Here is a 112,261-nt window from a genome sequence, read left to right on the forward strand (position 1 = left end):
GACGCCGCGCTGGCGGAGTCGCCGGACGGAGCGGAAGCGGGGGCGGAGCGCCCGTAGGCGGAGCCCGTAGGGGGAGCGCCCGGAGGAGCCGACGCCCGGGGCCGAACCGCACCCCCAGCGTCTCACGTTCCGGAAAAGCGCTTCCGAATCACGGAATCCCGCTACCCTTACACGTGAACCGAATCACATCCACCCGGATTTAGTTGAAGTTTCACCTATCCGGATTAGAGTGGTTTCGAACCTGACCCCACCGACCACCGAGGTGCCCTTATGTCTCTCGCCCTTGACGCCGCCGCCCAGGACCTCCTCTTCCGCGAGGCCCAGACCGCCCACACGTTCACGGACGAGCCGGTGACGGACGAGCAGGTCCAGGCGATCTACGACCTGGTGAAGTTCGGCCCGACCGCCTTCAACCAGTCCTCGCTGCGGATAACCCTGGTCCGTTCGCAGGAGGCCCGCGAGCGCCTGGTCCAGCACGCCATGGGCGCCAACGGCCCGAAGACCCTGAGCGCGCCGCTGACCGCGATCCTCTCGGTCGACCTGGAGTTCCACGAGCACCTGCCGCGGCTCTTCCCGGCCCTCCCGGACATCAAGGACACCTTCTTCGCCGAGGCCGCCGCCCGCGAGGTCGCCGGCACCCAGAACGCCACCCTCCAGGCCGGCTACTTCATCGTCGGCGTCCGCGCCGCCGGCCTGGCCGCCGGCCCGATGACCGGCTTCGACTTCACCGGCATCGACAAGGAGTTCTTCGGCGACGGCAAGCAGAAGGCGTTCCTGGTCATCAACATCGGCAAGCCCGGCGCCGACGCGTTCTTCCCGCGCTCGCCGCGCCTCGCCTTCGACGAGGCCGTCACCAGCGTCTGAGCGATCGGGCCGCGACCGCCGGCGTCCCAGTACGCCGGCCGGCACCCCGGACAACGACGAGGCCGCCGCACCGCGTGGGTGCGGCGGCCTCGTCGTGCATCGGGCGGCCTGCTCGCCGCTTGGGGGCCTGCCCTTCGGCGCCGTAGGCGCCCGCCCGGCGCCTCGCCCGCTCAGCCCTTCTTCGCCACCAGCGCGGCCGCCAGGTCCGCGAGCCGCCCGTAGGGCGCGGTGCCGGTGACGACCGTGGTCACCCCGGACTCCTCGCGGACCAGTGCGCGGTACTTCTCGCCCTGGTAGCGGTCCCACTTCTTGCTGCCGACGGCCTGCTTGCCCGCGACCTTCGTGGCGCCGAGGGTGACGTCCTTGATGAAGTCCTTCGCGGTCGCGTCGCTCTGCTCGATGGACGCGTACTGCTGCTCGGGGTCGAGCATGCCCAGATGCCAGGCGCCGCCCTTGCCGTCGTCGGACGCCTTGTACGAGACGGAGGTGGCCCGCCAGGTCTTGGGCAGCCCCTCGGGCGCCGCGACCGGGTAGGGCGCCGCCCTACGGGCCGTGATGAGCTCGACGCGGTAGTCGACCCGCTTGACCGCGCTCGCCTCCGCGTCGGAGCTGTCGTCGTGCGGGATGAAGAAGTAGATCGCCCCGACCAGGACGCCGATCACCGCCAGCGACAGGATCATGTCCCGCACCGTTTGCCTGCCTCGCATACCTGCCACGTACCTATGGTCCCCCATGCCCGCGGCGGAGCCGACAGGCCCCCTGGTGACGGCCGTCACCTGCGCAAACGCCGGGGCGCCGGCCCCTCTCGACGCCGCTCATGCGAAGGGCCCCCTGCTCAATCTGGCAGCCTGGAGATAAGGTCATACCTACCCTCATCCTTCGCGGCCGTCGCCGTACAGAAAGGTGCGCTCGATGACCGAGCATCATCTCCCGTCCCAACTCGAGGTCAGCCCCGAGGCCCCGGATCGCAACCTCGCCCTGGAGCTCGTACGGGTCACCGAGGCCGGTGCCATGGCGTCGGGCCGCTGGGTGGGCCGGGGCGACAAGAACGGTGCGGACGGCGCGGCGGTCAAGGCCATGCGCGCCCTGATCCACACCGTCTCGATGAACGGCGTCGTGGTCATCGGGGAGGGCGAGAAGGACAACGCCCCGATGCTCTACAACGGCGAGCGCGTGGGCGACGGGACCGGCCCGGAGTGCGACGTCGCCGTGGACCCGGTGGACGGTACGACGCTGACCGCCAAGGGCATGGCGAACGCGGTCTCCGTGATGGCGGTCGCCGAGCGCGGCTCGATGTTCGACCCGTCCGCGGTCTTCTACATGGACAAGCTGGCGACCGGCCCGGAAGCGGCGGACTTCGTCGACATCACCGCCCCGGTGGCGGTGAACATCAAGCGGATCGCCAAGGCGAAGAAGTCCGCGGTCGAGGACGTCACCGTGGTCATCCTGGACCGGCCCCGCCACGAGGGCCTGGTCAAGGAGGTCCGCGAGGCCGGGGCCCGGATCAAGTTCATCGCCGACGGCGATGTCGCCGGCGCGATCATGGCGGCCCGCGAGGGCACCGGCGTCGACCTGCTGCTGGGCATCGGCGGTACGCCCGAGGGGATCATCGCGGCCTGTGCGCTGAAGTGTCTGGGCGGCTCCTTCCAGGGCAAGCTGTGGCCCAAGGACGACGAGGAGCGCGAGCGCGCGCTGGCGGCCGGGCACGACCTGGACAAGGTGCTCCAGATCGAGGACCTGGTCCAGGGCGACAACGTCTTCTTCGTCGCCACCGGCATCACCGACGGAGAGCTGCTGCGCGGCGTCCGCTACCGCGCCGAGAACGCCTACACCCAGTCCCTGGTGATGCGGTCCAAGTCCGGCACCATCCGGCAGATCGACTCCCAGCACCGGCTGTCCAAGCTGCGCGCGTACAGCTCGGTGGACTTCGAGCGCCCCAGCTGACCGCGCTCCGGCGGCACGCAGCCGCCGCGGCATGCACTTCGCCCCCGTCGGAGAGGCTCCGGCGGGGGCGAAGTGGCCCATACGGTCCCGGCGTTCAGCCTGCCGCGGGGATATGGGCCGTGCGCTGCAGCTCGGACTCGCGGCGGCGCCGCCGGGTCAGCACGACCCGGCGCTCGGCAGCGGTCAGACCGCCCCACACGCCGTACGGTTCGGGCTGGAGCAGCGCGTGCTCCCGGCACTCGACCATCACCGGACAGCGGGCACAGACCCGCTTCGCGGCTTCTTCCCTGGCCAGCCGCGCGGCGGTCGGCTCCTTGGACGGGGCGAAGAACAGCCCGGCTTCGTCCCGGCGGCACACCGCCTCCGAATGCCAGGGGCCGGCCTCGTCGCGCGCAGGCACTCGCGGGGACGGAACGACAGCGGCATCCTGCAGGGGCTGATGCGGTAGCAGCACGGTCTACTCCTGACGACGGCTTCGGCGAGAGAAATCACCCTTGCCCGTCTCGCTGCGCACGGCCTTTTTCCGCACCCCGCAGCCGTACGAGAGACGATGCACCAGCCCTACCCGCTGTGCGCACGCTTATGCACACCGTGGCGATCGTGCGGAAACGCGACATCGCGAAAACGGGAAAATAGCCCGTCGCCCGCCGTCCGGCCCCCGTTGGGGAGCCGTTCGCCGCCCGGCCCCCTTTTTCGGCCCTCAGCCGTCAGCCGTCAGGGGTCGGCCGCCGGCCGTCAGCCGCCCAGTCCCTTGCGGAAGCGGTCCCGCCGCTCGCGCCGGTCGGCGCGTATCCGCGTGTGCTGCTCCCACACCTCCTCGCGCAGCCGCTGATGGCGCTCGCGGTGCCCCTCGCGCAGCCGGGCGCGCAGATCGCCGACCCAGGCGCCGCGCTTCGGCCGGGCCTCCACGTTGCCCAGCACGGCGTAGCCGTTGACCAGGAGCTGCGGGGCGTCGGCGTCCTCCGCCTCGTTCGTGTGGATCTCGAAGTTCCCCAGCACGCCCGATCCGCTGCTGCGCAGCGTGACGTTCTCCGGGACCCGGATCTCCACATTGCCGAAGATCGAGGTGACGTTGATCCGGACCTGCTGCTGCGGGAAGATCGCCTCGGTCAGATCGATCTCGACGCTGCCGAAGATCGCCACCGCGTTGATCCGCGCGGGGACCTGCCAACGGCCCTTGCGGACCGAGGCGCTGAAGATCGCGACGAGGTTCTGGTCCGGGGCCGGGGCGCCGGGCTCGTACGCATACGTCCCCGCACCCGCCGGCTTCGTACCGGCGCCGTCCGCCGCGGGCAGGTCCCGGATGACGGGCTCCAGCTCGCCCATGGTCTTGGCGCGGTAGACCGTGTCGATCCGCTCGGCGTGCTCCTCGGGGTCCAGCCGGCCCTCGGCCAGCGCCTCGCGCAGGATCGCGGCGATCCGGTCGCGGTCCGCGTCGGACGCCCGCATATCGGCCTCGGCCACCGGCGCGGCCGCCGGCTTGGTCAGCTTCACCGGCTGCCGGTCCGGCCGCTGCTCCGGCCGCGGGTCATGCTCCTGAAGCGGTCCGGGCGGGGTCTCGGGGCCCGGTCGTCCCCCGTTGTCTGCATCCACCACCCCAGCGTACCGAAACGCGATAGATCGCGACTAGGGTCTGCCCGAGGTGTCCACAGGTCCGTCGGATCAGAGGTCCGCTCGCCCCGGCGGCGGCCTGAGCGACCGCGGCACGCCCGGATCGGCCGCCGACTGAGCCTTACCTCACAGCGGCGTCCGCCCGCCAGGGTTCTACGCTGTTCAGGCGCTGCCGTAGATGCCAGCCGGACCCCTCCGAGTAAGGAATGACCTTCGATGCCGGAATTCGCCTACACCGACCTTCTCCCCGTAGGTGAGGACAACACCCCGTACCGACTCGTCACCTCGGAGGGCGTGAGCACCTTCGAGGCCGACGGCCGTACGTTCCTCAAGGTGGAGCCGGAGGCGCTGCGCAAGCTGGCCGCCGAGGCGATGCACGACATCTCGCACTACCTGCGCCCGGCCCACCTCGCCCAGCTCCGCAAGATCCTGGACGACCCCGAGGCCAGCGCCAACGACCGCTTCGTCGCGCTCGACCTGCTCAAGAACGCCAACATCGCGGCGGCCGGCGTGCTGCCCATGTGCCAGGACACCGGCACCGCGATCGTGATGGGCAAGCGCGGCCAGCACGTCCTCACCGAGGGCGGCGACGAGGAAGCCCTCTCCCGGGGCATCTACGACGCCTACACCCAGCTGAACCTGCGCTACTCGCAGATGGCCCCGCTGACGATGTGGGACGAGAAGAACACCGGCTCCAACCTCCCGGCGCAGATCGAGCTGTACGCGACCGACGGCGGCGCCTACAAGTTCCTCTTCATGGCCAAGGGCGGCGGCAGCGCCAACAAGTCCTTCCTCTTCCAGGAGACCAAGGCGGTCCTCAACGAGACCTCCATGATGAAGTTCCTGGAGCAGAAGATCCGTTCGCTGGGTACGGCCGCCTGTCCGCCGTACCACCTCGCCATCGTCGTCGGCGGTACGTCGGCCGAGTACGCGCTCAAGACCGCCAAGTACGCCTCCGCGCACTACCTGGACGAGCTGCCCGCCGAGGGCTCCCCGACGGGCCACGGCTTCCGCGACAAGGAGCTGGAGGAGAAGGTCTTCGAGCTGACGCAGAAGATCGGCATCGGCGCCCAGTTCGGCGGCAAGTACTTCTGCCACGACGTCCGCGTGGTCCGCCTGCCCCGCCACGGCGCGTCCTGCCCGGTCGCCATCGCCGTCTCCTGCTCCGCCGACCGCCAGGCCGTTGCGAAGATCACCGCCGAGGGCGTCTTCCTGGAGCAGCTGGAGACCGACCCGGCCCGCTTCCTGCCCGACACCACCGACGCCGAGCTGACCGAGGGCGCGGGCCCCGACCTCGACGCGATCGCGGTCGACCTCAACCGCCCGATGGACGAGGTCCTGGCCGAGCTGACCAAGCACCCGGTCAAGACCCGGCTGTCGCTCACCGGCACGCTGGTCGTCGCCCGCGACATCGCCCACGCCAAGATCAAGGAACGCCTGGACGCCGGCGAGGAGATGCCGGAGTACCTCAAGAACCACCCCGTCTACTACGCGGGCCCGGCCAAGACCCCCGAGGGCTACGCCTCCGGCTCCTTCGGCCCGACGACGGCGGGCCGGATGGACGCCTACGTCGAGCAGTTCCAGGCGGCCGGCGGCTCCAAGGTCATGCTGGCCAAGGGCAACCGCTCCCAGCAGGTCACCGACGCCTGCGCCGCGCACGGCGGCTTCTACCTCGGCTCCATCGGCGGCCCGGCCGCCCGCCTGGCCCAGGACTGCATCAAGAAGGTCGAGGTCCTGGAGTACGAGGAGCTCGGCATGGAGGCCGTCTGGAAGATCGAGGTCGAGGACTTCCCCGCCTTCATCGTCGTCGACGACAAGGGCAACGACTTCTTCCAGGACCCGGCCCCCGCGCCGACGTTCACCAGCATCCCGGTACGCACCGCTAACTGACCTCCCTGGCGGCCCCTCAGAGCCCCTGGCGTCCGCCAGGGGCTCTCTCGTTGGTCTCAGCCCCGAGGCTGCGTCAGGTGCCCCAACGTCCAGGCAGGCACCGCTTTCCTGTTCCGGAAACTCGAACCCCTTGCGCCTCTGGCTGGTTGCTCGCGAGCATCGACCAAGACGCGACGCAGCAAGCTCAGGAAGCGAACCCTGTGAAGGTCACCAAGCTTGTGAGTACCTGCGACATCAAGGATTGCCCCACCATCTACGCCACCGACAGGGGCACCCTGCTGGTACAGGGAGAGACCCCTACGGACCACGGGAACTGACCGACCGCAGCGCGCCGCGGCGGGCACGGCCACCGCCCGCACCGAGCGGGTGGTGGCCGTTCGCTCCCTGCGGCCCCCGGTCAGGGGCGGCGGCCCGCAAGGACGCAGAACTCGTTCCCCTCCGGGTCGGCGAGGGTGACCCAGCTCGCCTCGCCGGTCCCGCCGACGTCGGCGTGCCGCGCGCCCAGGTCGAGCAGGCGGCGGACCTCCTCGCCCTGCTCCCTGTCGGTGGGGTTGACGTCGATGTGGAGCCGGTTCTTGACGGTCTTTCCCTCGGGCACGCGCGCGAACGTCAGGGCCGGTGGCACCGGGCCGGGGCGGTTGCTGCCGTCGGGCACCGCCGGGGAGCCGATGGTGACGAGCTCGTCGTCCTCGTCCTGTACCTCGTAGCCCAGGACCGCGCACCAGAACCGGGCGAGACCGTGGGGATCGGCACAGTCGATCGCCAGCTCGGTGAACTTACTGGCCATGTCGGGACCTCCCAGTCCGGTGGCGGCGCGGTGGAGAGGAAGTCTGCCGCACACCGGACCCCAGGCATCCGTGCGCCGTTAGGTGAGCGGTTTTCGGGATCCGGGAACAGATCGGGGGGTTCGGGTACTGAAACAGATATGAGCGAAAACGACTTCGGCAGCGTCGGCGACCTCGGCGGCGGCTCCGGTGCCGCCCCCGGCCCCGGCGGTTCCCCCGCCTTCCGCATCGAGCACGACTCCATGGGCGAGGTGCGGGTGCCCGCGCACGCCAAGTGGCGGGCGCAGACGCAGCGCGCGGTGGAGAACTTCCCGATCTCCGGGCAGCGGCTGGAGCGGGCGCACATCGAGGCGCTGGCCCGTATCAAGGGGGCGGCCGCCAGGGTCAACGGCGAGCTGGGGGTGCTGGACAAGGACATCGCAGAGGCCGTCCAGGAGGCCGCCGCCGCCGTCGCGGAGGGCGAGTGGGACGAGCACTTCCCGATCGACGTGTTCCAGACGGGGTCCGGGACGTCGTCGAACATGAACGCCAACGAGGTCATCGCGACGCTGGCGAGCGAGCGGCTGGGGCGGGACGTCCACCCGAACGACCACGTCAATGCGAGCCAGTCGTCCAATGACGTCTTCCCCTCGTCGATCCATATCGCCGCGACCTCCGCGGTGCTGAACGACCTCATTCCGGCGCTGGAGCATCTGGCGGCGGCCTTCGAGCGGAAGGCGGCGGAGTTCGCGCAGGTCGTGAAGTCCGGGCGGACGCATTTGATGGATGCGACGCCGGTGACGCTGGGGCAGGAATTCGGGGGGTATGCGGCCCAGATCCGCTACGGCGTGGAGCGGCTGCGGGCCTCGTTGCCGCGGCTGGCGGAACTGCCGCTGGGCGGTACGGCGGTGGGGACGGGGATCAACACGCCGCCCGGGTTCTCGGCGGCGGTGATCGCCGAGGTGGCACGGGTGACGGGGCTGCCGCTGACGGAGGCGCGCGATCACTTCGAGGCGCAGGGCGCGCGCGACGGCATCGTGGAGACCAGCGGCCAGCTGCGGACCATCGGCGTGGGGCTGACGAAGATCGCCAATGATCTGCGGTGGATGGCGTCGGGGCCGCGGACCGGGCTCGCGGAGATCGCGCTGCCGGATCTGCAGCCGGGCTCGTCGATCATGCCGGGGAAGGTCAATCCGGTGATTCCCGAGGCGGTGCTGATGGTGGCGGCGCAGGTCACCGGAAACGACGCGACGGTGGCCGCGGCCGGCGCGGCCGGCAATTTCGAGCTGAATGTGATGCTGCCGGTCATCGCCAGGAATGTGCTGGAGTCCGTCCGGCTGATCGCGAATGTGGCGCGGCTGCTGGCGGACCGCACGGTCGACGGGATCACGGCGAACGCCGAACGGGCCCGGGAGTACGCGGAGTCGTCCCCGTCGGTGGTCACTCCGCTCAACAAGTACATCGGGTACGAGGAGGCCGCGAAGGTCGCGAAGAGGTCGCTGGCCGAGCGGAAGACCATTCGCCAGGTCGTCATCGAGGGCGGGTACGTCGAGCGCGGGCTGCTGACCGAGGAGCAGCTGGACGAGGCGCTGGACGTCCTGCGGATGACCCGCCCGTAAGGCTCGTTCGTAGCGCGCGCTCACTGCCCGCGTTCGCCGCACAGGGTGGTGCGCGGCGGTGGCGCACCCCGTAGCGCGCGTCTCCGGCGCCCGTTCGTAACGGCGCACGGGGCGCGCGTTACCACGCTCGTAACGCCCGGTGCGGCTCAAGTCACGGCGCCCTTAATCCCACGCCTCTAAGATCTGCGCATGACAGCGGACATGGTGGACACGGCGGAAGGCGGGACGGCCGACGGACACAGGGCGGCCGGGGCGGGGCGCGCGGCGGACGGCGCGGCGGGGCGCTGGGCGCCGGGGGACCACGTCCTGTGGCGCTATCGCGACAACGCCCATCCCGAGCAGTTCCACATCTGCCGTCCGATGACCGTGGTGCGCGACACCCAGGAGCTGTTCGCGGCCTGGATGGCGCCCGGCACCCCCTGCGTCAAGCCGGTGCTCGCCGACGGCACGCCCGTGCACCGCGAACCGCTGTCCACCCGCTACACCAAGCCCCGCCGGACCGTCCGCGACCAGTGGTTCGGCACGGGTGTGCTGAAGCTGGCGCGGCCCGGCGACCCCTGGTCGGTGTGGCTGTTCTGGGAGCGCGGCTGGCAGTTCAAGAACTGGTACGTCAATCTGGAGGAGCCCCGGCGCCGTTGGGCCGGCGGGATCGACTCCGAGGACCATTTCCTCGATCTCTGCGTCTACCCCGACCGGCACTGGGAGTGGCGGGACGAGGACGAGTTCGCGCAGGCGCAGCGGGACGGGCTGATGACGCCCGCACGGGCCGCCGAGGTCAGGTCGGCCGGGCGGGCGGCGATCGCACAGATCTCTGCCTGGCGCGGGCCGTTCGCGGACGGCTGGGAGGACTGGCGGCCCGATCCGGCCTGGAGTGTCCCGCGGCTGCCGGAGGACTGGGACCGCGCGCCGGAACGTTTGCGGTCGTGAGGGTGTGAAGCGAATCGACGGGAGTGAAGGGGGCGAACCGTGGAAAGGTGCGCCTATGGGCAGAGCTGTTTCCCGCCCGGCGAGAAGCGGTGCCGAGCCCCCTTGCTGCGCCCTGGGGCTTCAAACGTAGGATCGTCCTCCGCAAGACTGCACAGGCGCAACTCCAGAACTGGAAAACGAACTTGACCGCGGTCACAGGAGGGGCGGGGTCGTGAGCGCGAAGAGCTACGACGGGTACGAGGGTCTGAACCGGTTAGCACTGGACCGGGCGGGTCAGGCCGAGGCGTTCGATGCGATCGGTGACCGGTATGACGACGCTTTCCCCCACAAGGAGGGCCAGCTCGCCTCGGGCGCCTGGCTGGCCGGTGCGCTGCCCGCCGGCTCGCGGATCCTGGACCTCGGCTGCGGAACGGGCCTGCCGACCGCCCGTCAGTTGTCGGAGGCCGGGCACCGCGTGGTCGGGATCGACCTCTCCCCTTCGATGGTCAAACTGGCCCGGGACAACGTGCCGGAGGCGGAGTTCCATCGGCTGGACATCGCCGATCTGCGCGGCGGCCGGCTCGGCGGGGCCGGTTCTTTTGACGGAATCGCCGCTTATTTCTCCCTGCTGATGCTGCCTCGTGCCGAAATCCCTTACGCACTGGGCATGCTGCATGATCTGCTACGCCCCGAGGGGCTGCTCGCCCTGTCGATGGTCGAGGCGGATGTGGACGACTTCACGATTCCGTTCCTGGGCAACTCGATCCGGGTATCGGGTTACCTGCGGGACGACCTGCGCCGGGTCGTGCACGACGCGGGTTTCGACGTCGTCGGGGAGGATGCCTACGCATACGCCCCGGCGAGTACGGACGTACCACCCGAGATCCAGCTCTTTCTGCACCTGCGAAGCGCCTGAGACGCAGCGCGTCGAGCGCGCAGCCCCGGACGGATGGAATCCCACGCGTGACGGAGCACCCCACCTCCCACGAATTGCGGCGGTCGGCCTCGACCGCCGCGCCCTCGGCGTCCCCTGCGCGGGGGCCGGGCGGGACGGCGCCGCTCGGCGCGGTTCCCGACCCGCGCAGTGCCCTGCAGCAGCCCGCCGCGACCGGGGTCGCCCCGGTGCCGGGCAGCGGCTTCGCGGTGCGCGGCGGTGACGACCTCGGCCTGTCCGGTGCCGCCGTCACGGCCTCGGCGGGTCCGCCGGCCGGCCGTGCCGGGAGCTTCGGCCACGCCGACGACGAGCCGGTCGCGGACCATGGTGCGGCGCGGGACGGCGCCGCCATTCCGTACGGGGAGGCGTACGGAGACTCATACGGGGAGGTGGCCATGCCGGCGAGCGGGCGGGAAAGCGGCGCGCCGGACGCGGGCCGGGAGACGGCTCGGGCCGGGCGGCGGGGGCAGGGCGCGGTGAACCGCGCCGGGGCGCCCGAGCCGGGCGAGGAGCCGCACCACGGGCAGCGTCCGCGGGAGAAGGGCGTCGGGCGGTCGCGGCCGCGGGGCGGCGATCCGGTGCGGGCGACGGCCGGGGACGCCTCCGGGCCCCAGGTGCCGGCTCCGGCGGGCCCGCCGGAGAGCCTGCCGCCCGCTCCGCTGCCGCCGGCTCCCCCGGCGCGCTCGGCGCACCCGGGCGAGAGCGGCGAGGTGGCGGCGGCCCGGCAGGCGGGCGGCGACCGGCTGCGGTTCATCGGGGCGGCGACGCGGCGGATCGCCCGCGGCATCGACCTCGACGAGATCGTGCTCGGCCTGTGCCGGGCGACGGTGCCGACGTTCGCCGACGCGATCCTGGTCTATCTGCGCGATCCGCTGCCGGTGGGCGACGAGCGCCCGACCGGCCCGGTGGTGCTGCGGCTGCGGCGTACCGACCGGATCCCGGAGGAGCCGGACACCAACGGCGCCCGGCTGCCGGTGCTGCCCGCGCAGCCCGATCTGGGGCCGGCGATGGGCGGCAGCGCCGCGGAGCTGGCGGAGGTGCGGCCCGGCGGTCCGCTGGCCGAGGTGCTGCGGGGCGTACGGCCGCTGTTCGGCGAGGCGCAGGCGGCGCGTACGGCGCTGCCCGAGCTGCTGGGGCCCGATCCGCGGCTGCCCGGCGGGCACCGGGTGATCCTGGCGCCGCTGCGCGGGCGGCGGCGGGTGATCGGTGCGGCGGTGTTCCTGCGGCGCCCGGACCGGCCGGCGTTCGATCCGGACGATCTGCTGGTGGCGGCGCAGCTGGCGACGCACACCGCGCTGGGTGTGGACAAGGCGGTGCTCTACGGCCGCGAGGCGTATATCGCCGACGCGCTGCAGCGCACGATGCTGCCCGATTCGCTGCCGCAGCCCACCGGGGTCCGGCTGGCCAGCCGCTATCTGCCGGCCGCCGAGACGGCCCGGGTGGGCGGCGACTGGTACGACGCGATCCCGCTGCCGGGCAGCCGGGTGGCGCTGGTGGTCGGCGATGTCATGGGGCATTCGATGACCTCGGCCGCGATCATGGGCCAGCTGCGGACCACCGCGCAGACCCTGGCGGGGCTGGACCTGCCGCCGCAGGAGGTGCTGCACCACCTCGACGAGCAGGCCCAGCGGCTGGGCACGGACCGGATGGCGACCTGCATGTACGCGGTCTACGACCCGGTGGCGCACCGGATCACCATCGCCAACGCGGGCCATCCGCCGCCGGTGATGCTGCACCGCGGCGGGCGTGCCGAGGTGCTGCGGGTGCCGTCGGGTGCGCCGATCGGCGTCGGCGGGGTGGACTTCGAGGCGGTGGAGCTGGACGCCCCGGCCGGTGCCACGCTGGTGCTGTACACCGACGGGCTGGTCGAGTCGCGGATCCGCGATGTGTGGACCGGTATCGAGCAGCTGCGGGAGCGGCTGGCGGAGACGGCGCGGCTGACGGGTCCCCATCCGCCGCCGCTGGAGCCGCTGTGCGACGAGGTGCTGGACATGCTGGGGCCCGGCGACCGCGATGACGACATCGCGCTGCTGGCGGCCCGGTTCGACGGGATCGCGCCGAGCGATGTCGCGTACTGGTATCTGGATCCGAAGGCGCAGACGGCGGGGCAGGCGCGCCGGCTGGCCCGGCGGGCGCTGGCGCGCTGGGGTCTGGAGGAGCTGACCGATCAGCTGGAGCTGCTGGTCAGCGAGGTGGTGACGAACGCGGTGCGGTATGCGGAGCGGCCGATCACGCTGCGGTTGCTGCGAACGGACGTACTGCGCTGCGAGGTCGGCGACGATGTCCCGCAGCTGCCGCGGCTGCGCCAGGCCCGGCCGTCGGACGAGGGCGGGCGGGGCCTGTACCTCGTCAACCGGATGGCGCGGCGCTGGGGCGCGACCCGTCTGAGCATGGGAAAGGTCGTCTGGTTCGAGCTGTCGATGCCGCCGGGGGCGATGCGCCGCTGACGTCGGCGGGCGCCCGGCCCGCGTCCCACATATTGGACCCCGTCCGAGACCGGACGGGGTCCAACTCTTGCCGACATGCCGTCGAAGGCGTTGACTGCTTGGGTGGGCAAAAGGGGCCTACCGCACCTATTGCCCCGACACCCCGTCGATTGGGAGGCATCCCACCCATGACCAGCTCCGCTCGCGACGTCCCGCGCACGACGACCAACGCCGGGGTCCCGGTGGAGAGCGACGAGCACTCGCTCACCGTCGGACGCGACGGCCCGATCCTGCTGCACGACCACTACCTGATCGAGAAGATGGCCCAGTTCAACCGCGAGCGGGTCCCCGAGCGGGTGGTGCACGCCAAGGGCTCGGGCGCCTACGGCACCTTCGAGGTCACCAACGACGTCAGCCAGTTCACCAAGGCGATCGTCTTCCAGCCCGGCAAGAGGACCGAGATGCTGGCCCGCTTCTCCACGGTGGCCGGCGAACAGGGCAGCCCGGACACCTGGCGCGACCCGCGCGGCTTCGCGCTGAAGTTCTACACGGAGGACGGCAACTACGACCTGGTCGGCAACAACACGCCGGTCTTCTTCGTCCGCGACACGATCAAGTTCCAGGACTTCATCCGCTCCCAGAAGCGGCGGCCGGACAGCGGTCTGCGCGACAACGACATGCAGTGGGACTTCTGGACGCTCTCCCCGGAGTCCGCCCACATGGTCACCTGGCTGATGGGCGACCGCGGTATCCCCAGGACCTACCGCCACATGAACGGCTACGGCTCCCACACCTACATGTGGATCAACGACGGCGGCCAGCGGTTCTGGATCAAGTACCACTTCAAGACCGACCAGGGCATCGAGTTCCTCACCCAGGAGGAGGCCGACCGCCTCGCCGGGGCGGATGCCGATGCGCACCGGCGCGATCTGCACGAGGCGATCGAGGGCGGCAACCACCCCTCGTGGACGCTGTATGTGCAGGTCATGCCGTTCGAGGACGCGGCGGACTACCGCTTCAACCCGTTCGATCTGACCAAGGTGTGGCCGCACGGCGACTATCCGCTGATCGAGGTCGGCCGGATGACCCTGGACAGGAACCCGGACGACTTCTTCATCCACATCGAGCAGGCCGCGTTCGAGCCCAGCAACCTGATCCCCGGCATCAGCGTCTCGCCCGACAAGATGCTGCTCGGCCGGATCTTCTCCTACCCCGACACCCACCGGTACCGCATCGGCCCCAACTACACCCAGCTGCCGCCGAACCGGCCGCATGTCCCGGTGCACTCCTACGCCAAGGACGGCCCGATGCGCTTCGACCCCGCCCGGGTGAGCGCGCCGTACGCACCGAACTCCAAGGGCGGACCGGCCGCCGACCCCGAGCGCTTCGATCCGGCCGCCGGGTGGGAGACCGCCGGCGAGATGGTCCGCAACGCCTACTCGCTGCGCGCGGACGACGACGACTTCGGCCAGCCGGGCACGATGGTCCGCGAGGTCCTGGACGACGCGGCCCGCGCCCGCCTCGTCGACAACGTCTCCGGCCATCTCCTCAACGGCGTCAGCACTCCGGTGCTGGAGCGCGCGCTTCAGTACTGGCGCAGCATCGACAAGAACGTGGGCGACCGGATCGCCAAGAAGGTGAACGGCGGCTAGGGCGCTCCCGTAGGGGCGCCACAAGCGCCGGCCCGAGCGCCCGCACACGCACCGCGGCCCCCGCCCATCGAGGCGGGGGCCGCGGTGCGTGCGTGCACGGCGTGCGGGGTCCGGCGTCAGTGGAAGCCGGGCACGCTGTTGGGCTCGGGGCCGCCGTCCTGGCCACCGCCGTCCGTCGTCCCGCCGTCGGTAGTGCCGCCGCCGTCCGTCGTCCCGCCGTCCGGCGGGCCGGAGGAGCTGCCGGTCGGCGTGGGCCGGCCGGTCGGGCGGCCGGACTCGGACTGCGACGGGCTGCTGGTCGGCGTCCGGGTCGGCGTCGGCGTACCGCTGGGCGTGCCGGACGGCGTCGGGGTCGACGAGGGGGTGTTGCTGGGCGTCGGCGTGCTGGTCGGGGGCACCCCGGCGCCGAGGTCGGTTTCGAGGTCGAAGTCCGCGCCGATGTTGCCGTTGAGCGCGTCCTCGGTGTACGCGGCCCACACCTGGGCCGGGTAGCCACCGCCGTTGACCCGGCCGCCGCCCCCGGTGCCCTTGAGGGTGACCTGGGCGCCGCCCTTGGGGGACTCGCCGAACATGCCGACCGCGGTGACCAGCTTGGGCGTATAGCCCACGAACCAGGCCGACTTGTTGTCGTCGGAGGTGCCGGTCTTGCCGACCGCGTGGTAGGCGGTGTTCTTCACGGCGCTGGTGGCCGTACCGTCGTTGACCACGCCCGCCAGCACGGAGGTGATGGTGTCGGCGGTTTCGCGGCTGAGCACCTGTTCGCCGATCGGGTTCTTCAGCTGCTGCTCGGTGTCGACGCCGTCGACGGGGTGCACGGCCTTGGTCACCAGCGTCGGGGTGACCTTCATGCCGTGGTTGTCGAGGGTGGCGTAGGCCCCGGCCATCTGCAGCGGGCTGGCGCCCATGGAGCCCAGCGTCATGGCGGGCCGGGCCTCCATCTTGGAGCCGTCCATGCCCAGGCTCACCGCGGTCTTCTTGACGTTCTCCAGACCGACGTCCTGGCCCATCTGCGCGAAGACCGCGTTGACGGAGTTGTTGGTCGCCGTCTGGACGCTGATCTTGCCGTACTCGTGCTCGTCCTCGTTGGGCGGCGCGAAGGGGATGGTCCCGCCCACGACCGGGCGGCGGTTGTGGCCGTCGTAGATCGTGTTCGGGTTGATCGGCAGACCGCCCTGGGTGAGGGCGTTGTTCTCCATCGCCGAGGCGAGGATCAGCGGCTTGAACGTGGACGCCGGCTGGTAGTCCGAGCGCGTGGCGTTGTTGGTGTAGTGCTTGGGGTAGCCCGCGCCGCCGTACATCGCCACGATGTGGCCGGTCTTGGGGTCCACCGAGGCGGCGCCGAGCTGGGCGTCCCGATCGACCTTGCGGGTCTTGGGCTTGAGGTCGTCGGTCAGCCGGTGCTTGACGGCCTTCTCCAGCGCCTGCTGCTTGTCCTTCTGGATCCCGAGGGTGACCGTCCAGCCGCCGCGCTCGAACTGCTTCTCGTCGACGCCCTGGGCGTAGAGCTCCTTCTTGGCCTCGGCCACCAGGTAGCTCGTCTGGCCGGTCAGACCGGGCAGCGGCTTGGGGCGCTTGGGGACCTGGAAGTGCTGCTTGGCGCGCTCCTCCTTGGACAGCCAGTGCATCTCGACCATGTTGTCGAGGGTGTAGGCCCAGCGCTGCTTGACCCGCTCCCTGCCGTCCTTGGTCGCCAGGGTCCAGTCGTACTGGTTCGGCGCCTGGAGCAGCGAGGCGAGGTAGGCGCCCTGCGAGACGGTGAGCTTCTCGACGTCCACGCCGTAGTAGGCCTGCGCGGCGGCCTGGATGCCGTAGGCGCCGCGGCCGTAGTAGCTGGTGTTGATGTAGCCGGCGAGGATCTTGTCCTTGCCCAGCTTGTTGTCCACCTTGAGCGAGATGACGATCTCCTGGAGCTTGCGGCTGACCGTCTGCTCCTGGCTCAGGTAGTAGTTCTTGACGTACTGCTGGGTGATCGTCGAGCCGCCCTGCTTGCCGCGGCCCAGCAGGGTGTTGAGGATGCCGCGTGCGGTGCCCTTCAGGTCGACGCCGGAGTCGTCGAAGAAGGTCTTGTTCTCCGCGGCGACGAAGGTGTACTGGACGTCCTTGGGTATCCGGTCCAGCGGCACGCTCTCGCGGTTGACCTGGCCGACCCGGGCCATGACCTTGCCGTCTGCGTACTTGAAGACGTTGCTCTGCAACTGGGCGTCCCTGTTGCCCTCGTCGGGCACGTCGACGTACAGGTACACGCCGATGAAGCCGAGGATGCCCAGCAGGCACACCCCGAGGAAGGTTCCGAGGATCTTCTTCCAGGTGAAAAGGCGGCGTATACCGGACTTCCCCTGTTTCGGTTTGGTCCGGCGGGCGCTCCCCTGTCGCGCCCTTCTCGCTTCCGCTCGGCCCATCGCTTCGACAACTCCAGTCGTTCCGCCCCCAGCTAACTCAGCTGTTGAAGCTAACACCGCATCTGTCAACAAATACTCATCGATCAAGGCTTTTCCCGGGGTGACAAACAGCACCCACGCCGACGGAACCTGGAGGTGGGTGTTCTGCGTCGCCCCCGTCCCACCTGCGGACTTACCGACGGCCGGCGCTCCGCGCACCGGTGGACACCCTGACCATTCGCGCGTTAAAGTGATAGCACTTTGCTAGACCAGCGACATCACCGATTGCGGCGGACATCACGTGCCGCATCTGGAGAAACGGGGACTTCATGACCGACCGGACCACGACCGAACCCACCAGCGGCCCCGACGGCGCGCTCGCGGTGGACGCCCCCGAGATGCCGCGCCCGCAGGTCCGCGAGACCCCGGCGCACAGCATCCCGGGCGGCCTGGCCCTGCTGCTGACGGTGCTCGGGGTGGGGCTCGGCATCGCCGCGATCATCTCCGGCGGCGTCCTCGGCAACGCCGGCCACAACGCGGTCGGCATCCCGCTGTTCATCGCGGGCGTGCTGCTGCTGCTCGGCTCCTTCTTCTGCATGACCGGCGTGAAGATGGTCGCGCCCGGCGAGGCCCGGGTCATCCAGCTCTTCGGCCGGTACGTCGGCACGATCCGCACCGACGGCCTGCGCTGGGTCAACCCGCTGACCACCGCGCGCAAGATCTCCACCCGGGTGCGCAACCACGAGACCGCGGTGCTGAAGGTCAACGACGCCTACGGCAACCCGATCGAGCTGGCCTCGATCGTCGTCTGGCAGGTCGAGGACACCGCCCAGGCGCTGTTCGAGGTCGACGACTTCCTGGAGTTCGTCGCCACCCAGACCGAGGCGGCCGTCCGGCACATCGCGATCGAGTACCCCTATGACGCGCACGACGAGGACGCCCTGTCGCTGCGCGGCAACGCCGAGGAGATCACCGAGAAGCTCGCCCTGGAGCTGACCGCCCGGGTCCAGGCCGCCGGTGTACGGATCATCGAGTCCCGCTTCAGCCACCTCGCCTACGCCCCCGAGATCGCCTCCGCGATGCTCCAGCGCCAGCAGGCCGGCGCGGTGGTCGCGGCCCGCCAGCAGATCGTCGAGGGCGCGGTCGGCATGGTCGAGATGGCGCTGGACCGGATCAGCGAGCAGGCCATCGTCGAGCTGGACGAGGAGCGCAAGGCGGCCATGGTCAGCAATCTGATGGTGGTGCTCTGCGGCGACCGGGCCGCCCAACCGGTCCTGAACACCGGCTCGCTCTACCAGTGAGCACCGAGAGCCCCGAGGGGTCCGGCGCCGAGGGCGAGCGGACCCCCGCGCGACGGCCGCAGCGGCGCAAGCAGGTGCTGCTGCGGCTGGACCCGCTGATCCATGACGCGCTGGCGCGCTGGGCCGACGACGAACTGCGCAGCGCCAACGCGCAGATCGAGTTCCTGCTGCGCAAGGCGCTGTCGGAGGCGGGGCGGCTGCCCCGGGGCGCGGGGGCGATCCCGCGCCGCGGGCGGCCGCCCAAGGCGCAGGAGCCGGACCCGCCCCAGGGCTGATGCGGCGCCGGCGCACCCGGCGACCGCACCCCTCACGGAGCCCGCACCCGCCACTGAACACCACGTCTATACATCGTGCGTATACACCTCATGTAGAGTGCTCGGCATGCCCCTCGCACCCACAGGGCGATGCCCCCTGCCCGCACTCCCGGAGGCCCTCGGATGACCCCGGCCGGTTCCCTGCTCGACGCCCGTGCGCTGCACAAGGCGTACGGCGCCACGCCCGCTCTCGACGGCGCGGAGTTCTCCATCCACCCCGGCGAGGTCGTCGCCGTCATGGGCCCCTCCGGCTCCGGCAAGTCGACCCTGCTGCACTGCCTCGCCGGCATCATCGGCCCCGACTCCGGCACCGTCCGCTACGGCGAGCACGAACTGACCGCCATGACCGACGCCCAACGCAGCGCCCTGCGCCGCACCGACTTCGGCTTCGTCTTCCAATTCGGCCAACTCGTACCGGAGTTGACCGCCCTGGAGAACGTCGCCCTCCCGCTGCGCCTGAACGGCACCAAGCGCAAGGACGCCGAACGACAGGCCCGCACCTGGATGGAGCGCCTGGAGGTCGACGACATCCGGGACAAGCGGCCCGGCGAGGTCTCCGGCGGACAGGGCCAGCGGGTCGCCGTCGCCCGGGCCCTGGTCGGCACCCCCCGGGTGGTCTTCGCCGACGAACCCACCGGCGCCCTGGACTCGCTCAACGGCGAGCGGGTGATGACCCTGCTGACCGAGGCCGCCCGCGACACCCGGGCCGCCGTCGTCCTGGTCACCCACGAGGCCCGGGTCGCCGCCTACTCCGACCGGGAGATCGTCGTCCGCGACGGCGTGGCCCGGGAGACGGCGGGCGCGGCATGAGGGCCCGCAGCCTTGCCATGGGCGTACGCTTCGCGGCCGGCGGCGGCCGCGAGGGCTGGGTCCGTACGGTCCTGACGGCCATCGGGGTGGGGCTGGGGGTGATGCTGCTGCTCGGCGCCGCGTCGATCCCGCACCTCCTCGACGCCCGGCAGCAGCGCGGCGACGCCCGCGCGGCCGTCGCCGGCGAGCAGCCGGTCAAGCGCTCCGACGCGACCCTGCTGTACGCCGAGGCCGGAACCTCCTTCCGCGGCCGGACGGTCAAGGGCGCGCTGCTGCGCCCCGACGGTCCCCGCGCCCCCGCCCCGCCCGGCGTACGCGAACTGCCGCGCAGCGGCGAGATGGTGGTCTCCCCCGCCCTCGCGGAGCTGCTCTCGGCGCCGGAGGGCGAGCTGCTGCGCGAGCGGCTGCGCTTCACCACCGCCGGCACCCTCACCGAGCCGGGCCTGGCCGGGCCGGGCGAGCTGGTGTACTACGCGGTCAGCGACGCCCTGAGCACCGAGCACGGCGCCTTCCGTATCGACGGCTTCGGCAGCCGGACCGAGCCCCGGCCGATGGATCCGGTGCTGCTGGTGCTGATCATCGTGGCCTGTGTGGTGCTGCTGATGCCGGTGGCCATCTTCATCGCCACCGCGGTCCGCTTCGGCGGCGAGCGGCGCGACCGGCGGCTGGCGGCGCTGCGGCTGATCGGCGCCGACACCCGGACGGTGCGCTGGACGGCCGCCGGGGAGGCGCTGTTCGGCGCGGTCTGCGGGCTGCTGCTGGGCACCGCGATGTTCCTGGCCGTACGGCAGGCGGCCGGCTCGGTCACCGTCTGGGACGTCAACGCCTTCCCCGGCGATCTGACGCCGGCCCCGGCCCTGGCGGCGCTGGTCGCCCTCGCCGTCCCGCTGTGCGCCGTCGGCGTCACCCTCTTCGCGCTGCGCGGGGTGGCCATCGAACCGCTGGGCGTGGTGCGCAACAGCGCCGGGCGGCGGCGCCGGCTGTGGTGGCGGCTTCCGGTGCCGCTCGTGGGCATCGCCCTGCTGCTGGCCAACGGACCGGTCGGCGGCGACGACGGACCGGTCGACCCGTATCTGATCGCGGGCGGTGCGGTGCTGATGCTGTTCGGCATCACACTGCTGCTGCCGTGGGTCGTCGAGGCGGCGGTGGGGCGCTTCACCGGCGGCCCGGTGCCCTGGCAGCTGGCCACCCGCCGGCTCCAGCTGGGCAGCGGGGCCGCGGCCCGCGCGGTCAGCGGCATCACCGTCGCGGTCGCCGGGGCCATCGCCCTGCAGCTGTTCTTCTCCGCGATCCAGCAGGACTTCATGAAGGTCACCGGGCAGGATCCGGACCGGGCGCAGCTGAGTGTGGCGCTGCCGTCCCACGACGTCGCCACGATCCGGAAGATGATCGGCGAGTTCCGCCGCACCGAGGGCGTACGCGGCGTCATCGCGACCATCGATGCCTCCGCCTCCCGGCCCGGCCCGGTGCGCAAGGGCGAGGACTTCGCCCCGACCACCCAGCTCACCGTCGGCGACTGCCCCACCCTGCGCGAACTGGCGCACACCGGCTCCTGCAAGGACGGCGACGTCTTCGTCGTCAAGGACAGCAGCGGCATGGTCGAGAGCGACTACCTCTTCAAGACCGCGCGGCCCGGCGCCCGGGTGCTGCTGAACCGGGACATGACCGACGGCGAACCCGGCCGCGAGCCGCGGCTGTGGACCATCCCGAAGTCCGCCCGCATCGTCGACTCCCGCAAGGACCCCTCGGGACAGATGGCCTTCGGTATCTTCGCGACGCCGGGCGCCCTGGACACCGCCGCGCTGGACGACCCGACGGCCCGCGCGATGGTGAAGACCGATCCGCGGGTCGGCGACGCCGCCGAGTACGTCCGCAACACCGCCGCCCGGATCGACCCGCTGATGAGCGTCGGCACGCTGCAGAGCCTGGAGCGCGACAAGCAGTTCTCCAGTGTGCGCACCGGGCTGCTGATCGCCGCCACCGCGACGCTGGCGCTGATCGCCGCCAGCATGCTGGTGACGACGCTGGAGCAGCTGCGCGAACGGCGCCGGCTGCTGTCGGTGCTGGTGGCCTTCGGCACCCGGCGGGCGACGCTCGGCTGGTCGGTGCTGTGGCAGACCGCGGTCCCCGTCGCCCTGGGGCTCGTCCTGGCGCTGGCGGGCGGTGCCGGGCTGGGCGTGGCGCTCCTGAGGATGGCGGGCAAGTCGACCTTCGACGGGTCGGTGGTCTGGCCGCTACCGGCGGCCGGCGCCGCGCTCGTGGTGCTGGTCACCCTCCTCAGCCTGCCGCCGCTGTGGCGGATGATGCGCCCGGACGGGCTGCGGACGGAGTGACCGGCGTCCCGGGGCCCGCGTACAGGGCCCCGGGACCGCCTCTATACAGCGTGCGTATACACCAGCGATACACCCACGAGTAAGGTGGTCGGCATGTCAATCGGTCATACGCTGCTGGGCCTCCTGGAGTCCGGCCCCCGCCATGGCTACGACCTCAAGCGGGCCTTCGACGAGCACTTCGGCCAGGACCGCCCGCTGCACTACGGGCAGGTCTACTCCACGATGTCCCGGCTGCTGAAGAACGGCCTGGTGGAGGTCGACGGCGTGGAGGCCGGCGCCGGCCCGGAGCGCAAGCGGTACGCGATCACCGACGCCGGTATCACCGACGTCGCCCAGTGGCTGGCCCGTCCCGAGAAGCCCGAGCCGTATCTGCAGTCGACGCTCTACACCAAGGTCGTCCTGGCGCTGCTGACCGACCGCGACGCCGCCGAGCTGCTGGACACCCAGCGCGCCGAGCATCTGCGGCTGATGCGCGGGCTGACCGAGCGCAAGCGCGGCGGCGACCTCGCCGACCAGCTGATCTGCGACCACGCGCTGTTCCATCTGGAGGCCGATCTGCGCTGGCTGGAGCTGACCGCCGCCCGGCTCGGCAAGCTGGCGGAGGCGGTCGGCGCATGACGCCGGAGGGATCCCTGCTCGCGGCGGAGGGGCTGAGCAAGGCGTACGGCCCCACGCCCGCTCTCGACGGCGTGGAGTTCTCCATCCACCCCGGCGAGGTCGTCGCCGTCATGGGCCCCTCCGGCTCCGGCAAGTCGACCCTGCTGCACTGCCTCGCCGGCATCATCGGCCCCGACTCCGGCACCGTCCGCTACGGCGACCGCGAACTGACCGCCATGACCGACGCCCAACGCAGCGCCCTGCGCCGCACCGACTTCGGCTTCGTCTTCCAATTCGGCCAACTCGTACCGGAGTTGACCGCCCTGGAGAACGTCGCCCTCCCGCTGCGCCTGAACGGCACCAAGCGCAAGGACGCCGAACGACAGGCCCGCGAGTGGCTGGAGCGCCTGGAGGTCGACGACATCCGGGACAAGCGGCCCGGCGAGGTCTCCGGCGGACAGGGCCAGCGGATCGCGGTCGCCCGCGCGCTGGTCAACCGCCCCCGGGTGGTCTTCGCCGACGAACCCACCGGCGCCCTGGACTCGCTCAACGGCGAACGCGTACTGACCCTGCTGACCGACGCCGCCCGCGACACCAGTGCCGCGGTCGTCCTGGTCACCCACGAATCCCGGGTCGCCGCCTACTCCGACCGGGAGATCGTCGTCCGCGACGGCAAAGTGAAGGACATGCTGGCGGGCTTGATATGAGCCCGCTGCGCTCCCCCGCCGGCACCGACGGCGGGCGCGGCGACGAGCGCGCGCCCACCCCGCCCGTGCCGCCCGCCGCCCCGCGCGGCGGCCCCGGCGTCTGGGCCCGCGACCTCGTGATGGGCATGCGGTTCGCGGCCGGCGGCGGCCGCGAGGGCTGGATCCGTACGGCGCTGACCGCGGCCGGCGTCGCGCTGGGCGTGGCCGTGCTGCTGCTCGGCTCGTCCGTCCCGGCCATGATGGCCTCCTGGCACGGCCGGGAGCAGGACCGCGAGAACCTCGGGCAGCGCCATGAGCCCGGCCCCGCCGACAACACCCTGCGCTACACCTCGATCGACACGACCTTCCGCGGTACGCCGATCCGCGGCCGGCTGGTGCGCCCCGACGGCGCGCGTCCGCCGCTGCCGCCCGGCGTACGGCAGCTGCCCGGACCGGGCCGGATGCTGGTCTCCCCCGCGCTCAAGGAGCTGCTGGACTCCCCCGAGGGCGCCCTGCTGCGCGAGCGGCTGCACTACGAGAGAGCCGGCACCATCGGCGACCAGGGTCTGCTCGGCCCGCAGGAGCTGACCTTCTTCGCGCAGAGCGCCACGCTCGCCGCGCCCGACGGCTACCGCATCGACCACTTCGGCAAGAGCTGGGATCCGACGCCGATGCAGGCGCCCGCCGTGCTGCTGGTGATCATGACGTGTGTGGCGCTGCTGACGCCGGTGATGGTCTTCATCGGGACGTCCGTACGGTTCGGCAACGAGCGCCGCGAGCGCCGGCTGGCCGCGCTGCGCCTGGTCGGCGCCGATATCCGCACCACCCGCCGGATCGCCTCCGGCGAGGCGCTGTTCGGGGCGCTGCTGGGACTCGTCGGGGGCACCGCGCTGTTCCTGGGCGGCCGCCGGTTCGCCTCGGTGATCACGCTCTGGGACATCAACGTCTTCCCCTCGGACCTGACGCCGAGCCCGGCGGCCGCGGCCCTGATCGCGCTGCTGGTCCCGGCGGCGGCGGTCCTGGTGACCCTGTTCGCCCAACGCACCGTCACCGTCGAGCCGCTGGGCGTCGTCCGCGACCGCCCGCCCGTGCGGCGCCGGCTGTGGTGGCGGCTCGCGCTGCCCGTGGTGGGCGCCGCGCTGCTGGTCCCGCTGATCTGGGAGCGGCCTTGGGCCGGCACCCCACTGGCCACCTTCCGGCTCGCGGCCGGTGCGATGCTGCTGCTGTTCGGCGTCACCGCGCTGCTGCCCTGGCTGGTGGACGCGGTGGTCGGCCGCCTGCGCGGCGGCCCGGTCCCCTGGCAACTGGCCGTCCGCCGCCTGCAGCTGAGCAGCGGCTCGGCGACCCGCGCGGTCAGCGGCATCACCGTCGCGGTGGCCGGCGCGATCGCGATCCACATGCTGATGACGGGGATGCAGGCCGGCTACGCGCACGCCTACGCCGAGTCCGGCAAGGTCCCGCGGATCGGACTGTGGGGCAACGCCAAGGACTGGCAGCGGACCGAGCGGGCGCTGACCGCGCTGCGCGCCACCCCCGGGGTGACCGCGGTCCGCGGCACCGTCGACGCACTCGCCGGCCGGATGCCGGGCGCCGGCCGCCGCCCCGCGTCCGACGCACCGCCCACCACGCTCGCCGTCGGCAGCTGCGCCGAACTGCGCAAACTGGCCCGCCTGGGCTCCTGCCGGGACGGCGATGTCTACCTCACCGACGCCCCGCGCCGCGACCCCGCCACACGGCCCGGCGGGACCCTCGACCTCAACGCCCCGCTCGTCGCGGACGACCCGGTGGCGCCGCGCCCCTGGAAGATCCCCGGCACCACCCGTTCCGCCCGGCTGCTCGGGCCCCAGCACGGCCCCGACCGCCTCATGTACGACCTGCTGGTCACCCCGTCCGCGATCGACCCCGCCCGGCTCGCCGGCGCCACCATGGAACTGAAGGTCGACTTCGACCGCGCCACCCCGGACGCGGTGGAGCACATCCGCAACACCGCGGCCCGGATAGACCCGGCGATGAACGAGTTCTCCGCGGTCGACAACCCGCACGACGGGCAGTACACCAGCGTCCGCAACGGACTGTTCGTCGGCGCCGTGATCACTCTGCTGCTGATCGGCGCGGGCCTGATCATCGCCACCGTCGAGCAGCTCTACGAGCGGCGCCGCCTGCTGTCCACCCTCGACGCGCACGGCACCCGCCGCGCCACCCTGGGCTGGTCGGTGCTGTGGCAGACGGCCATCCCGGTCGTGCTCGGCCTGGGCCTGGCGCTGGGCTGCGGGCTGGCGCTGGGGTCGCTGCTGCTGTCGATCATCGACAGCGCGGTGGTCGTGGACTGGCTGGTGGTCGGCGCGATGACCGCTATCGGCGGCGGGGTGATCCTCTTCGTGACGGCGCTGAGCCTGCCGCCGCTGTGGCGGATGATGCGGCCGGAGGGGCTGCGGACGGAGTGAGCGCGCCGATGCCGCCGGACCGGTCCCGGCCGGACCCCGCGCGGGGCGCGGGCCCCCGCCGCTGGTGCACCGACCTCGCCCTGGGCGCCCGCTTCGCGCTCACCGGCGGCCGCGAAGGGCTGCTGCGCACCGCCCTGACGGCGCTCGGCGTCGGCCTGGGCGTCTTCGTACTGCTGCTGGCGGCCGCCGTCCCCCAGGTGCTGCACGCCGCCGTCGACCGCAAGGCGGCCCGCGCCGTCGTGCCCGCCGCGGAGGGCACCGGCCCCTCGGACCGCACCCTGCTCACCGCCGATCTGTACGGCGCCTTCCACGAGCGGGCCCTCGACGGCCGACTCGTACAGCCCGAAGGCCCCCGCGCCCCCGTCCCGCCCGGCCTGTCCCGCCTCCCCGGCCCCGGCGAACTGGCCGTCTCCCCCGCCCTCGCCGAACTGCTCGCCTCCCCCGAGGGGGCGCTGCTCAAGGAGCGCTTCGCGGATCTGCGGGTGACGGCCCGGATCGCCGACGCGGGCCTGACCCACCCCGCCGAACTCCGCTACTACCAAGGCAGCGACAGCCTGCGCGGGCCCGGCGCCGGGGTCGAGCGGATCACCGCGTTCGGCGACCGGGACACTCTCTTCCGGGCGAGCCCCCTGGTGATGCTGGCCATCACCGCGGGCTGCGTCGCGCTGCTCGCCCCCGTCGCCGTCTTCATCGCCACCGCCGTACGCTTCGGCGGCGACCGCCGCGACCGCCGGCTCGCCGCGCTCCGCCTGGTCGGCGCCGATGTCCGCACCACCCGCCGGATCGCCGCCGGCGAGACCCTCACCAGCGCCCTGCTGGGCCTGCTGGGCGGCGCCGCGCTCCTGCTCGCCGTCCGCGTCCCGCTGTCCTCGCTCACCCTCTTCGGCCTCGGCGTCTTCCCCTCCGACGTGGTCCCCGACCCGGTACTGGCCGCCGTCGTCGCACTCGCCGTCCCCCTGTGCACGGTCGCCGTCACCCTGCTGACCCTGCGTCGGGTCACCGTCGAGCCGCTGGGCGTGACCCGTACGGCGCCGCCGCTGCGCCGCCGGCTGTGGTGGCGGGCGCTGCTGCCCGCCGCCGGAGTGGCGCTGCTGCTGCCGCAGGCGACCGGCGGGCTGCGCTCCGGCGACGCCGCCGGCGCCCAGCTGATCCTCGGCACCGCACTGCTCCTGCTGGGCATCGCGGCGCTGCTGCCCTGGCTGCTGGACGCCACGGTGGCCCGTCTGGGCCGCGCCGGGTTCGGCGGCCAGTCCTGGCAACTGGCGGTCCGCCGCCTTCAGTTGACCTCCACCGCGGCCAGCCGTTCGGTCAGCGGCATCACCGTCGCGGTGGCCGGCGCCATCGCCGTCCAGCTGCTCCTGGCCGGTGTGTGGACCGGCCTCGGCGCGCCGTCCGCCACCACCCCCTGGACCGAGGTCACCACCCGGGAAGGCACGCTGCCGGCCGAGCGGGCCCCCGGGATGTCCGCCCGGCTCGGCGCCACCCCGGGCGTCCTCGCCCTCCGCACCCTCGTCACCGGCTACGCGGACACCTACCGCCCGCAGCACCAGCGGCCGGACGCCGGTACATCCGCCGACGCCACCTCCGAGCCCTACCCGTTCACCGTCGCCGACTGCCCCACGCTGCGCGAGCAGGCCCATATCGGCGCCTGCTCCGACGGCGACGTCTTCCTGGCCGGGGGCCCCGAGGGCGGCGGCCCCCGCCCCGGCGAACGCCTGGCCCTGGAGCCGGCGTTCGGCCCGACGGACCATCGGGCGTCCGCCGTCTGGACCGTGCCGCCCACCGCCCGCCGCACCACCGTCGCGGACCGCGGCACACCCCTCGGCCTGCCCACGCCCACCGTCCTGGCCACTCCCAAGGCACTGGCGCCCACCCTGCTGCACCGGCCCACCCTCACGGTCCTGGTCCGGCTCGCCCCCGGCGATCCCGACGCCCTCGAACGCCTCCGCAACACCGCCGCCCGGATCGACGCCCGCGCGGAGGTCAGCGTCTACCGCAACGCCGCCCCCGACGAGACCCTCGGCCTCACCCGCCGCGCGCTCACCGCCGGCGCGGTCGCCGTCCTGCTGCTCATCGGCTGCGGCCTGCTCATCACCGCCGTCGAGCAACTCCGCGAACGCGCCCGCCTGTTGTCCGCCCTGGACGCCCTGGGCACCCCTCGCGGCGTGCTGGCCCGCTCGCTGCTGTGGCAGACCGCCCTGCCGGTCGCCCTCGGCCTCGCCCTGGCCCTCACCTGCGGTCTGGCCCTGGGCTCGCTGCTGCTGCACATGGCCGACCGGCCGCTGCTGCCCGACTGGTGGGGCATCCTCACCCTCACCGCCACCGCCGCGGCCGTCATCCTCACCGTCACCGCGCTCTCCCTCCCCCTGCTGTGGCGCCTGATGCGCCCCGAGGGCCTCCGCACGGAATGATCATGAGGGATCATGTCCCCACACCGGCGCCGCCTCGGCGCCGAGCGACACCCGGGGGCTCCTCATGCGCGCACCGCGCCGACTCGTCTACTGCATCGCGTCCACCCTCGACGGCTTCATCGCCGGCCCGGACGGCGCCGACCCCACCGGCCCGGACGGCTTCTGGCCGATCGCCGAGGACTATCTGCAGCACCTGATCACCGAGCTGCCCGAGATCCTGCCCGTGCAGGCCCGCTCGGCCCTCGGCGTCACCGCGGAGGGCACCCGCTTCGACACCGTCCTCGAAGGCCGCCGCACCTACGAGATCGGCCTCCGCGCCGGCCTCACCGACGCCTACCCGCACCTGCGCCACCTCGTCTTCTCCCGCACCCTCACCGAGAGCCCGGACCCGGCCGTGGAACTGGTCGCCACCGACCCGGTCGCCAAGGTGCGCGAGCTGAAGGCCGAGGAGGGCAGGGACATCTGGCTGATGGGCGGCAGTGAACTCGCCGGCGTCCTCTACCCGGAGATCGACCAGCTCCTGATCAAGCTGGGCCCCCTCACCATCGGCAACGGCATCCCCCTCTTCTCCCGCGACACCGCCTTCGACCCACGCACCTGGAACCTCACGGACCACACCGTCCTCAAGAGCGGCGCAGCCTTCCTGACGTACACGAGGGCGGCTGCCGAGGCGTAGGACGACCCCTGGGGCGCCCGCTCTCTCGAACGGGTGAACGTCACCGTACGAGACGCGTGCGGGCGCCCGTGCCTACGATGATGGCCTCGATACCAGCCACTAGGAGGCGCCATGTCTGCCGCAGCGGTCGAGCACCCCCATGACGGCAAACTGCCCGGCCTGCTTGAGGTAGCCGCGCGGCTCACCGAGCGGAACCCTGGCTACCGCATCGAGATCATCGGGGGAGAACTCACCGTGACGCCGCCCGCCGACGGCCCGCACGCCGACTCACTGACCGACCTCACCTTCGCGTTCGCGGCCGCGCACGGTGCACAAACACGAGTAGCCCAAGCCATCGGCCTGTGGCTCCCGGACGGCCCCGACGACTTCGCCATCCCGGACCTCTCCGTCGTCGATGCCGACTACCGCGAGCACCACATCGAGTCCAACTGCTACGACCCGGTGGCCTTCCGGCTGGTTCTGGAGGTCACCTCCTCCAACTACGTCACCGACATGAAGAAGAAGGTCGCCGCCTACGCGATCGCCAAGATCCCGGTCTACGTCATCGTCGACCGCAGGAAGGACCGCCTCCACGTCCTGACCGACCCCTTCGCCAACGAGTACCGCAACCACAGCGTCCACGCCCCCGGGCAGCATGTGACGCTCCCCGAGTCCATCGGCGCCGAGATCATCCTCGACGTCGGCGCACTCCTCGAAGTCGCCCGCCCCTGAGGCCCCTCACCCCTTCACCATCCGCACCGGCAGCCCCCGCAGCGCCCCCCGCAGCGCCTGGGCGAACTGCTCGAACTCCTCCTGCCGGGCGGCGCCCGTGCGCATGGCCAGGGCGATCCGCCGGGACGGGGCCGGGTCGGCGAAGTAGCCGGTCGTGAGCTGGTCGTTGCGGGCGGTCTCCACGCGGAGCGCGGTGCGCGGGAGCAGGGTCACGCCCAGCCCGCCGGCCGCCAGCTGCACCAGCGTGGACAGGCCCGCCGCGCTCGTCGTCACGGGGGTGTTCTCGTCCCGCCCCGCCTCGCGGCAGATGTCCAGGGCCTGGTCGCGCAGGCAGTGGCCCTCGTCGAGCAGCAGCAGGTCCAGTTCCTGGAGGGCCTGGCGGGGGATGTCGCCGCGGCCGCCGAGCCAGTGCTCCTTGGGCGCGACCAGGACGAAGTCCTCGTCGAAGAGCGGGAGTTCGGTGACCTGGGGGACGCCGAGGGGGACGGCCAGCAGGAGCAGGTCGAGGCGGCCGTGGGCCAGGCCGTCCAGGAGGGAGGCGGTCTGCTCCTCGTGCACCTGGAGGTCCAGGTCGGGGTAGGCGTCGTGGACCAGGCGCAGTACGGCCGGCAGGAGGTACGGCGCGACGGTCGGGATGACGCCGAGGCGCAGCACTCCCGTGAAGGGGGCGCGGGCCGCCTCCGCCTCCTCCAGCAGATCGCCGACGGCCTCCAGGACCACTCGGGCGCGGGCGGCCACCCGCTCCCCCGCCGGGGAGAGCAGCACCTTGCGGGTCGTACGCTCCAGGAGCTGCACACCCAGCGCCTCCTCCAGCGCCGAGACGGCACCGGACAGCGCGGGCTGGCTCATGCCGATCTCGGCCGCCGCCTCACGGAAGTGCAGATGCTCGGCCACCGCGGCGAACGCCCGCAGCTGGGCCAGGCTGGGCTGGCGGGGCCGGCCGCTCTGACTCGCCGGTGAAGCCACTGATAACCACCTCCGATCAACATCAACCAGTCTAGCTATTTCCCTGATCAATGCCAGCTGTGTCAGGGTGGCAATCGTCCAAGCCTCAAAGAAAAGACTGAAAGACCCCACAAGGGACTTTCTGCGCAACAAGGAGAGCCTGTGCTCACTGTCGGTGACAAGTTCCCCGAGTTCGACCTCACTGCCTGCGTCTCGCTGGAGAAGGGCAAGGAGTTCGAGCAGATCAACCACAAGACCTACGAGGGCAAGTGGAAGATCGTCTTCGCATGGCCCAAGGACTTCACCTTCGTGTGCCCGACCGAGATCGCGGCCTTCGGCAAGCTGAACGACGAGTTCGCCGACCGTGACGCCCAGATCCTCGGCTTCTCCGGCGACTCCGAGTTCGTGCACCACGCCTGGCGCAAGGACCACCCGGACCTGACCGACCTGCCCTTCCCGATGCTCGCCGACTCCAAGCACGAGCTCATGCGCGACCTGGGCATCGAGGGCGAGGACGGCTTCGCGCAGCGCGCCGTCTTCATCGTCGACCAGAACAACGAGATCCAGTTCACGATGGTGACCGCCGGCTCCGTCGGCCGTAACCCCAAGGAGGTCCTGCGGGTCCTCGACGCCCTCCAGACGGACGAGCTGTGCCCGTGCAACTGGAGCAAGGGCGAGGACACCCTCGACCCGGTCTCCCTGCTGGCCGGTGAGTGACACCCATGGCTCTCGATGACCTGAAGTCCGCCGTTCCGGACTACGCCAAGGACCTGAAGCTGAACCTCGGTTCGGTGATCGGCAACAGCGACCTGCCGCAGCAGCAGCTGTGGGGCACGGTGCTCGCCTGCGCGATCGCCTCGCGCTCGCCGAAGGTGCTGCGCGAGCTGGAGCCCGAGGCGAAGGCGAACCTCTCCGCCGAGGCGTACACCGCCGCCAAGTCGGCCGCCGCCATCATGGCGATGAACAACGTCTTCTACCGGACCCGGCACCTGCTGTCGGACCCGGAGTACGGCACCCTGCGCGCCGGTCTGCGGATGAACGTCATCGGCAACCCGGGCGTGGACAAGGTCGACTTCGAGCTGTGGTCGCTGGCCGTCTCGGCCATCAACGGCTGCGGTATGTGCCTGGACTCGCACGAGCAGGTGCTGCGCAAGGCCGGTGTGGACCGCGAGACGATCCAGGAGGCCGTCAAGATCGCGTCCGTCCTGCAGGCCGTCGGCGCCACGCTGGACGCCGAGGCCGCGCTCGCCGAGTAGTCGGCAACGCCACGCTCATACGGAACCCCGCGGGACACGCTGTGTGTCCCGCGGGGTTCCGCGTATGCGGACCGTCCCGCCCCGGCCGGGCGCCCGGCCGGCTCCGGTGGCTCAGCCGCCGGACTCCTCGGGCGCGCGCCTCACCGGGGGCGGCGTCGGGGCCACACCGATCGCGGTGGCTCCGCGGGGCGCCACCGACATCCGCACCGCCTGCTCCCGCGAGTACGACCGCAGATAGCCGACGACGGTGTTGGTGACCGCCACCAGGGGGACGGCGACGACCGCGCCGCCGATGCCCGCGACCAGTCCGCCCGCGGCGACCGACAGGATCACCGCCAGCGGATGGACCCGCACCGCCCGGCCCAGGATGAACGGCTGCAGGACGTGGCCCTCGATCTGCTGGACGGCCAGGACCACCGCCAGCACCATCAGGGCCTGGAAGACGCCCTGGGTCACCAGCGCGACGACGCACGCCAGCGCGCCCGAGACCACCGCACCGACCAGCGGGATGAAGGCGAACAGGAAGATGAACACGGCGAGCGGGACGGCCAGCGGCACATTGAGGAAGTACAGGCCGATGCCGATGAAGATGGCGTCGATGAGCGCGACGATGACCGTGCCGCGCACATAGGCCGTCAGGGTCCGCCAGGCCCGCGGCCCGGCGCCCGCCACGCCCTCGCGGGCCGCGCCCGGGACCAGCTTGAGCACCCACTCCCAGATCCGCCGCCCGTCGTAGAGCAGGAAGAGCGTGGTGAACATCGCCAGCAGGATGCCGGTGAACACCTCAAGGACGACGGTGACGCCCTCCAGTCCGGCCGTGGTGATCGCCTCGGTGTTGGCGCCGATCGCGTCCTGCAGGTTCTTGGCGATGCTGTTGATCTGACTCTCGGTCACATGGAACGGGCTCTTCAGCAGCCAGCCCTTGAGCTCGGTGATGCCCTCCTGGATGCGGCTGGACACCGAGTCGATGTTGTCCTGGACCTGCCACACCACGAACCAGCCGACCAGGCCCATGATGACGAAGCCGCCGATGAAGGTCAGCGCGGTCGCCGGCCCGCGCGGCAGCCCGCGCCCGCGCAGCCAGCCCACCGTCGGCTGCAACAGCGCGGTGATCAGCATCGCCGCGACGAACGACAGCACGACCAGCTCGATGCTGGTGATGACGCGCGCCAGCACCCACAGCGTGGCCGCCAGCACCAGCAGCCGCCAGCCCACCTCGGCGGCGACCCGTACGCCCCACGGCACGGCGGCCACCGGGTCGGGGCGGGCCGCGACGGCCGGGGCGTAGGCCGGCGGCGCGGGCACCGACTCCGGCGGGCGCGGGGCGGCGACCGGCGGCTCGGGGTCGGGCTCGACGCCCGGGTGCGGCACGCCGTCCGCCGGCTCCGGTGCCTGCCGCGCCGGGCGGGTGGCGATGAGCGTGCCCACCGGGCCGTCACCGGCCGGTGAGCCGTTGGCCGGTGAGCCGTTGGCGGGCGAACCGTTGGCCGGCGACCCGTTGGCCGGGCGCGCCTCAGCGCGCTCGGCACGCCTCAGCTCCTCCGTGTCCCCGGCAGCCGCCGCGGCCTCCGCGCGGCGGCGTTGCTCCTCCAGCCGCTGCGAGAGCCGCGTCAGACCGGCGCCGAGGCCACCGACCCACTGAGGCAATCTGGACATGTCCCTTCCTCTTCCCCTCCCACGCACCACACACTGACGGCACGACGTTACCTGTGCGGGATGCGCGAAACCCCCGACGCGGTCGCGTTCGGGGGTTTCGGATGTGCCGTGGTGCGGCCGGCGGGCCTAGTACCAGTTGTTGGCCTGCCAGAACGACCAGGCGCCGCAGGGGCTGCCGTAGCGGTCGTTCATGTAGTTCAGGCCCCACTTGATCTGGGTCGCCGGGTTCGTCTGCCAGTCGGAGCCGGCCGAGGCCATCTTGGAGCCGGGCAGCGCCTGGACCAGCCCGTAGGCGCCCGAGGAGGCGTTGGTGGCCTGGTAGTTCCAGCCGGACTCATGGTCCACTATGTTGCTGAAGCACTGGAACTGGTCACCCGCCACCATCTGGCGTGCGATGGCCTGCGTGTCGGCGATGGAGTACGAGCTCTTGCCGACGAGGTCGCCGAGGTCGTCGCGCGCGTCGGAGCGGGACGCGGCCAGCTCCTTCTTCTTGCGCGCGTCGGCTTCCTTTTTGGCCTTCGCCTCGTCCGCGGCGTCCTTCTTGCTCTGTGCGGTCTCCGCGGCTGCCTTGCGGGCGGCTTCCTGTGCGGACTTCAGGGCTGCCGCGTCCGCCTGGGTGGACTGGTCGTCCGCCTGCTGCGTCAGGGAAGCCGTCTGCACCTGCGCCTGAGCGCCCGCGGGGATGTCGGCGATCGTCGCATCGGCAGCGGTGGCCTCGGCGTTGCCGACCGAAGCGGGCTGTCCTGCGGCGACGCCGACGACGGCGCCGACGGTGGTGACCGCGGTGGCGGATGCCACGGCGAATCCCCGGACCGAGATCCGGCTCACACGTTTTCCTTCCAGCATCGCCCGCTTAGGTGACCTCGCGGACGCAATCGTGCCCCTGGCGCTGGCCTCCCCTTGTTCCGGCCCCTGTTGAGCGGGCGGGACCGGCTGGTCACGGGAGGCACTGGCCCGGTACGTCCCCCTCGGGGTCCGCGTGGTGCTTTCGGGCGGCATACGACGACTCGCTATGAAGTTCGTGGATTTACACCTCCCCCGGTCTCACGTTCGCTCGACCGGAGGCACCCCGAAGGGTGTGTGTGCCGTATGCGGGGCCTGACAGGACCCAGACTCTGCCCGAACGACACACCGGGAATCAATTCCCGGCCGGGTGTGAAAGCTCACACCTTGTTTGCCGCCAAGGATTTCCGGATATCCGCACGCAGCAGAACGCCGCCCGGCTAAGCTCCTTCGCTCCACCGGGCGGCGCGCCCCTACAGAGGGTCAGATTCGGACAATCGGTCAGATCTGGCCGTCCTCCAGCATTTCGGTCACCAGTGCCGCAATCGGCGAACGCTCCGAGCGGTTCAGCGTGACATGCGCGAAGAGCGGGTGCCCCTTCAGCTTCTCGACGACCGCGACCACTCCGTCGTGCCGCCCGACCCGGAGGTTGTCGCGCTGGGCGACGTCATGCGTCAGCACCACCCGGGAGTTGGCCCCGATCCGGGACAGAACCGTCAAAAGCACATTCCGCTCAAGGGACTGGGCCTCGTCCACGATGACGAACGCGTCGTGCAGCGACCGCCCGCGGATGTGGGTCAGCGGCAGCACCTCCAGCATGCCGCGCCCCACCACCTCCTCGACGACGTCCTTGGTGGTCACCGCGGACAGCGTGTCGAAGACGGCCTGCGCCCAGGGGCTCATCTTCTCCGCCTCGCTGCCCGGCAGATAGCCCAGCTCCTGCCCGCCGACGGCGTACAGCGGGCGGAACACCATCACCTTGCGGTGCTGCCGGCGCTCCAACACCGCCTCCAGGCCCGCGCACAGCGCCAGCGCCGACTTGCCCGTACCGGCCCGGCCGCCCATCGAGACGATGCCGACGTCGGGGTCGAGCAGCAGATCCAGCGCGATCCGCTGTTCGGCGCTGCGGCCGTGGATGCCGAACGCCTCCCGGTCGCCGCGCACCAGCCGGACCGCGCCCTCCGCGGTGACCCGGCCGAGCGCCCGGCCGCGCTCGGACTGGAGCACGAGTCCGGTATGCACCGGAAGTTCGGAGGCTCCCGGTACGTACGCGGTCTCGTCGGCGAAGAGGTCGTCCACCTGGTCCGCGGGGACGGTCAGCTCGGCCATGCCCGTCCAGCCGGAGTCGGTGATCGCCAGTTCGGCGCGGTACTCCTCGGCCAGCAGGCCCACCGAGGACGCCTTGATGCGCATCGGCAGGTCCTTGGAGACGACCGTGACGTCGAACCCCTCGGCCTGGAGGTTGCGGGCGACGGCGAGGATCCGCGAGTCGTTGTCGCCGTAGCGGTGGCCGTTGAGGAAGGCCGCCGGCAGGACCCCTGGGTCGGAGTGGTTCAGTTCGACCCGGAGCGTCCCGCCGAGCTCCCCGATGGGGATGGGCGCGTCCAGCCGCCCGAACTGGACTCGGTACTCGTCCAGCAGCCGCAGCGCCTGCCGGGCGAAGTAGCCGAGCTCGGGATGGTGCCGTTTGGCTTCCAACTCCGTGACCACCACGACCGGCAGCACGACCTCGTGCTCGTCGAAGCGGGCCATGGCGCCTGGATCCGCCAGCAGCACACTGGTGTCGAGGACATAAGTGCGCCGGTCGTTCTCACGGCGCTGCTTGCTGTTCACCACGGGTGGACGAACCCCCTCGGATGAGGTTGGGGTGCGACGGCGTCGCGGGGCGGTGTGCTCCCGGAGGGCGAAGCCCCCGGGACCCCCGGCCATCTTGTGACCGGACCGGGCTCTGGCCACGACGTGCGGGCCGAGCGCCGGCCCTTCGCGTCGCCCGTGCGGTGCGCACGGCTCTCCGTGATGTGCAAAGGGCCTCCCGGGCGGACGGCCCCATGCCGTCCGCTGAGATGCGGCGCCCGATGGCTTGTTCCGGACGCCGACCTGGAAGGGATATTCCCTCGAACCCCCGCCCCCATGCCACGGCATATGACGCACGGGCGATGAACCTTTGGTTACGCCTGATCACCAGGGAGAGCGGAGTCCACCAGGGTGACCGCCAGGAGAGGGTGCGTCAGAAGTGCCCCCGGCGCGGGTCCGTGGCGGTCCCGTGGCCGGGCGGCCCGGAGCCGCCTCACGCGACGCCGGGCATTCGCGTCATACACCCCGGGACGCGACATACGCCCCGGAACGGGCCGTATGCCCTAGAAGCCGTAGCGGCGGTGCCGGGCCGCGTAGTCGCGCAGCGCGCGCAGGAAGTCGACCTTCCGGAAGGCCGGCCAGAAGACCTCGCAGAAGTAGTACTCCGAATGGGCGCTCTGCCACAGCATGAAGCCCGACAGCCGCTGCTCGCCGCTGGTGCGGATCACCAGGTCCGGGTCCGGCTGGCCGCGGGTGTAGAGGTGCTCGGAGATCAGGTCGATGTCGACGATCTCGGCCAGTTCCTCGAAGGAGGTGCCGCGCTCGGCGTGGTCCAGCAGCAGCGACCGCACCGCGTCCGCGATCTCCTGCCGGCCGCCGTAGCCCACGGCCACGTTCACCAGAATGCCGCTGTTGTCGACGGTGGCCTGCTCGGACTCCTTGAGCACCTTCTGGGTGGCCTCGGGGAGCAGGTCCCGGTTGCCCACGTGGTGCACCCGCCAGCGGCCGTCGGCGGCCAGATCGCGCACGGTGTTCTCGATGATGCCCAGCAGCGGGGTCAGCTCGGCCTCGGGCCGGTCGAGGTTGTCCGTCGACAGCAGCCAGAGCGTGACGACCTCGACGTCGGTCTCCTCGCACCAGCCCAGCAGTTCACCGATCTTGGCGGCACCCGCCTGGTGGCCCTGTTCGGTCGTCCGCCCGTCGGCCCGCGCCCAGCGGCGGTTGCCGTCGAGGATGACGCCGATGTGCTTGGGCACCTGGGCGTGGTCCAGGCGGCCCTCCACCCGTCGCGCGTACAGCCGGTAGACCAGATTGCGCAGTGCAGGCGGATACGGGATGCGCACCCCGGAAGATCGCAGCATGTGTGGTCCAGCCCCTCCGTGCCGAATGGCGGTCGCCCCGTCGCCTCAAGTGGGCAACTTTACTTCTCGGCTGTCACAACAGCCCAATCAGGTATGTCACAGGTACGTGATAGGGAGATGAGTATGACTGGCACCGACTACCGCGCCGCGGATTCCCGCTACGACTCGATGAAGTATCGGCGAACGGGCCGCAGCGGACTCAAACTCCCCGCGGTCTCCCTTGGACTCTGGCACAACTTCGGGGACGACCGCACCCTGAGCTCCCAGCGCGCCATCCTGCGCCGGGCCTTCGACCTGGGCGTCACCCACTTCGATCTGGCCAACAACTACGGTCCGCCACCCGGGTCGGCCGAGCTGAACTTCGGAAAGATCTTCGCGCAGGACTTCCGCGGCCACCGCGACGAGATGATTCTCTCGACGAAGGCCGGATATCTGATGCACCCGGGCCCCTACGGCGAATGGGGTTCGCGGAAATACCTCCTCTCGTCACTGGATGCGTCGCTGAAGCGGATGGGTGTCGATTACGTCGATATCTTCTACTCGCACCGTTTCGATCCGGACACTCCGCTGGAGGAGACGATGGGCGCGCTGGCGTCCGCGGTCCAGCAGGGCAAGGCGCTGTACGCCGGGGTGTCCTCCTACAACGCGGAGCAGACCCGTACGGCGGCCGGCATCCTGCGCGACATGGGCGTCCCCGCGCTGATCCACCAGCCCTCGTACTCGATGATCAACCGCTGGATCGAGGACGACCTGCTGCTGGACACCCTTGAGGACGAGGGCATGGGCTGCATCTCCTTCGCTCCACTGGCGCAGGGCATGCTCACCGACAAGTACCTGCACGGCATCCCCGAGGGCTCCCGGGCCTCCCTGGGCAAGTCCCTGGACCCGAACCTGCTCTCCGACGAGGTCGTACGACGCCTGCGCGGCCTGAACGACATCGCCGCCCGCCGCGGCCAGTCCCTGGCCCAGCTCGCCCTCGGCTGGGTGCTGCGCGACGACCGGATGACCTCCGCCCTCATCGGCGCCAGCAGCGTCGCCCAGTTGGAGGCCAATATCGCTGCCCTCGACGCCCCCAAGATCACCGACGCCGAACTGACCGAGATCGACCAGTTCGCGAAGACGACGGACGGTGTGAACATCTGGGCCCGACGCTAGGGCCTGTCCGACCCTGACCCACCGGACAGGCCACTGGGGGCGCGGAAACAAAAGCGGGCCGGTCCGTGGGGGGGATACGGACCGGCCCGAGGGGGGGTTTCCACCATAACCCCGCGAAGGGTGTGCTGCGTGCACCGGCGCGCGCCGCGGCGTGGCGCAGATCACTCCGGCGTATGCGGGCGGCTGCGCGCGGGACGGGCGCGGGGGTGGGTCAGCCGGCCGCGGCGGCGCCCAGCAGCAGCCCGCCGAACGCCCCGAGGATCATGAAGGGCCCGAGTGGCATGGCCGTTTTGCGGGCGCCGGGTCGGACGAGCAGCAGCCCCGCCCCGTAGAGCGCGCCGATCAGCACCCCCGCCGCGCCGCCGGTGACGAGGGTGCGCCAGCCGTACCACCCAAGGGCGACCCCCAGTCCGGCCGCCAGCTTGACGTCCCCCAGCCCGATGCCCGACGGGTTGACCACGTAGAGCAGGAGGTAGCACGCGGCGAGGAGCAGCCCGGCGAGCAGCGCCCGCCGCCAGGCCCCGGTCTCCCCCGTCAGCAGGCCGACCAGCCCCAGCGCCCCCGCCAGGACCACCACGAGCGGCAGCGTCAGCGCGTCCGGGAGGCGCCGCACCCGCCAGTCGACGATCGTCATCAGCACCGCGACCGGCGCCGTCACCAGCCAGGCGGCGAGTTCCGGCCGGGGCCCGGTGGCCGCCGCCAGGGCCGCGCAGACCGCGGCGGTGGCCGCCGCCGTCGGCAGCGCCCCGGGGCCGTACGCCCCGCACCGCGCACAGCGCCCCCGCCCCAGCCAGCCGCGTGCCGCCCCCGTGATCGGATGCCCGCCGGGGCAGGCCGCGCGCCACTCCTGCTCGGGCTCGACGGCCATCCGGTGGACGGGCCGCGGTATGAGCAGTCCGGCCGCGGCCCCGTAAGCGGCGGCGAGAACCATCAGCATCAGTGCCACCCGCCGACCTTAGAGCGTGTCCGGCGGCCCGCACCCCTCAAGGGTGGGCCGGGCCCCGGGGGAGCTGATAGAACGCTGCGCATGGCGCGTTGGGAGAACGGACCGGGGATGCTGCACGGCGCGGACACCGGCATTCCGGTGGAGATCGCGGCGTCCTATCGCGCCCGTACCCGCGGCCTGCTGGGCCGCGACGGCGTCGAGGGGGCGCTGCTGCTGACCCCGGCGAGCGGTGTGCACACCTTCCGGATGCGGTTCGCGATCGATGTCGCCTATCTGGGGCGGGACTTCACGGTGCTGGCCGTACGCACCATGCGGCCGGGCCGGCTGGGCCGCCCCCGCCTGCGCGCCCGGCACGTCCTGGAGGCGGAGGCCGGCGCGATGTCCCGGTGGGGCCTGCGTCCCGGCCTGCGCCTGACCGTCGAGGCCGCCGGCCCGCGCTGACCGCCGCGCCGCGCGCTCACTCCCGCCAGTCGGCGACCAGGGCCAGCAGGCCGGGGAACCGGGCCTGGAGATCGTCGACCCGGACATGGCTGCGCCGCTCCAGCCCGTACTGCCGCTGACGGATCAGACCGGCCTCCCGCAGGGCCCGGAAGTGGTGGGTCAGCGAGGACTTGGGCCGGTCGAGGCCGAACCAGCCGCAGGTGTGGTCGAAGTCCTCCGACTCCAGCAGCAGCGTGCGCACGATGCGCAGCCGCAGCGGATCGCTCAGCGCGCCCATGACGGACTCCAGCCGCAGCGCCTCGCGGGCCGGCTCCGGCAGCGGATCGGGCGCGTCGGGCGGAACGGGCCGCCGGAGCGCGGCGATATCGAGCCGGACCGCGCCGCTCTCCTCCGCCTCGTCGGTCCGTGCCGCTGTCCTGGACGACATCCGGCGCTCCTCCCTCTCGACCACCTACCGCTAGTACGACTTGCATCGTACTGCCAATGCCTGTACGAATCTCCTCGTACTGCTTGTACGAATCATCTCGTACAGTCTGGATGAGGAGGGGACCCCCATGCCCGAAACCCGCACCGCGCCGCCGGCCCGGACCGCGACACCGCCCGCACTCGCACCCGCACCCGCACCGCCGCCCGTCCGCGAGGTCTGGTTCGCCGCCTGGCCGGTGGCCGCGATCTTCACCCTGTCGAACGCGGCGATGCCGCTGTACGGGGTGTGGCAGCGCCAACTGGGCTTCGGCTCCGGCACCTTGACGCTGGTCTACGCCGCCTACGTGGTCGGGCTGCTCGGCGCGCTGCTGGTGGCGGGCGCGGCCTCGGACCGCCTCGGCCGCAAGCCGGTGCTGATCCCCGCGCTCCTGCTGGCCGTCATCGCCTGCCTCGGCTACGCCACCGCGCCCTCGGTGGCCGCGCTGGCCGCCGCCCGGCTGCTGACCGGCGCGGCCACCGGCGCGGCCGTCTCCGCCGGGATGGCCGCGGTCACCGACCTCGCGGCCGGCCGCCGGATCGGCCCGCTGCTGGCCTCCACCGCGATGGTGCTGGGCGCCGGGATCGGCCCCGTCCTGGCCGGGGTGCTGTCGCAGACCGCGCCCGCGCCGACCGTCACCGTCTTCGCCGTCGAAGCGGCCCTGCTGGCCTCGGCGTTGGCGGTGGTGGTCAGGATGCCGCTGCCGCGACGGCGACCGGGGGCCGACACCGGGACCGCCCGCCCGCGGTCCTGGGTGCGCCTGCCGGCGGTCCCGCGCGACAACCGCCGCCATCTCGCCCTGGGACTCGCGGCGTTCGCCCCCGGCATCAGCGCCACCGCCTTCGTGCTGTCGCTCGGGCCGTCCCTGCTGGCCGGACTCCTCGGTACGGCGAACCGCGCACTGGCGGGCGGACTGGCGCTGGTGATGTTCCTGGCGGCCGCCGGTGTGCAGTTCGCGGTACGGCGCCTGACGGTCCGTACGGTGCTGCTGACGTCCGGCGCGGCCACCATCGCCGGCACCCTGGCCCTGGTCGCCGCCGTGCACACCGCCACCCTCCCGCCGCTGGTCGCCGCGGTGGTGCTGGCCGGCGCGGGGCAGGGGGCGGGCCAGCTGGGCGGCCTGACCCTGCTCAGCCGCGAGGTCCCGGCGGCCCGCCGCGCGGAGGCCAACGCGGGCCTGAACGCCGGGGGTTACCTCCTCGCCGGCGTCCTCCCGGTAGCCGACGGCTACCTCGGCGACGCCATCGGCCTCCCGGCGGCCGCCACCGCCTTCGGCCTCGTGGTGGCCGCACTCGCCGCGGCGGGCGCGCTCCTGGTGACCGTACGGGGCGCGGACGCCGGGTGAGGGGGTACGGTGCGGGCCGGCCCGCTCAGACCGCGGTCAGCGCCGCGTCCGCGACGCTCTGCAGCGCCGCGCGGTCGACCCCGGCACGGGCCGAGACCCGCAGCCCGCCGATCGTGGCGATGACCAGGTGCGCGAGGGTGCGGGGGTCCTTGTCCGGCGCGATGTCGCCGTCGCGCTGGCCGGACTCGATCACGGCGCGGATCGCCTCCAGCCGTACGCCGTAGTCCCGCTCCAGCGAGGCCGCGACCGACGGATCGTGGGCCGACACCTCGACACAGGTGTTGACGACCAGGCAGCCGCGGCCGTCCGCGTACGCGGCCTCGTCGTCGATCACCCGCTGGAGCAGCGCGCGGAGCTTCGGCCGCGCGGGCAGCTCGCCCTCCAGCAGCTCCAACAGCTCGCCGTTCTTGAACTCCATATAGCGGGCCAGGGCCCGCTCGAAGAGGTCGTGCTTGCTCTTGAAGGTGTTGTAGATGCTGCTGCGGCCCAGTCCTGTGGCGTCGCACAGGTCCTGGGTGGAGGTCGCCTCATAGCCGGCGACCCAGAACGCGTTCATCGCCGCGTCGACGGCCCGCGCCTCGTCGAACTTCCTGGGTCGCGCCATGGGGGCATTTTAGCAGATATTGGATCGTTCAGTCCAAATAACCGCTGCGCTTGGGGTTGCTTCCCACGTTTCGCTGCGCTTGGCCCGCCTCCCACGTTTTTGGCTTTCCCGCCGTGAGAGTTTCTCGCCGTTGCGCCTGCGGCGGGCTGGAGCCGCTGCGCGGGGCTGTTCGGGTGCCGGTGTCGGTCCGGAGGGGTAGGGGTTCCGGACTGCTTCGCTTTACGTCCGGAACCCCTACCCCTCCGGCCCGCCCCCTCCCGTGGGTGGGTGGGAAAAAACCGTGGGGGTGAACGTCAGCCTTCGTGCGCGCGCGGTCGACGGATCAGGCCCGCCCCCACCGGCCTCCCCAACCCCCACCCACGGGAGGGGACAGACCGTAGGACGAAGTCCGTAGGGCTGTCACCGCACCCGACAAACCCACGCCCGCCGCTGGGGGTACCTCCCACGCCCTTTAGGCAGTGGGGGAGCAACGGCGAACAACCACCACGGCGGGAAAGCCGACAACGTGGGAGGCGGGCAAAGCGCAGCGAAACGTGGGATCAGCCTGGCCCACCGGCCCGAGGAAAGCTCACTTCCACCCGGCGGTTTTTCTTGCGGCCCTCCTCCGTGGAGTTGTCCGCGATGGGGTACTGCTCGCCGTAGCCGCGGATCTGGAAGGCGACGGACGAGCCGAGGTCCTTGGCCAGTTCCTGCTGGACCGCGTTGGCGCGCTTACGGGAGAGCGTCAGGCCGTGGCTCGCCGAGCCCAGGTTGTCGGTGAAGCCGAAGACCCGCAGGCTCGTGGCGTGCTGGCGCCTGATCTCCGTGGCGATGGTGGCGATCCGCGACAGCGCGTCCGGCGACAGCTCGGCGCTGTCCTTGCCGAAGAGGACCTCGGCCTGGAGCGCGAAGGTCACGTTGTCGTTGGTGTCCTGCCGGCGCTCGGAGCCGTCGTCGGTCTCGACGATGGACTTGATGTTGAGGACCTTGGAGGGGGCGAGCCTGGCCCCCTGGACCATCCGCAGATCGGGGTCGCCGGGGTCGATGCGGACCGGGGGGCTGGAGTCCTCGGTCACGCCCGGCGGGTCGGCGTGGGCGGCGGGGGCCGTGAGCACCACGGTCAGCAGCAGGGCGACGGCGGCGGTGACGGCCGTACGGGCGCGGGGCGCACGCGGGGTCCGGGGCAGCTGGGTCACGGTCATCGGCGCGGCCCGCTCAGTCCGTGATCTGGACGCTGGCCGGCGGCATGGTCGGCAGCTGGAAGTCGACCTCGGTCACCTTGGCGGGCGGCGCCGGGAACTGCGCGAATATCGGGCGGCTGGCGCCCGGCATCAGACCGCTCAGCCCGGTCGTGCACAGGCACTCGCCATTGGTGTCGCGCAGCACCAGATACCGCTTCTTGCCCGCCTTGTCGACGAGGGTGGCTCCGGAGATGGAGGAGCGGGAGCGCAGCTCGGTCTCGTTGGAGCGCCAGTCGATGGCGTTGAAGGCGCGGCTGCCGTGGTTGGTGACCGTGCCGTTGACGGTGACGAAGCCTCCGGAGTCCCGAACGACGGAGTTGAGCGTGACCACCACGCCGTCGGGGCCCTTCATCTCGCCGATCACCTTGGCGGAGTCGGCCGCGGGCGTGCCGGGGCCGCTGTCCTTGGGGGCGTGGCTGCGGGCCGGCGGCTTCTTGTCGTCGGTCGCCCGCGAACCGCCGTCACCGCCGCCACCACAGCCGGCCACGACGAGCGCCAGGCCGACAGCGCTCGCCATGGCGACCGCTCCCCTGGCGGTCTTCGTGGTGCGCCGAATGCTCATGGATGCGATTCCTTCGATCGTCGTGTGGTCGGTCGGGTCGGTGCGGTGGCGGTCGGGGCGGTGCGGGGCGGGCTCAGCGGGCCAGGCGTACGGAGAACAGGTCGGCGGCGTCGGGGAGATCCTGGAGGTTCTCGGGGTCGAGCGTCCATCCCTTGCCGTCGCAGGTGATCTTGATGGCGGTGGGCTCGGGGGCGTCCTTGCCGTCCTTGCCCTTCCCTCCTGGGTCGTCGGCTGCCTTGCCCGGCTTGTCGGGTGTGCCGCCGTCGTCCTCGGCCGGGTCGAGGGTGCAGCGCGGTCCGACGACGGAGGTCGCCCCGGCCGACGCGTGCTTGCTCTCGGTGCCGGGGATGACCGAACGGCCCACGGTGTCGCTGGTCTTGATGGTGACGGCGAACGAGGTGGGCCAGGAGTCCGGCGTGCAGGAGGCGACCTCGGCGCCGTTGCGGCCGGCGAACCAGTCCGCGCTCGCGCAGGCCCCCTCGGAGGGGGCCCCGCGCCCGTTCAGCAGGTCCTCCCAGGCAGCCCGGTCGCTGTCGTACCGCCCGTCGCGGAGGCCGTCGAGCACGCCCTTGGTGAGCAGTTCGCGGTATTTCTGGCCGGCGGCGAGCGCGGCCGCGTCGGCGGCGGTCTGCGCGCCGTTTCGGGTGGCCGCCGCCTGGCCCACGGCGAAGAACGCCAGCGCGAGAAAGAGCAGGCCCCCGACCGCGACGATGTAGAGCGGAAAGGCCTGCCCGGCGTCGCGCCGGCTGCGGCGCGTGATCGTGGCCGTCACGGCGGCGGTGGAAGTGCCTAGATACCGACGACGTCGGAGATCTTGTTGGCGATGGCGTTGGCGATCTGACTGCCGAAGTCCGTGGTCGACAGGACCAGGACGATCGCCACGACCACCGCGATGATGCCGAGGTACTCGATCGAGGTCTGTCCCCGGTCGTTCCCCAAAATCCGCTTCGCCATCGAATTCCCCTCCATGGGCGGCCGTACCGCTCTGGTCCGGCTGGTCTGCCCCCGTGGTGTCGGCGCGTTCGTCCGCGCTCGTGACACGAGAAAAGTACGCCGGAACAGCGTTCCCGGAACAGGGATTCCGAACCCCTTCCTCTGCAAAGGGCGCGGGCAACGGACACAACGGCGCGAATTGGCCACTCAGCCGCACCCTGTCCACCCCCGCTCCCCCTTCGGGACACTGCCCCGCTCCGATGCCCATACGGGCCGGCGGTCCGCGGCGCACCGCGGTGCGGCCCCGGCCGCCGGCCCACCCACTGTGGCACAACTCGTTGCTCCTGCGAAGGTGTTGTCGAGAAGCGCACGGCGAACCGTACGCATCCGGCCGGGTACGGGGCGCTGCCGCCGGGCGCACCCGCCGCGTCCGGTGCAGGGCGGGTGCGGCACGGTCAGTCGCCCATCAAGGAGCCGAAGTTGGTGCCCGAGCCGAGGAAGAAACCGGCGATGAGCAGGATCATCGTGGCCGGGACCATGAAGGTGGTGACGACCATGGTGGCCTTGGGGACCGCGCGGGCGGCCCGCCGCCGGGCGTTCTGGGCGTCGGTGCGCCGCATGTCGTTCGCGATCTGGATCAGGGTCTCGACGATGGGCGCGCCCAGCTCCTCACCCTGCTGCAGGGCGGTGACGAACTGGGCGACCTGTTCCGAGTCGTTGCGTTTGCGCAGTTCCTCGAAGGCGGCGCGGCGGCTGACGCCCATGTCCATCTGCCGGAGCGTGATGCGGAGTTCATCGGCCCAGGGCCCCTCGTACTTCTCCGCGACACGGTCCAGTGCCTGGCGGAAGCTCAGGCCGGCGCTGACGACGACGGCCAGCACGTCCAGAAAGTCCGGAAGGGTGCGTTCGATGGTGTCCTTGCGCTGGCGGATCGCGGCCCAGATGCCGACCTCGTTCCAGAAGAGGCCGAAGAGCACCATCAGGACGCCGAGAACCGGCTGGCCGCGCAGGAACATCACCAGCGCGCCGAAGAAGCCGAGGGCGCCGTAGACGGCACGGCGGGCGGCGTAGCGGTCGACGGTCAGCCCGCCGGGGTTGCCGGCCAGGTCGATGCGGCGGCGGATGCGGGCGGTGCGCTTGTCGCCCATCAGGCGCAGCACGAGCGGTGCGTAGCGCATACCGGCCCGGTCCACGGCCGAGCCGACCGCCGTCGTACGGGTCGAGCCGACCTCCAGCGACAGCGCCAGGTCGGGCGGCAGCCTGGCCTCGCGGCGGTAGAGGGCGATACCGCAGCAGATACCGACGACCGAGAGCGCCAGCGCCGCGGCCAGCACCATTCCGATTCCCATACCGGCTTCCGTTCCCGTTAGACGTCGATCTTGGACAGACGGCGGATGAAGAAGAAGCCGAGGCCGTAGAGGGCGAAGGCCACCACGACCGCGAGCTGGCCGAGGAACGACGAGGTCATCCGGTCGATGGCGCCGGGGGCGATCCGGTTCATCAGCAGCAGGGTGCCGATGCCGAGCAGCGGGACCACATAGGCGGTGACGACCACCTGGGAGAGCTGGGTGCGGACCTCGCGGCGGGTCTCCTTGCGCTCCTCCAGGGTCTTGGTGAGGTTGCGCAGCGAGCCGACGACCGTGCCGCCGGCGCGGTTGGCGAGCACCAAGGTGGTGACCAGGACGACGAGTTCGCGGGAGGGCAGGCGCTCGGCCAGCTCGCCGAGCGCCTCGTCGATGGAGTGGCCGACGGAGAGCTTGTCGGAGACCTTGGCCAGCTCCTCGCCGGCCGGGGCCTCCAGCTCCTCGGCCGCCATGCCCAGCGCCGTACGCAGCGCCAGTCCGGCCTGGGTGGCGTTGGCGAGGATCCGGGAGAGCTCGGGCAGCTGGTTGATGAACTTCTCGATGCGCTTCTGGCGCTGCCAGTTGAGGAAGGCGAACGCCGCCCAGACCGCGACGAGTGCGGCGATCGGCCCGAAGAAGGGGGCGAGCACGGCCTGGGCGATCAGCCACAGGGCGAGGACGGCGGTGAGCATGCCGACGAAGAACTCGCCGGGGGTGACGTCCAGGCCGGTGGCGGCCAGCCGCAGTTCGAGGCGCCGGCCGAAGCGGGTGCCGCGCAGTGTGCGGTCCACGGACGGGAAGCGGCGCCGCCGTCCGGCCACCGGCAGCCCGTGGTCGTCGTCGAGCCGGTCGACGATGGCCTGCCGCTGGGCGCGGCCGGCCGCGTAGGTGCGGACGCCGGCGATCGCGAGCACCCCGCACAGCAGCGTGGCCCCGATGGTGAGCTGGGCGAGGGGCGGCCCGGCGGCCGTGATCGGCCCCCCGGCGGCGGTGGTCAGGGCCCAGCCGGTCATGAGGTGGCCTTCCGGGTGGCGAGTTGGTCGTCGGTGGCCGCGACGCCGAAGGCGGGCGGGGTGGGCTCGCTCGCCATGAAGAGGCGTTCGGCGACCCGGCGGGGCAGCGGGAAGTAGCGGAAGCGGCCGTGCACGATGCGGTCGGCGCCCATCGGCTGGGCCTCGAAGCGGCAGACCGTGGTGATCCGGTAGTCCTCGTGGCCGCGTGAGTCGAGGATGGCGATCTCGCTGATCCGGCGGGAGCCGTCGGCGTGCCGGGTGAGCTGGACCAGGCAGTCGACGGCGGAGTTGATCTGGTCCCGCAGCGCCTCGAAGGGGATCTTGACGTCCGACATCGAGGCCAGCGTCTGCAGCCGCATCAGGGCGTCCTCGGCGCTGTTGGCGTGGACGGTGGCGAGCGAGCCGTCGTGGCCGGTGGACATCGCCTGGAGCATGTCGAGGGTCTCGCCGCCGCGCACCTCGCCGACGATGATGCGGTCGGGGCGCATGCGCAGGGAGTTGCGCACCAGGTCGCGGATGGTGATCCGGCCCTTGCCCTCCACGTTGGGCGGCCGGGACTCCAGCCGGATGACGTGGGACTGCTGGAGCTGGAGTTCGGCGGCGTCCTCGACGGTGATGATCCGCTCCCCGTCGGGGATCAGTCCGGAGAGCGCGTTGAGCAGGGTGGTCTTGCCGGCGCCGGTCGCACCGGAGACCACCACGTTGAACTTGGCGCGGACCAGCCCGGCCAGCAGCATCAGCATCTGCTCGTCGAGCGTGCCCATGCCGATGAGCTCGGCCAGGGTGTAGGCGCGCGGGAAGCGGCGGATGGTGAGCGTGGCACCGTTCAGGGCGAGCGGCGGGATGATGACGTTGACCCGCTCGCCGGACGGCAGGCGGGCGTCGACCATCGGGTTGGACTCGTCCACGCGGCGGTTGACGGTGGAGACGATCCGCTCGATGGTCTGCATCAGCTGCTCGTGGGAGGCGAAGCGCACCGGGACCAGCTCGACCCGGCCGGAGCGTTCGACGTAGACCTGGTCCGGGCCGTTGACCATGATCTCGGTGATCGAGGCGTCCTCCAGCAGCGGCTCCAGGACCCCGAGGCCGAGCGCCTCGTCGACCACCCGGCGGATGAGCTGGGAGCGTTCGGCCGTCGACAGCACCGGGCCCTCGCGGCTGATGATGTGGCCCAGCACGCGCTCCAGCCGCGAGCGGCGCTCGGCCGCGGCCAGCGAGGACATCTCGGCGAGGTCGATCTCCTCCAGCAGCTTGGCCCGATAGACGGCGACCATCGTGCTGTCCTGGCGCGCCTCACCGGCGGGTTCGGGTGCGACGATCCGGGCTTTCAGACTCATCGCAGGGGTGCTCCTTGTGCTCCTTGTGCTTCGGGTGCGGCCGGCACTGCTGGAACTCCTTCGTGCAGACGCGCTGCGCCGGGTGTCTCGGGGCGGGGCATGGTGGCGCTGCGGCTGGCGGAGCCGAAGTCGACGCCGGGGATGAGGGAGGGGATCCGTACGGTCGCGGTCGCCCGGACCGCGTCGCCCCCGCCGCCCACGGTGATCGACGCGCCGTCGGCGACCCAGCCGGTCATCGCGGCCCGGCCGGCGGTCTGCGGATCGCTCTCGCGGTCGGCCCGGTCCATCGAGGCGGTACGGGCCGCGGCGCGCGCTCCGGTGCCGGCCTGCTGCACGGCGTACGCCGCCAGGCCCAGCTGGACCACGGCCAGCGCGACCAGCAGCAGGATCGGCAGGAAGCCGAGGAACTCGATGGACGCCTGGCCCCGGTCGCGGCCGTGGCCGCGCAGCCGGGCGGGGACGCGCGGGCGGCGGCGGGGGGTGCCGGGGCGGCCGGGGGTGCGTGCGGCGCTCATCCTCGGTCCTCCTTCGCGGCGCCGGCCGTGCCGGTGACCGTCCACGGAAAGTCGCCCGCACCGGGGAAGAGCACCGGGACCTTGATCCGGACCGTGGCCTTCCACAGACCGGACCCGGTGCCGCAGGAGGTCGAGGCCCCGGCCCGCCAGGCGGACGGGAGCTGCTCCTCGGCGGCGGTGCGGCAGGCGCCCGCGCCACCGCCCTCCGTGGCGGTGGCGGCCCGCGCGCCCCGGTCGGCGGAGTGCGCGGCGAGCGAGTAGGTGTACCCGACCAGCACGAACTGCCACACCAGGACGAGCACCAGCAGGATCAGCGGGAGCAGCCCCAGGAACTCCACGGAGACCTGCCCGCGGTCGTTGCCGCCCAGGGGGCGCCGCACCGCTCAGCCCTCCTCGTACGGACCGGCCGGATCGAACGGTCCGGCGCCGCCCGACGCCGCGGCCGGCCCCCGCCGCGCGCCGAACCGGGTACCGGACCCCGAACCGGCCCCGGAGGCGGACCCCGCCGCCGGACCCGGACCCGTCCCGGAACCGGGAGCCGCCCCCGCCGTGAGTGCCTTGCGCTTGCGCCCCGTCAGCGACGGACGCGCCCGATGGCTGCCCCGCCCCTGCCGGGCGGCCGGTGCGTCCACCAGCCCCAGCTCACCCGCCAGCGCCCACAGCGCCTGCTTGACCGTCGACCGGCCGTCCAGGTCCTGCATCCGGCCGGCGTCGACGCAGGGCTGCAACTCCTTGAAGGCGGCCGGGACATGGGTGCGGGCCACCTGGGTGCCGGTGGCCTTGGCGACCAGCGGCGGCTGGATCTCGGTGCTGCGGGTGAGGCGGTTGACCACCGTCGTGGTGTCCTCGGCCTTGCGGATCTGCAGCCGGTCCCACAGCCGCACCTGCCGTTTGGCGGCGCGTACGGCGACCACGTCCGGGGTGGTCACCAGCAGGGCGGCATCGGCGAGTTCGACGGCGGCGGCGTTCGCGGACTGCATCTGGGAGCCGCAGTCGACCAGCACCACCTCGTAGCGGGAGCGCAGCGCGCCGATGATCTGGCGGGCCGCGCGGTCGTCGACCTCCTCACCGCGCTCGCCCTCCTCCGGTGCCAGCAGCAGCCCCAGCCCCGTGTGGTGGTCGTGCACCGCGTCCTGGAGCACCCGTACGGAGATGTCCTGGATGCCCGCCAGGTCGACGATCGAGCGGCGGAACTGGACGTCCAGGTAGGAGGCGACATCGCCGGACTGGAGGTCGAGGTCGACCAGCGCGACGCTGCGGCCCGCGGCCCGCGCGGCCAGCGCCAGCTGCACCGCGGTGACGGTCGTGCCGACCCCGCCCTTGGCGCCGGTGACGGTCACCAGCGTCCCGGCCGGCCCGGGGGCGGCCTCCGGGCTTCCCCCCAGGTGGACCCGTACGCCCGCCGACCACTGGGCGGCGGCCTGCACCCGGGCGGCCAACTCGTCGTAGCCGAGCGGCAGTCCGACGATGCCCCGGGCGCCGGCGTCCATCGCCGCGGCGAACAGCGCGGGCCCGGCGTCCGTGGTGATCAGCACCACGCCGACCGCGGGGAAGCGCAGCGCCACCTCGCGGATCACCTCCAGCGCCGGTGTCGGGCCGATCCGCTCATGGACCAGCACGACCTCGGGGAGCGCCTCGACGGCCGAGGACGCGCCCGCGGGCGGGGTCTGGCCCGCGGGCGGGGCCGCACCGCTTCCGGCGGCGCCGGCCAGGGCGTCGAGCAGCGCCGCGGAGTCGGCGACGGCGGGCGCCGGCTCGGCGTCCGGCAGCTGGTCGAGCAGCGAGCCGACCGCGCGTGCGGCGTCCGGGTCGCCGATCGCGGCGAGGATGCGGATGGTCACCTGAGCCTCCCGGTCACTTGTCGCCGTCGAGGGTGTAGGTGCGCTGACCGGGCGGGATGGCGGCCTCGTTGCCCGGGGCGAGCAGGGCGAGCCGTACGTGGGAGGCGAAGGACTCGGCGTACGCGACCCGCTGGGCGTCCCGGGTGTCCAGCGCGAAGGTGATCGGGACGGCCTCGCCGGCCTGCCGGCCGGTGGTGGTGTCGCCCGGGTCCTTGGCCTCCAGGGGCTTCAGCCGGCCGACGTCGATGACCTGGGCGCCGGCCACGATGACCTTGGAGACCGGCTTGTCCTCGGGGCGCTTGCCCTCGAAGGTGGCGTAGATGTTCACCCGGGCACCGGGGTTGATCTTGCCGGCCACTCCGGTGGCGGCGTCGATCATGATGGCGATCTCCTGCTGCCCGGGCTTCAGCGCGGGCCGCTCGACGACCATGTCGACCTGGAGCAGCGAGCCCTTCTTGAGCGGGGTCACCGCGATCTTGCCGCTGACCTTGTCCAGGTCGGTCACGGCGGTCGGCGGCAGCCAGCGCTCGGGCATCCTCACCTTTTCGAACTGCCCCGGATCCAGCGGTTTATAGGCCGCGACATCCGTCCTGAGCCGGTAAGCGGTCTTTTCGGGGCCGACCTTGGACTCGACGTTCTTGATCACCGACAGTACGCCGACGAACGCGCCGACCGCGCACAGGAGCGACAGGACCAGCAGGATCACTCCGCGGCGCTGACGTGAGTTCATGGGGCAGGGACCTCGATCGGGACGGGGGACGGGGCGGGCGGTCGTCGTGGGTGCGGGCGGCCGGGCGCGGCAGGGGTCAGCGCACGCGGGCCACCGTCCGCGGGGCGCCGGGGACTTCGCGGCGGCCGGAGAGGTCGGGGTGGCCGGGCGGGTCGGGAGGGCCGGCGAAGTCGGGGTGGCCGGGCAGGTCCCAGCGGCCGGGGGCAGCGGGGCCGTCGCAGGCGTAGGGGTTGCCCGGTACGGGGCGCCCGGACCCGTAGGGGGTGCCCGCAACTCCGCTGCCCGGTCCGCCCGTTGCGACGCCCGGCCCGCGGACGTCCAGCTGCCCGGGTCCGGTGCCGCCGGGCGCACCGCCGCGTACGCCCGTGTGGCCGGGCACCCCCGAGGGCGCCACCGGGGACAGGCCGCGCTCCGTCCACGGCGCGGGCGGCCGCCCGGCTTCCGCGGCCGGGTCCTGGGCGGATGCCGGCTGCGCGGGAGTGGCCGGAGCCGGCGCGGTGCCCGGCTCCGGCGCCGCTATGGCCGCGGGGTGACGCCCGGACGACCCGCCCCGTGCGCTCCGGTCCCGTGCCAGCGGCGCCGCGCAGAACGCGCAGTGGTCGCCGAGGACCTCCAGACCGCACCAGCCGCACTCCGCACGCCGTACCGAGGCCACCAACTGGCGGAGCACGGACGGATCGGGGATGGCCGCGGCGAACTCGATCAGCTTCTGGGTCCCCCACCACCGGGCGGACTCCGCCGGCAGCCGCTCCTCGTACACCGCCTGCACCTGCCAGGCCGGGGCGAGCGAGGCGGTCACCCACTCCGCGGTGAGCTGGCCGCGGGCGACCGCGAGCTGGGTGGCGAACCCGGGGGCCGGCAGCCCGGCCTCGGTGCTGTGCCGGTCCAGGTGCAGCAGCCGCGGCTCGGGGTTGGCCAGCACCGCGAAGTGCGCGCCGGGCAGCCAGGACTTCATATGGGAGCGCAGATCGACCTCGACCCGGTCCAGGCCGCTGACGCTGCCCAGCAGGGCGCCCGCGTGGATGTAGTGGCTCAGCAGCCGCGCCGAACTGGCCAGCACCCCGGGGCTGAAGCCGCACAGCGACAGCTGCCGCAGCTGCCGGGCGAGCAGCGCCACGCCCAGCGGCGGCAGGGGCACCGGCACGATGGCGAACCGGTCGCTCTCCAGGACGGCGCGCAGGGTGTGCAGCCGGCGGACGTGCTCGGGCGGGCAGGCGGAGGAGTACAGCGCGATGAGGTGGCCGTGGTGCTCCAGCACGGCGGCCAGTTCCGTGAGCGCGTCGTCCAGCGGCTGGCGTCGAGGCGCCTGGAGGACGACGGCGGCGGGGGTCTGCCGGTCGGTCGCCGGCAGCGCGAGGTCAGGGCTGGTGACTGCAATCGCGGTCGGCACGTCGCTCCCCCACTCCCTTTGGCCTCCGGGGGTCCCGGGACCGCGGATCGGCACAGCTCTGCGCCATCGGCGCCATACGCTCAGCACTTTATCCACAGAGATACGCCCCAGAGAACACGTTCTGGGCTACTCGTCATCACGAGCGGCCCGTAGGGAAATGGCGCGCACCCCCCGAGCGACGGCTGCGGGAACACCGGCCCGCGTCCGGGCCCTTGACAGGCGCAATGGTCTGGACCACCTTGTACGGCAAGCGCAGGGGCCCCTGAATGCGCATCCGCACCACTCCCCCCAACTTCCCCCCACTCGGAGGCAGTCGTGGTTCGCGCACGATCAGGAAGAGTCACCAAGCGGCTGCCGGCCGGGCTGGCCGCCGCCGTACTGGCCTCGGCCATCGCCCTCGTGGCCGGCACCGCCAACGCGGCCGAGGACCACCCCGCCCCGGCGCCGCCCGCCGCGCACACCGCCGCCGTCCCCGCGCACGCCCTCACCGGCTACTGGCAGAACTTCGACAACGGCGCGACGGTGCAGAAACTCAAGGACGTCGACGACGCCTACGACATCATCGCGGTCTCCTTCGCCGACGCGACCGGGCAGCCGGGCGGCCTCACCTTCCACCTGGACCCGGCCGTCGGCTACGGCTCGGTCGACGACTTCAAGGCGGACATCAAGGCCAAGCAGGCGGCCGGCAAGTCGGTGGTGGTCTCCGTCGGCGGCGAGAAGGGCTCGGTGTCCGTCAACGACGACACCTCGGCCAAGAACTTCGCCGACTCCGTCAACACCCTCATGGACGAGTACGGCTTCGACGGCGTCGACATCGACCTGGAGAACGGGCTCGACTCGACCTATATGACCAAGGCGCTCAAGGCCGTGCACGCCGCGCACGGCGACGTCGTGGTGACCATGGCGCCGCAGACCGTCGACATGCAGTCGCCGCAGAACGAGTACTTCAAGACGGCGCTGGCCGTCAAGGACTTCCTGACCGTCGTCAACATGCAGTACTACAACAGCGGTTCGATGAACGGCTGCGACGGCAAGGTCTACGCACAGGGCACCGTCGACTTCCTGACCTCGCTCGCCTGCATCCAGCTGGAGGGCGGTCTCGACCCGTCCCAGGTCGGCATCGGCGTCCCGGCGTCCTCGAAGGCGGCCGGCAGCGGGTATGTGGCACCGGACGTCGTCAACGCCGCACTGGACTGCCTCACCAAGGGCAGCGGCTGCGGCTCGTTCAAGCCGTCGAAGACCTACCCCGGTCTGCGCGGCGCGATGACCTGGTCGACCAACTGGGACGCCGCGAACGGGGGCGAGTTCGCCGGCCGGGTGGGCGCCCACGTCCACGGCCTCCCGTAGAGCGCCACCCCCCACAGCCAGGCCCCGCGCACCCGCGTGCCGGGGCCTGGCTGCTCGCATGTCACGCTCCCGCGTCAGCTCACCTGCGGGTCGCCGCCGGCTTGGGCAGCTCGCATCCGGCGGCGCTCAGGTCCAGCTTGTTGCCGGTGCCGAAGCACTTGGGGATGCCGTAGGTCTCCTGTGCGTAGTTGATGCCCTTGCGCACGGTGACCTTGCCGTTCTCGTCCACCTCACAGGGGTTGTTCACGGTGCACTTCTCACCGTTCTCGTTGCCCGTGTTGTTGATGGCCGCGACCTTGCCGGTGGCGGTGTCGACCACCGGCGAGCCGGAGGTCCCGCCTATGGTCTTGCACTCCGGGGTGTAGCGGACGGAGTCCTTCCAGGTCCAGTCGCCCTCCTTGAGGGTGGGCACGAACCCGTCGATGCCGCAGGAGTAGATCTTCTTCCAGTAGCCGGAGACCACGCTGATCGCGGCGCCCTTGGCCGGGTGCTCGGTGGCCAGCTCCAGCGGCTTGATCCCGTACTTCTGCTCGATCTCGGCGTAGGTCGAACCGGTCTCGTAGAGCGAGACGTCGGTGTCGGTCATGGTGGCGTAGGCGACCTTGGTGGCCTTGATCGTGCCCAGTGCGCCGGCCGACTTGTCGAGCAGGGTGAAGCCGCGGCTGGACGGCTGGTCGACGATGACCTCGCCCGCGCCGGGCATACCGCTTTCCAGACAGTGGCCGTTGGACATCACCAGGGCCGGGTCGTTCTCCTGCGAGGTGGGCATCTTGACCACCGAGCCGGAGCAGTTGCTCAGTGCGACGGTGCCGGCGAAGTCGACCGCCTTGGTCTTGTGGTGCGCGCCGTGGTGCGCCGCCCGGTCGGGCGCGGCGTGGGCCGTTCCGATGGTGCCCGTCAGGGCTGCGGCTCCCAGCACGGCCGTGGCCAGGGTGCCGACGAGAGGTCTGTTCATGTGGGGGTCCTCTCAGCTTCTGTCACCGAACGCCTCCGAGGGCCTTCGGCTTTGTCGTGCGCATTGTTAGCGCCACGGCCCGGCGAGGCAATCAATTTCCCGTAAACGACGGCAAGTTGACGGATTCGGCGGTCGGCGCCGGCCACCAGGACTCCCGCACTTATGGCCAGCCCACACCTTGACCCAGCCATGCCAAAGCTCAACACTGACGCCGTCGCTTCGACTCACACCCCCCACAGGAGACCGCATGCGACCACGAATACGCGGCGGACGCACCACCGTCCTCGCCGCACTCCTCTCCCTCGCGCTCGCCGGCCCGATCGCCGCGGCCGCCCAGGCGCAGAACGCACCGACCGGCCGAGGCGCCGGCGCCGCCCACGCCGCCGAACTCCCCCACCAGTACGAGGTGACCGGCCCCGCCACCGCCGCGACCCGCTCCGCCCTCGCCGCGACCGGCGTCAGCATCGACGAGGTCCACGCCCGGTCCGTCGTCGTCACCGCCGACCGGGCCCAGGCCGAGCTGGTACGCCGGCTCGGCCACCGGGTGCGCCAGTTGCCCGACCCACCGGGCGTCGGCAAGGGCAGGCCGTCGTCCCGCGTGAAGGACTTCCCGCAGGGCTACACCGGCTACCACACCTACGACGAGGCCACGAAGGAGATCGACGGCCTGGTCGCCAAGCACCCGGACATCCTCAGCAAGCAGAAGATCGGCACCTCCCACGAGGGCCGGGACATCATCGCCCTCAAGGTGAGCAAGAACGTCACCAAGGACGAGCAGGAACCCGAGGTCCTCTTCACCGCCCACCAGCACGCCCGCGAGCACCTCACCGTCGAGATGGCCCTCTACCTCCTGGGCGAGTTCACCTCGAAGTACGGCTCCGACGACCGCGTCACCAAGATGCTCGACTCCCGCGAGATCTGGATCATCCCGGACCTCAACCCCGACGGCGGCGAGTTCGACATCGCCTCCGGCGACTTCGCCATGTGGCGCAAGAACCGCCAGCCCAACAAGGGGTCCAGCGAGGTCGGCACCGACCTCAACCGCAACTGGGACTTCAAGTGGGGCTGCTGCGACGGCTCCTCCACCGACCCGGGCGACGAGACCTACCGCGGCCCCTCCGCCGCCTCCGCCCCCGAGGTGAAGGTCGTCTCGGACTTCGTCCGCAGCCGCGTCGTCGGCGGCACCCAGCAGATCAAGACCGCCATCGACTTCCACACCTACAGCGAACTCGTCCTGTGGCCCTTCGGGTTCACCCACGACGAGACCGGCGAGGGCATGACCCAGGACGACCACGACGCCTTCGCCGCCATCGGCAAGAAGATGGCCGCCTCCAACGGCTACACGCCCGAGCAGTCCAGCGAGCTGTACATCACCGACGGCGCGATCGACGACTGGCTGTGGGGGGACCAGAAGATCTTCGCGTACACGTTCGAGATGTATCCCTCCTCCTCCGGCTCCGGCGGCTTCTACCCCCGGGACTCGGTGATCCCGAAGGAGACGGCCCGCAACCGGGAGGCGGTGCTCCAGCTGCTGGAGACCTCCGACTGCCCGTACCGCGCGATCGGCAAGGAAGACCAGTACTGCAAGGCGAGTTGACCGGCTGCCCGGTCCGTCCTGGACGGACCGGGCACCACCCGTGAAGCGACAGGCCCTAGACGACCAGGCTCACCAGCGCGGCCACGGCGAACCCCGCGACCGAGAGCACGGACTCCAGGACCGTCCAGGACTTGAGCGTGTCGCGCTCGGTGATCCCGAAGTACTTGGAGACCATCCAGAAGCCGCCGTCGTTCACATGCGAGGCGAAGATCGAGCCCGCCGAGATCGCCATGATGACCAGGGCCAGGTGGGCCTGCGACAGGCCCTGACCCTCGACCAGGGGGACCACGATCCCGGCCGTCGTGACGATCGCGACCGTCGCCGACCCCTGGGCCACCCGCAGGACCAGCGCGAGCAGATAGGCCAGGACGATCACCGGCAGACCGAGGTCGTGGAAGGTGTCGGACAGGGCGGTGGCCACCTGGCTGCCCTTGAGCACGGCGCCGAAGACGCCGCCGGCGCCGACCACCAGGATGATGTTGCCGACCGGCTTCAACGACGCGGTGGAGACCCGCTCCAGCGACGTGCGCGACCAGCCGCGGCGGATGCCCAGCAGGTAGTACGCCAGCAGCAGGGCGAGGGTCAGCGCGACGAAGGGGTGGCCGAGGAACTCGATGACCGAGCGGCCGGTCGAGGGGGCCAGGGCGATGGAGGAGAAGGTCGCCAGGAGGATGAGCAGCAGGGGCGTGCCGATGATGGCGAGCACCGCGCCGAGCGCGACGGGCCGCTCGCTCCCGGTGGCGCCCGCCGCCCGCTGCTCGGCGGCGACGGCCGCCCTGGCCTCGGCCGCGGCCTCGACCATGTCCTGCGGGACCGCGACGAACAGGCGCCGGCCGATCCAGGCGGCGTACCCCCAGGCCGCGAGCACGGCGGGGACACCGCAGACGACACCCATGAGGATGACCCAGCCCAGGTCGACCTCGAACAGGCCGGCCGCGGCGACCGGTCCCGGGTGCGGCGGCAGGAAGGCGTGGGTCATCGACAGGCCGGCCAGCAGCGGCATGCAGTAGAGGAGGACCGACTTGCCGGTGCCGGTCCCGTCCGCACCGGGCCCGTCGGATGCCCGGGGGAGCTTGGCGACGGCGTACACGATCGGCGCCAGGACGAAGATGCCGACGTCGAAGAAGACGGGTATGCCGAAGATCAGGCCCGTCATCCCCATGGCCAGCGGGGCGCGCTTCTCGCCGAAGAGGCGGAGCAGTCGGGTGCTCAACACCTCGGCGCCGCCGGAGACTTCGAGGATCGCGCCGAGCATGGTGCCCAGGCCGATGATGATCGCGACATGGCCGAGGATGCCGCCCATACCGGTCTCGATCATCGAGACGGCGTCGGACTTCTGGACCGTGCCGAAGAGTTCGGTGACGGAGAGGCCGGCGGCCAGGCCGACGGCGAGCGAGACGCCGAGCAGCGCGACGAAGGGCTGCAGCCGGACCTTGATGATCAGGAAGAGCAGGAGGGCGACGCCGAGGGCGGCGACCGTCAGCAGTCCCGCGGTGCCGGGTATCAGGGCGAGCAGGCCGCCGGTGTGCGGTGGGGTGGCCGGCGTGGGGGCGGGCGCGGCCGCGACGAACAGGGACATGAGGGGGGACCTCGTAATTCCATGCGTCTTTCAGGGCAGGAGGGATCGCGGCACGGCGCCCGGGAGAGCGTGCCCGGGGGCGCCGTGCCGTGACGACGTACGGCTTGCGGGGTGTTCAGCGGTGCCGGTCCGGGGCGTCAGCCCAGGACCGCGAGGGCGTCGATCTCGATGAGCAGGCCCTTGGGGAGACCGACGTAGACGGTGGTGCGGGCGGCGGGGGCCGCCGTCAGGCCCTGTTCCTCGAAGTAGGCGTTGTAGAGCGCGTTCATCTCGGCGAAGTGGTCCACGTCGGTGAGGTAGACGCGGATCATCATCACGTCGTCCCAGGTGGCGCCGCCCGCTTCGAGGACGGCGTGGACGTTGGCGAGGGTCTGCCGGGTCTGCTCGCGCAAGGTGGGGCCGGCGGGCGTGGGGGGCTGGCCCTCGACGGCGGGCAGGAAGCCGACCTGGCCGGCGACCTGGAGGATGTTGCCCTTCTTGACGCCGTGGGAGAACGCCGCGGGCGGGGTGGTGTGGGTGGCCGGGGTGATCGCGGTCTTGTCCGTCATTCGGTGTCCTTTACTGGGGTCTTGCCGGAGTACTCCCGGCTGATCGCCTCGGCGGTGCGGCGGACCAGCGGGAGCAGTGCGAGGAGTTCGTCGGCGCTGACGACGACGTTCGGCGCGGAGACCGACATGGCGGCGACGGCCCGGCCGTCCGCGCCGCGGATGGGCGCCGCGACGCAGTTGATGGACTCCTCGTGGCCACCGAGGTCGGTGGCCCAGCCCTGTTCGCGGACCTTGGCCAGTTCGGCGAGGAAGGCCGTGGCGTCGGGCGTCGAACGGGACGTGTAGCGGGGGTAGTCGAGCCGCTCCGCGAGGGCGCGGCGCTCGGGCCCGGGCAGGTCGGCGAGGAGCAGCTTGGCCACGGCGGCGACCGTTATCGCGACGGGCTTGCCGATCCGGGAGTACATCCGGACCGGGTAGCGGCTCTCGACCTTGTCGATGTAGAGGACCTCGTTCTCCTCGTGGACGGCGAGGTGGACGGTGTGTCCGCACTTCTCGTTGAGTCCGACGAGGTGGGGGTGGGCGATCTCGCGTACGTCGAGGTTCTCGACGGCCTGCTGGGCCAGTGCGAAGAGCCGGGCGCCGAGGCGGTAGCGCTGGTCGGGCTGGCGGTGGACGAGCCCGTGCTCGTGCAGCGTGCGCAGCAGGCGCAGCGCGGTGGACTTGTGGACGCCGAGTCGGTCGGCGACCTGCCCCAGGTCGGCGGGCCCCTCGGCGAGCAGCGGCAGGATGCTCAGCGCGCGGTCGACGGTCTGACTCATGGCGTGGATACCTCCTCGACGGCCCGCTCGTCGGCTGTCGTGGCCTTCGCCCAGCCGGGGCCGAGGTGCAGTGTCCCCCAGGCCGCCGCGCCGAGGGCGGCGAGGCGGTCGGCGTGCGCGCGGGAGGGGGGCGGTGTCAGGTCACCGGGGACGGTGAGGACCGCGGCGGCCCACAGGTGGCCGTGGCGGACGCGGGTGGGGACGGGCAGGCCGCGGAGGGTGGCGGAGAGGTATCCGGCGGCGAAGGCGTCGCCCGCCCCGACGGCCGCGACCACGTCGACGCGCGGGGCGGGCTCGGTGTGCCGGCCGCCCCGGCCGTCGTAGGCGACCGCGCCCGCGGCCCCGCGCTTGACGACCAGGGTGGCGGGCTCGGGCAGCGCGGCGCGCAGCGCGTCCGGGCCGCCGGTGATGCCCCAGGCTTCGGCCGCCTCGTCCTCGCCGACGAAGACCAGATCGGCACCGCGGGCGAGGTCGAGCAGGACGCGGGCGTCGTCGGCGCCCTGCCACAGGCCGGGCCGGTAGTTGACGTCGAAGGAGACGAGCGGGCGGCCGTGGGCGGGGCGGGGCGCGGTGAGTTCGCGCAGCAGGCCCAGGCAGTCGGCGGAGAGCGCGGCCGTGATGCCCGACAGGTGCAGCACCCGGCCGGCGCGGATCGCGGCCGGGTCCAGGGTGGCGGCGGACATGGCCGAGGCGGCGGAGCCCGCCCGGTAGTAGGCGACTTCGTGGGCGTCGGTGCCGCGGTCGCCGGCCGTACGGAAGTAGACGCCGGTCGGGCGCAGCGGGTCGCGCCGGGCGAAGGAGACGTCGACGCCGCAGCCGGCGATGGCGGAGAGCAGGTGGTCGCCGAAGCCGTCGGCGCCGACGCGGGAGATCCAGCGGGCGGTGTGTCCGGCGCGGGCGAGGGCGCAGGCGACGTTGGATTCGGCGCCGCCGATGGCGCGGTCGAAGGACGGCACGTCGGCGAGCCGCCCGGGGCGGCTGGGCAGGAAGGTGACCATGGACTCGCCGAGGCAGACGACGTCCGGGGCGGGTGCGCCGTCCTGGGCGGTGTCGCCGCCGGCGTTCGAGGACCTGGTCACGATCGGTTGCGCTCCTTCGCTGGGCGGCTCGTGCGGGCGGTGTCCGGGGCGTTGTGCCGCCGCGTATCCGGCCGCGTCCGGGCCGTGTTTCCGCACCATTGACCGGGCGATGGCTCGGATGTTAGACAGCTGTCAGCGATATGCGCAACGAGTGTTGCAGAGAGTGCAACAAGATCTTTGAGGAGGCCCCATGGCCGGCGAGCGGCTCACCCAGGGACTCGGGGAACTCGCGGACGAACGGGTCGACCACCGCTTCAAGGCCCTCCCCCCGGACGCCGAGGGGCTGACCGTCGGCGAGCTGGCCGCCGAGCGCCGCAACCTGTTCACCGGCGGGTTCACCACCCCCGTCCTGGCCCTGGCCGCCGACTCCGTCGAGCACAACCTGGCACTGATGGAGACGTACTCCACCCGGCACGGGTTGGCCTTCGCCCCGCACGGCAAGACCTGCATGGCCCCGCAGCTCTTCGCCCGCCAACTGGAGCACGGCGCCTGGGGCATCACCGCGGCCGTCCCCCACCAGGCCCGGGTCTACCGCACCTTCGGCATCCAGCGGATCTTCCTGGCCAACGAGGTCGTGGACCCGGCCGGGCTGCGCTGGCTGGCCGGCGAACTGGCCGCCGACCCGGACTTCCGCTTCGTCTGCTACGTCGACTCGCTGCGCGGTATCGAGCTGATGGACGTGGCGCTGCGGGAGGCCGGGGCCGTCCGCCCGGTGGACGTGGTCATCGAGCTGGGCGCCGGCGAGGGCGCGCGGACCGGCGTCCGCACGGAGGCCGAGTGCCTGGAACTCGCCGACGCCATCGCGGGCGTGGACACCCTGCGCCTGGTGGGCGTCGCGGGGTACGAGGGCGAGGTGCCCGACGCCGACACCGAGCGGGTGACCGCCTGGCTGCGCCGGCTGGTGTCGCTGGCCGTGGAGCTCGACAAGGCGGGCCGGTTCGCCGACCTCGACCAGATCGTGGTCAGCGCCGGCGGCAGCGCCTGGTTCGACACGGTCGCCGAGGTCTTCGAGCAGCTCCCCGAGCTGTCCGCGCCGGTGCTGAAGCTGCTGCGCTCGGGCGCGTACGTCAGCCACGACGACGGCCACTACCGCAACCTCACGCCCTTCAACCGCATCCCCCAGGAGGGCGCGCTGCAGCCCGCCTTCCGGCTGTGGGCGCAGGTCGTCTCCCGCCCCACGCCCGAGCAGGCGTTCCTCAACGCGGGCAAGCGCGACGCGGCCTACGACCTGCACCTGCCGCGGGCCCAGGTCGTCCGCTCCGGCCGGGACGGCACCGAGCGGCCGGCCGACGGACTGACCGTCACCAAGCTGTCCGACCAGCACGCATGGCTGGCCACCGAGCGCTCCGGCGACGTGGAGGTCGGCGACTGGGTGGGCCTGGGGCTGTCGCACCCCTGCACCTCCTTCGACAAGTGGCAGCTCATCCCGCTGGTCGAGCGGGACGGCACGGTCACGGACTTCATCCGCACGTTCTTCTAGGGGGCCCGGCGGTGGAAGACCTCGTCATCCGCGACGCGGAGGTCGCCGACGGCAGCGGCGCGCCCTCCTACCGCGCCGATGTGGTGGTCGGCGGCGGCCGGATCACCGCGATCGTCAAGGAGGCCGCGGCGGCGGGCTGCCAGCGCCCCACCGCCCGGCGGGAGCTGGACGCCGAGGGCCTGGTCCTCTCCCCCGGCTTCATCGACATGCACGCCCACAGCGACCTCGCGCTGCTGCGCGACCCCGACCACAGCGCCAAGGTCGCACAGGGCGTGACCCTCGAAGTCATCGGCCAGGACGGGCTGTCGTACGCGCCGGTCGACGACCGCACGCTCGCCGAGGTGCGCCGCGCGATCACCGGCTGGAACGGCTACGGCGAGGGCGAGGTCGACTTCTCCTGGCGGTCGGTCGGCGAGTATCTGGACCGCCTCGACCACGGCTTCGACGGCCGCGGCATCGCGGTGAACGCCGCGTACCTGATCCCGCAGGGCACGGTCCGGATGCTCGCGGTCGGCTGGGAGGACCGCGCGGCGACGCCCGAAGAGCTGGACCGGATGCGGCGGTTGGTCGCGGAGGGCATGGCGCAGGGCGCGGTCGGGATGTCCTCCGGGCTCACCTACACGCCCGGCATGTACGCCGACGACGCCGAACTCACCGAGCTGTGCCGGGTGGTGGCGGAGTACGGCGGCTACTACTGCCCACACCACCGCTCCTACGGGGCGGGCGCCCTCGCGGCGTACCAGGAGATGATCGCCCTCACCCGCGAGGCCGGCTGTGCGCTGCATCTGGCCCACGCCACCATGAACTTCGGCGTCAACGAGGGCCGCGCGCCCGAACTGCTGTCCCTCCTGGACGCGGCCCTGGACGCCGGCGCGGACATCACCCTCGACACCTACCCCTACACCCCCGGCTGCACGACGCTGGTCGCGATGCTGCCGAGCTGGGCCGGCGAGGGCGGCCCGGAGGCGGTGCTGGCCCGGCTGCGCGACGAGGCGACGGCCGAGCGGATCCGGCACGTCATGGAGGTGGAGGGCGCGGACGGCTGCCACGGCGTGCCCATCGACTGGGACACCGTCGAGATCTCCGGTGTCGCGGACCCGGCCCTGGCCGGCCACGTCGGCCGGACCGTCGCCCGCACCGCCGCCGAACGCGGCGAGGAGCCCTGGCAGACCGCCCGCCGGCTGCTGATCGACGACCGCCTCGGTTCGACGATCCTCCAGCACGTCGGCCATGAGGACAACGTCCGCCGGATCATGCGCCACCGGGTGCACACCGGCGGCAGCGACGGCATCCTCCAGGGCGACAAGCCGCATCCGCGGGCGTACGGCACCTTCCCGCACTACCTCGGCGGTTACGTCCGCGAGTCCGGCGTGCTGTCGCTGGAGGAGTGCGTCGCCCATCTGACCGGCCGCCCGGCCGCCCGGCTGCGGCTGCCCGACCGGGGCCTGGTGCGCGAGGGCCACCGCGCCGACCTGGTCCTCTTCGACCCGGCCACGGTCGCGGCGGGGTCCACCTTCGACGCCCCCCGCACGCTGCCGACCGGGATCCCGTACGTCCTGATCGACGGCCGGTTCGTGATCGAGGACGGGCGGCGCACGGACGTGCTGGCGGGGCGGACCGTACGGGGGACGGCCGGCCGCCGCTGACGGTCACAGGGAGGGGAAGAACCCGGTCTGCGACAGTCCCCGCCGGGACGGCTCCCCGTCGCCCGGCGGGGTCCGCTCCTGGGCCCGGCCCTGCAGCGCGAGCAGCACCAGTTCGCGCAGCTCCTGCTCGTTGTTGGTGAGCGAGGCGCCCAGCGCGGCGGCCCGCTCCTCGCGTTCGGCGGACCGCCGGATGGTGAAGAAGACCACCGGGCCGTCGTAGTTGCCGTCCTCCTGCAGCCGCCGCACCATCTCGAAGCCGGCGGAGTGGTCCGAGCCCCGGCTGATGTCGGAGACCAGCAGGTCCGGGACGCGGTTGCGGAGGGCCTGTACGGCGGCGGCGCTCCTGTGCACATGGCTGACCTGCGCCCCGAGGCCCTCCAGCACCTCGCGCACCACGGCCTTGCGTTCCGGCTGGTCGTCGACCCACAGGACGTCGAAGACCGGGGCGGCCGGGTACGGGCTCGGCTGCGGGTAACCGCCCTGCTGTGGGTATCCGCCCTGGGGGTATCCGCCCTGGGGGTATCCGCCCTGCTGTGGGTACCCGCCCTGCTGGTAGGCCGAAGGCGGCACCGGGGGCTGCGGCGCCTGTTTCGCCTTCGGCCGACCCTGCTGCGGCATCTGCGGCACCGCCGCCCCGTAACCGCCGTACGTCCCGTCGCCCGGCCACGCCAGCGGCGGGCCGAACCCGGTGGCGTAGCCGTCAGCGCCCGACCCCAGCCCCTGCCACACCGGGGCCCACTCCTGGGACATCCGGGTCGGCTCCGCACCCGGGCCCAGCGGGCCCTCGCGCAGCCGCAGCAGCAGCTGCCCGGCGTCCGGGCGGGCGGTCAGCTCGTCCACCAGGGAGGTGAACGCCGGATTGACCACCAAGTCCGGGAACTCGTTGGGCAGTTGGCGCTCCAGTACGGCCAGCACCTCGTCGCCGCCCGCACCGAGCGGCCGCGGCAGCACCAGGTCGTAGCGCGCGAGGAAGTCGCGTACGGCGGCCTCCTCGCCGGGGGCGCCGGCGGGCGCCAGCAGGGTCCGCCGCACCTCGCGGTAGGTCCGGAACTCGGCCACCACATCGTCGTCGACGGTGCCCGACGGGCCGGTCATCATGCGGTAGAAGTCGGGGTAGAAGTACTGCAGCAGCAGCGTCCTGATCACCGCGTCCGGCCCGAAGTCGCGCCAGACGGGGTTGAGGGTGGCCTCCAGGACGAAGCCGTTCACCAGGCGCTTGATGCGGCGCGGATTGCGGTCCGAGCGCTGCGCCAGCAGGTCGACCAGGGCGTCGTCGAGCAGCGGCTCGATACCGGCGGTCCGTGCGCACCAGCGGATGTAGTCCTTGACGCCGTGGTTGTCGGCGGCCGGGATGCGGTAGCTGGTCTGGAAGATCTTCTCCATGAACGCCGAGCCGGCCGGCGACAGATCGCGCAGCAGCCCGTTCGGGCCGAGCGCGGAGCGGTCGCAGCCGACCACGAACGCCAGCCCCGGTACGTCCAGATAGACCTTCACCGCCTCGCAGACGGCCAGCACGGTCTCCTCCGAGCAGCGGTCGAGGTCGTCGATGAAGACCACCAGGAGCCGGCGGGGCCGGAACTCGGCGGTCTCGGACCACTCCTGGACCAGATCGCCGATCGCGCCCCGCATCGCGTTGCGGGCCTGGGAGTCGACGGACAGGCTCTTCCACAACTCGTCGACCAGACCGGCCACCCCGAGCGGCCCGGCGGCGACGGTGCTCAGCGCCCGCAGGGCCCGCAGCAGCGCGCGCCGCTCGCTGACCCGCTGCAGTCCGCGGCGCAGCACCCGCCGGTCGAAGCGCATCAGAACGGACTTGATCAGCCCCTCCAGCGCGTCGGCGCCGGTCGAGGTCCAGGCGTTGTACCAGACGGTGTGCACCTCGGGGGCGTGCGCCAGCTCCGCGTCGACCAGCCGCATCAGGCTGCTCTTGCCCATGCCCCAGCCGGCGTCGACGGCGAGCGTGAAGGGGGTGGCGGAACGGGAGGCGACCAGCAGCCCGGCGAGCTGCCGGGCGGCCCGGCCGGCGCCGAGCAGGTCCGCGCCGGGCTCGGCGACCGGTTCGTCGTTGAGCAGGGCGAAGGGACCGTGTGCCGGCGGTGCGGACGCGGCCGGCACCGGCGCGGGGAGCGGTAAGCCGGGTGTGCTGGGCGGGGGCAGGGGTGCCGAGGTGGCCATGCGCCCGGAGCGTACCGGCGTACGCGCCCGCGCGCCTGTCTACGGTGAAATCACCAGGGCCCGCGGAATCAGCGGCGCGGCGCGCACCCCGCGGGCGGTCACCACCCGTGAGGAACCCCACACCATGCGCTGATCGACGTGGGGAAAAACACCGGGCGGGTACCGAAACGCGCCCGTAAGGTGGCGGACATGCAGGTGATCCAGTCAACGAAGCTCGCCAACGTCTGCTACGAAATCCGTGGCCCGGTGCTTGAGGAGGCCATGCGCCTGGAGGCGGCGGGTCACCGCATCCTCAAGCTCAACACCGGCAACCCCGCGGCGTTCGGCTTCGAGTGCCCGCCCGAGATCCTGGAGGACATCCTCCGCACGGTCGGGACGGCACACGGCTACGGCGATGCCAAGGGCCTGCTCTCCGCCCGCCGCGCGGTGATGCAGCACTACCAGACCAAGGGCATCGACCTCTCCGTCGACGACATCTACCTCGGCAACGGCGTCTCCGAGCTGATCCAGATGTCGATGCAGGCGCTGCTGGACGACGGCGACGAGGTGCTGGTCCCGGCCCCGGACTACCCGCTGTGGACGGCGTCGGTCTCCCTGTCCGGAGGCACGGCCGTGCACTACCGATGCGACGAGCAGGCGGACTGGATGCCCGACCTCGCCGACATCGAGCGCAAGGTCACCGACCGCACCAAGGCCATCGTCGTCATCAACCCCAACAACCCCACGGGCGCCGTCTACGACGACGAGCTGCTGCGCGGCATCGCGGAGATCGCCCGCCGGCACAACCTGATCGTCTGCGCCGACGAGATCTACGACCGGATCCTCTACGACGGCGCCACCCACACCCCGTTCGCCTCGCTCGCCCCCGACCTGCTGACCCTGACGTTCAACGGTCTGTCCAAGTCCTACCGGGTGGCGGGCTACCGCAGCGGCTGGATGGCGGTCTGCGGCCCCAAGGCGCACGCCGCGTCGTACATCGAGGGGCTGACGATCCTGGCCAACATGCGGCTGTGCGCCAACATGCCGGCCCAGCACGCGGTGGCCACCGCGCTCGGCGGCCGGCAGTCGATCAACGACCTGGTGCTCCCCGGCGGCCGCCTGCTGGAGCAGCGCGACACGGCCTACGAGCTGCTGACCCAGATCCCCGGCGTCAGCTGCGTCAAGCCGAAGGGCGCGCTGTACGCCTTCCCGCGACTGGATCCGAAGGTCTACAAGGTCAAGGACGACCGGCAGATGGTCCTCGACCTGCTGCGCGCCGAGAAGATCATGATCGTGCACGGCACCGGCTTCAACTGGCCGGAGCCGGACCACTTCCGGCTGGTCACCCTGCCCAGCAAGGACGACCTGACGGACGCGGTCACCCGGATCGGCTCCTTCCTCGACGGTTACGGACAGTACTGAGCCGATCCGACCCCTGTACGGAACTCAACTTTAGACAGCGTCTAAGCTAGGATGGCTTCCTGAACGTATTCAGGAGGCTGTCCCATGTACGAACCGATCCGCACGAAGTCGGTCCACACCATGGCCGCCGCCCCGCAGATCCCGCACCGCTCCCGTGAGGAAGAGCTTCAGATCCGGCTCGCCGGACAGCTGACCGCGCTGCTCACCGTCACCGACGAGCTGCACGCCCTGGCGGTGCGGGCCGAGACCGCCGAGGCCCGGGAGCTGGACGCCGCCGCGCTGGCCGCCGCCGCCGACCGCATCGCCGAGCAGGTCGCGCGGCTGAGCGGCGGCCACTACCCGCTGCGCGCCGAGCCCAGCGACGGCGGCGCCGCGCCGCGCGTCGAGGCCCTGCGGCAGCGTGCCCGCTCCCTGGCCGGGAACGCCCTGGCGGTCGCCACGTCCCGGGACGACGCCGCGGCGATGACCCTGGCGGCGGAGCGGCTGGCGGCGCACGCCGAGCCACTGCCGGATCTCGCCTCGGCCTGACGGCGGGCCGAGGCGACGGCGGCGGGCGGGCGGAGCCGACGGCGCCCGGTCGGCAGCGGCAGGCACCGCCGGCGTCACCCGACCGGACCAACCGGTACCGGAGATCTCAACCGGTACGGAGACCTCAACCGGTACGGAGACCTCGAAGCCACCGCCGGCCCCCGGCCCGTCCCTGTCCGCGGCCGCCCGCCGCGGGGAACGGGCCGGGGCCCCGCACGCGTGCGTGCGGGGCCCCGGCCGGGTGTGCGTCGGCGGCTACTGCTCCAGCCGCTGGACCAGCGCCCGGTACTCGTCCCACAGCTCCTTGGGCGTGTGGTCGCCGAAGGTGTTGAGGTGCTCGGGCACCAGGGCGGCCTCCTCGCGCCAGATCTCCTTGTCGACGGTGAGCAGGAAGTCCAGGTCGGCGTCGGCCAGTTCGAGGCCCTCGGTGTCCAGGGAGCCCTTCGCCGGCAGGATGCCGATCGGCGTCTCGACGCCCTCGGCGCGGCCGTCGAGGCGGTCGACGATCCACTTCAGCACGCGGCTGTTCTCGCCGAAGCCCGGCCAGACGAACTTGCCCGCGTCGTTCTTGCGGAACCAGTTCACGTAGTAGATCTTCGGCAGCTTCGACTGGTCCTTGTCGGCGCCGACCTTGACCCAGTGGGCCATGTAGTCGCCCATGTTGTAGCCGCAGAACGGCAGCATGGCGAACGGGTCGCGGCGCAGCTCGCCGACCTTGCCCTCGGCCGCGGCGGTCTTCTCGGAGGCCACGTTCGCGCCGAGGAAGACGCCGTGGTTCCAGTCGAAGGACTCGGTGACCAGCGGCACCGCCGAGGCGCGGCGGCCGCCGAAGAGGATCGCCGAGATCGGCACGCCCTTGGGGTCCTCCCACTCGGGCGCGATGATCGGGCACTGCGAGGCGGGCACGGTGAAGCGGGCGTTGGGGTGGGCGGCCGGGGTCGCGGACTCCGGCGTCCAGTCGTTGCCCTTCCAGTCGGTGAGGTGGGCCGGAGTCTCCTCCGTCATGCCCTCCCACCAGATGTCGTTGTCGTCGGTCAGGGCGACGTTGGTGAAGACGGAGTTGCCCCACAGCGTCTTCATGGCGTTGGCGTTGGTGTGCTCGCCGGTACCGGGCGCGACGCCGAAGAAGCCGGCCTCGGGGTTGATCGCGTAGAGCCGGCCGTCCTCGCCGAACCGCATCCAGGCGATGTCGTCGCCGATCGTCTCGACTGTCCAGCCGGAGATCGTGGGCTCCAGCATGGCGAGGTTGGTCTTGCCGCAGGCGGACGGGAAGGCGGCGGCCACGTACTTCGACTCACCCTGCGGCGGCGTCAGCTTGAGGATCAGCATGTGCTCGGCGAGCCAGCCCTCGTCGCGGGCCATGACGGAGGCGATGCGCAGGGCGTAGCACTTCTTGCCCAGCAGCGCGTTGCCGCCGTAGCCGGAGCCGTAGGACCAGATCTCGCGGGCCTCGGGGAAGTGCGAGATGTACTTGGTGGAGTTGCACGGCCACGGAACGTCCTGCTCGCCCTCGGCCAGCGGGGCGCCCAGGGTGTGCACGGCCTTGACGAAGAAGCCGTCGTCGCCCAGCTCGTCCAGGACGGCCCGGCCCATACGGGTCATGGTGCGCATGGAGACGGCGACGTACGCGGAGTCGGTGATCTCCACACCGATCGCGGACAGCTCGGAGCCGAGCGGGCCCATGCAGAACGGGACGACGTACATCGTCCGGCCCTTCATCGAACCGCGGAAGATGCCGCCCTCGCCCTGCGCGCCGGCGAAGATCTCCCGCATCTCGGCGGGGGCCTTCCAGTGGTTGGTCGGCCCGGCGTCCTCCTCCTTCTCGGAGCAGATGAACGTGCGGTCCTCCACGCGCGCGACGTCGGTCGGGTCGGAGGCCGCGTAGTAGGAGTTGGGGCGCTTGATCGGGTCGAGCTTCTTGAACGTGCCCTTGTCGACGAGCTCCTCGCACAGACGCTCGTACTCCGCCTCCGAGCCGTCACACCAGACGACCCGGTCGGGCTGGGTGAGCGCTGCGATCTCGTCGACCCAGGAGATCAGGTCTTGGTGACGGGTCGGAATGGTGGGAGCCGCGTTGTCGCGCGCCACGATCGCTCCTAGATGAGGGTGTGGACGGATATCTGCCCGTTGTGACGGGATGATCCGCTTCTTTTGGTTGTCTGCCCCTTGGGGGCTGCGACCCGGATGCTTCGCGACCGCTCATCCGGTGCCGACCGCACTCATTTGATCATCCGACCCCAATAGAGTTCTGTCCAGAGGGCGACTTCGTGACCGTCACCACTTCCACATGAATCGGTAACTTACGGTTGCGTAGGTAGCATTGCGGCCATGACTTCCGCGCCCGACGCCGCCGAGAGCAAGCTCCCCTCCGCGCCGCCCGCGATCGCGGCGGTCACCGCCGCGGCCGCGCCCCTCAAGCCCAAGCTGCGGGGCTGGCTGCACGCCGGAATGTTCCCCGCCGTCCTCCTGTCCGGCGTCATCCTCACCGCCCTCGCCGACAGCCCCCGCGGCCGCCTGGCCTGCGCCATCTACACGCTGACCGCCTGCCTGCTGTTCGGCGTCAGCGCCCTGTACCACCGCGGCACTTGGAGCCCGCGGATGGACGGTGTGCTGCGCCGCCTCGACCACGCCAACATCTTCCTGATCATCGCCGGCACCTACACACCGGTGACCGTGCTGCTGGTGCCCGGATCCCGCGGCCAGGTGCTGCTCTGGGCGATCTGGGCGGCCGCGCTGGCCGGTATCGCCTTCCGGGTCTTCTGGGTCGGCGCGCCCCGCTGGCTCTACACCCCCTGCTACCTCGCCATGGGCTGGGCCGCCGTCTTCTTCCTCCCCGACTTCCTGCGCACCGGCGGTATCGCCGTGCTCGTGCTCGTCGTCGTCGGCGGCCTGCTCTACAGCGCCGGCGGCGTCATCTACGGCATCAAGCGCCCCAACCCCTCACCCCGCTGGTTCGGCTTCCACGAGGTCTTCCACTCCTTCACGCTCGCCGCCTTCGTCGTCCACTACGTCGGCATCTCCCTGGTGGCCTACACGCACGCCTGAGGCGCCCCTCCCCTCAGAACGCCCTCCCGGGCGGACGGAGCTGAGGCCACACCCCCTGCTTCACCCAACATCATCACCTCATACCCCAGCGTGACATGCCCCACTGACAGTCGGCCGCCGCGCGCCTCGGCGCACGGCCGCCGGCATGGCCGCACGCACGCCTGATGCCGGACAATGCCGGGCATGGCCTGCGCACGCATGAACGCCACCACCCGGCCCCGGACACCGCGGCCCGGGCTGCGTGAGCGGAAGAAGATCAAGACCCGGCAGGCGATCCGGCGGGCCGCCTACCGCCTCTTCGCGGAGCGCGGCTACCAGGCGACCTCCGTCGAGCGGATCGCCGAGGCCGCTGAGGTCTCGCTGAGCACGGTCTTCAGGTACTTCCCCACCAAGGAAGACCTGGTGCTGACGGACGAGTACGACACCCTGCTGGCGGCCGGGATCCGGGCCCGCCCCGCGGACGAGCCGATGGTGGAGTCGATACGGCGGGTCACCGCCGAGACGCTGGGCGAGATCGCCGCACAGGAAGGCGCCGAGCTCCTCCAGCGCATCCGGCTGATCCGCGATGTGCCCGCCATCCGGGGGCGTTCGGCGGAGCAGGCCGCCCGGATCGCCGAGCTGATCAGCGCGGCACTGGCCGAACGCGCCGGCCGCCCCGCCGACGATCTGGAGCTGCGGGTCGTCAGCGCGGCGATCCTGGCCGCGCTTCAGGAGGCGATGCTGAGCTGGGCCGCACAGAGCCCGACCGCCGACCCGGACGCGCTGATCGCGCTGATCGACCGGTCGATGGACGTACTGGCCCGGGGGCTCACCCTGTGAGGCCGGGCCGGCCGGGGCCCTCGGCCCTCGCCCCGCCCAGTACGCCCTCGATCCCGGCCGCCGCCGTCAGCAGGTCCTCGTCCGCTCCGAAGCCGCCGACCACCTGGAGACCGAGCGGCAGCCCGCCCGTGGCGTGGCCGGCGGGCAGACTGAGCGCCGGCAGACCGGCGTTGCTCCAGGGCAGGCACATGATGGAGGTGCCGGTGGTGGTGAGATCGGCCGGCGCGGGACCGGTGGCCGACGGGGCGATCCACAGCTCGACACCGGCGGCGCTCCCCTGTGCCGCGAGGCGCTCGCGGAACTCCGCGCGCCGGGCGCGGGCCGCTTCGTAGGCGGTCTCCTTGATCGTGTGGCCCTGCCGGATGGCGACCGCGGTCTGCTCCCGATAGCGGTCGCCGAAGCGCGCGAACCAGTCGGTGTGGGCCCGTGCGACCTCGTAGCGGTTCATCGTGAACAGCTGCGCCACGATCTGCTCGAAGTCGTCCATCACCGGGACCTCGCGGACCGTGTACCCGGCCGCCCGCAGCAGTTCCCCCTGGTCCTTGAAGGCGCGCAGCGCCTCCTCGCCGGCCCGCTCCAGATAGGGGCCGGCCGGTATGCCCAGCACCGGGCGCCGCTCGCCCGCCGCCGGCCGCGGTGCGCGCCACCCGTCGAGCAGCACCGACGCCGCCAGGGCGACACCCGCCACGTCCGTGGCGTAGCACCCGAGGGTGTCGAAACTGACGGCGTTGGGGATCACCCCGTCGACCGGGATCCGCCCGTAGGTGGGCTTGAAACCGGTCACGCCGCAGTACGCGGCCGGCCGGATCATCGAGCCGACGGTCTGCGTCCCGATGGCCAGCGGCACCATGCCGGCGGCCACCGCGGCAGCCGAACCGCTGCTCGACCCCCCGGGCGTGTGGGCCGGGTTGTGCGGATTGCGGGTCGGTCCGGGCGCCGTGACCGCGAACTCCGCCGTCACGGTCTTGCCCGCGATCAGCGCGCCGGCCGCGCACAGCCGGTCGACGGCCGCGGCCTGCGGACCGCCGAACTCCTCGGGCGGCAGCGCCGACCCGGCCCGGGTCGGCAGGCCGTCGACCCGCACGATGTCCTTGACGCCCACGGGGACGCCATGGAGCGGCGGCCGCGCCGCGGGTCCCGGCGCACCGGCCGCCGCCGCGACCCCCGCGGCCGCCGACAGCCGCGTCCGCCGTCCGGGCTCCGGCACGAAGGCCCGCACCCGTCGATCGACGGCGTCGACGCGGTCGCACGTACGGTGCGCCGCGGCGACCGGGTCGTCCGTACCGGCCCGCAGCGCCGCGGCCTCCTGGACAAGGGGACGCCGCCCCAGCAAGGTCCTCACTCCGGCAGCGTACAACTGCCCACCGACAGCGGCCGGTTGACGACCGCGGCGCCCGGCGGGCGGCCTCACCCCCGCAGCCGGTCGCCCAGTTCCTCCGGGTCCGTCGTGGGGCGCTCGCAGGTGAAGTGGCGGCAGACGTACGCGGCCGGGCCACCGTCGACCAGGGGGCGGTCCTTGAGCAGCGGCACCTCGTCGGCGTCGTCGGAGCCCGGGGCGCCCAGCGCGACCACCGCTCCGGGGGCGGTGCCGAGCAGCGCGGCCTTGTGCAGCGCCGCGGTGGCCGGGTCGCCCTGCGGGCCGACGACCGCGATCTCCCACGGCCCGTCCAGCGCGGCCTCGGCGACGGCGAGCCCCCAGCCGATGAAGCGCGGGGCCCGGCCGCCGAGCGCGGTGACGATGCCCAGCGCCCGCTCCGCGGCGCCCCGGTGGAGGTCGCTCCCGGTCAGCGCCGCGTACGACAGCAGGGCACCGGCCGCCGCGGTCCAGCCCGAGGGCGTGGCGTTGTCGGTCGGGTCCTGGGGGCGGCGGATCAGCGTCTCGGCGTCGGCCGCAGTGTCGTACAGCGCGCCGTCCTCGGTGGTGAACTGCAGCAGCACGGTGTCCAGGAAGAAGCCCGCGAACTCCACCCAGACGCCCTCCCCGGTGACCGAGGCCAGGGTGAGGAAGCCCTCGGCGACGTCGGCGTAGTCCTCCAGCACACCGGAGTTGGCGCCGGGGACGCCGTCGCGGGAGGTGCGGTGCAGCCGGGCCTGCCAGTCCATGTGGACCCGGACCAGCAGGTCGGCGGCGTCGGTGGCGGCCTGGATCAGGTCCGGGCGGTCGAAGTAGGCGCCGGTCTCGGCGAGCGCGGCGATGGCCAGCCCGTTCCAGGCGGCGACGACCTTGTCGTCCCGCCCGGGGCGGGGCCGCTCGGCGCGCGCCGCCAGCAGCCGCTCCTTGACGGCGACCAGTCGCTCGGCGTCCACCAGGCCGTCGGTGTCGGGGAGCTGGAGCACCGAGGCGCCCTCCTCGAAGGTGCCCTCCTCGGTGACGCCGAAATAGGTGGCGGCGAACTCCGCGTCCTTCTCCCCCAGTACGGTGCGCAGCTGCTCCGGCGTCCATACGTAGTAGGCGCCCTCGACGTGCCGCCCCGTGCCGTCGTCGCTGTCCGCATCGAGGGCGGAGGCGAAGCCGCCCTGCTCGGTGCGCAGTTCACGGACCATGAAGTCGGCGGTCTCGACGGCGATCCGGCGGGCCAGGTCCGAGCCGGTCGAGCGCCACAAGTGGGCGTAGGTCCGGCACAGCAGCGCGTTGTCGTAGAGCATCTTCTCGAAGTGCGGCACGGTCCACGTGGCGTCCACCGCATAGCGCGCGAAACCGCCGCCGAGCTGGTCGTAGACACCGCCGCGGGCCATCGCCTCACAGGTCGCCCGCACCATGTCCAGGGCGCCCTCGGAACCGGTGCGGGCGTGGTGGCGGAGCAGGAACTCCAGCGCCATGGACGGCGGGAACTTGGGGGCGCCGCCGAACCCGCCGCGCACCGCGTCGAATTCACGGGTCAGGCCCATCAGGGCGGTGTGCAGCTCCTCGGGGCGCGGCGGCCGCCGGTCGGCGGGCAGCGCATCGGTCAGCGAGCGCCCGGCCAGGTCGGCGACGATCCGCCCGGCGACCTCGCCGACCTCGTCGCGGCGGTCGGCCCAGGCGGCGCGCACCCCCTCCAGGACCTGCCCGAAGGACGGCATCCCGTGCCGGGGCTCGGGCGGGAAGTACGTACCGAAGTAGAAGGGCTCGGCGTCGGGGGTGAGGAAGACGGTCATCGGCCAGCCGCCCTGGCCGGTGGCGGCCTGCACGGCCTCCATGTACACGGCGTCGACGTCCGGGCGCTCCTCGCGGTCGACCTTGACCGCCACGAAGTGCGCGTTGAGCTGCGCGGCGGTGGTCTGGTCCTCGAAGCTCTCGTGGGCCATGACATGGCACCAGTGGCAGGCCGAGTAGCCGACCGACAGCAGAACGGGCACATCGCGCCGCCGTGCTTCCTCGAAGGCATCCGGTCCCCAGGGCCACCAGTCGACCGGATTGTCAGCATGCTGAAGCAAGTAAGGCGAGGTCACGCCAGCCAACCGGTTCATACGGCCCAGCCTCTCACAGCGCTCCCTCCTGACGGCGAAACCCGCGCAGCCCTGCCTCGCTCGGCCGATCTGCACTTATACGGCCGGAAAGTCGGCTCAGCCCGGGTAGTCCGTGGCGGGGAGGGCACCCCGGATGTGGCGGTAGCCGGGCTCATCCCACCGCTCGAAAGGTGGCGCCGCCTCCCTTCGGGGTGGGCGAGGTGGCGGCGTGATCCAGACGCCCGATGGTTCGGCCAACGATCTGCTGAAGTGGCGGTTCCGCGCCCCTGCCGGCAAGCCACGCAGCACCCCGCCGCCGTTGTCCTGCGCGGTGCGGGTGCACCGCGGCACCGCCCAGGGCGCTGGGCGTCAGAAGGAGCCCATCACGGTCCCAGGGTCTTGGCGACCACCGCCACGGCGACAATCATTGCCATCGCCAGAATGGCCAGCCGCAAGCGCTCTTTGCGCCACGCCAAGATCGACAAGGCCGCAGACAGAGTAAAAGTGAGGGTGAGCGCGGAGAGTCCCGGATTCCGCCAACCTTCCTCCCGCACGAACACAACAATGAAGAATACCGCCATCGCGGACAGGGCGACAGCTATGCGACTGAGCTTCGACCGCTTGCCCACGTTTGATCGCTCAACGCTCACTGACGCGCACCCTTCCGAATCACGCCACTGCATTGTCATAGCTCTTCCCGGGAACGGGAAACTTTTTGACCTTCGCCTCCATGCCGGCCGATTCTCGACCACACTCCGCATAGCCGGCCTTGGAGAGCATCATAGCAACATCAATCGCCTTGACGATTTTCTCGTATTTCTCGACTGCTTGGAGAGCGTTTTTCGCCACCAGAGCCCATGCCGCCGCGGTTCCAATCAAGCCGACCCCCGTCTCTGCGGCAGCCAGCCCTGCCATGAATTCAATGAATGCCTCGATCGCCAAATCGGAGATAAACATCAGACCGGCCTTCACCGACTCCGCCATCCCGTAGGCAAGGTTCGCCACCGCGGCATAGTTCGCCTTCAGAGAATCAAATGAATCCGCAGCCGAGTCCAGTAGATTGGCAATTTCTTCAAAATAGACACAAGCCGCGTCTGCCGCATTACCCGTCCAGGTGATCGATATCGAACCGGTTCCATGGTTGATATTCGCGGCCACCAAACGACAGAACTCGCCCAAGTTCCCCCACAGTCCGGCACATTTCAGATACCCCTCCCAATCCCCGCCAACGAGGTTGGCTAGTTCACCGAAGGGGTCGAAATCGAAGAACAGCTTGCACCCTTCGGTGACAATAGCCGTCGGACTGAGCATATCAAGCGCCGTGCCGAAGGTCTTGAAAGCGCCATTGAACTGAAATTCTTCTGCGTGACCCTCTGCCCAGTTCTGGGCTTTCCCGATGACATCGAAAAATCCGGGATCCGCCTCCAGCGGCTTCAGCTTGCCCCGCGCATCATTGGCATCCCGAAAGTCCCCGGCACTCGCGGGAGCGTACTCACCATCCGGATTCCCACGCTTCGATTTTGGGTAAGTGGAATCAATTTGGACAGCTTGCTCATGGTCTGTGACCTGGTAGTACTTGGCTGATTTTTTGAGCTCCTCGGCCGAGACTTCCAAGAGGCCACCGACCTTGTGCAGAAACCTCTTGACTTCGTGAACGCGTTCCGTATGGTTCCCGTAGGCGTCTTTCCACCATTGACCGATCAGCCCTTCCTCTACATCGAAGCCATCTTCGTTCGCTTTGTTGTCGATATACGCGATACCTTCCTGCATATCTTCTGCTGCCCGGTCGATCAGCTTGGCGAAGCCCGCGATGTCCGCAGGGCGTACGCTGAAACTCACGCTTACTCTTTCCCCGATTATTCTCGCGGTGATGCCGCGACGTGTGTGCGCGTACGAAGATGCGCCACCAAGATGCTTCCCTCTTCGCTAATACAGCGACCAAGAGCTTCCGTCGTGACGCCCCTTGGCGCCGCGTCCGGTGGTATCGCGCTTTCCCCGCTCGGACTCTTCGAGCTCTCGGCGCTCGTCTTCGAGGAATCTCTCACCATCGGCCGCGAGCCGCTCCCGATCAATTTCGGAGAGCGAATCCCATTCCTGCTTGGAAGCCTGAAATTTGTCGATCATATGATTCGCATAGGCAGGAATGCTGACCGCTTCGCGCAGACCGACACGGCCAGAGAGGACCTCGTCCGCCATTTCCTTGAGAACATCTCCAGCTCCCCCCTTGGCGAGCTGTTCCAGACTCTTGCGCATGATGCTTGCTGCGGCCGGGTCCCTGGCAATCTCCAAAAATTCCGAATCGTCCACCTGCCTTGACTGACCGTCAGCCATGAAGCCTCCCCGTAAGAATTTGAATGACGCAAGGAACCCCGTGGGCGCAACTTCGACTCACGCCACTAGCCCACTCGAAATGAGCTGGCGAACCGGCTATAGACAAGTTATCCGGAAGTGAGGTGAGAGTTCCGACGCAGAGAAGCGAGCGACCGCCCGACGTACCAGGCATCGCCGCGGCGATTTTTCTGCAAATTCCCGAATCGGCACGCCAGAGAAATCTGTCGACTCGGAACTGCTTTCATGCCTTACGGCACGGAATTCCACATCACCCCCCGATAACGTATCCATTCATCACCCGAGCCGTGAAGTCCGGCCGAGAAAAATGCCCCGCGCCCCACCGTACATTACCGCCGATACCCTGTCCCGCCGCATACTCAAGGAGCACAAACGCGCCAAATTTCAGCCGACATCGATAACTCAGCCATATCTCTGGAACTAATAATGACGGCGATATCGCGATAGTGGCAATTTTGCACCATTTGAGCCAGGCCACGCAGGAATTCGCAAGGTGGCGCAGCGGGTCAGGAGCGGCAGGGGAGAGTGTCCGGCCGGGTCCGAGGTTATCCACAGGTCTGCCGGAATCCGTGCGGACGCGGAAGACTGTGCGTACGGCGAAGATCACCGCCCGGGCGCGGGACCGCCGACGACTGCGGGGACTGCTGGAGGGGGAGAGGCATGTCGGGCTCACCGGCCGCGCTGCGCGCGGATCATCGGGCGGCGGCGGAAGCTCTGTTGACCAGGGCCGTCGAGGAGGAGGTGCGGCGCTCGGACGGACGGCTGGACGCCGGCACGCTGCGCGGCAGAGCGCAGGCGGCGCTGGAGGATCTGGCGGGCAGCGCCGCCGAGGAGTACACCGCGTATGTCCGGGCCCTGGACGAAGCGGCCGCCGGTCAGCCGTCGCTGGCACAGCGGCTGTCCCGCAAGGAACTGGGCACCCCCGCGGTGGCGACGGCGGTCGCGGCGGTGGCGGCGTTCGCCACGGACCTCGCGTACGGCACGGGCGCGGGCGCGGCGCTGGGCGTGGGGGCCGCCGTGGTGGTGGCGGGCGCGGCGGCCACGATCGTGAAGCTGACCGCGGGGCACTGGCCGGCGGCGCACCGCCAGGCCGGGCTGCGCGGTCAGCCCGGCGGCCCGGAGCAGCTGCGGCTGCAGTGGCTGACGGCATTCGAGGTCCGGGGCGTCCGGCCGTTCCTGGACCAGCAGCGGATGCTGACGGCGGCGGCCGCGGCGGCCCAGCCGGCCACCGCGTCGAAGACCGCCCGGGGGCCGCAGCTGCGCGGCGTGGACCGCAGCGCGGCCGCCCGGCAGCGGTCCGTACTGGAGCACTCGTTCTCCCAACTCCCCCGCCCCGACGGCCCGTTCGCGGGGAGGAGGGAGGAACTGGCGCGGATCGCGCAGTGGGTGCACGCCGCCCGCGCGAGCACCGAGACCAAGCCGACGGTGGTGGTGCTGCACGGCGAGCCGGGCTCGGGGCGCACCGCGCTGGCGGTGCGGGCCGCGCACCAGCTGCGCGATCAGTTCCGCGGCGCCTGTGTGGTGGACCTGCGCGGGGACACCCCCGGTGAGGTGCCGCTGCCGACCCGGGACGCACTGCTGCATCTGCTCAACCGCCTTGGCGCACCGCGCGAGCAGCTGCTGTTCCGCGAGCGCCCGTCCCAGGAGCAGCACGTCAAGCGGCTCACGGAGCTCTACCACCAGCATCTGACGGGCCTTCCGGTGACGGTCCTGCTGGACGACGCCTCGGACCCCGAGCAGGTGCGCACGCTGGTCCCGGACCGCTCCGACAGCCTGGTGCTGGTCACGTCCAGGGCGCCGCTGGAGCTGCCCGGGGACCTGCCCGCGTGGGTGCACCAGCTGCCCGTGGGGCCACTGGACGCGGCGGGCACCGAAGAGCTGCTGCGCACCGCCGCGGCGGACGGTGCGCAGGCGCCGGACGAGGCGGCTGCGCCCGAGTCCGGGGCGATCGAGGAGATCTCCGCGCTGTGCGCGGGGCTGCCGCTGGCGCTGCGGGTGGCGGGCTCCTCGCTGGGATCGCGCACGGCCGCCGCGCTGGCCGCCGACCTGGCGGCCCACGACACGGCGTCCCCGGTGGAGCGGGCGCTGTCGCTGCGCTACGCCGACCAGTCCGAGACGGCCCGGCGGCTGCTGCGCCGACTGGCGCTGGTGGGCCGGGCGAGCCTGGGGGCGGCGGCCGCGGCGGCGCTGCTGGACGTCGACGGCACGGAGGCGGAGCGGCAGCTGACGACCCTGGCCCGGGCCGGGCTGATCGAGCACGTCCGCGGCGAGCGCTACCGCCTGCACGCCCTGGTGCACCGCTTCGCCCACGGCCGGCTGGTGGCCGAGGAGGACGCCGACGAGCGCGGTGTGGCCCAGGAGCGGCTGATCCGCGGCTATGCGGAGCTGGCCGACTCGGTCATCCGGCTGGTCGACGGCCGGACGTCGACCCGCGCCGACCGCTTCGGCTCGCACGGCTTCACGTCTCTGGACGCCGCCCTGCAGTGGCTGGACGACGAGACCAGCTTCATCACTGCCGCGCTGCGCCACGCCGACCAGGGCGTGGACCAGGCGGCGGTCTCCCATCTGCTGGGCGCGCTGGCCGACTACTGCCTGCTGCGCGGCGACCTCTACCGCCTGGGCGAGCTGAGCGAGCTGACCCGGGCGGTCGGCCAGGGGCTGCTGGTCCGCTCGGTGCAGTGGCGTACGGGTGTGGCGGCCCGCCAGCTCGGCGAGCTCGACAAGGCCCGCACGACCCTGTCGTCGGTGGTCGATCTCTACTTCGAGGCGCAGCATCCGGCGGGCGCCGCCCGCGCGCTGCGCGACCTGGGCATCACCCTCCAGCAGCAGGGCGACCTCACCGAGGCCGCGGCCAAGCTCCGCGAGGCCCTGGAGCTTCAGTCGGGCCCGGACCTGCGCGGCGACCGGGCCTGGACCCTGCACGCCCTGGCGGCGGTGGAGCGCGACCGGGCGCGGATCGCCGAGGCCATCGCCATGCTCCGCGAGGCGCTGGAGCTGCACGAGGAGAGCGAGAGCCTGCACGGCCAGGCGTGGGCGCACTTCCAGCTCGGCCAGGTGCATCTGCGGATGGGCGAGGTGCCGCGGGCCGAGAGCGCGCTGCACGCCGCACTGGAGCTGTACGGCCGGACGCACGACGAGCGGGGCGAGGCCTGGGCGATGACGCAGCTGGCCCGCGCCCGGCTGCTGGACGGCGAGCCCGGGCCCGCGGCGGACGGGCTGCGGCAGGCGCTGCCGCTGCACCATCGGCACGAGGACGCCCGCGGTGAGGCATGGACGATGTACTACCTGGGCCAGGCACTGGAGGAGCGCGGCGAGCACGACGCCGCGCTGCGGCAGCTGGAGCGCTCGCGGACGATGTTCAGCAGGATGCAGGACGGCTACGGCCTGGCCTGCGCCCGGCACCACTCGGGGCGGGTCACCCGCGATCTGCGGGCGGCGCAGACCGGTTCGCTGCGCAACAGCGGCTTCGCCCGCCAGCTGCTGCAGGACGCCCGCAGGGACTTCCAGCGGATCGGGGTGCCGCACGGCGAGGCGTGGTCATGCCTGGAGCTGGTGATCATCGACGCCGGCAACGGCCGGGCGGCGCAGGCGCTGGAGCTGGCCGACGAGGCGGCCCGGATATTCGACGGCTACGGCGACCGGCGCGGTGCGGACTGGGCGCGGTTCCTGCGCTGCACGCTGCTGCCGTTCGCCTCACCGGGCGGCAGCGTGGTGGGTACGGCCGTCGCCCAGGAGGAGCTGGCCCAGCTGGTGGGGGACGGGCATCCGCTGCGCGACGCGAAGCTGGAGGACTGCGCGGAGGCGTTCGCCCTGCTCCTGGACCGCGGAGTGGAGCCGGAATCGGGCTGGCAGGCTTGGCGCCTGGGCATGGTGCCCAACCGCCACGCACGCGAGGTCATGGGGGTGCTGGTCACACCGGGCGTCGCGGAGTGACCCGGGGCGCCGGTCCGGGGCCACGCCGGGCCCATGACGCCCGGCCCGACCGCGTCGGCGCCCGGCGGCCGCGGGCATGCGGCCCGGCTCGCTGACCGCGCGGGCCAGCGAGCCGCCGGGACGGCGGGCCGGCCTGAGCCATTCGGCCGGCCCTGGAGGCCGTATCCCGGTCTGCGGGGACCGGCGAGCCCGTGCGGCCGGTCGGCCGGGCCCTCGCCCGGCGGCCCTGCCGCACACCCGCCGATCCGCCCCCTCAGCCGGTCTTCGGTTCGGCGGCCGTCGCGGTGGCCGAGGCGCGGGTGCCCGCCTCGCCCTCCTCCGGCTGCTCGACGAAGTCCACCTTCTTCATGTGCTTGTTCATGGACTTCATCAGCAGCCACACGGCGCCGCCGATGACCGCGAAGACGATGAAGCCGAGGACGCCGGGGGTCACCTTGTTCTTGTCGAAGCTGTCGGCAAGGGTGACGAAGTGCGTCAGGGCGAGGGTGCTGGTCGCGCTCATCATGGGCTCAATTGTTGCGGATGCCCGCGAAGAGGTCGTCCTCGGGGAGGGAAGTGTCCACGAGCGACTTCGCGAGCTCGTACTCCTCCGTCGGCCAGACCTCGCGCTGGATGTCCATCGGCACCCGGAACCAGCCGCCGTCGGGGTCGATCTGGGTGGCGTGCGCGATCAGCGCCTTGTCCCGGATCTCGAAGAACTCGTCGCAGGGGACGTAGGTGGTCAGCGTGCGCTCACGCTGCTCGAACTGCTTCCAGCGCTCCAGCCACTCGCCGTAGGGCGAGTCCATACCGCGCGCCAGCAGCGCCTCGTGCAGCGCGATCGTGCGCGGCTTGTTGAAGCCCTGGTTGTAGTAGAGCTTCTGGGGCTGCCAGGGCTCGCCGGCCTCCGGGTACTTCTCCGGGTCGCCGGCCGCCTCGAAGGCCACCATCGTGATCTTGTGGGTCATGATGTGGTCCGGGTGCGGGTAGCCGCCGTTCTCGTCGTAGGTCGTGATGACCTGCGGCTTGAACTCCCGGATCAGCTTCACCAGCCGCCCGGCCGCCTCCTCGACGTCCTGCAGCGCGAAGCAGCCCTCCGGCAGCGGCGGCAGCGGGTCGCCCTCGGGCAGCCCGGAGTCGACGAAGCCCAGCCACTCCTGCTTCACGCCCAGGATCTCGCGGGCCTCGTCCATCTCCCGCTTGCGCACTTCGTGGATGTGCTCCTCGATGTACGGGTCGCCCTGGAGCTTGGGGTTGAGGATGGAGCCCCGCTCACCGCCTGTGCAGGTGGCGACCAGCACGTCCACCCCCTCGGACACGTACTTGGCCATGGTGGCCGCACCCTTGCTCGACTCGTCGTCGGGGTGGGCGTGGACCGCCATCAAACGCAGCTGCTCAGTCAAGACTCGATCCTCAGGTAAGCGCCGGAGAAGATGCCTCCTATAGTGACCGAAGCGAGGGGGCGCTGTATTCCCTGGGGCGGGGACCCCCCGGGGGTTTCCGACCGAGGTCCCCGTAGGCAGGAGGACTGATCATGGCCGCGGTGCGCGAAGGGCTCCCCGAGGGACGCTACGGCCGCTCCGCGGACCAGCGTGCGGACCGCAAGCTCAAGATCGTCGGCGCGGTGTTCGGCGTCGCGCTGCTGGGCGTGGTCGGCTGGTCGGGCGCCTCCTACATCGCGGGCCAGGACCTCAGCGGCCGCGTGATCACCTGGGACGCGGTGTCCGACCACGCCGTCAAGGTGCACCTCGAAGTCGTCAAGGACGCCGACGCCAAGGGTGTGTGCACCCTGCGCTCGCAGTCCGCGGACGGCGCCGAGGTCGGCCGCAAGGACGTCGCCGTCGATCAGCGCACGGAGCAGGTGGACACCGAGGTCACGCTGCGTACGACGAAGCGCGCGACCAACGCGGTACTGGTGGGCTGCACGGCGGCCGGCAAGGGCTGAGCACAGAGCCGCGCCCGGCGCCCGCAAGGGATGGCAGGCGACCGCGGCCGGCAAGGACTCGGCGCGCCCGGTGGGCCGTGACCGCACCGCGACGGCCCGGCGACCGCCCGCAACCACGCCGTCGGCCACGCCCGGCCGCCGCCGACCCGCAGGCGTGTCGTGACCGCCTCTGATCAGGGATGATGCGTTCCTGTGCGGCGACTGTGAATTTCCTCTTCCCCGTTTTGTGCCGGAATTGTTAGGCTCGTGGTTTCGCCCACCTGTGAAGGCGCAAACCTTCCTGGTAGGGCGTTTGATTTATCCCCAGTACCGACGAGGAGCACCTGTGACCCAGACCAGCGAGAACGTCACCTGGCTGACCCAGGAGGCGTATGACCAGCTCAAGGCCGAGCTGGAGCACCTGTCTGGTCCCGCACGCGCCGAGATCACCGAGAAGATCGCGGCGGCCCGCGAGGAAGGTGACCTGAAGGAGAACGCCGGGTACCACGCGGCCAAGGAAGAGCAGGGCAAGCAGGAGCTTCGCGTCCGCCAGCTGACCCAGCTGCTGCAGACCGCGAAGGTCGGCGAGGCCCCCGCCGCGACCGGCGTCGTCGCTCCCGGCATGGTCGTCACCATCGCGTTCGACGGGGACCCCGACGACACGCTGTCGTTCCTTCTGGCCTCGCGGGAGTACGCGAGCTCGGACATCGAGACCTACTCCCCGCAGTCGCCGCTGGGTACGGGCGTGAACGGCAAGAAGGTCGGCGCCGACGCGGAGTACGAGCTCCCCAACGGCAAGAAGGCGAGCGTGCGGATCCTCGACGCCAAGCCCTACAGCGGCTGAGTCCCGAGGCATCCCAGGCAGTGCCGAAGCGGCCCGGAGCATCGCGCTCCGGGCCGCTTCGCCGTGTCCGCGCGCTTCGCGCGCCCGGGCCCCTCAGGCCGTCGCCGACCGGTACTTGCGGACCGCCAGCGTCCGGAAGCCCGCAATGATCAAGACAGACCAGATCACCGAGGCCAGCACTGGGTGCTGCATCGGCCAGGCGTCCGGCACCGGGTAGTTCGGCGGCAGGTTCCCGAACAGGTCGCGGCAGGCCATGACCGTCGCGCTGAAGGGGTTCCAATCCGCGACGGTTTGAAGGAACGCGGGCATGTTCTCCGATGGTACGAACGCGTTGGAGATGAAGGTGAGCGGGAAGAGCCAGATCAGCCCGCCGGAGGTGGCCGCCTCGGGCGTACGCACCGAGAGGCCGATGAGCGCGCCGATCCAGGAGAAGGCGTAGCCGAGCAGGAGCAGCAGGGCGAAGCCGGCGAGCACCTCGGCGATGTTCTCGTGGGTGCGCCAACCGATCAGCAGCGCGACCACCGCCAGCACCACCAGCGTCAGCGCGGTCTGCACCAGGTCGGCCAGGGTCCGGCCGGTGAGCACCGCACCGCGCGCCATCGGCAAGGAGCGGAACCGGTCCACAAGCCCCTTGTGCATGTCGTCGGCGATGCCCGCGCCCGCGCCGGCCGTGGCGAACGTGACGGTCTGCGCGAAGATCCCGGCCATCAGGAACTCGCGGTATCCGTCGGGGCTGAGACCCGCACCTGGGACGTTGATGGAGCCGCCGAAGACGTAGCTGAACAGCACCACGAACATGATCGGCTGGATGAGCCCGAAAATGACCACTTCGGGAATCCGGGCCATGCGAATCACGTTCCGCCGGGCGATCACCAGCGAGTCCCGGATGGACCGGCCGACACCGCCGCGGGACTGCGGGGCGGGAGCGTGGGAGCCACCGGCCGCTTCGGTCACCGTCGTCACTTCACACCCTCCTTCCGGCGCCCGCCCGTTGCGGCGTCGGCGCCGTCCGCCCCTGCCGGGGCAGCGGCCTCGTCCGTCGTCTCGGCGGCGTGCCCGGTCAGCGAGATGAACACATCGTCGAGAGTGGGGCGGCGCAGCCCGATGTCGTCGATCTCCACGCCCCGCACGTCCAGTTCGCGGATGACCTCGGCGAGGAGCTTGGCGCCGCCGGTCACCGGGATCGTGAGCTTGCGGATATGCGGTTCGACCGTGCTCTCGCCCTTGGCGAAGCCGCGCAGGACCTCGTCGGCGACGGTGAGGTGCTCGGGCGCGTGCACCACGACCTCCACCCGCTCGCCGCCGGTGCGCGCCTTGAGCTGGTCGGCGGTGCCGCGGGCGATGACCTTGCCGTGGTCGACGACGCAGATGTCGTGCGCGAGGCGGTCGGCCTCCTCCAGGTACTGGGTGGTGAGCAGCAGCGTCGTGCCGCCCGCGACCAGCTCCTGTATGACGTCCCACAGCGCCTGGCGGTTGCGCGGGTCCAGGCCGGTGGTCGGCTCGTCCATGAACATCACGGGCGGGCTGACGACCAGCGCGGCCGCGAGGTCGAGGCGGCGGCGCATCCCGCCGGAGTAGGTCTTGGCGGTGCGCTCGGCGGCGTCGCCGAGGTGGAAGCGCTCCAGCAGCTCGGCGGCCCGGCGCTTGGCGTCGCGACCGCTCATCTGGTAGAGCTGACCGACCATCACCAGGTTCTCGCGACCGGTCAAGTACTCGTCCACGGCGGCGAATTGGCCCGAGAGGCCGATCGACCGGCGTACCTTGTCGGGGTGCGCGAGGACATCGATCCCGGCGACCTGCGCCCTGCCGCTGTCGGGCCGGAGAAGGGTCGTCAGAACCCGTACGGCGGTGGTTTTGCCGGCACCGTTCGGGCCGAGCATTCCGAGGACGGTTCCTTCGGGAACGTCGAGGTCGACGCCGTCCAGTGCCCTCACATCGCCGAAGGTCTTCACCAGACCTTCGGCGTAAATGGCGCCTGGCATAGGGGTACCCCCATAGCTTGGGTCAGTTCCAGATCGAATGTTACGTTCGGCGACCTATAGGCCCCCTGTACGCATTTGTCCGCAACGGAACGCCACGACCGACCGGCATCCCGCGACCGCGATGCTACTCCCCAACGCGATACATCGCGATACAAATTTCGAATCCCGTCGGCCCCCCGCGCCCGGCCCCCTCGGGTCACCGCGCGGCGCCGCCGCCGGTCACTCCGCCACCGCGTAGCCCGCCCCGCTCAGCGCCGCGCGCACCTCGGCGCAGTGCGCCGGGCCCTTGGTCTCCAGATGCAGCTCCACCTCGACCTCGGTCAGCCCGAGCCGCGGATCGGTACGCACATGACCGATGTCCAGGACGTTGGCGTCGACCACCGTCAGCACCCCGAGCATCGCCTCCAGCGCCCCCGGCCGGTCCGTCAGCCGCAGCCGCAGCGAGAGGTAGCGGCCGCCGGCCGCCATGCCGAACCGCAGGATGCGCTGCATCAGCAGCGGGTCGACGTTCCCGCCGGACAGCACCGCCACCACCGGCCCCTCGAAGGACGTCGGGTCCGCGAGCAGCGCCGCCACCGGACTCGCCCCGGCCGGCTCCACCACCAGCTTCGCCCGCTCCAGGCACAGCAGCAGCGCGCTGGACAGCTCGTCCTCGGAGACCGTGCGGACCTCGTCCACCAGCTCCCGGACGATCTCGAAGGTCACCTCGCCGGGCCGCCCGACCTTGATGCCGTCCGCCATCGTCGACAGCCCCTCGACCGCCACCGGACGCCCCGCCGCCAGCGACGGCGGATAGCAGGCCGCACCGGCCGCCTGCACCCCGATGACCTTCACATCCGGCCGCAGCGCCTTGACCGCGAGCGCGATCCCCGCCGCGAGCCCGCCGCCGCCGACCCCCACGACGATGCTGCGCACCTCCGGGCACTGCTCCAGGATCTCCAGACCGACCGTGCCCTGGCCGGCGATGACGTCGCGGTGGTCGAAGGGGTGGATGAAGACCGCGCCGGTCCGCCGCGCGTACTCCTCGGCGGCGGCCAGCGTCTCGTCGACCACCTGGCCCTCCAGCCGCACCTCGGCGCCGTAGTCGCGGGTCGCGGCGACCTTCGGCAGCGGCGCGCCGACCGGCATGAACACCGTCGAGCGCACCCCGAGCAGGGACGCCGCGAGCGCCACGCCCTGGGCGTGGTTGCCGGCGCTCGCGGCCACCACACCGGCCGCCCGCTCCTGCGCGCTCAGCCCGGCGATCCGTACATAGGCGCCGCGGATCTTGAACGAGCCGGTGCGCTGGAGGTTCTCGCACTTGAGGTGCACCGGCGCACCGACCAGCCCGGACAGATAGCGGCTGCCCTCCATCGCGGTGGCCCGGGAGACCCCGGAGAGGATCTTGTGCGCCTCGCGTACGTCATCGACCGTGATCGGACCGCCGGCGAGCCGGCCGGCGGCGGGGGGCTCGGATGCGCAGGGATGGTGCGGCGTACGCGGCGGAGGAGCGGCCATGCCGCCAGTCTCGCAGTTCGCCCGGCGCCCGGCCCGTCCGTCCAAAGGGCGGGCAGGGGTTACAGGGCGTTATCAAAATGGGCAGCACAGGTACGCTCCGCGCCGGGTCCGCGTACGCTGTCCTCCCACCCATACGCATATCCATCGAAGCGAGCTCCCGGCCATGCCCACCTCTTCGGACATGACGACCCACACCGATCCCGCTCTCCTCGACGCGCTGCAGCACCAAGTGGCCGTCTTCGCCCGCCGCGCGGAACAGAGCCGGCTCGGCGGCGTCGGTCAGGCGCGCAACTCCATGGACCGCGCCGCGTACCTGCTGCTCAACCGCCTCGACCAGGAAGGCCCGATGGGCGTCAAGGCCCTGGCCGCCGGCATGGGCATCGACTCCTCGACGGTCACCCGGCAGGTCGCCCCGCTGGTCGACTCCGGGCTGGTCAGCCGCGCCACCCACCCCGAGGACGGCCGGGCCGTGGTGCTCCAGCTGTCCGAGCGCGGGCACGCCCGGCTCGACGAGGTGCGCGCCTCGCGCCGGGCGCTGATGGAACTGGTGACGGAGGGCTGGTCCGAGGAGGAGCGCGCGGCCTTCACCACGCTCCTGACCCGCTTCAACGCCTCCCTCTCCGACATCACCGCGTCCCTGACGCCGACGGGCCCGGCCTCCTGACGCCGAAGGGGCCTGCCTTCTGAAACCGACGGGACCGGCCTCCGGACACCGCCGGGGCACGACGCCCCGCCGCGCCGATCCCCAGCGCCCGCCGCCGTCCGCCACCACCCCCCGTACACAAGGGCGGTGACGGACCGGCGCGGCACCGGCCCGTCGGACCGGTGCCCGGGTGATCAGCCCAGCGCCTGCGTCAGATCGGCCAGCAGGTCGTCGGCGGACTCGATGCCGACCGAGAGGCGCACGAGGTCACCGGGGACCTCCAGCGCCGAACCGGCCGTCGAGGCGTGGGTCATCCGCCCCGGGTGCTCGATGAGCGACTCCACACCGCCCAGCGACTCCCCGAGGATGAACAGCTCGGCGCGGTTGCAGACCTCCACCGCCGCCTGCTCGCCGCCCGCGACCTGGAACGACACCATGCCGCCGAAGGAGCGCATCTGCTTGGCGGCGACCTCGTGGCCCGGGTGCTCGGCCAGGCCCGGGTAGAAGACGCGGGTCACCTTCTTGTGGGAGGCCAGCATCTCGGCGACGCGCGCCGCGTTGGCGCTGTGCCGGTCCATGCGTACGGCCAGCGTCTTGATGCCGCGCATCACCAGCCAGGCGTCGAACGGGCCGGCGACCGCGCCCATCGCGTTCTGGTGGTAGGCGAGTTCCTCGCCGAGGGTGTCGTCGTTGACGACCAGGGCGCCGCCGACCACGTCCGAGTGGCCGCCCATGTACTTGGTGGTGGAGTAGACCACCACATCGGCACCGAGGGCGAGCGGCTGCTGGAGGTAGGGGCTGGCGAAGGTGTTGTCGACGACGAGCTTGGCGCCCGCGTCCCGCGCGATGCCGGCCAGCGCCGCGATGTCGGTGATGCCGAGCAGCGGGTTGCTGGGCGTCTCCACCCAGATCGCCTTCGTGCGGGGCCGCAGCGCCGCGCGGACGGACTGCGGGTCGGAGGTGTCGGCCACCGACCACTCCACGCCCCACCGCTCGACGACCTTCGCGAAGAGACGGAACGTTCCGCCGTAGGCGTCGTTGGGGATGACGACATGGTCGCCGGGGCTCAGCAGGGTCCGCAGCAGGCAGTCCTCGGCGGCGAGGCCGGAGGCGAAGGCCAGGCCGCGGCGGCCGCCGTCCAGGGCGGCGAGGTTCTCCTCCAGGGCGGTACGGGTCGGGTTGGCGCTGCGGCTGTACTCATAGCCGCCGCGCAGCCCGCCCACCCCGTCCTGCTTGTACGTGGACACCTGGTAGATGGGCGGCACCACCGCGCCGGTCGCCTGGTCGGGCTCTTGGCCTGCGTGGATGGCACGGGTCTCGAAATGCTGGTGGCGCTGGTCGCGCTGATCGCTCATGCCTGCCGAGGGTAGTCGGCTCCGCCCTTTCCGGAACTTTCTGGTTCGCTGGATAGTGGATACATACAAGGGAGCCGCACACCGGTTCCCACCGCGCCGCCTCAGCACCCGCCCCGCCGCACAGCTACAGGTACAGGACACCTCACATGGACGCTCTGCTGGTTCTCCTCGCCGCGCTCGCGCTCGGCGGCTTCGTCTTCCTGCCCTGGATGCGCCGCCGGCGGGCCGCCACCCACACCCAGCGGGGCCTGGTGGTGGCCGCCGACCCGATGGCGGGCTACGGCTTCGTGCCCCTGGAGGAGCTGGACGTACGGCTGCCGGGCCCCGACGAGGAGCTGGACGCCGCGCTGGCCGAGATGCGCCGGACGCACGACTGGCGCCCGGCGGCCGAGCTGCTGAAGTCCACCGGCGACGACTGGGAGCGCCGCTGGCAGCGGGTGCAGACGCTGGCCGGCGCGGCCGCGTTCGAGCTGGCCGGGGGCGATGGGGGTACCGCCCTGCTGCACAAGAGCTCGGGGGAGGAAGCGGACGGGCGGCGCCGGACGGGCGGCATCTGGCTGCGGACCTGGCGCTCGGAGGCGCCGAAGGACCCCGGCGGCGCCCAGACGCACGCCCAGTTCCTGGTCGTCCAGGCGCTGCGCGACCCGGGCTCGCAGGACTTCCGGATGATCCTGGAGGAGGCCCGTACGGTCTGCCGGGAGGCGGCGCTGCTGGCCCCCGGCAGCCCGATCCCGTACATCACGGAACTGGCCGTCGCCCGCGGCCTGGGCGACCGCCCCGCCGACTACGAGGAGCTGTGGGCCAAGGTCGCCCAGCGCGCCCCGCAGCACATGGGCGCCCATCTCGCCGCCCTCCCCTACTGGTCGCAGAAGTGGCACGGCTCCCGTAAGGAGGCCGAAGCCTTCGCCGAGCGCGCGGCGGCCGGCGCCCCCGCGGGGACCCTGCTCCCGGCGCTCCCCCTCTTCGCGGTCTACGAGCACCTCCCCGAGGCCAACATGGTCCGCAGCCTCTACCAGAGCGCGGTCGTCGAGCGCGCCATCGAGGGCGCCCACTTCGCACTCCGCGAGGCCCCCGCCGACCACCCCATGGCGCCGCACGTCCGCCATCTGCTGGTGTGGTTCCTGGTCCGCGCCGAGCGCTACGCCGAGGCCATGGAGCAGCTCCGCCTCGTCGACGGCCACGTCGGCGCCGTCCCCTGGTCCTACGGCCACAGCCCCGCCGCCGAATACGCCGCCTACCGCGCCCTGGCCATCGCCGGCTGGGAACAGCTCGGCGGAACGTCGGCGGGGTTCCCCCCGGCGGGCAACTAGGGGAAGCGCCCGCCTGCGCGCACGGCACGCCGGGGGGAGCGCAATGTGCTCCCGTCCCGGACGGAATGCCGTCCCGCCCCTGGACGTTGGTGTCATTGCACACCAGCCCGGCCCGCCTCCCCCACTCGCTCCGCCCGGTCCTCCACTCTCCGTCCTCCCAGGAGCCTGATCCCCATGCTGTTCTCCCGCTTCAAGACCCACCTGCCCACCCCCGAGGAAGCCCTTGAGGGCCGCCCCGAGCGGGCCTTCACCGTCCCCGACCGGCACACCGTCCTCGGCAACCCGCTGCTGGGCCCGTATCCGGACGGCCTGGAGACCGCCGACTTCGGCCTGGGCTGCTTCTGGGGCGCCGAGCGGAAGTTCTGGCAGACCGACGGCGTGTGGACCACCCTCGTCGGCTATCAGGGCGGGCACACCCCGAACCCCACCTACGAAGAGGTCTGCAGCGGCCACACCGGCCACACCGAGGCCGTCCGCGTCGTCTTCGACCCGGCGGTCGTCCCGTACACCGCCCTGCTGAAGCTCTTCTGGGAGTCCCACGACCCCACCCAGGGCTTCCGCCAGGGCAACGACACGGGCACCCAGTACCGCTCCGCGATCTACACCCACTCCCCCGCCCAACAGCAGGCCGCCGAATCCTCCCGCGACGCCTACCGCACCGTCCTGCGCACCTCCGGCTACGGCGACATCACCACGGAAATCCTCCCGGCCGACACCACCCGCCCGTTCTATCCGGCGGAGGGCTACCACCAGCAGTACCTCGACAAGAACCCGTCGGGTTACTGCGGGATCGGGGGGACGGGGGTCAAGCTAAGTGCCCCGTCCGAAACGAACTGGGGTCGGTCTTGCCCGACGGGGATCGCCCCTGCTCCCGGCGAGGAGTAGACGACGCTGGATCCCTCATCGCACTGGGGCGTGTGCCCGCAGTTCGACACATGGCCACAACTGAGCGACAGCAGGGAGAAGCTCCTGCCGTTCAGCGTGAAGAAGCCCGTGAACGTGCTGAGCACGCTCGGCGTCGTCGCCGAGCGTCGGCGATCAGTCGTCGGCAGAGGCGCGCCCAGGACGCCTCTGCCGACGCACAGAGGCCCCTCAAGCGTCCACTCAGCTGAGTGGGTCTGAGGAGCCTTCGGGCTCCCGTTGGGGCCCTAGTTCAGCTTGCGGATCACCCGGGCCGGATTCCCCACAGCCAGGGCGCCGGGCGGCAGATCCTTGGTGACCACTGCTCCCGCACCGACCACCGTGTTCTCGCCGATGTTCACGTCGGGGCAGACGATTACCCCGCCGGCCAGCCACACATTGTCGCCGATCGTGATCGGCCCCGCCTTCGACCACCCGGCCCGTCGCCGCTCCGCATCCAGCGCGTGGGTCGGGGGCAACAACTGCACATTCGGCCCGATCCGAACGTGCGCGCCGATGGTGATGGGGGCGACGTCCAGGAACACGGCTCCGAAGTTGACGAACGTACCGGCACCGATGTGGATGTTGTAGCCGTAGTCACATTGGAACGGTGCTCGGATCCGAACAAGGTCTCCGACCGAGCCCAGTAACTGTTTGAGAATCGCCTGCCGGTCGTCGACGTTCTGGGCCGTGTTGTACGCCGCGCAGAGCGCCTCCCGCCGAACCAGGCAGGGGTCTAGCTCGTCCAACTCGGGAGTGTCGGGCAGGTACCAGTCACCGCTTGACATGCGCAGTTCGTTTTCCAGGAGAGCTTGCCCCGAAGCGAAGCCCACGCACCACGGGGCTCAGGGCCTGCCCGAAGGCAACCATGGGCACCCCGCCAGAGCGGTCACATGATCGCCCGGACCATTCCTAGGCGTGTCGTCCCGGCAGGTTGGTGACAGGCCGGGCTTTCGATCATTCAGAGCGTGTGCGTCCTGCGGTTCCGGGCCCGTCAGGACCGGGTGTCCGCCGCCCGCTCGGCGGCCTCCAAGGCGAGGTGCCATGGATAGGCATGCGGGCGGCCCTTGCCCGGCTCGTTGGGTACGAAGCCACCCTCGCCGTACAGAACGTGCACCCCCATGGCGCGCAAGGTGTCGATGCTGCGCGCGAACTGGGTGTGCTGGACGTAGGCCACGTTGACGCACGGCATGGTGATCAGCGGGATCTTCTTGCCGATGCCCTCGGCGGCGAATCCCACGATGAACTTGTCGGTGATCCCGAGCGCCCATTGGTTGATCGTGTTGAAGGTGGCCGGCGCGACCACCGCGACGTCAGCTGGTGGCCATACGTCCGGCTCGGTGGGGAGCTTGTACTGACTGCGGACGGGATGGCCGGTGAGCCTCTCCAGGGCGGGCAGCTCGTCGGCGAGCCAGCGTGCGGCAGTGGGCGTCAGTCCGAGGCAGACGTCCCAGCCTTGTCGCTTCGCGCGCTCGATGACGTCGGCGATATGCAGCACGGGCGGAGCGGCGCTGCCCAGCAGGTAGAGCACTCGTTGCGTGGTCACGGTGGCAGTCCACAGCCTGTGGGCTGGCCGGTGCAAGTGCAGCTGCGCGGGGGCGGCCGCCAGATTCCTCGTCTGGCTCGTTGCAGGAGCGGTAGCGTTCTTATCAGCACGCCATGGATTGGAGCCCTGCATGCCCTTCTCCGGCGATGAGCACACGGGTACCCGAATCGCGTCTCAGCGCAAGCGCGCCGGCTTCACCCAACGCGGGCTCGCAGACAAGATCCCGTTCTCCTACAGCCTGCTGACTCAGGTGGAGTCAGGGCACAAGCCTGCGAGTCCAGATCTGGTGGCGGCGATCGCGAAGGTGCTGTGCATCGATGTCACGGCGCTGACGGGCCAGCCCTACGTCTCCGAGCTGCAACAAGACCGGCTGGCCGAGTTGATCCGGCCGATCAGGGAAGCGCTCGACCTCTACGACCTCGGGGCCGATCCGTCCATCAGCCCTCGACCGACTGATCAACTCATCGCTGCTGCCCAGAACTTGTGCCATCACGTGCGCGCCACCAAGCTGCATGACGCGGCACGCGGCCTCCCGGGAGTGATCGCGGAGATCACGACGGCGGCGCACCGCACTTCGTCGTCGGAACTGTGGGCGGCCCTGGCCAGCACCTACCGCACCGCCCACGACATCGCGGTGAAGCTGGGCTACTTCGATCTCTCGACCGTGGCGCTCGACCGTATGGACTGGGCGGCGCATCGCGCGTCTGATCCGCTTCTGAGTGCCGTGCGCCAGTACATGAGGGCTTTGGTCTACTTCCGCGAAGGTGAGTACACCATCGGGCAACGGCTGATCGGCTCCGGGCACGGTCTGACCGAACAGGCTCCGGAGTCGCGTGAGCGCTTTGCCGTCTCCGGCCAGCTACACCTGGGTGCAAGCGTCATCGCCGCGCGTGCGGAAGATGCGGACCTGGTGCGCGCCCACCTCGACAGGGCTCGCTCCTACGCGGAACGGACCGGCGAGGCGGCGGACGTGCACTGGCTCTCGTTCGGGCCGACGAACGTCACGGCACATGCCGTGTCCGCCAACGTCGAGCTTCGGCACTACGGGGAAGCTCTGCAGCATGCCGCCGGCATGCGTATCCCTGCCGATTGGGCCGTGTCCCGCGCCTCGCACTTCTACGTGGACATAGCGCGGGCTCAGATGGAAGGCGGGCGTTCGGAGGCGGCGTTGAAATCGCTGCTTACTGCACGGCGGTTGGCGCCGCAGCAGACGCGATATCACCCTGGGGCGCGTGAGGCCATCAGGGGCCTTGTCCACCAGCGTCGTCGCACCCCTGACACGCTCGACCACCTCGCGGCCTGGATAGGTCTGTAGGTCTTTCACCGCTCAGCCCCCGGCTTTCACCCAAGTGTGAAAGTTGGGGGCTTCTGCTGTCGCCAGCATGGAAGTTCAAACGATCTGAAGATGGCGGTAGCCGAGGGCAGGCGATGTGTGATGGCAAGAATGTCGGCGCTGCGGGTGCAACGCGGGGACTTGGTGAGCGTGCGCGGCCGGTGGCAGGAGGTCAAGGCCGTGCGGAGCGACCGGGTCGCGTCCGGCAGTCCGGTGATGATGATCGTCTTCAAGACGGGGCAGCCCCTGCGGGTGCACCCTGCCGATTCTCTGGACGTGGTGCGCTGATGGCCGCCGGGTCGGTGTGGCGGTTCGCGGACTGGGCCCTGACGGTCGACACCTCGGGAAGCGGACCGATCTACGTGCAGGAGTGCATGTCCTGCGGTGACACGTCGGGTGCTGCGGACGAATACGAGGGACCGGACGTGTGGTGCCTGCGGCACGCGGGCCGAACCGGGCACACCGGATTCCGGTGCGTGGTGACGACCTTCTTCAGGGCCACGCTCGTAGAGGGTCCGCGCTAACACTCGCAAGACAACCGAAGACCGAGACCGGGCCACCCCGTCAGCCGTGGAAAGCGAAGGGTGGCCCGGCAGGGGGCACGGCGGCCCCCGGTGCCTGATGGTACCGGGGCCGCTGTGTTGCCTATACGCCCCGGCCACAAAGAAGTTGATGAAGCGAAACCGCACCGGGACGGAGGCGGCGCACGTGATGCGCGATGACGGAGACGGGCTGATGGGTGACCTCAACGATGTGGGGCCTGACGCCTGGGTGTGGAGCCCCGACGTCGATTACCTCGCCGGCTGGCGGCAGGCCAGGGAGTCGGCGGATCGACTGAACGGCGCACTGGACGCTGCGGGCCTGGACTCGTCGGCCATCCGGGCAGTGCCCAACGTCGATGCTGATGGCCGCGGTGTCGTGCGGCTCACGGCTGCTTTGCCCGCCGCCGATGAGCTGGCGGAGCTGTTGAGGCCGCGCGGCACGAATTCTCGACGCCGGAGCGCGTGATGAAGAGACTGTCACGGCACCGCACGTTGCCACCCACAGCCCTCGGCCGGATTCAGGCGTCGCGGTCCACGTGGCGCTGGATGTAGTCGAGGAAGGCTGGGGATGCTGCGAGTAGGCAGCCTTTGTCATAGGGCCCTATTAGCCTGTAGATCATGGGACTTGGCGATGTGACGCGGTCGGGAGTTCTGGCTGCGGTGGGCGAGAGCCGACACCTGGGGCGTGAAGCCTTCCGGCGACGCTACGGTTTCGGTCAGGCTACGGCGTATGAGCTGGTGATAGACGGAGGTCGGTACGACTCCAAGGCCATAGCGGGCGTGGGACACATGTACGCCACCGACGTACTGCTGAGGTCGGACGACTTCAGCGGCGGCGCACACACTGTGGCGCACCGACTGCGTGCACTTGGCTTCACCGTGGCGGGGACCAGTGCCATGGAAGCGCCGGAGCCCTACGTGCCGCAGTTGGTCCTGCAGCCCCGAGGTGGAACCCGCGTCCAAGGCCCGAAGAACTTCCAGAAGTCGGTGAGGAACGGCATCTCGATCAAAGAGATCCAGACGGTGCTTGGAAAGCAGCAAGCCAGCGCCCTCAGCGACCTGTACCCGGACGGGATCGCCCGATTGTGGGGCGCTACCCCTGCCAGAAGGGTCAACGATGAGAAGGCAAAAGCACTGAAGAGTCGCCGTGTTGGCGATGATGTTCTCTTCTACGCCGAGAAGGGCTTCATTGCTCGCGCCCGGATCCTCCACCTGTTCCACAGCCTCGCCACGGCCCGTGCGGTTTGGGGCGTCGACAAAGACGGCTGCACCTGGGAACACATCATGGCGTTGGGCTCCATCGAGGAGTTCTCTGAAGTGGTGCCGGCCGCGCCGATCCTCCAGAACCTGAATGTTCCAACACCGCTGCGCGGTCTTACCCTGCGGTCGGCTGGGGACTACCGCCGCGTTGCCCACCTGCTCCCGGGGAGGCGCTCATCGTCGCCTCTCCGGCCATCATCTGAACCATTGTTCGTTTCCAGACCGATAGGCGCGGTCGAGATGCTGGAGCGCGTCGGATCTCTCAATACGCACCGCAACCCCGCGGAAAGAACTCCCAGCCGTCACCAACCGCTGGCCCTGCTGTGGACGATTTCGCGAGTCGCTGCAGGTAAGCCGCGCCTGGCTCACTGGTCACGCTTTCGTGCTGAGGTAGGGCCGCTCTTGGCCGAGTTCGGGCTGCCCAGCTCTAAGGTCACGCCCGAGTACCCCTTCTGGCATCTGCAGGGCAGCGGCCTGTGGGAAGTCCACGGCATCCCCGACGATGCCGGCGCCATGCCTCGGACCGGAGTCTTCGAAACGCTTCAGCCGGTTGCTGGCCTGACCTGCGAGGCGGCCGAGATCGTTAAAGACCCGGTCGCCCGCCTGGACGTTATCGCCAAGCTGTGCCAAACCTACCTAGAAGGCATCGATCGGCACGCGCTGTTCGACCGAGTGGGGCTGTCCGGATATGAGACCGCCGACGGCACGCTCAACGACAGTGCGGAGAATACGGACCAGGCCGTCGATGTAAAACGGGCATCTGGTCCGACGGAGCGGCGCGAGTCGACGTCTTCTCGTCCGGTTCGTGATCCAGCGTTGGCGCGAAGGGTGAAGGAACTACACAGCAACACGTGTCAGGTATGCGGAGTTCGCCTGCGGTACAAGCGCAGCCCCTACAGCGAGGCTTGCCACATCCATGGGCTTGGATCTCCGCATCATGGGCCAGACGAGCTGCCCAATCTGCTGTGCCTGTGCCCCAATCACCACAAGCTCTTTGACGGCTTGGAGATCTACATCGACGTGGACGGCATCGTGCAGCGGACTCATGGCGGTGAACCCATTGGCCCACTTCGTCGGCACCCAAGCCATCCGATCGATGAAGAACATCTCCGCTACCACCGGATGCTGTGCACGCTGAGCATCTGAACACGCGCTAGCGCTCCACTCGACGAGCTGACGCATCCCACCACAGCTACCTGCCATGACATCTCGACGCCTTCTTGGAGGTTGCCCGTGCCCCTCGTTCGTATGTCCGCACGTGCGCTGCACGAGTGCAGCCGAGCAGACCTGGTCGCACGACTCACAGAGCAGTATCGCTGCGTACTCTTTCAGGAGCCGCCGTCCGGCGAGCGCGGTGCATGGCAGAACAGCCTCCCAGCCCTGGCAGAGGTCCTTTGCGACGCCGGGCTCGATGAGGTCGAAGTGCTGGTTGAGCAGAAGTTGCCTCTCACCAGCCTGCGTGCCGACGTGGTCCTGGCCGGCTCACACCCCGAGACCGGTCTGCCGTCCTACGTCATCGTGGAGCTCAAGCAGTGGAGCGAAGCACGTCTTGTCCCGGACTCCGAAGACCTTTGCCTGGTCCGCAGAATGGGAAACCATGCAGCCCTGCACCCTGTTGCGCAGGTGCGGCGTTACTGTGACTACCTGCAGGATTTCACCAATCTGCTGAACGACCGCCAGGACGGTGTAACCGGTGTCGCCTACCTGCATAACGCAGATGATTCGGACGTCGACCAGCTGTTCAGACTTCCCGATGCGAAGGCGCAGCTCTTCACCAAAACGACCCGTGGCGAACTCATACGCTATCTGCAGACCCGCCTGTCCCCGCTCAACGGCGCTCTTGAAGCAGACGCTCTCCTGGAGAGCCCCATTTCCCCTGGTCGGCAGCTCATGCGCGCTGCCGCCGAGGAGATCACGCGCGGCGGAAAGTTCCTTCTGATTGATGAGCAACAGGTGGCAGCGTCCTTGGTGAAACGTGCAGCTTCCGCAGCGCGTCGCGCAGACCAAAAAGAAGTCATTGTGGTCTCGGGAGGCCCGGGATCGGGGAAGAGTTTGATTGCCCTTCACCTTATGAGTCACTTCAGCATGCACGGAAGATCTGTCGTCCATGCCACCGGCTCCAGGTCATTCACTACGACACTCCGTCACGTAGTCGGCGAGAAGGACAACAAGCTTCCGAAGCTTTTCCGCTACTTCTTCGACTTCACGAATGCTGAACAGAACGGACTTGATGTCTTAATTTGCGACGAGGCACACCGAATCCGCCGCCATTCGGGGAGAGAGCGCACACCGGACACATTCCGCAGCAGTCGCAGTCAGGTTGCAGAACTGATCGACGCGGCCAGGGTCCCGGTCTTCCTGCTCGATGAGCACCAAGTGGTGCGCCCGGGAGAGATGGGGAGCGTCGAAACGATTGACCAAGCCGCACATGCCCGAGGCTGCATCGTCCGACACGTCAATCTCAACGACCAGTTCCGGTGCGGTGGCAGTCGCGCCTACGAGAACTGGGTGCTTCGCCTTCTGGGACTGGAGCCCGGAGGTCCAGTCCCATGGCATCCGGAGAAGGACTTCGAGCTGCTCGTCGCCGACACCCCCCAGGAGATGGAGACCTATCTTCGCTCCCAGCAAGAGGCCGGTTACACCGCCCGCATGACTGCCGGCTTCTGTTGGCCGTGGAGCAGCCCGCGGGACGACGGCAGCCTCGTCGATGACGTGGTCATCGGAGAGTGGCGCAGGCCCTGGAATCTCAAGAGTGAGCGCTCCGTTGGCGAGGTCCCCGCATCCTCGCTGTGGGCCACGGAGCCGGGGGGAATCGGACAGATTGGCTGCATCTACACGGCTCAGGGGTTCGAGTACGCCTGGAACGGCACCATCCTCGGCGCCGACCTGGTGTGGCGTGACAATAGCTGGCGTGCCCGCAAGGCAGCGAGCAGAGACGGCAGCTTCAAGGAGGCTGAACCGGAGGAGTTCGACCTCCTGGCGCGTAACAGCTACAAGGTGCTGCTGACCAGGGGGCTGGCTGGCACCGTCCTGTACTCCACCGACCCAGAGACGCAGGCCATGCTGCGTGAACTCGTCCCTGGCCGGGCCACTCAGGGGGCCTGAGCGCAGCAGCCGCAGCCGATGCCACGCGCCGCCCTGATAGGGAATTGTGCGTTCCTGAGTGGATCACTGGAGCAACGTCGGACGAAACCGCCTGAGTCCACCCTGCTCAATCAGCTTCTTCCCATAGACAATCAAAGCCTGGCCAATGCAGAAGAAGTGCATGTGATCACCGCTTTAGGAGTTCGATCAGCTGTCCCGCATGACGGTTCCACAGAGAACCCGCGGCACCGTCCTCGACCACCTAGAACCGTCGAAGTTCGTCGCCGTTGATGTCAGCCATGGATGTCAGTTCCCCCCGAACGGCGCGCTCAAGGACGATGGTAGGCGGAGTGGTCAACGCCGGGAGCAGGCTCACTGGTCAACGTCACGTAGCGGGGATCGGCGGGGTCGCCAACTTCCATGAGAGTGAACAAATCCACGTCGTGTCGTGCGAAGCGGTGAAGGTACTGGAGGAACAACTCCAGCTCCTCACCGGACAGCGGCTCGTCGTGTCTCTCGTTGCGCACGGGCTCACGGTAGCGCCCCCGCAACCTCCGCTGCGGATCGAGCGAGGGTCCTGCAACCTGCAGAGCAAGCCAGGTGGACTCTGCCGGGAGCAGGTAGCGAGCGACGAGACTGGATAACGGTCGGTCACTGCAGCGGAATCCCTTCCGGCAACGTCATGCCACGGCGTCACCGAGGGCTGACCAGCCCGGGCACCTCTCAGGAACCGTCGACTCCTGCGGCGCCGTCCATGTCGGGAGGAGTCGATTGCACCGATTCAAGATCTATCTGGACAGGCGGTGCACCGCCAACGGGACAAGGAAGTGGAGCATGGGACCGGTGCAGTGGGGCGATGTCCCGACGTGGGTCGCGGCGATATTCGCGGGCGGGGCGGCCTGGTTCTCGTACCAAACCATTAAGAGTCAGCGACAGCAGATCTCCGAGCAACAACAGTTCATTGCCGAGCAGTCGATCAATCTGGCGTTGGAGCGCTCCGAACTGCGCGCTGCCGCGGAGGATCGGAAGTGGTCACAGGCCCGCCAGATCCATATGCACCATCGCGGAGCTGTGGCCGCAACCAGTCAGGGCATCGCTGGCGACCCAGATCACTGGATCGTCACCGTACAGAACTCCAGCGAAGCACCCGTGCATGAAGTGGATGTCCGTTTTGGGACGGCATATCTCGCAGCCGAGGTTTACGAGGTCCCACCGTCTGCCTCCCATGGCCCTAACCCGGGGGAGCGCACAGTGCGGCCGGTACATCTGCTGGGGGCTGGCCGAGTGGCCCGGTTCCTGTCGCAGCACTGGACTGCGGCCACAGTGCACAACAATCGGCCGCAATTGCTCTTCACCGACGACAACGGTGTCCGGTGGACACTTGACTCGCACGGGAAGCTGGAGGAGGCGGCTGCCGACTGCTCTTCATGACGGCGAACGCAGCCAAGACCACCGACGATCTTGAAAACTGTCGTGGCGGCAACGTCACCGTGGGTTCAAATCCCACAGCCTCCGCAGCTCAGTGCAGCGAAAGGGCCCCTGACCAGGAAGATTGGTCAGGGGCCTTCGCCTTGCCCGCGCACCGCGACCGCCCGGCGTTCCCCGCGGTTCCCCGGTGGGACGGGCACGGGAGGGGCACGGAGACCTTCTGATCCGTAGCTCTATCTGGATCGGTTGCTGAGGGCCGTACTCGCCTCTGACCTGCTTCCGGGGTGGGCTTTGGGTCAGGAGCGGTTGCTGCGGTTGCGGTACTTCGCTGCTGTACTGCAGCCGGCGCCAATCAGCGTGGCCACGGCCAAAGCATCGGCGTAAGCGTTAGCAACCTGGGCGACCGGACTCCAAAGGATCACCAAGATCGTGATCACTATGACAGTCCAAGGCTGAGAGCCGAGGTTTGACAGACTGCCCGATGCACAGGGCACACTCAACATTGAGCCTCCAGGGGCTTCATGCCCACTGTGTCGCACCGGCTTTCCAGGGCGAGGCGCGACACGGTGGGCGATTCGTTGTTGAGGCAATGGTGACTGAGGCGCTCCCCCTGCTGGACGACATTCGGATATGGAACGCCGCCTCTCGGCGGGCCTTTTCCGTGACATGAATCGAGTGCAATAGCAATAGATTCGAGCCACGGCGCTCGGCGTCTCTAGCTGCGCATAGCCCCCTGCGCTGCACCATCGGCGCACTCGATCACCCCTCCCGCCTGGCATGACGCCCACTGCGAATCACGCAGCATCGCGCATTTGCTTGCAACTACCTGCCGTACGAAATGGCTGAAACTCGCACATTGAGCCAGCATGGGATGACGGGATCTTGACCCGACGATATGGGGTACTGAGCGGAGCGCCCACGACGGGCTGAGCCACATCGCGGCAGCAGATAGCTCCCCCTCGGCCACCGATTGCGGTCCCGGTCCGCTCACGCTCCTGCATCCGTGACGGTGGCGGTACGGCGGCCCGCCCCTTGCCGGCCTGAATGCCCGGAGCGTTCACGCTGCCACACCCCCACTCCTCCCGTAGCCAGCCCTTATCGACAGAACCAAGGCTTATGGGCCGCTCGGCAGCGCACCCGTCACGTAAACCGCTCACCGCTTCCGCCCCACCCGCACTACCAACCTCCCCGCACCTCTTCGCCGCCCTCGGGACTCCCGCCTCGCCCTGCCGGTGAGCCACGGGCGCCTGGGTGACTGCTCCGCTCGTCCTGATGGTGAGTGACTGCGGCTGACCCGCCTGGGGGTGTCGGTGATGGTGCTGGCTGGTGGGGCGCCTGCTCGGTCCGGCGCTGCGTTTGGGCGGGACAAAGCGTCTAACGGATCACCCTGCGGCAACTTCGGTGGCGCGGGGCCGGGGGCGGGGGCGGAGCGGGCCGGAGGCAGGAGCGTCGCCCCCAGTCCCCGAGCCCGCGCCGGCCCGCGTGGCGGGCCGGTGGGGTGTGATTCGTAGCGGCGGCTGTCAAAGCCGTTGGCCTGCGCGCCGGATGCCGAAGGCAAGAGCACCCACAAGACCAGGGCCACAAACCGCAAGCCCCCCCGCGCAGGCCGGGCCGCGAGACATTGACCAACGAGGTCCATGACGGTGGCTGGCCTCGATCGGCTGTCCACGGGTTCAACGAGCGGATGCCATGCGATCGGTACCCGGAGTTCCGGCAAGGGAACGGCACCCCGCGAGAACCCCCAGAGTGTTTCCCTCTCCCACTCCTCCGCCCCTCTCCCGGCCGAAGGGCGGGGCTTGAGTAAGTGAAGACAGGTTTCGACAGTCGCCGGACGGTGGGCTCAGACGGCGTGGAGGGCGCGGGGGCTGTCGGCGGTGAGCTGGTAGGCGAGTTGGGCGCGGTCGGCACCAGTGCGCAGCTCTTCGAAGAGCAAGGGGCGGCGGTCGTTTCCGAGGGTCACGCGAGAGGCGAGCAGGATCGGAGTCGCGTCGGGGACGTGCAGCGCTTCGCGCTCGTCGGGCAGGGGCATGCGAGCGCTTACGGTCTCGTCCCAGGTGAGCTTGTGTCCCGCCGCGGCGAGAAGGGCATAGATCTGCTCCGGTTCGGTGTCCGGGGCTTCGCCGAGCTGGCCGGCCTCGTCGGCGGCCGTGGCGAAAGGGATCAGCACGCGGTGCAGGGCGCGCGCTTCGGTGCGCGAGTCGGACAGCAGCCGGTCGACGGCGAACAGCTCTTCCCCTTCAGCGAGTTTGAGCAGCGGGCCCGTGGTCGCCGTGGTCGTGGTCCGGTAGACGGTGGGGCCCTCGATCTGCTGCCAGTCGTGGTGGCCAGTGCGGAAGGACTTGCCGCTGCGGGTGATGGTCCGATCGATGCTCACCGCCGGGGCTGGGATTGCCCGGACGTAGCTGCCCTTGCCGTGGATCACCTCGATCAGCCCTTCGGCGCGAAGCGCGGCGATGGCCTTGCGCACTGTCGGGCGGCTGACCCCGTACCGCTCGATGAGCTGGGCTTCGGAGGGGAGAGGGGCGCCGGGCTTGTACTCGCCTTCGACGATGCCGTTGCGGATCTCGGCGGCAACTTGCTGATACAGCGCGCCGGGTCGCTGGATCTCTCCCATGGCGGGGTCTCCTCATCACCTGTTGTCGGCTGCCATGACGTTATCTGACGTCACTCGTAAGCATAAGTTCTTGCCCCGCCGGGTCAAGGTGTGCATAGTGGAGGCAACTCATAAGCACGAGTGACGTCACATGACGTCTTGTCTCTGAGTGCCCAAGGAGGCCCAGACTCATGCAGTCCATTCCCGTGGACACCTCTCGACTCGGCGTACTGCGGTGCGCGGTCGAACCCGAACCGAAGATCGCGGACTTCGAGACCAAGCAGGTCAAGAAGGACCGCGACGGAAACACCATCTACACCGTCGGCGTGACGGTCCGTCAGGACAGGCGGCGGGTCTCGGTGATCGAGATCGCCGTTCCCAGCGAGCCCAAGGGGGTCGTGGAAGGCACCGAAGTGCGCGTGACCGGCATGGAAGCCTTCGCATGGGCCATGGGCGACCGGCACGGCATCAGCTTCCGGGCGTCCGCCATCACCCCCGTGCCCGCTGCGTCTGCTGCGACTGTCGGTTCCGCCGGGAAGGGCGGGGGCGCCTGATGGGCATGCTCCTGTTCACCTGCGTGCTCGCGCTGCTGATCTGGGTGCTGGTCTTCGGCAACGAACTGCAACGACGGCAGCCGCAGTGGCACTGGTACCTCATGGGCTACCCCCTCACCGCGCTGCGCGTGGTGTTCACCTGGCGTCGGGTCGCCTACCTCAACGGACTGACCGTCTCTCACAAACCGAACAGGCGCGTCCTGGGTGACCAGGCGGTCAAGGGCGAGCCGCTGCGCACACGCACCCCGCTCCTGTCGTTCCCTCGTGCCACACCGTACGGTCTGGAAGTGCGTGTGCGGCTGCATGCGGGGCAGACTCCGGCGCCGTTCCTCGCGTCGTCCGACGCCTTCGCGCACGCTTGGCGCGTCCACGCGGTGCGCGTCGTCTCTCCGGAACGTGGCGTCGTGCTGATCACGGCAACGGCCCGTGACCCGCTGGAGCACACGCACCACCCCGCAACGGGGGCGGCGGAGCTGCTGTCGGCGATCGTCGGCACGCTGGAGAGCGGCCGTGCCTGGGGGATGGACTTCAGGCGTGTGCCGCACTGGCTGATCGTCGGCGCCACGCAATCGGGCAAGTCCACGCTGCTGGCACGGCTGGTCACCGAGCTTGCTCCGCAACCGGTCGCCTTGGTCGGGATCGACTGCAAGGGCGGCATGGAACTGGGGCTGCTCGAAATGCGGCTCTCGGCTCTGGCTACCTGCCGCAGCGAAGCGGTCACCGTGCTGGCCGCGCTCGTCACCGAAATGCAGGACCGCATGAGGACCTGCCGCTTCGCAGGGGCCCGCTCGATCTGGGAACTGCCCGAGAAGGCGCGGCCTGTCCCCGTCGTCGTGATCGTCGACGAGCTGGCGGAGCTGTACCTAACCAACGGCAGCAAGGAACAGCGCGCCGAAGCCGAGGAGTGCACGACCTACCTCCTGCGCATCGCTCAACTCGGCGCGGCACTCGGTCTCCACCTGGTCGTCGCCGGCCAACGAGTCGGCTCCGATCTCGGTCCCGGCGTCACCGCACTGCGGGCTCAGCTCAGCGGCCGGATCTGCCACCGGGTCAACGATCCCGGCACAGCGGAGATGGCACTCGGGGACCTCAACAAGGACGCAGTGGTGGTCGCGCAGTCCATCGGTGAGGCCGAACGCGGCGTCGCCGTTACCACCGGCGATATGGGCGGCTGGATGCGTGGTCGGTCTCATCTGACCACGCCAGCCGAAGCGCGAGCTGCGGCGGCGGAGTTCGCCAGGATGACGCCTCGCCCGCCGTTCCTGGCCCACACACCTGGAGGGGGGACGGTCGTATGAGTGAGCAATCAGCCGTACTGCTGGCCGTGGTCTTCGGGATCATCACCGTGCTCCTCGTCCGCTCCCGTGACGTCAAGTGGTGGGAGGCGGCCCTGATCGCCCTGTTCGGCATGTACATCGGACAGACCCCCTTGATCTTCGCCGCAGACGGCCTCGTGCACTGGTTCATCTCCATCGTCACCCGCACCTGACAACCAGGGAGACGCCAAGCAATGCCCATGCGCCGCGTCCGCTGCCCCGTCTGCAAAGGGCAGCGCTACCGCAAAACCCCCACCGGACACCGGCGGCGCTGCCGCTGCTGCCGGGGCACCGGAACCATCCGCTGACCACTAGCCCGACCCAGCACCAGGAGTGATCGCTATGGACCCATCCCACCCAACCGCCGCCATCCGTGCCGCTTCGGCGGCCCACCCCGGGAGGTCCCCACCATCACCGCCGAGATGACCTCGGCTGACCGGCGCGCCGCACTCGACCGCGCGGCGCGCCTCCGTCAGCTCTCAGATGTCGACCAAGACCTGATTCGCCTCGTCCAAGACCCTCACTTCGACCGCTGGATCGCACAGATCACCGCTACTGGCGGCTGTGCCCACCCGATCCACCTCAAAGGTGCAACCACCACTCGCGACGGCGTAACCGGCGAGATCCTGCACCACTACGACACCGCGAACGAACCCCATGAGCGGCTGCTGATCCGCTGCCGCAACCGCCGAGCAACCGTCTGCGCCCCCTGCTCCCGACTCCACGCCGGCGATACCTTCCACCTCGTCCGCGCGGGTCTCATCGGCGGCAAGGCCGTACCGGCGGACGTACGGGAACGGCCACGGCTGTTCATGACCCTCACCGCCCCCTCGTTCGGGCCCGTCCACCGCACTACCACTGGCAGCGAGCGTTGCCGCCCCCGCCGTAAGGCCAGCCACTGCGAACACGGTCGGCCGGTCGGCTGCCCGGCCACCCACGACGCCAACGATCCGCTCGCCGGACAGCCCCTGTGCCCCGACTGCTACGGCTACCCGGCACACGTCCTCTGGCACGCCCACGTCGGACGGCTGTGGAAGGCATTCACGGACAACCTCTACAACCACCTCGCCGCACGCACCGGACGAACCCGTAGCGGTCTTCGCCGTACGGTGCGCATCTCCTACGCCAAGGTCGCCGAATACCAGAAGCGTGCCGCCGTCCATGTGCATGCCGTGATCCGCCTCGATGGCGTGCGCGGTCCTGATGATCCACCCCCGACCTGGGCGAGCGCTGGCGCCCTTGCCGCTGTCGTACGCACCGCTGCGGCGGCCGTACGCCTTCGCCCTCTGTACAGCCGGGCCCTGGGGGAACACGAACTGCGCTGGGGCGTGCAGCTCGACGTTCGTCCGCTTCGGGCCTTCGGCGGTCGCGAGGGCTTGGCCGACGACGCAGTAGCCGCGTACGTCGCGAAGTACGTCACCAAAGGTGCGGCCGACGCCTATGCCGGCCTCGACCATCCCGTCACCGACCTGAACGACATCACCGCAGCCAGACTGCCGCCCCACGTACAGGCTCTCGTGCGCACTTGCTGGCGGCTCGGCGACCTCCCGGAACTGGAGCCGCTACGCCTGCGTGCCTGGGCCCACACCCTGGGATACCGGGGGCACGCCCTGACCAAGTCACGTGTCTACTCGACCACTTACGCGGCTCTGCGGGCGGAACGCGCTGACCACGAACGAGGGGTGCCGGCCCTCGACGGCGAGCCGGACGCGATCACGGAAGCCCACTGGCGATACGTCGGCTCCGGCCACTCCCCCGGTGCCGCGCTCATCGCCGCCGGCATTGCCGAGGACCACGCCCAGAACAGAGAGATCGCGCGCGGGGAACTGGTGCCCCTCCCCGGAGGTGCTGTTGGCCCCGGATGAGCTGCGCTGTCGTGTCGCCGCCTCTCGCGCTCGGCAGGGGCTTCCCCCCACGATTGAAGATCTGACCGTGATCGAACGGGCGGTGAAGGTGTTCGCACTGGTACAGCCGAACGCCGACACCGCCCGTATGCGAACTAAGCGATCCAGTCGATGACGAAGCGGTCCGGGTCCCACCTCTTGCGGGGGTCGGCAGGACGCACTTCGATAGCCCGTACTGCCGCGGAAACCACAGCACGGCGCTGTGAGTCGTTCATCTCCTCCCAGCGGCTCTGCATGTCCTCAAAGCTCCCAACGAAGCCAAGGAGGACGGCCTTGCGGGAGACCTTTGCGAGCTTGGCGCGGTTCCGCTCGACCCGTTCCTGAACAGGCGCTCGCGCGATCATCCATTCCTTGCGCGTGATCCTCTTCTGGCCGAAGTCCTCCGCGAGTTCCTCCAGCTCCTCCTCGTCAGCCCGGATGGCTTCGTACATGGCACCCCCGTCGTCGCCCGGCTCCCTGAGACGCTCCATGAACGTGGGCGACTCGAACGCAGCCAGCACCATGTCACGGACGTGCTCATCCGTACGCCGGGCGTTCGTCGCCGTGCCTCCGCAGGCTTCGGTACCCGGCGTGTTCGGACAGACATAGCGCGGCACTCCGGACCGAGGCCGGCCGACCATACCCCACCCGCAGGTCTTGCCAGAATCCGCCGACGGTTTGCCGCACCGCAGAATGCCGGACAGCAGGTAGCTGCGAGGACCTCCGCCACCGTTGCGTGCCCGGTTCGCATCGCTGAGGAGCGCTCGCAGCCGGTCCGAGTCCTCGTGGCTGATGATGCCGGGCCATACGGCATCGCTGACGATCTCTCCCAAGAGCGGGCGCGTTCCCTCCCACGAGCTACGTGGCGTGTGCTCTCGGCGCCCACTGATCCTGGCCGATGCCAGCATGCGGCGCAGTGCGCTGGGCTTCCAGGGGATGCCAGCCACTGTGAGGATCTTCCGTGCCTGCCAATCGCGGCAGATGCTGGACAAGCTCTCACCTGCGAGGGCCCTGCGGGCGCCCTCCCTGACGGCCTCGGCTTCGCTCTCCTTGATGGTGATCCGGTCGCCCTCATACCCGAAAGGTCGTTTGCCCCCTCCGGCTACCTTCCCCGCCTCTGCCGCCTGGCGGCGCTGCCTCTGCTGGCGCTCGGACTTGTGCTCTGCCTCGTGGCGTGCGGCTGCGCCCAGCATGCGAGCGATCATGCGACCGGTCGGCGTGGCCAGATCGATTTCGCCACTGACGGTAGCCAGCTCCAGTCCGTGCCGGTCGGCCAGGTCGATCACGTCTTCCAACTCGCGCGGGGAACGGGTAAGACGGTCCACGTGCCAGCACACGACCGCGTTGACGGTCCCCTCGTTGATGTCCGCCAGCAGTTCCTGCCATTTGGGCCGCGGGGCGCCCGAGTAGGCGCTGACGTCGTTGTCCGGGTAAACGTCGACGACGTCCCATCCCTTGTGGGCACACAGCGCACGGCAGTCTTCTTCCTGGCGCGCGATGCCCAGTCCCGCACCGCCCCTGTCCTGACTGATCCGGACGTAGATCGCAGCTCGTGTGGTCATGGGTCACATTGCTACACCCTCGTAGGGACGGGGGTGAGCTGCCCCGTCGGAGTCGCGCCCGCCCCGGAGGCAACGGACAAGTAGCTTGCGGGACTTCTCAAGCAACGACCGTAGGTGAGGGCTGCCACCAACGTCGCCGTATGGATGCATCGGGCGCGTCCATGCGTGCTGCCGCAGGCTTTCGCTCGGCCGCGGCTCAGATTGCGGGCTGGCCACCGACGCAGCAGGCGTCACCTGCTGGGGCAGGGCCCTTGCCCATCTGATCGGCGTCAGCCTTCACGACGTAGACCTCCCAGGGCTCCTTGCCAGGGCCGTGCGCCCAGACCTTGTCCTGGAGGGCGTAGCAGCAGGAGGTGTCGTTCTCCTCGAAGGTCGCAAGCCCTGCTTCCTTGAGGCGGTCGGTGGCGGCGGTGACCTGCTCGGTGGTGTCGACTTCGACGCCGAGGTGGTCCAGGCGGGTTTCCTGCCCGGCTTCGCCTTCGATCAGGACCAGCTTCAGTGGCGGTTCGGCGATGGCGAAGTTGGCGTATCCCGGACGGCGCTTGGCCGGCTCGACGCCGAAGAGCTTGGCGTAGAACTCCACCGACGCGTCGAGATCGGGGACGTTGAGGGCGAGCTGTACGCGGGACATGACGGCCTCCCCATCACATTGCATTGAAGTCCTTCAATGCAAGGTTGCGCCCTGAATCGAAGTTCGTCAACATAGACATATGTCGAATCAAGAGCGTGAGGTCCTGGATCGGACCCAGGAGTGCTGCCCGGGGCTGCTGACCGCCCCGCTGGACGAGGACCAGGCAACGGAGCTGGCCAAGGTCTTCAAGGCCCTCGGGGATCCGGTGCGGCTGCGCCTGCTGTCGCTGATCGCCTCCCGGGCCGGCGGCGAGGTATGCGTATGCGATCTGACGCCCGCCTTCGACCTGTCCCAGCCGACGATCTCCCACCACCTCAAGCTCTTGAAGCAGGCCGGCCTGATCGACTCCGAACGCCGCGGGACATGGGTGTATTACCGGCTGCTGCCCGAGATGACCGACCGGCTGGCCGGCATCCTTACCCGCCCCGCCGGCCGGCCCCTTCCCCAGACCGACCGGTCGCCCGCCGGGACTGCCTCATGACCACGCGCAACGCTGAGACCGCGGGGCCGGTCGCGGCCCGCCTGTCTTTCCTGGACCGCTTCCTGGCCGTGTGGATCCTGCTGGCCATGGCCGCCGGTCTGGGCCTGGGCCGCGCGGTGCCGGGGCTGGGGGGCGCACTGGCGAGCGTGACCGTCACCGGCGTCTCCCTGCCCATCGCGCTCGGGCTGCTGGTGATGATGTACCCGGTGCTCGCCAAGGTCCGCTACGACCGCTTGGACACCGTCACCCGCGACCGCCGTCTGCTGATCCCCTCCCTGGTGATCAACTGGATCGTCGGCCCCGCTGTGATGTTCGCGCTCGCCTGGCTCCTCCTGCCCGACCTGCCGGAGTACCGGACCGGGTTGATCATCGTCGGGCTGGCCCGCTGCATCGCCATGGTCATCATCTGGAACGACCTGGCCTGCGGCGACCGCGAAGCCGCCGCCGTCCTGGTGGCCCTCAACTCCGTCTTCCAGGTCCTGGCCTTCAGTCTGCTGGGCTGGTTCTACCTCTCCGTCCTGCCCGGCTGGCTCGGCCTGCAACAGACCGGACTGAACACCAGCGTGTGGGAGATCGCCCGCAGCGTGCTGATCTTCCTCGGCATCCCCCTCGCCGCCGGCTTCCTCACCCGCCGCCTGGGCGAGAAGGCCAAGGGCCGCACCTGGTACGAGACGAAGCTCATCCCCCGCATCGGCCCCTTCGCCCTCTACGGGCTGCTGTTCACCATCGTCGTGCTCTTCGCCCTCCAAGGGGAAACGATCACCTCCCGTCCGCTGGACGTCGCCCGGATCGCGCTGCCGCTACTGGTGTACTTCGCGCTCATGTGGGCCGGGTCCATGGCCCTGGGCAAGGCCGTCGGCCTGGACTACCCGCGGGCAACGACGCTGGCGTTCACCGCGGCCGGAAACAACTTCGAACTCGCCATCGCCGTAGCCATCGCCACCTTCGGCGCGACCTCAGGCCAGGCCCTGGCCGGGGTCGTCGGACCCCTCATCGAGGTGCCGGTGCTGATCGGCTTGGTCCATGTCGCCCTCGCCGCCCGCCGACGCTTCCCCCGCACCCCCGCCCCAGCCGTCGCCGAGCCGTCCAGCTTCCAGGAGCCCGCCCGTGACTGACCCCCGCAAGCCATCCGTGCTGTTCGTCTGCGTCCACAACGCCGGACGCTCCCAGATGGCCGCCGCCTACCTCACCCACCTCTCCCGCGGCACGGTCGAGGTCCGCTCGGCGGGCTCCGCCCCCGCCGACACCGTCAACCCGGCCGTCGTCCAAGCGATGACCGAAGTCGGCATCGATCTCTCCGACGAGACACCGAAGGTCCTGACCGAACAGGCGGTGCGGGCCTCCGACGTGGTGATCACCATGGGCTGCGGCGACGCCTGCCCGATCTTCCCCGGCAAGAGGTACCTCGACTGGAAGCTGGACGACCCGGCAGGCCAAGGCGTGGAAGCCGTCCGCCCGATCCGCGACGAGATCCAGTCCCGCGTCCGGGAGTTGCTGGCCGAACTCACCGAATGAGCAACACCACCAGCAGTACCTCGACAAGAACCCGTCGGGGTACTGACACGGGACGCCCTGACCGAGACCATCCACGAAATCGAGCGCCTCGTCCGCCCGGGCTGCGCGCCCCTCAACGTGAGGCAACGGGCAAGTAGTTTGCGGGCCCGCTTTAGCCGGCTGCGGTTGAGAGCAGCCACCAACGTTGCCGGTCGATCACGCGTACAACGGCGTGAAGAGCATCAGCCTGAACGCAGCGGCTGCTGATGACGCCGAGGCGAAGGTCTCTGTACCGGCTGCTGCCCAGGCTGAGTTCTGTCCTGCGAATGCGCCCCGGCCTTTGAGGTCAGGGCGCATTCGTGGATGTCCTACTGAGGTCTTCGGTGTGCCCCGGCGGCTACCCGGCCGCGTGGCCGTTCTGGCCGTTGTTGTGGGGGGCGTTCTCTCCGTAGGCCCCGCCGTTGGCGCCGCGAGGCGCCAAGGGGCCTCTTGCCACCCACGACGCGCTCAGCCAGAGCGCGGCAGCTGCTCGTCAAGAGGCGCGATGG

At 70.8% G+C, this 112,261-nt stretch carries 101 protein-coding genes (1 of these 101 only partly in view); 52 read left to right on the forward strand and 49 right to left on the reverse strand.

Translation table 11 applies throughout. From position 1 onward, the window contains the following. Positions 1-57: the final stretch of an exodeoxyribonuclease VII small subunit gene (locus tag ACZ4NB_RS10565; RefSeq protein ID WP_467660055.1), read on the forward strand. Its footprint begins 246 nt before the window's first position; 57 of the gene's 303 nt are visible here — the last part of the coding sequence; its start codon lies off the left edge, out of view; it ends in the stop codon at positions 55-57. Between the two features lie 213 nt (positions 58-270). Next, positions 271-864 (forward strand): malonic semialdehyde reductase, encoded by a 594-nt coding sequence (locus tag ACZ4NB_RS10570; RefSeq protein WP_467660057.1) that lies wholly within the window; start codon positions 271-273, stop codon positions 862-864. 170 nt (positions 865-1,034) lie between these two features. Here ACZ4NB_RS10570 and ACZ4NB_RS10575 read toward each other — a convergent pair whose 3' ends face one another. After that, positions 1,035-1,571, reverse strand: coding sequence for a DUF4245 domain-containing protein (locus tag ACZ4NB_RS10575; protein WP_467660330.1), 537 nt, complete (start codon positions 1,569-1,571; stop codon positions 1,035-1,037). A 205-nt stretch (positions 1,572-1,776) separates the two neighbouring features. Here ACZ4NB_RS10575 and glpX point away from each other — a divergent pair, with 205 nt between their 5' ends. Then, positions 1,777-2,808, forward strand: a complete 1,032-nt coding sequence (gene glpX, locus ACZ4NB_RS10580) for a class II fructose-bisphosphatase (protein ID WP_235445352.1) — start codon at positions 1,777-1,779, stop codon at positions 2,806-2,808. Between the two features lie 94 nt (positions 2,809-2,902). Here glpX and ACZ4NB_RS10585 read toward each other — a convergent pair whose 3' ends face one another. Together ACZ4NB_RS10585 and ACZ4NB_RS10590 are read right to left on the reverse strand one after the other, a co-directional pair. After that, positions 2,903-3,262 carry a WhiB family transcriptional regulator gene (locus tag ACZ4NB_RS10585; protein ID WP_384432330.1) on the reverse strand — a complete coding sequence of 120 codons (360 nt, stop codon included), beginning with the start codon at positions 3,260-3,262 and terminating at the stop codon, positions 2,903-2,905. A 281-nt stretch (positions 3,263-3,543) separates the two neighbouring features. After that, positions 3,544-4,257 (reverse strand): DUF1707 SHOCT-like domain-containing protein, encoded by a 714-nt coding sequence (locus ACZ4NB_RS10590; protein WP_467660331.1) that lies wholly within the window; start codon positions 4,255-4,257, stop codon positions 3,544-3,546. 378 nt (positions 4,258-4,635) lie between these two features. On the opposite strand from ACZ4NB_RS10590, the gene ACZ4NB_RS10595 reads away from it, so the two are divergent. Then, a complete protein-coding gene (locus tag ACZ4NB_RS10595) occupies positions 4,636-6,309 on the forward strand; it encodes a fumarate hydratase (RefSeq protein WP_467660059.1) in 1,674 nt (557 codons plus the stop codon). Between the two features lie 397 nt (positions 6,310-6,706). Here the strand turns inward: ACZ4NB_RS10595 and ACZ4NB_RS10600 are convergent, their stop codons facing one another. Beyond that, the gene (locus tag ACZ4NB_RS10600) at positions 6,707-7,096 is read right to left on the reverse strand and encodes a VOC family protein (RefSeq protein WP_467660061.1); all 390 of its coding nucleotides are present in this window, start codon (positions 7,094-7,096) and stop codon (positions 6,707-6,709) included. A 138-nt stretch (positions 7,097-7,234) separates the two neighbouring features. On the opposite strand from ACZ4NB_RS10600, the gene ACZ4NB_RS10605 reads away from it, so the two are divergent. The 5 genes from ACZ4NB_RS10605 to ACZ4NB_RS10625 all read left to right on the forward strand — a co-directional run bounded on the left by ACZ4NB_RS10605 (position 7,235) and on the right by ACZ4NB_RS10625 (position 14,610). Further along, positions 7,235-8,692, forward strand: coding sequence for a class II fumarate hydratase (locus ACZ4NB_RS10605; protein WP_467660063.1), 1,458 nt, complete (start codon positions 7,235-7,237; stop codon positions 8,690-8,692). A gap of 201 nt (positions 8,693-8,893) precedes the next feature. Then, positions 8,894-9,619, forward strand: coding sequence for a cytidylyl-2-hydroxypropylphosphonate hydrolase (gene fomD / locus ACZ4NB_RS10610; RefSeq protein ID WP_467660333.1), 726 nt, complete (start codon positions 8,894-8,896; stop codon positions 9,617-9,619). Between the two features lie 211 nt (positions 9,620-9,830). Then, entirely contained in the window at positions 9,831-10,514 is a 684-nt protein-coding gene (locus ACZ4NB_RS10615) for a class I SAM-dependent DNA methyltransferase (protein ID WP_467660065.1), read from the forward strand. A 47-nt stretch (positions 10,515-10,561) separates the two neighbouring features. Then, positions 10,562-12,979 carry a SpoIIE family protein phosphatase gene (locus ACZ4NB_RS10620; RefSeq protein ID WP_467660066.1) on the forward strand — a complete coding sequence of 806 codons (2,418 nt, stop codon included), beginning with the start codon at positions 10,562-10,564 and terminating at the stop codon, positions 12,977-12,979. A gap of 167 nt (positions 12,980-13,146) precedes the next feature. Continuing rightward, on the forward strand, positions 13,147-14,610 hold the full coding sequence (locus ACZ4NB_RS10625) for a catalase (protein WP_467660068.1): 1,464 nt from the start codon (positions 13,147-13,149) through the stop codon (positions 14,608-14,610). Between the two features lie 116 nt (positions 14,611-14,726). Here the strand turns inward: ACZ4NB_RS10625 and ACZ4NB_RS10630 are convergent, their stop codons facing one another. Continuing rightward, positions 14,727-17,009, reverse strand: a complete 2,283-nt coding sequence (locus ACZ4NB_RS10630) for a transglycosylase domain-containing protein (protein WP_467660070.1) — start codon at positions 17,007-17,009, stop codon at positions 14,727-14,729. A 308-nt stretch (positions 17,010-17,317) separates the two neighbouring features. Between ACZ4NB_RS10630 and ACZ4NB_RS10635 the strand changes: the two genes are divergently transcribed. The 10 genes from ACZ4NB_RS10635 (at position 17,318) to ACZ4NB_RS10680 (ending at position 29,271) form a co-directional block, all read left to right on the forward strand. Then, on the forward strand, positions 17,318-18,289 hold the full coding sequence (locus ACZ4NB_RS10635; RefSeq protein WP_467660072.1) for an SPFH domain-containing protein: 972 nt from the start codon (positions 17,318-17,320) through the stop codon (positions 18,287-18,289). After that, positions 18,286-18,564, forward strand: coding sequence for a type II toxin-antitoxin system antitoxin (locus ACZ4NB_RS10640; protein ID WP_467660073.1), 279 nt, complete (start codon positions 18,286-18,288; stop codon positions 18,562-18,564). Before ACZ4NB_RS10635 ends, ACZ4NB_RS10640 begins: the two co-directional genes overlap by 4 nt. Positions 18,565-18,726: 162 nt before the next feature. Further along, entirely contained in the window at positions 18,727-19,413 is a 687-nt protein-coding gene (locus ACZ4NB_RS10645) for an ABC transporter ATP-binding protein (RefSeq protein WP_467660075.1), read from the forward strand. Further along, positions 19,410-21,746: an FtsX-like permease family protein gene (locus ACZ4NB_RS10650; RefSeq protein WP_467660077.1), complete on the forward strand. Its 2,337-nt coding sequence runs from the start codon at positions 19,410-19,412 to the stop codon at positions 21,744-21,746. The genes ACZ4NB_RS10645 and ACZ4NB_RS10650 overlap by 4 nt, the downstream gene beginning before the upstream one ends. Positions 21,747-21,839: 93 nt before the next feature. After that, a complete protein-coding gene (locus ACZ4NB_RS10655; RefSeq protein WP_393489326.1) occupies positions 21,840-22,364 on the forward strand; it encodes a PadR family transcriptional regulator in 525 nt (174 codons plus the stop codon). Next, positions 22,361-23,050: an ABC transporter ATP-binding protein gene (locus ACZ4NB_RS10660; RefSeq protein ID WP_467660079.1), complete on the forward strand. Its 690-nt coding sequence runs from the start codon at positions 22,361-22,363 to the stop codon at positions 23,048-23,050. Before ACZ4NB_RS10655 ends, ACZ4NB_RS10660 begins: the two co-directional genes overlap by 4 nt. Beyond that, positions 23,047-25,473, forward strand: a complete 2,427-nt coding sequence (locus ACZ4NB_RS10665; RefSeq protein WP_467660081.1) for an FtsX-like permease family protein — start codon at positions 23,047-23,049, stop codon at positions 25,471-25,473. The genes ACZ4NB_RS10660 and ACZ4NB_RS10665 overlap by 4 nt, the downstream gene beginning before the upstream one ends. After that, positions 25,470-27,884 carry an FtsX-like permease family protein gene (locus ACZ4NB_RS10670; RefSeq protein WP_467660083.1) on the forward strand — a complete coding sequence of 805 codons (2,415 nt, stop codon included), beginning with the start codon at positions 25,470-25,472 and terminating at the stop codon, positions 27,882-27,884. Before ACZ4NB_RS10665 ends, ACZ4NB_RS10670 begins: the two co-directional genes overlap by 4 nt. A 64-nt stretch (positions 27,885-27,948) precedes the next feature. Beyond that, positions 27,949-28,560, forward strand: a complete 612-nt coding sequence (locus ACZ4NB_RS10675; protein WP_467660085.1) for a dihydrofolate reductase family protein — start codon at positions 27,949-27,951, stop codon at positions 28,558-28,560. A gap of 111 nt (positions 28,561-28,671) precedes the next feature. Beyond that, the gene (locus tag ACZ4NB_RS10680) at positions 28,672-29,271 is read left to right on the forward strand and encodes a Uma2 family endonuclease (RefSeq protein WP_467660087.1); all 600 of its coding nucleotides are present in this window, start codon (positions 28,672-28,674) and stop codon (positions 29,269-29,271) included. Between the two features lie 6 nt (positions 29,272-29,277). Here ACZ4NB_RS10680 and ACZ4NB_RS10685 read toward each other — a convergent pair whose 3' ends face one another. Beyond that, positions 29,278-30,237 carry a LysR substrate-binding domain-containing protein gene (locus ACZ4NB_RS10685; protein ID WP_467660089.1) on the reverse strand — a complete coding sequence of 320 codons (960 nt, stop codon included), beginning with the start codon at positions 30,235-30,237 and terminating at the stop codon, positions 29,278-29,280. A 141-nt stretch (positions 30,238-30,378) separates the two neighbouring features. On the opposite strand from ACZ4NB_RS10685, the gene ACZ4NB_RS10690 reads away from it, so the two are divergent. Both ACZ4NB_RS10690 and ACZ4NB_RS10695 read left to right on the forward strand, forming a co-directional pair. Further along, complete coding sequence (locus ACZ4NB_RS10690; protein ID WP_393489340.1) at positions 30,379-30,933, forward strand: peroxiredoxin; 555 nt, start codon at positions 30,379-30,381, stop codon at positions 30,931-30,933. Between the two features lie 5 nt (positions 30,934-30,938). After that, a complete protein-coding gene (locus tag ACZ4NB_RS10695) occupies positions 30,939-31,472 on the forward strand; it encodes an alkyl hydroperoxide reductase (protein ID WP_384432387.1) in 534 nt (177 codons plus the stop codon). A 111-nt stretch (positions 31,473-31,583) separates the two neighbouring features. Here ACZ4NB_RS10695 and ACZ4NB_RS10700 read toward each other — a convergent pair whose 3' ends face one another. From ACZ4NB_RS10700 to ACZ4NB_RS10715, 4 genes are all read right to left on the reverse strand, one after another. Further along, positions 31,584-33,128 (reverse strand): AI-2E family transporter, encoded by a 1,545-nt coding sequence (locus ACZ4NB_RS10700; RefSeq protein WP_467660092.1) that lies wholly within the window; start codon positions 33,126-33,128, stop codon positions 31,584-31,586. 126 nt (positions 33,129-33,254) lie between these two features. After that, entirely contained in the window at positions 33,255-33,956 is a 702-nt protein-coding gene (locus ACZ4NB_RS10705; protein ID WP_467660094.1) for an aggregation-promoting factor C-terminal-like domain-containing protein, read from the reverse strand. A 456-nt stretch (positions 33,957-34,412) separates the two neighbouring features. Then, complete coding sequence (locus ACZ4NB_RS10710; protein ID WP_467660095.1) at positions 34,413-35,747, reverse strand: PhoH family protein; 1,335 nt, start codon at positions 35,745-35,747, stop codon at positions 34,413-34,415. A gap of 521 nt (positions 35,748-36,268) precedes the next feature. Then, entirely contained in the window at positions 36,269-37,066 is a 798-nt protein-coding gene (locus ACZ4NB_RS10715) for an isoprenyl transferase (protein ID WP_393489352.1), read from the reverse strand. A gap of 123 nt (positions 37,067-37,189) precedes the next feature. Here ACZ4NB_RS10715 and mgrA point away from each other — a divergent pair, with 123 nt between their 5' ends. After that, entirely contained in the window at positions 37,190-38,221 is a 1,032-nt protein-coding gene (mgrA, locus tag ACZ4NB_RS10720; RefSeq protein ID WP_467660096.1) for an L-glyceraldehyde 3-phosphate reductase, read from the forward strand. 211 nt (positions 38,222-38,432) lie between these two features. On the opposite strand, the gene ACZ4NB_RS10725 is transcribed toward mgrA, so the two are convergent. Next, positions 38,433-39,158 (reverse strand): prepilin peptidase, encoded by a 726-nt coding sequence (locus tag ACZ4NB_RS10725; protein WP_467660335.1) that lies wholly within the window; start codon positions 39,156-39,158, stop codon positions 38,433-38,435. Between the two features lie 90 nt (positions 39,159-39,248). On the opposite strand from ACZ4NB_RS10725, the gene ACZ4NB_RS10730 reads away from it, so the two are divergent. Then, positions 39,249-39,608, forward strand: a complete 360-nt coding sequence (locus ACZ4NB_RS10730; protein ID WP_467660098.1) for a DUF192 domain-containing protein — start codon at positions 39,249-39,251, stop codon at positions 39,606-39,608. A 16-nt stretch (positions 39,609-39,624) separates the two neighbouring features. Here ACZ4NB_RS10730 and ACZ4NB_RS10735 read toward each other — a convergent pair whose 3' ends face one another. Continuing rightward, the gene (locus ACZ4NB_RS10735) at positions 39,625-40,035 is read right to left on the reverse strand and encodes an ArsR/SmtB family transcription factor (protein ID WP_467660100.1); all 411 of its coding nucleotides are present in this window, start codon (positions 40,033-40,035) and stop codon (positions 39,625-39,627) included. 127 nt (positions 40,036-40,162) lie between these two features. Between ACZ4NB_RS10735 and ACZ4NB_RS10740 the strand changes: the two genes are divergently transcribed. Next, the gene (locus ACZ4NB_RS10740; protein ID WP_467660102.1) at positions 40,163-41,416 is read left to right on the forward strand and encodes an MFS transporter; all 1,254 of its coding nucleotides are present in this window, start codon (positions 40,163-40,165) and stop codon (positions 41,414-41,416) included. A gap of 25 nt (positions 41,417-41,441) precedes the next feature. Here ACZ4NB_RS10740 and ACZ4NB_RS10745 read toward each other — a convergent pair whose 3' ends face one another. The 13 genes from ACZ4NB_RS10745 to ACZ4NB_RS10805 form a co-directional block, all read right to left on the reverse strand. After that, a complete protein-coding gene (locus ACZ4NB_RS10745) occupies positions 41,442-42,020 on the reverse strand; it encodes a TetR/AcrR family transcriptional regulator (RefSeq protein ID WP_467660103.1) in 579 nt (192 codons plus the stop codon). 539 nt (positions 42,021-42,559) lie between these two features. After that, positions 42,560-43,201, reverse strand: a complete 642-nt coding sequence (locus tag ACZ4NB_RS10750) for an OmpA family protein (protein WP_467660105.1) — start codon at positions 43,199-43,201, stop codon at positions 42,560-42,562. 13 nt (positions 43,202-43,214) lie between these two features. Continuing rightward, on the reverse strand, positions 43,215-43,802 hold the full coding sequence (locus ACZ4NB_RS10755) for a hypothetical protein (RefSeq protein ID WP_467660106.1): 588 nt from the start codon (positions 43,800-43,802) through the stop codon (positions 43,215-43,217). A 73-nt stretch (positions 43,803-43,875) separates the two neighbouring features. Beyond that, the gene (locus tag ACZ4NB_RS10760) at positions 43,876-44,574 is read right to left on the reverse strand and encodes a pilus assembly protein TadG-related protein (protein ID WP_467660108.1); all 699 of its coding nucleotides are present in this window, start codon (positions 44,572-44,574) and stop codon (positions 43,876-43,878) included. 17 nt (positions 44,575-44,591) lie between these two features. Next, the gene (locus tag ACZ4NB_RS10765; RefSeq protein ID WP_018089307.1) at positions 44,592-44,756 is read right to left on the reverse strand and encodes a membrane protein; all 165 of its coding nucleotides are present in this window, start codon (positions 44,754-44,756) and stop codon (positions 44,592-44,594) included. 434 nt (positions 44,757-45,190) lie between these two features. Beyond that, positions 45,191-46,084 (reverse strand): DUF5936 domain-containing protein, encoded by an 894-nt coding sequence (locus ACZ4NB_RS10770; RefSeq protein WP_467660110.1) that lies wholly within the window; start codon positions 46,082-46,084, stop codon positions 45,191-45,193. Between the two features lie 17 nt (positions 46,085-46,101). Next, entirely contained in the window at positions 46,102-47,091 is a 990-nt protein-coding gene (locus ACZ4NB_RS10775; RefSeq protein ID WP_467660111.1) for a type II secretion system F family protein, read from the reverse strand. After that, the gene (locus ACZ4NB_RS10780) at positions 47,088-48,428 is read right to left on the reverse strand and encodes a CpaF family protein (RefSeq protein ID WP_467660112.1); all 1,341 of its coding nucleotides are present in this window, start codon (positions 48,426-48,428) and stop codon (positions 47,088-47,090) included. Before ACZ4NB_RS10780 ends, ACZ4NB_RS10775 begins: the two co-directional genes overlap by 4 nt. Continuing rightward, positions 48,425-48,943: a TadE family protein gene (locus ACZ4NB_RS10785; protein WP_467660114.1), complete on the reverse strand. Its 519-nt coding sequence runs from the start codon at positions 48,941-48,943 to the stop codon at positions 48,425-48,427. The genes ACZ4NB_RS10780 and ACZ4NB_RS10785 overlap by 4 nt, the downstream gene beginning before the upstream one ends. After that, a complete protein-coding gene (locus tag ACZ4NB_RS10790) occupies positions 48,940-49,323 on the reverse strand; it encodes a TadE/TadG family type IV pilus assembly protein (protein WP_467660116.1) in 384 nt (127 codons plus the stop codon). The genes ACZ4NB_RS10785 and ACZ4NB_RS10790 overlap by 4 nt, the downstream gene beginning before the upstream one ends. 3 nt (positions 49,324-49,326) lie before the next feature. Next, a complete protein-coding gene (locus tag ACZ4NB_RS10795; RefSeq protein ID WP_467660118.1) occupies positions 49,327-50,784 on the reverse strand; it encodes an AAA family ATPase in 1,458 nt (485 codons plus the stop codon). A 13-nt stretch (positions 50,785-50,797) separates the two neighbouring features. After that, the gene (gene cpaB, locus ACZ4NB_RS10800) at positions 50,798-51,514 is read right to left on the reverse strand and encodes a Flp pilus assembly protein CpaB (protein WP_467660120.1); all 717 of its coding nucleotides are present in this window, start codon (positions 51,512-51,514) and stop codon (positions 50,798-50,800) included. Between the two features lie 76 nt (positions 51,515-51,590). Continuing rightward, the gene (locus tag ACZ4NB_RS10805) at positions 51,591-52,904 is read right to left on the reverse strand and encodes a hypothetical protein (RefSeq protein WP_467660121.1); all 1,314 of its coding nucleotides are present in this window, start codon (positions 52,902-52,904) and stop codon (positions 51,591-51,593) included. Positions 52,905-53,219: 315 nt separating this feature from the next. Here ACZ4NB_RS10805 and ACZ4NB_RS10810 point away from each other — a divergent pair, with 315 nt between their 5' ends. After that, positions 53,220-54,251 carry a chitinase gene (locus ACZ4NB_RS10810; RefSeq protein WP_467660123.1) on the forward strand — a complete coding sequence of 344 codons (1,032 nt, stop codon included), beginning with the start codon at positions 53,220-53,222 and terminating at the stop codon, positions 54,249-54,251. A 79-nt stretch (positions 54,252-54,330) separates the two neighbouring features. Here the strand turns inward: ACZ4NB_RS10810 and ACZ4NB_RS10815 are convergent, their stop codons facing one another. Beyond that, the gene (locus ACZ4NB_RS10815; protein ID WP_467660125.1) at positions 54,331-55,206 is read right to left on the reverse strand and encodes a trypsin-like peptidase domain-containing protein; all 876 of its coding nucleotides are present in this window, start codon (positions 55,204-55,206) and stop codon (positions 54,331-54,333) included. A gap of 247 nt (positions 55,207-55,453) precedes the next feature. Between ACZ4NB_RS10815 and ACZ4NB_RS10820 the strand changes: the two genes are divergently transcribed. Then, a complete protein-coding gene (locus ACZ4NB_RS10820; protein ID WP_467660127.1) occupies positions 55,454-56,803 on the forward strand; it encodes a M14 family metallopeptidase in 1,350 nt (449 codons plus the stop codon). Positions 56,804-56,858: 55 nt separating this feature from the next. On the opposite strand, the gene ACZ4NB_RS10825 is transcribed toward ACZ4NB_RS10820, so the two are convergent. From ACZ4NB_RS10825 to ACZ4NB_RS10840, 4 genes are all read right to left on the reverse strand, one after another. Next, positions 56,859-58,382 (reverse strand): GntP family permease, encoded by a 1,524-nt coding sequence (locus tag ACZ4NB_RS10825; RefSeq protein WP_467660129.1) that lies wholly within the window; start codon positions 58,380-58,382, stop codon positions 56,859-56,861. A 137-nt stretch (positions 58,383-58,519) separates the two neighbouring features. Further along, positions 58,520-58,930: a RidA family protein gene (locus ACZ4NB_RS10830; RefSeq protein ID WP_467660131.1), complete on the reverse strand. Its 411-nt coding sequence runs from the start codon at positions 58,928-58,930 to the stop codon at positions 58,520-58,522. Further along, positions 58,927-59,688, reverse strand: coding sequence for an IclR family transcriptional regulator (locus ACZ4NB_RS10835; protein ID WP_467660133.1), 762 nt, complete (start codon positions 59,686-59,688; stop codon positions 58,927-58,929). Before ACZ4NB_RS10835 ends, ACZ4NB_RS10830 begins: the two co-directional genes overlap by 4 nt. Further along, positions 59,685-60,686 (reverse strand): sugar kinase, encoded by a 1,002-nt coding sequence (locus ACZ4NB_RS10840; protein ID WP_467660337.1) that lies wholly within the window; start codon positions 60,684-60,686, stop codon positions 59,685-59,687. The genes ACZ4NB_RS10835 and ACZ4NB_RS10840 overlap by 4 nt, the downstream gene beginning before the upstream one ends. Before the next feature lie 271 nt (positions 60,687-60,957). On the opposite strand from ACZ4NB_RS10840, the gene ACZ4NB_RS10845 reads away from it, so the two are divergent. Together ACZ4NB_RS10845 and ACZ4NB_RS10850 are read left to right on the forward strand one after the other, a co-directional pair. Next, positions 60,958-62,247, forward strand: coding sequence for an amino acid deaminase (locus ACZ4NB_RS10845; protein WP_467660135.1), 1,290 nt, complete (start codon positions 60,958-60,960; stop codon positions 62,245-62,247). 11 nt (positions 62,248-62,258) lie between these two features. After that, positions 62,259-63,893 (forward strand): N-acyl-D-amino-acid deacylase family protein, encoded by a 1,635-nt coding sequence (locus tag ACZ4NB_RS10850; protein WP_467660137.1) that lies wholly within the window; start codon positions 62,259-62,261, stop codon positions 63,891-63,893. Positions 63,894-63,896: 3 nt separating this feature from the next. On the opposite strand, the gene ACZ4NB_RS10855 is transcribed toward ACZ4NB_RS10850, so the two are convergent. Then, positions 63,897-66,068: a P-loop NTPase fold protein gene (locus tag ACZ4NB_RS10855; protein ID WP_467660139.1), complete on the reverse strand. Its 2,172-nt coding sequence runs from the start codon at positions 66,066-66,068 to the stop codon at positions 63,897-63,899. A 189-nt stretch (positions 66,069-66,257) separates the two neighbouring features. Between ACZ4NB_RS10855 and ACZ4NB_RS10860 the strand changes: the two genes are divergently transcribed. After that, entirely contained in the window at positions 66,258-67,469 is a 1,212-nt protein-coding gene (locus tag ACZ4NB_RS10860; RefSeq protein WP_467660141.1) for a pyridoxal phosphate-dependent aminotransferase, read from the forward strand. Between the two features lie 84 nt (positions 67,470-67,553). Further along, positions 67,554-67,997: an SCO4983 family protein gene (locus ACZ4NB_RS10865; protein ID WP_467660143.1), complete on the forward strand. Its 444-nt coding sequence runs from the start codon at positions 67,554-67,556 to the stop codon at positions 67,995-67,997. Positions 67,998-68,252: 255 nt separating this feature from the next. Here the strand turns inward: ACZ4NB_RS10865 and ACZ4NB_RS10870 are convergent, their stop codons facing one another. Beyond that, the gene (locus tag ACZ4NB_RS10870; RefSeq protein WP_467660144.1) at positions 68,253-70,085 is read right to left on the reverse strand and encodes a phosphoenolpyruvate carboxykinase (GTP); all 1,833 of its coding nucleotides are present in this window, start codon (positions 70,083-70,085) and stop codon (positions 68,253-68,255) included. A 240-nt stretch (positions 70,086-70,325) separates the two neighbouring features. Between ACZ4NB_RS10870 and trhA the strand changes: the two genes are divergently transcribed. Together trhA and ACZ4NB_RS10880 are read left to right on the forward strand one after the other, a co-directional pair. Further along, the gene (gene trhA, locus ACZ4NB_RS10875) at positions 70,326-71,042 is read left to right on the forward strand and encodes a PAQR family membrane homeostasis protein TrhA (RefSeq protein WP_467660146.1); all 717 of its coding nucleotides are present in this window, start codon (positions 70,326-70,328) and stop codon (positions 71,040-71,042) included. Between the two features lie 183 nt (positions 71,043-71,225). Further along, entirely contained in the window at positions 71,226-71,861 is a 636-nt protein-coding gene (locus ACZ4NB_RS10880; RefSeq protein ID WP_467660148.1) for a TetR/AcrR family transcriptional regulator, read from the forward strand. On the opposite strand, the gene ACZ4NB_RS10885 is transcribed toward ACZ4NB_RS10880, so the two are convergent. The 5 genes from ACZ4NB_RS10885 to ACZ4NB_RS10905 all read right to left on the reverse strand — a co-directional run bounded on the left by ACZ4NB_RS10885 (position 71,851) and on the right by ACZ4NB_RS10905 (position 77,621). Continuing rightward, positions 71,851-73,203: an amidase gene (locus tag ACZ4NB_RS10885; RefSeq protein WP_467660150.1), complete on the reverse strand. Its 1,353-nt coding sequence runs from the start codon at positions 73,201-73,203 to the stop codon at positions 71,851-71,853. The two genes, ACZ4NB_RS10880 and ACZ4NB_RS10885, sit on opposite strands and share 11 nt — an antisense overlap. Before the next feature lie 65 nt (positions 73,204-73,268). After that, the gene (locus ACZ4NB_RS10890; protein ID WP_467660151.1) at positions 73,269-75,311 is read right to left on the reverse strand and encodes a thioredoxin domain-containing protein; all 2,043 of its coding nucleotides are present in this window, start codon (positions 75,309-75,311) and stop codon (positions 73,269-73,271) included. A 362-nt stretch (positions 75,312-75,673) separates the two neighbouring features. Beyond that, the gene (locus ACZ4NB_RS10895) at positions 75,674-75,940 is read right to left on the reverse strand and encodes a hypothetical protein (RefSeq protein ID WP_467660153.1); all 267 of its coding nucleotides are present in this window, start codon (positions 75,938-75,940) and stop codon (positions 75,674-75,676) included. A 19-nt stretch (positions 75,941-75,959) separates the two neighbouring features. Beyond that, positions 75,960-77,129: a hypothetical protein gene (locus tag ACZ4NB_RS10900; RefSeq protein ID WP_467660154.1), complete on the reverse strand. Its 1,170-nt coding sequence runs from the start codon at positions 77,127-77,129 to the stop codon at positions 75,960-75,962. A gap of 87 nt (positions 77,130-77,216) precedes the next feature. Further along, positions 77,217-77,621 carry a hypothetical protein gene (locus tag ACZ4NB_RS10905; protein ID WP_467660156.1) on the reverse strand — a complete coding sequence of 135 codons (405 nt, stop codon included), beginning with the start codon at positions 77,619-77,621 and terminating at the stop codon, positions 77,217-77,219. A 678-nt stretch (positions 77,622-78,299) separates the two neighbouring features. On the opposite strand from ACZ4NB_RS10905, the gene ACZ4NB_RS10910 reads away from it, so the two are divergent. Beyond that, positions 78,300-81,572, forward strand: coding sequence for a tetratricopeptide repeat protein (locus tag ACZ4NB_RS10910; RefSeq protein ID WP_467660158.1), 3,273 nt, complete (start codon positions 78,300-78,302; stop codon positions 81,570-81,572). A gap of 253 nt (positions 81,573-81,825) precedes the next feature. Here the strand turns inward: ACZ4NB_RS10910 and ACZ4NB_RS10915 are convergent, their stop codons facing one another. After that, positions 81,826-82,077 (reverse strand): RAMP4 family protein, encoded by a 252-nt coding sequence (locus ACZ4NB_RS10915; RefSeq protein WP_467660160.1) that lies wholly within the window; start codon positions 82,075-82,077, stop codon positions 81,826-81,828. Between the two features lie 4 nt (positions 82,078-82,081). Next, positions 82,082-82,954, reverse strand: a complete 873-nt coding sequence (gene mca / locus ACZ4NB_RS10920) for a mycothiol conjugate amidase Mca (RefSeq protein WP_384432507.1) — start codon at positions 82,952-82,954, stop codon at positions 82,082-82,084. 131 nt (positions 82,955-83,085) lie between these two features. Here mca and ACZ4NB_RS10925 point away from each other — a divergent pair, with 131 nt between their 5' ends. Together ACZ4NB_RS10925 and greA are read left to right on the forward strand one after the other, a co-directional pair. After that, complete coding sequence (locus ACZ4NB_RS10925) at positions 83,086-83,496, forward strand: DUF4307 domain-containing protein (protein WP_467660162.1); 411 nt, start codon at positions 83,086-83,088, stop codon at positions 83,494-83,496. 325 nt (positions 83,497-83,821) lie between these two features. Further along, complete coding sequence (gene greA / locus ACZ4NB_RS10930) at positions 83,822-84,319, forward strand: transcription elongation factor GreA (RefSeq protein ID WP_384432513.1); 498 nt, start codon at positions 83,822-83,824, stop codon at positions 84,317-84,319. Between the two features lie 93 nt (positions 84,320-84,412). On the opposite strand, the gene ACZ4NB_RS10935 is transcribed toward greA, so the two are convergent. From ACZ4NB_RS10935 to ilvA, 3 genes are all read right to left on the reverse strand, one after another. After that, entirely contained in the window at positions 84,413-85,282 is an 870-nt protein-coding gene (locus ACZ4NB_RS10935) for an ABC transporter permease (RefSeq protein WP_467660164.1), read from the reverse strand. Continuing rightward, complete coding sequence (locus ACZ4NB_RS10940; RefSeq protein ID WP_467660166.1) at positions 85,279-86,301, reverse strand: ATP-binding cassette domain-containing protein; 1,023 nt, start codon at positions 86,299-86,301, stop codon at positions 85,279-85,281. Before ACZ4NB_RS10940 ends, ACZ4NB_RS10935 begins: the two co-directional genes overlap by 4 nt. Before the next feature lie 219 nt (positions 86,302-86,520). After that, positions 86,521-87,798, reverse strand: a complete 1,278-nt coding sequence (ilvA, locus tag ACZ4NB_RS10945; RefSeq protein ID WP_467660168.1) for a threonine ammonia-lyase — start codon at positions 87,796-87,798, stop codon at positions 86,521-86,523. Between the two features lie 163 nt (positions 87,799-87,961). Between ilvA and ACZ4NB_RS10950 the strand changes: the two genes are divergently transcribed. Further along, positions 87,962-88,462, forward strand: a complete 501-nt coding sequence (locus ACZ4NB_RS10950) for a MarR family winged helix-turn-helix transcriptional regulator (protein WP_467660170.1) — start codon at positions 87,962-87,964, stop codon at positions 88,460-88,462. 173 nt (positions 88,463-88,635) lie between these two features. Here ACZ4NB_RS10950 and ACZ4NB_RS10955 read toward each other — a convergent pair whose 3' ends face one another. Then, positions 88,636-89,796 (reverse strand): cystathionine gamma-synthase, encoded by a 1,161-nt coding sequence (locus tag ACZ4NB_RS10955; protein WP_467660171.1) that lies wholly within the window; start codon positions 89,794-89,796, stop codon positions 88,636-88,638. Between the two features lie 146 nt (positions 89,797-89,942). Between ACZ4NB_RS10955 and ACZ4NB_RS10960 the strand changes: the two genes are divergently transcribed. Further along, on the forward strand, positions 89,943-91,106 hold the full coding sequence (locus ACZ4NB_RS10960) for a hypothetical protein (RefSeq protein ID WP_467660173.1): 1,164 nt from the start codon (positions 89,943-89,945) through the stop codon (positions 91,104-91,106). 174 nt (positions 91,107-91,280) lie between these two features. Next, on the forward strand, positions 91,281-91,991 hold the full coding sequence (gene msrA / locus ACZ4NB_RS10965) for a peptide-methionine (S)-S-oxide reductase MsrA (RefSeq protein WP_467660175.1): 711 nt from the start codon (positions 91,281-91,283) through the stop codon (positions 91,989-91,991). A gap of 263 nt (positions 91,992-92,254) precedes the next feature. On the opposite strand, the gene ACZ4NB_RS10970 is transcribed toward msrA, so the two are convergent. Continuing rightward, positions 92,255-92,794 (reverse strand): sugar O-acetyltransferase, encoded by a 540-nt coding sequence (locus tag ACZ4NB_RS10970; RefSeq protein WP_467660177.1) that lies wholly within the window; start codon positions 92,792-92,794, stop codon positions 92,255-92,257. A gap of 206 nt (positions 92,795-93,000) precedes the next feature. Then, positions 93,001-93,552, reverse strand: a complete 552-nt coding sequence (locus ACZ4NB_RS10975; protein ID WP_467660179.1) for a flavoprotein — start codon at positions 93,550-93,552, stop codon at positions 93,001-93,003. Between the two features lie 130 nt (positions 93,553-93,682). Between ACZ4NB_RS10975 and ACZ4NB_RS10980 the strand changes: the two genes are divergently transcribed. The 6 genes from ACZ4NB_RS10980 (at position 93,683) to ACZ4NB_RS11005 (ending at position 99,792) form a co-directional block, all read left to right on the forward strand. Continuing rightward, positions 93,683-94,867 carry a helix-turn-helix domain-containing protein gene (locus tag ACZ4NB_RS10980; RefSeq protein ID WP_467660181.1) on the forward strand — a complete coding sequence of 395 codons (1,185 nt, stop codon included), beginning with the start codon at positions 93,683-93,685 and terminating at the stop codon, positions 94,865-94,867. Positions 94,868-94,987: 120 nt separating this feature from the next. Next, positions 94,988-95,173, forward strand: a complete 186-nt coding sequence (locus ACZ4NB_RS10985; protein ID WP_467660183.1) for a hypothetical protein — start codon at positions 94,988-94,990, stop codon at positions 95,171-95,173. Further along, entirely contained in the window at positions 95,173-95,409 is a 237-nt protein-coding gene (locus ACZ4NB_RS10990; RefSeq protein WP_467660184.1) for a DUF7848 domain-containing protein, read from the forward strand. Before ACZ4NB_RS10985 ends, ACZ4NB_RS10990 begins: the two co-directional genes overlap by 1 nt. Before the next feature lie 148 nt (positions 95,410-95,557). Next, complete coding sequence (locus ACZ4NB_RS10995) at positions 95,558-95,893, forward strand: hypothetical protein (RefSeq protein ID WP_467660186.1); 336 nt, start codon at positions 95,558-95,560, stop codon at positions 95,891-95,893. Positions 95,894-96,045: 152 nt separating this feature from the next. Further along, on the forward strand, positions 96,046-97,833 hold the full coding sequence (locus ACZ4NB_RS11000; RefSeq protein WP_467660188.1) for an HNH endonuclease: 1,788 nt from the start codon (positions 96,046-96,048) through the stop codon (positions 97,831-97,833). A gap of 102 nt (positions 97,834-97,935) precedes the next feature. Further along, positions 97,936-99,792: a DNA/RNA helicase domain-containing protein gene (locus ACZ4NB_RS11005; RefSeq protein ID WP_467660190.1), complete on the forward strand. Its 1,857-nt coding sequence runs from the start codon at positions 97,936-97,938 to the stop codon at positions 99,790-99,792. A 308-nt stretch (positions 99,793-100,100) separates the two neighbouring features. Here the strand turns inward: ACZ4NB_RS11005 and ACZ4NB_RS11010 are convergent, their stop codons facing one another. After that, complete coding sequence (locus ACZ4NB_RS11010; protein WP_467660192.1) at positions 100,101-100,298, reverse strand: hypothetical protein; 198 nt, start codon at positions 100,296-100,298, stop codon at positions 100,101-100,103. A gap of 307 nt (positions 100,299-100,605) precedes the next feature. On the opposite strand from ACZ4NB_RS11010, the gene ACZ4NB_RS11015 reads away from it, so the two are divergent. After that, entirely contained in the window at positions 100,606-101,202 is a 597-nt protein-coding gene (locus ACZ4NB_RS11015; protein ID WP_467660194.1) for a hypothetical protein, read from the forward strand. Between the two features lie 1,837 nt (positions 101,203-103,039). On the opposite strand, the gene ACZ4NB_RS11020 is transcribed toward ACZ4NB_RS11015, so the two are convergent. Beyond that, positions 103,040-103,813 (reverse strand): GntR family transcriptional regulator, encoded by a 774-nt coding sequence (locus ACZ4NB_RS11020; RefSeq protein WP_467660196.1) that lies wholly within the window; start codon positions 103,811-103,813, stop codon positions 103,040-103,042. Positions 103,814-103,983: 170 nt separating this feature from the next. On the opposite strand from ACZ4NB_RS11020, the gene ACZ4NB_RS11025 reads away from it, so the two are divergent. From ACZ4NB_RS11025 to ACZ4NB_RS11040, 4 genes are all read left to right on the forward strand, one after another. Further along, positions 103,984-104,346: an SCO3933 family regulatory protein gene (locus ACZ4NB_RS11025; RefSeq protein ID WP_467660198.1), complete on the forward strand. Its 363-nt coding sequence runs from the start codon at positions 103,984-103,986 to the stop codon at positions 104,344-104,346. Next, the gene (locus ACZ4NB_RS11030; protein ID WP_467660200.1) at positions 104,346-105,644 is read left to right on the forward strand and encodes an FtsK/SpoIIIE domain-containing protein; all 1,299 of its coding nucleotides are present in this window, start codon (positions 104,346-104,348) and stop codon (positions 105,642-105,644) included. The genes ACZ4NB_RS11025 and ACZ4NB_RS11030 overlap by 1 nt, the downstream gene beginning before the upstream one ends. Then, a complete protein-coding gene (locus ACZ4NB_RS11035) occupies positions 105,641-105,835 on the forward strand; it encodes a hypothetical protein (RefSeq protein WP_467660201.1) in 195 nt (64 codons plus the stop codon). The genes ACZ4NB_RS11030 and ACZ4NB_RS11035 overlap by 4 nt, the downstream gene beginning before the upstream one ends. 249 nt (positions 105,836-106,084) lie before the next feature. Continuing rightward, positions 106,085-107,527, forward strand: coding sequence for a replication initiator (locus ACZ4NB_RS11040; RefSeq protein ID WP_467660203.1), 1,443 nt, complete (start codon positions 106,085-106,087; stop codon positions 107,525-107,527). Positions 107,528-107,661: 134 nt separating this feature from the next. Here ACZ4NB_RS11040 and ACZ4NB_RS11045 read toward each other — a convergent pair whose 3' ends face one another. Together ACZ4NB_RS11045 and ACZ4NB_RS11050 are read right to left on the reverse strand one after the other, a co-directional pair. After that, positions 107,662-109,107, reverse strand: a complete 1,446-nt coding sequence (locus tag ACZ4NB_RS11045) for a recombinase family protein (protein ID WP_467660205.1) — start codon at positions 109,105-109,107, stop codon at positions 107,662-107,664. Positions 109,108-109,303: 196 nt separating this feature from the next. Further along, on the reverse strand, positions 109,304-109,738 hold the full coding sequence (locus ACZ4NB_RS11050; RefSeq protein WP_467660207.1) for an ArsI/CadI family heavy metal resistance metalloenzyme: 435 nt from the start codon (positions 109,736-109,738) through the stop codon (positions 109,304-109,306). A 79-nt stretch (positions 109,739-109,817) separates the two neighbouring features. Here ACZ4NB_RS11050 and ACZ4NB_RS11055 point away from each other — a divergent pair, with 79 nt between their 5' ends. From ACZ4NB_RS11055 to ACZ4NB_RS11065, 3 genes are read left to right on the forward strand one after another with little or no spacing between them, the layout of a single operon-like run. After that, complete coding sequence (locus tag ACZ4NB_RS11055) at positions 109,818-110,219, forward strand: ArsR/SmtB family transcription factor (protein ID WP_467660209.1); 402 nt, start codon at positions 109,818-109,820, stop codon at positions 110,217-110,219. After that, positions 110,216-111,334 carry an ACR3 family arsenite efflux transporter gene (arsB, locus tag ACZ4NB_RS11060; protein ID WP_467660211.1) on the forward strand — a complete coding sequence of 373 codons (1,119 nt, stop codon included), beginning with the start codon at positions 110,216-110,218 and terminating at the stop codon, positions 111,332-111,334. Before ACZ4NB_RS11055 ends, arsB begins: the two co-directional genes overlap by 4 nt. Next, positions 111,327-111,734, forward strand: a complete 408-nt coding sequence (locus ACZ4NB_RS11065; RefSeq protein ID WP_467660213.1) for an arsenate reductase ArsC — start codon at positions 111,327-111,329, stop codon at positions 111,732-111,734. Before arsB ends, ACZ4NB_RS11065 begins: the two co-directional genes overlap by 8 nt. The last annotated feature ends 527 nt before the right edge of the window (positions 111,735-112,261 follow it).

The organism is Streptomyces sp. NPDC026575 (assembly GCF_055567415.1).

Excerpts from the sequence above, each read along its gene's own strand:
- ACZ4NB_RS10765 (WP_018089307.1), bottom strand. The coding sequence starts at position 44,756 with ATGGCGAAGCGGATTTTGGGGAACGACCGGGGACAGACCTCGATCGAG.
- ACZ4NB_RS10630 (WP_467660070.1), bottom strand. The coding sequence starts at position 17,009 with ATGGGCCGAGCGGAAGCGAGAAGGGCGCGACAGGGGAGCGCCCGCCGG.
- ACZ4NB_RS10905 (WP_467660156.1), bottom strand. The coding sequence starts at position 77,621 with ATGGCTGACGGTCAGTCAAGGCAGGTGGACGATTCGGAATTTTTGGAG.
- ACZ4NB_RS10575 (WP_467660330.1), bottom strand. The coding sequence starts at position 1,571 with ATGCGAGGCAGGCAAACGGTGCGGGACATGATCCTGTCGCTGGCGGTG.
- ACZ4NB_RS10835 (WP_467660133.1), bottom strand. The coding sequence starts at position 59,688 with ATGAGTCAGACCGTCGACCGCGCGCTGAGCATCCTGCCGCTGCTCGCC.
- ACZ4NB_RS10660 (WP_467660079.1), top strand. The coding sequence starts at position 22,361 with ATGACGCCGGAGGGATCCCTGCTCGCGGCGGAGGGGCTGAGCAAGGCG.
- ACZ4NB_RS10855 (WP_467660139.1), bottom strand. The coding sequence starts at position 66,068 with ATGGCCACCTCGGCACCCCTGCCCCCGCCCAGCACACCCGGCTTACCG.
- ACZ4NB_RS10995 (WP_467660186.1), top strand. The coding sequence starts at position 95,558 with ATGAAGCGAAACCGCACCGGGACGGAGGCGGCGCACGTGATGCGCGAT.
- mgrA (WP_467660096.1), top strand. The coding sequence starts at position 37,190 with ATGACTGGCACCGACTACCGCGCCGCGGATTCCCGCTACGACTCGATG.
- ACZ4NB_RS11015 (WP_467660194.1), top strand. The coding sequence starts at position 100,606 with ATGGGACCGGTGCAGTGGGGCGATGTCCCGACGTGGGTCGCGGCGATA.
- ACZ4NB_RS10970 (WP_467660177.1), bottom strand. The coding sequence starts at position 92,794 with ATGTCAAGCGGTGACTGGTACCTGCCCGACACTCCCGAGTTGGACGAG.
- ACZ4NB_RS11025 (WP_467660198.1), top strand. The coding sequence starts at position 103,984 with ATGCAGTCCATTCCCGTGGACACCTCTCGACTCGGCGTACTGCGGTGC.
- ACZ4NB_RS10570 (WP_467660057.1), top strand. The coding sequence starts at position 271 with ATGTCTCTCGCCCTTGACGCCGCCGCCCAGGACCTCCTCTTCCGCGAG.
- ACZ4NB_RS10590 (WP_467660331.1), bottom strand. The coding sequence starts at position 4,257 with ATGCGGGCGTCCGACGCGGACCGCGACCGGATCGCCGCGATCCTGCGC.
- ACZ4NB_RS10960 (WP_467660173.1), top strand. The coding sequence starts at position 89,943 with ATGGACGCTCTGCTGGTTCTCCTCGCCGCGCTCGCGCTCGGCGGCTTC.
- ACZ4NB_RS10730 (WP_467660098.1), top strand. The coding sequence starts at position 39,249 with ATGGCGCGTTGGGAGAACGGACCGGGGATGCTGCACGGCGCGGACACC.
- ACZ4NB_RS10635 (WP_467660072.1), top strand. The coding sequence starts at position 17,318 with ATGACCGACCGGACCACGACCGAACCCACCAGCGGCCCCGACGGCGCG.
- ACZ4NB_RS10740 (WP_467660102.1), top strand. The coding sequence starts at position 40,163 with ATGCCCGAAACCCGCACCGCGCCGCCGGCCCGGACCGCGACACCGCCC.
- ACZ4NB_RS10980 (WP_467660181.1), top strand. The coding sequence starts at position 93,683 with ATGCCCTTCTCCGGCGATGAGCACACGGGTACCCGAATCGCGTCTCAG.
- ACZ4NB_RS10695 (WP_384432387.1), top strand. The coding sequence starts at position 30,939 with ATGGCTCTCGATGACCTGAAGTCCGCCGTTCCGGACTACGCCAAGGAC.
- ACZ4NB_RS10700 (WP_467660092.1), bottom strand. The coding sequence starts at position 33,128 with ATGTCCAGATTGCCTCAGTGGGTCGGTGGCCTCGGCGCCGGTCTGACG.
- ACZ4NB_RS10645 (WP_467660075.1), top strand. The coding sequence starts at position 18,727 with ATGACCCCGGCCGGTTCCCTGCTCGACGCCCGTGCGCTGCACAAGGCG.
- ACZ4NB_RS10860 (WP_467660141.1), top strand. The coding sequence starts at position 66,258 with ATGCAGGTGATCCAGTCAACGAAGCTCGCCAACGTCTGCTACGAAATC.
- arsB (WP_467660211.1), top strand. The coding sequence starts at position 110,216 with ATGACCACGCGCAACGCTGAGACCGCGGGGCCGGTCGCGGCCCGCCTG.
- ACZ4NB_RS10775 (WP_467660111.1), bottom strand. The coding sequence starts at position 47,091 with ATGACCGGCTGGGCCCTGACCACCGCCGCCGGGGGGCCGATCACGGCC.
- ACZ4NB_RS10595 (WP_467660059.1), top strand. The coding sequence starts at position 4,636 with ATGCCGGAATTCGCCTACACCGACCTTCTCCCCGTAGGTGAGGACAAC.
- ACZ4NB_RS10840 (WP_467660337.1), bottom strand. The coding sequence starts at position 60,686 with ATGGTCACCTTCCTGCCCAGCCGCCCCGGGCGGCTCGCCGACGTGCCG.
- ACZ4NB_RS10955 (WP_467660171.1), bottom strand. The coding sequence starts at position 89,796 with ATGAGCGATCAGCGCGACCAGCGCCACCAGCATTTCGAGACCCGTGCC.
- ACZ4NB_RS10890 (WP_467660151.1), bottom strand. The coding sequence starts at position 75,311 with ATGAACCGGTTGGCTGGCGTGACCTCGCCTTACTTGCTTCAGCATGCT.
- glpX (WP_235445352.1), top strand. The coding sequence starts at position 1,777 with ATGACCGAGCATCATCTCCCGTCCCAACTCGAGGTCAGCCCCGAGGCC.
- ACZ4NB_RS11040 (WP_467660203.1), top strand. The coding sequence starts at position 106,085 with ATGACCTCGGCTGACCGGCGCGCCGCACTCGACCGCGCGGCGCGCCTC.
- ACZ4NB_RS10820 (WP_467660127.1), top strand. The coding sequence starts at position 55,454 with ATGCGACCACGAATACGCGGCGGACGCACCACCGTCCTCGCCGCACTC.
- ACZ4NB_RS10845 (WP_467660135.1), top strand. The coding sequence starts at position 60,958 with ATGGCCGGCGAGCGGCTCACCCAGGGACTCGGGGAACTCGCGGACGAA.
- ACZ4NB_RS10915 (WP_467660160.1), bottom strand. The coding sequence starts at position 82,077 with ATGATGAGCGCGACCAGCACCCTCGCCCTGACGCACTTCGTCACCCTT.
- ACZ4NB_RS11000 (WP_467660188.1), top strand. The coding sequence starts at position 96,046 with ATGGGACTTGGCGATGTGACGCGGTCGGGAGTTCTGGCTGCGGTGGGC.
- msrA (WP_467660175.1), top strand. The coding sequence starts at position 91,281 with ATGCTGTTCTCCCGCTTCAAGACCCACCTGCCCACCCCCGAGGAAGCC.
- ACZ4NB_RS10815 (WP_467660125.1), bottom strand. The coding sequence starts at position 55,206 with ATGAACAGACCTCTCGTCGGCACCCTGGCCACGGCCGTGCTGGGAGCC.
- ACZ4NB_RS10780 (WP_467660112.1), bottom strand. The coding sequence starts at position 48,428 with ATGAGTCTGAAAGCCCGGATCGTCGCACCCGAACCCGCCGGTGAGGCG.
- ACZ4NB_RS10605 (WP_467660063.1), top strand. The coding sequence starts at position 7,235 with ATGAGCGAAAACGACTTCGGCAGCGTCGGCGACCTCGGCGGCGGCTCC.
- ACZ4NB_RS10925 (WP_467660162.1), top strand. The coding sequence starts at position 83,086 with ATGGCCGCGGTGCGCGAAGGGCTCCCCGAGGGACGCTACGGCCGCTCC.
- ACZ4NB_RS10735 (WP_467660100.1), bottom strand. The coding sequence starts at position 40,035 with ATGTCGTCCAGGACAGCGGCACGGACCGACGAGGCGGAGGAGAGCGGC.
- ilvA (WP_467660168.1), bottom strand. The coding sequence starts at position 87,798 with ATGGCCGCTCCTCCGCCGCGTACGCCGCACCATCCCTGCGCATCCGAG.
- ACZ4NB_RS10785 (WP_467660114.1), bottom strand. The coding sequence starts at position 48,943 with ATGAGCGCCGCACGCACCCCCGGCCGCCCCGGCACCCCCCGCCGCCGC.
- ACZ4NB_RS11035 (WP_467660201.1), top strand. The coding sequence starts at position 105,641 with ATGAGTGAGCAATCAGCCGTACTGCTGGCCGTGGTCTTCGGGATCATC.
- ACZ4NB_RS10650 (WP_467660077.1), top strand. The coding sequence starts at position 19,410 with ATGAGGGCCCGCAGCCTTGCCATGGGCGTACGCTTCGCGGCCGGCGGC.
- ACZ4NB_RS10950 (WP_467660170.1), top strand. The coding sequence starts at position 87,962 with ATGCCCACCTCTTCGGACATGACGACCCACACCGATCCCGCTCTCCTC.
- ACZ4NB_RS10830 (WP_467660131.1), bottom strand. The coding sequence starts at position 58,930 with ATGACGGACAAGACCGCGATCACCCCGGCCACCCACACCACCCCGCCC.
- ACZ4NB_RS10770 (WP_467660110.1), bottom strand. The coding sequence starts at position 46,084 with ATGGGAATCGGAATGGTGCTGGCCGCGGCGCTGGCGCTCTCGGTCGTC.
- ACZ4NB_RS10865 (WP_467660143.1), top strand. The coding sequence starts at position 67,554 with ATGTACGAACCGATCCGCACGAAGTCGGTCCACACCATGGCCGCCGCC.
- ACZ4NB_RS10625 (WP_467660068.1), top strand. The coding sequence starts at position 13,147 with ATGACCAGCTCCGCTCGCGACGTCCCGCGCACGACGACCAACGCCGGG.
- ACZ4NB_RS10910 (WP_467660158.1), top strand. The coding sequence starts at position 78,300 with ATGTCGGGCTCACCGGCCGCGCTGCGCGCGGATCATCGGGCGGCGGCG.
- ACZ4NB_RS11030 (WP_467660200.1), top strand. The coding sequence starts at position 104,346 with ATGGGCATGCTCCTGTTCACCTGCGTGCTCGCGCTGCTGATCTGGGTG.
- trhA (WP_467660146.1), top strand. The coding sequence starts at position 70,326 with ATGACTTCCGCGCCCGACGCCGCCGAGAGCAAGCTCCCCTCCGCGCCG.
- cpaB (WP_467660120.1), bottom strand. The coding sequence starts at position 51,514 with ATGAACTCACGTCAGCGCCGCGGAGTGATCCTGCTGGTCCTGTCGCTC.
- ACZ4NB_RS10985 (WP_467660183.1), top strand. The coding sequence starts at position 94,988 with ATGGCAAGAATGTCGGCGCTGCGGGTGCAACGCGGGGACTTGGTGAGC.
- ACZ4NB_RS10655 (WP_393489326.1), top strand. The coding sequence starts at position 21,840 with ATGTCAATCGGTCATACGCTGCTGGGCCTCCTGGAGTCCGGCCCCCGC.
- ACZ4NB_RS11020 (WP_467660196.1), bottom strand. The coding sequence starts at position 103,813 with ATGGGAGAGATCCAGCGACCCGGCGCGCTGTATCAGCAAGTTGCCGCC.
- ACZ4NB_RS10745 (WP_467660103.1), bottom strand. The coding sequence starts at position 42,020 with ATGGCGCGACCCAGGAAGTTCGACGAGGCGCGGGCCGTCGACGCGGCG.
- ACZ4NB_RS10750 (WP_467660105.1), bottom strand. The coding sequence starts at position 43,201 with ATGACCGTGACCCAGCTGCCCCGGACCCCGCGTGCGCCCCGCGCCCGT.
- ACZ4NB_RS11005 (WP_467660190.1), top strand. The coding sequence starts at position 97,936 with ATGTCCGCACGTGCGCTGCACGAGTGCAGCCGAGCAGACCTGGTCGCA.
- ACZ4NB_RS10940 (WP_467660166.1), bottom strand. The coding sequence starts at position 86,301 with ATGCCAGGCGCCATTTACGCCGAAGGTCTGGTGAAGACCTTCGGCGAT.
- ACZ4NB_RS10755 (WP_467660106.1), bottom strand. The coding sequence starts at position 43,802 with ATGAGCATTCGGCGCACCACGAAGACCGCCAGGGGAGCGGTCGCCATG.
- ACZ4NB_RS10600 (WP_467660061.1), bottom strand. The coding sequence starts at position 7,096 with ATGGCCAGTAAGTTCACCGAGCTGGCGATCGACTGTGCCGATCCCCAC.
- ACZ4NB_RS10715 (WP_393489352.1), bottom strand. The coding sequence starts at position 37,066 with ATGCTGCGATCTTCCGGGGTGCGCATCCCGTATCCGCCTGCACTGCGC.
- ACZ4NB_RS11055 (WP_467660209.1), top strand. The coding sequence starts at position 109,818 with ATGTCGAATCAAGAGCGTGAGGTCCTGGATCGGACCCAGGAGTGCTGC.
- ACZ4NB_RS10725 (WP_467660335.1), bottom strand. The coding sequence starts at position 39,158 with ATGCTGATGGTTCTCGCCGCCGCTTACGGGGCCGCGGCCGGACTGCTC.
- ACZ4NB_RS11045 (WP_467660205.1), bottom strand. The coding sequence starts at position 109,107 with ATGACCACACGAGCTGCGATCTACGTCCGGATCAGTCAGGACAGGGGC.
- ACZ4NB_RS10680 (WP_467660087.1), top strand. The coding sequence starts at position 28,672 with ATGTCTGCCGCAGCGGTCGAGCACCCCCATGACGGCAAACTGCCCGGC.
- ACZ4NB_RS10825 (WP_467660129.1), bottom strand. The coding sequence starts at position 58,382 with ATGTCCCTGTTCGTCGCGGCCGCGCCCGCCCCCACGCCGGCCACCCCA.
- ACZ4NB_RS10665 (WP_467660081.1), top strand. The coding sequence starts at position 23,047 with ATGAGCCCGCTGCGCTCCCCCGCCGGCACCGACGGCGGGCGCGGCGAC.
- ACZ4NB_RS10675 (WP_467660085.1), top strand. The coding sequence starts at position 27,949 with ATGCGCGCACCGCGCCGACTCGTCTACTGCATCGCGTCCACCCTCGAC.
- ACZ4NB_RS11050 (WP_467660207.1), bottom strand. The coding sequence starts at position 109,738 with ATGTCCCGCGTACAGCTCGCCCTCAACGTCCCCGATCTCGACGCGTCG.
- ACZ4NB_RS10880 (WP_467660148.1), top strand. The coding sequence starts at position 71,226 with ATGGCCTGCGCACGCATGAACGCCACCACCCGGCCCCGGACACCGCGG.
- ACZ4NB_RS10990 (WP_467660184.1), top strand. The coding sequence starts at position 95,173 with ATGGCCGCCGGGTCGGTGTGGCGGTTCGCGGACTGGGCCCTGACGGTC.
- fomD (WP_467660333.1), top strand. The coding sequence starts at position 8,894 with ATGGTGGACACGGCGGAAGGCGGGACGGCCGACGGACACAGGGCGGCC.